Consider the following 112,952-nt stretch of genomic DNA (forward strand, 5'->3'; position numbering starts at 1 on the left):
CGACCACCAGCACCTACCCACCATCGGACAGCGGTGATGGCCGTCTACCGCAGCCGCCACGCCCTCACCGGACCACTCACCCCCGGCCGCATCGAGACCATCCGCCTGCCACTGACGTCGCGCCTGCGCCGCGGCTACCGCACCGAGGACGTCGACGCCATCCTGCACCGCCTCGCCCACGAACTCGCCGAACGCGCCCACCAACTCCACCTGGCGCACGACGAGAACCGCCGGATCAAAACTGCGTTGCGCAATTGGCAGTCCGAGATGGTCAACGTTGGAAATTCCATCGACTGAGTGGCGACGAAATATCGGCGCGACAGCCAACTTGTGTGGTGCGGGGCCTGGTGATCAGGGAAGACGCCTTCCTATTCTGTTTGGGCAGAGGCAGCGGTAACTGTCTTCGGGGGGTGCGGCATGGCATTTTTCCGGGCGTACAGAATGGTGGTGGCCGCCGTCCTCGGTGGCTTCCTGATCGCGGCGGCCGTGCCCGTTCCGTCGCCGGGGATGGCCGCCGTCAACCGCGAGATGACCGACTACCTGGCGGCCCACCCGGGTGGGGTGCCGGTCGGCGCCGACGAGATCAGCTACGGCGGCGGCGCGCTGCTGGTTACGCTGCACGCGCCGGCCGGCACCTACGCGCTGGCCGACTGCCCCCGAAACTGGTTCTGCTTCTACGACCGGCCGAACTTCGGCTACCCCCGGGGCAAGCTCTCCTCCTGCGGTCGGCAGGACCTCGCCACCTGGCAGTGGCAGTTCCGGATCGGGTCCGCGCACTACAACATGTCCAGCGGCTCGGCGACGTTCTACTACAACGACATGGCGCTGTTCAGCGTCGGCCTCGGCAATCCGGTCCGCGCCGACGCCGCGCCCTGGCGGGACTGGGCGACCCACGTCAGCCGAAAATGCTGACCGCCGCCGGGTCGCCGCACCGCGAGTCGGCGATGGTGTCGGTCCGGTCGCTGCCCAGGAACAGGTAGTAGCTGACCAGGAAGTCGTCGGTGCTCGTCGTCTGGTGGCTGAGCAGCCGCCCGGTCTCCTCGTCGAACTGGAGCGTCTCCCGCCGGCCCGCGCCGTCGACCGCGCTGATCGCGTAGCCGTACCGGTCGGCGCGGTCGGGGTATCGGCCCTGCTGGACGAGGCCGTCGGTCTCGGCGAGCAGCCGCAGCAGCGTCGCGCGCTGCGGAGCGGTGAGCGGCCGGAACCGGTAGATCCAGGCGACCACCTCCAGCGTGCCGGCCGCGTTGCGGAGCTCCGGCGGCATCTGCCGCACCACCTCGTCCACCTGCGCCCGCAACTCGGCCAGGTCCACCGACGGGTCCGGCGGCACGTCGGTCAGGTCGCCCCGGTCGTACCGGACGTCCTGCGGCTGCGACCGCCGGCCGCCGTCGACGGCATGGACGGTCTGCCGGCCGGACCGCTCCCGGGTCCACCAGAGCCACTCCTCGCGATAGCGCGTCGGGTCGTCCGAACCGAGCACGAGATTCTCCGGCGACCACACGCGTAGCCAGGTGCACGCGTACCGGCCCTGGCGCGGCGGCTCCGCCCGCCGGGCCACCCGGTCGGCGATCTGGTCGAGCTTCGGGCCAGGGTCCACCGGCTCCGCGGGCGCCGGATCGCGTGGGCCGCCGCGGCCGGGCGACGACTCGGTCCGGCCGGGCGGCGGCACCGTGATCGGCGGCCGGCCGTCCCGGTCCGACGCGCCTTCCGCCACGAGGTACACCACCAGGCTGCCGAGCGCGGTGACGAGCGTCAGGGGCAGGACCAGCCGTCGCCTGCGAGGCCACGTGGCGGCGGTCGCCGCGACGTGCCGGCCCCGCGTCCCGCCGACCGGCCGCACGACGTACGGCCGGCCGGTGCGCTCGTCGCCACCGGTGGGGGCCGACTCGCGGAAGCGACGCGGCTCGTGCCCGCGCTGTCCGGGCGGGTGCCACGGACGCGGGGCCAGGTCGACGATCGGCGCGTCACCGAGGAACGACTGGTCGACCCTCAATGGTGGCGGTGGCGGCGACGGGGGCGGTGGCGGTGGCGATGGGAGCGGCGGCGCTGCCGACAGGTCCTCGTGGTGCGCCTTCGCCGCGTAGGCGGCCAGGCGGAAGCACCAATGGTGGCCCGCCGGCCCGAGGTTGTCGAGGGTGACGGCGGTGAGCGCCTGAGAGATCAGCGACAACCGATACTGTCGGCCCCACTCCCGCCGCCAGCCTCCGGACGTGGCATACCGCCGTCCGGCCTCGTGGGTGAGGCGTACCAGCCGGGCCAGGGCGGGCGGCAGGCTGCTCGGCTCGGGCCGGTCGGGGTGGACCAGATAGGTCAGCAGGGCGTCGGCCTGTTCCGGTGGCAGGCCCTGCGGTCGTTGCCCGTCCGGGCCGGGGCGGGGCGCCACCCGGCGCAGGACCGTGGAGAGCAGCAGCGCCACCAGGTCACGGGTCAGCGGGGCGTCGTTCTCGTACCTGTCGAAGTCGATCAGGGTGAACGTGTTCGGGCAGACGGTGCCGTCGGGCCGCACCGCGAAGAGGACATTCCCCCCGTGGGCGTCACCGTGTGCCAAACCGGTCAGGTGTTCGATGCGCAGATCACCGTGGCGGCCGCCGCTGTCGGTGAGGCGCAGCGGGTTGGGTAGCTCCCGACCGTCGACGACCACGTGCTCCCCGCCCAGGTCGCCCAGGCCGAGCCGGTCGGCCGCGTCGGTCACCTCCGACAGCGCCCCGGTCACCGTCAACTCGCGTGTGACGTACTCCCGCACCGTGGTGGGCGCGGTCGACCGGACGGATTCGGTCCCACCGTTCCAGTCGTCGAGCAGGACCTCGACGACCTTGCGGAAGGCCTTGACGAGCTGGTCGTCGTCGATCTCGTCCAGCGTGCGGACCGGGTCGCCGCCGTTGGCGACGTCCTGGAACGAGAGGTGACGGCCGTCGGCCACCGGGTACGAGCCGTGGTGCTGCTCGACCATGTGCCGCTCGGCGAAGCCGGGCGCGTCGGCCCGCGCCTGGGCGTGCCGGCTCACCTCCGGCCGCTGGCCCCCGCCGGCCGGGTGGACCTTGACCAGCAGCTTGTGACTGCTCGTGCGGCCCAGGCCCGCCGGTCTGGTCAGCTTGATCACGAACAGTCGCGCTCCGCTGTAGCCGCACATCGGGCCGTGCCGCGACAGCACCTCGACCGCGCCGTGGCCGGCCGCCCACTGCTCCAGCGCCTGCCAGACCAGCGGGTCGTCCCGCTGGAGCCACACCGGTCTGTCACCTGGGGGGTCGTCCATAGTGGTATGAACCTTCTGGCCTGAAGGGATGGGAAGGTGCGGGTGACCGGGGTGTGGCCGCCGGGAGGTGCGCTGGTCGCGTCGGGGGAAATCTACCCGGAACTTCCGACGAAGCCGGTGGTACTCGACGCCCGGGGAGAAACCTTACTTTTCGGAAACCGCTCTCGCGCCGACAGGAAACATTCGACTACCCGCCGTCACATCTAGCGAGTTGAATGTATTCTCGGTGCGTGGGCCGGGAGGGTGGCGTGACGGATCGGACTGATTCCCTGCTCAGGCGCCAGACCGAGCCGGCCATGATGGCGATGCTGCGGGCCATGTCGGTCTGCCACGGCCGCGCCCAACGCCTCGACGCGCTGCGTACCTCGGTCTCCGGGGCCATCGCCGGCGCCGGCGCTGTCGTCGCCGTCCTCGGCGTGTCGGCCACCGCCGTCACCGCGCTCGGCGCGCTCTGGGCCGTCGTCAACGCGCTCGGCCTCGCCACCTGGTCACGCGGGCAACTCCGGCGGGCCGCCACCATCCAGGAGATGTTCGACGTCGACCTGTTCGGCCTGCCCTGGAACGAGGTCGCGGCCGGGCAGCGGGTCGCCGCACCCGAGATCAGCCGGCTCGACCGCGCGTTCCGGGGCACCGAACGCTACCTGCGCGACTACTACGAGATCCCGGAACTGCCCGCACCCTACGACGTGCTCGCCTGCCAGCAACAGAGCCTGGGTTGGGGCGCCCGACTGCGCCGCCGCTACGCGTACACCGTGCTCGCCGCCGTGGCGGCCTGGGCGGCGACCGGCGTCGTCTACGGCGTGCTCGCCGAGTTGACCGTCGCCCACCTGCTGCTCGCCTGGTTCGTGCCGTCACTTGGCGCGCTGCTGCTCGGCGTCGAGATCTACCGCGGGCAACGCGACGTCGCCGTCGAACGCGACCGGGCCGGCACCGTCGTCCACAGCCGGATCACCTCCGCCGCCCGCGAACCGTCGGCCGCCGCCGACCTTCTCGGGCTGGCCCGGCAGGTGCAGGACCTGCTGTTCCGCACCCGCTGCACCCAGACCCGCGTGCCGAACTGGTTCTTCCGCCGCTTCCACGCCGCCGACCGGGTCGACTTCCAGTCCACCATGACCGGTCTCGGTCACCTGCTGGCCCCGGCGCCCCGCGCCGACGGGTGAGCGCCCCGTCACGCCCGGTCGCGCGGGGTCACGCGAGGCCCGGGACGCCGGTACCGTCCGTCGCGTGTCGCACACCGAAGATCCGCTGGCCGGGTTCACCCCGCCCCGGCCGTACACCAGGGACGTCGTCGCCGGCGCGCCCGCCGCGCCCGGCGTGCACCTGGTGCTCGACGGCGGCGTGGTCGCCTACGTCGGCTACACCGGTGACCTGCGCGCCCGACTGCGGCAGCACCTCACCGGCAACCGCGACTCGTCGGTGCTGCACGACCAGGTCGGCCAGCTCCTCGACACGCCGGGCCGCGCCGCGACCCGCGACGACATCGCCGGGTGGCTGGGGCGGTGCGAGGTCCGCTGGCAGGAGACCGACAACCCCGAGGGTACGAAGGAAGCGCTGGTCCTGGCGCTACGCCCCCGCTTCAACCGCCAGGTGCCCCGCCCGCTTCGTCAGCCCTGAGCCGCCTCGCCGAGGAAGTCGGTGATGAGGGTGGCCAGTTCCGCCGGGCGCTCGGCGTCCATCGCGTGCGTGGCGCCGGCCAGGTGCACCACCCGCAGGCGTGGGTTGTCGACGGCCGCGAGGCGCTCGGCGGTGGCCCGCCGGTACGCGGCGTACACCTCGCGGAACGGCGCCTGCTCGGGGATGTCCTCGGTGGCGAGCACGAGGAGCAGGGGAGACCTGGTGTCCCGGTAGGCGGGGGTCAGGTCCAGCGACTCCATCGCCTCGCGCAGCTGCCCGGTCAACTCCGGGCCGGGGCGCAGCCGGGCACGGCCGTCGTCGCCCGGCACGAGGTTGCGTTCGAAGGCCGCCACCCAGTCCTCCGGGTCGGCGCCGTACCGCTGGGCCATCGCCCGCTGCCCGGCCCGCATCGCGGTCAACTGCTCGGCGGTGAGCGGCGCGGCCAGCATCGCGGCGATCCCGTCGAAGGCGGCCCGCAGCGTGGCCAGCTCCGCCTCCGCCTGGGCCGGGTCCATCCCGGCGAGCTGCTCCGGGCGGCCCAGCGTGGGGTTGCCGTCGAGGCTGACGGCGCCGGGGCACTCCGGGTGACGCCGGGCCCAGAGCGAGGCCAGCATGCCGCCGAGGGAGATGCCGACCACGGCGGGCCGGTCGAGGCCGAGCCCGTCGGCGACGGCCGCCAGGTCGTCCAGTACGTCGTCCCAGCGCCACGGGCCGTCGCCGGAGTGTCCGTGGCCGCGCAGGTCGACGGCGACCACCCGGTGTGCCGACCGCAGATGCCCGGCGAGCGTCTGCATCTGGGCGAGGTTGCCGCCGGCGCCGTGCAGCAGCAGCAACGGGCGGCCGGCGCCGCCGAAGTCGCGGTAGGCGATCGGCACCCGGCCGGAGTCGATGACGGCATCAGGCATGTCGGTTCCCCTCCTGGAGCAGTCGGTCGCGGACGGCGGCGGACAGCACGCCGCCCTCGGGGTGACGGGGGAGCTTGCCGCGGGCGGCCAGGTCGTGGACGCCCTGGCGGGTGATGCCGAGCATGGCGCCGGCCACCGCGTAGGACACCGCCTCGGCGGTGGGGTGGCCCATCCGCCGCGCGACGGCCTGGCCGAGGGGGGTGCGCCACCAGTCGACAGGTGGCTGGAACGGGCCGTCGCCCGGATGGAGCGTCGCGATGGCGCGGACGATGACGGCACGGGCTGCCGCGTCGTCGCCGTGGAGCATGGTGGCGGCCCAGGAGCGCGCCCGTTCCCGTACGACGGTGCGGAGCGAGTCGACGGCGCCGTGGCCGTCGACCAGGATCTCCAGTGGATCGAGCAGTCTGATGTCGATCAGCCTGACGAGTTGCGCGGTGAGTTCGTCCACGACACCCCCTTACTTGACACCCATCGTCAAGTGCTTGACGGGCGTTGTCAAGTGGCGCGAGGTCGGGCGACGCGCAGCGCGTCGACCACGGCCGCCCACCGGGTCGGCGTCATCTCGTCCGGCGCGCGCAGCAGGTCTCCCTCGTGCACCGTCACGCCGGCGTCGCGCAACAGTCGCAGGTTGGGCTGGTAGACCGGATGCGCGGCCAGCGCGGCCTTCACCCGCGGGAAGACGTGGATCGGCAGGCCGGTGCCGAGCAGTTCGTTGAGGACGCCCAGGGCCAGCGTGTCGCTCGCCCCGGCCGCCCACTTGTTCAGCGTGTTGAAGGTGGCCGGCACGACCGCGGCGGCGTCGGCCGGCGGGTGCGGCTCGGGGTCGCCGGGGCGGCGCCACTGCACGCGTACCTGATGACCGGTCTGCGCGGCGAGCGCGTCGCGGTCGAGCCAGCTCGCGGCGGTCGGGGTGGCGATCAGGCAGACCCGCCAGCCGTCGGCGGCGAGCAGCTCGACGAGGTCGCCGACCCGCGGGGCCGGGGGAGCGGCGCAGACGACCAGGTGCAGCACCGGCGCTTCACTCATGCCGCCAGTTCTACCCGCAAACGGCCCCGCCCGAGCACCGTGTGCGGGTGCTCGGGCGGGGCGGGGTGTTGCGGGTGTTAATAGGGGGCCCTTCCTATACCGGAGGCGTTAAGAGGGGGCCCCGCCTTTCTGCACCACGCCGTTGACCTTCAGGGTGTACGGGGCGTACTGCTGGACCTGCTCGGTGGGCTCGTCGTAGGCGACCACGGCGACCACCTTCGGGAACAGCGCGAGCAGCGCGAGCTGGAGCCGGTTGAGCGTCAGGCTCGACGTGCCGTCGAACTCGAACTGCCAGGCCAGCGAGTGCTTCTCGTCCAGGCCGATGAGCCGCACGTTCCAGTTGGCGACGGCGGTCGGCTTGATCTCGGTGGGCGAGTCGAACGGAGCGAGGCTGCTGCCGTCGCTGACCGTGGTGCCGCCGACGGTGACGTCGTCGACGAGCAGGCCGCCCTCGTTGACGCCGCCGTCGCTGACGTAGCGGAAGCCGAGCAGGATGTTCTTCCCGGCGTACGCGGACAGGTCGAAGCTGTGCGGCTCGAACCCGTCGGTGGTGCCGTTGAGCGCCGGGCCGAGCGGACCGTCGATGGTCTTGTCGCCGGCGACGGCCGTGTAGGTGGCGCCGCCGTCGGTGGAGACCACCACGTAGCCGTAGTCGAAGCCGACCTCCGCGCCGTACTTGGCGAGGAAGCGCAGCGTCGGGTCGGCGGTCGGCACGGTCACCGGGGTGACCGCCGCGGCGTCGGTGTTGTTGGCGTTGCCGGAGAACAGCACCGGGTTGCCGGGACGGTCCGGGTCGTTGGTCACCACGGTCCAGGCCAACGGCAGCGCCGGCAGCGTCTTCGCGCCCTGGAACGACAGCGACCGCAGGTCGAGGCCGCGCAGCGGGGTGCCGTCGGCCTTCGACAGCGTGACGTAGTCGGCGCCGTTGGGCGCCGCGCCGGGCGTGGCGTACGCGGCCGGGTTGGCCAGGTTGACGGTGGAGCGCAGGCTCTTCGTGGTCACCCGGCTCTTCGGTACGCCGAGCATGATGCCCTTGCGGGACTCCCCGACGATCTTGTCGACCAGCGTCATGGTCTGGTAGTCGTGGATCACCTGGTACATGTTCTTCGCGCCCTCGGCCTTGAGCGCCGCGTCCAGGCTGGCCAGCCCCTGCAGGTCGGCGTCGTTGTGCAGCCGGTGCACGATGTCGTTGCCGTAGCGGTCGTAGAGGAACTGGATGAACGCGTACGCGTTGCCGTAGTCGGCGAGCACCGCGTTCGGGTTGGGACTCTCGCCCCACAGGTTCAGCGAGTTCTCCGGCCCGCCGCAGTCACGCGGGTTCGCGTTGTACGGCGTCTTGACCGTGCCGAAGCCCTGCTGGCAGTAGAGGTGGCTGTCCGCGCCCCGGTCGAAGACGGTGGCCGTGGTGTCCACGTACCCGGTGAGGGTCTGCGCGAAGTCCGACAGGCCCTCGTTCATCCAGGTGGTCTCGAACGGGTCGCTGTAGTAGTGCGCCAGGTGCTGCCACTCGTGGGCGAACGTGCCCTCGTAGCTGAACGGGCGGGCCGGGCGGCTGGTGCACAGGTCGTCGGTCGGCTCGTCCGGCGGGTTCGCCCCGGTGCGGTGCAGCCAGTCGAACGCGTCGACGGTCATCACGTTGCGGTCGAACAGCTCGTTGAGCTGCGCCGAGAAGAAGCCGGCGATGTAGGTCGGCGCGGCCGGGAAGTCGTAGAAGTTGTCGTCCCGGACGTTGTCGATCAGGGTGACCGTCTTGTTGCCGCCGCCGGAGTAGTCACCGCCGTTGCCCTGCGCGTCCGGCGGGATCTGCGAGTTGCTGCCGTCGCGGTCCGGCGGCCGGCTGAACGCCACCGTCTCCTTCGGGTACATGTTCGTGTCGAACTCGTGCACGAAGCTCTGCACCTGGGCGTCGGTGATCTGCGTCGACGTGGGGATCTGGTTGCGGCAGTCGTCGGCCGGGAACGCGATGTCGTTGGCGACCCACACCTCGACGTTGTCGCCGACGCCACGCAGCGTGTAGTCCTTGCGGTAGTAGCTGCCCTGGAAGTCGTCCATGCCCAGCCACTGCCGGACCGTGCCGACCGGCGGGGTGGTGGCCGCAGCGGCCTTCGACCGCGACTGGGCGCGCTTCTGGTAGCGGGCCGGGGTCTTCACCGGCTTGCCGTCGAGCGTGAAGTCCTTGCGGGTCAGCTCGCGGGTGTCGTCGACGACCGGCTTGGCCTTCGCCTTGGCCGGTGCGGCCGACGCGGCGGTGGCGGGCAGGACGCCGAGGAACGGTAGGACGAGTGCGATGGCTGCGGTACCGGCGATCCGGCTGCGTGCCATTGGCCCCCCTTGTCGGGTGTGCGGATCCGGCCGACGGGGTCACCGTCGTATCCACCGGAGTGACATTCACGTCGTTCGTACGCCACACCGTTGCCTTTGGCAACCAGTTGAACGTGTTAAGAAGGGGCCCCGCCTATACCGAATGCGTTAAGAAGGGGCCCGGCCTTGCACGTCATCGAGAGGGTGCTGCGCGATGTGCGCGAGGGCAACCACCGCGGCGTGGTCGTCGACTCGCCGCCCGGCGCCGGCAAGAGCACGCTCGTCGTGCGTGCCGCCGCGGAGATCGCCGCAACCGGCGACCCGCTGATGATCGTGGCGCAGACCAACGAGCAGGTCGACGACCTCGTCGACCGGCTCGCCCGTAGGGCGCCCGAGCTGCGCATCGGCCGGCTCTCCGCGGCCGACTACCGGCCGTCCGAGCGGGTCCGGGGGCACTCCACGGTCCGGGTCGCCGCGAAGGTCGCCGACCTGGGCGGGCCGGCCGTCACCATCGGTACGGCGGCCAAGTGGGCCACCGTCACCGAGGGCACCTGGCCGTGGGCGATCGTGGACGAGGCGTACCAGATGCGCGCCGACGCGCTGCTGCGCGTGGCCGGACGGTTCGAACGGGCGCTGTTCGTCGGCGACCCCGGCCAGCTCGACCCGTTCTCCACCGTCGAGACCGCCCGCTGGACCGGCCTCACCTGGGACCCGATGCAGTCGGCCGTGGCCACCCTGCTGCGGCACAACCCGGAGCTGCCCGTGCACCGGCTGCCGGTGTCGTGGCGGCTGCCCGCCTCCGCCGCCCCGGTCGTCTCCGCCGCGTTCTACCCGTTCACCGGGTTCCGCGCCGGCACCGGGCCGGCCGACCGGGCGCTCACGTTCACCGAGGCGGGCCCCGGCGACGGCTACGACGCCTCGGTCGAGCTGGCCGCCGCCACCGGCTGGGCGCTGCACGAGCTGCCCGCCCGGCACACCGTGCGTACCGACGCCGAGGCCGCCACGGCCTGCGCGGAGCTGGCGCTGCGGGTGCTGGCGCGCGGCGCGGTAGCGGTCAGCGAGGCCGCGCCCGGCGGCGCGCCGGTCACCGCCGACCGGATCGCCGTCGGGGCCGCCCACCGCGACCAGGTCGCGGCCATCCGCTCCCGGCTGGGCGCGGCCGGCGCGGGCATCACCGTGGACACCGCCAACCGGCTCCAGGGCCGGGAGTACGACGTGACGATCGTGCTGCACCCGCTCTCCGGCCGGCGCGACGCCACCGCGTTCCACCTGGAGTCGGGGCGGCTCTGCGTGCTGGCGTCGCGGCACCGGCACGCCTGCGTGGTGGTGGCCCGGGCCGGCATCGGCGAGCTGCTCGACGCCTACCCGTCGACCGAGCGGGTGCACCTGGACGTGCCGGTGAAGTTCCCGGACGGCTGGGAGGCCAACCAGACCGTGCTCACCCACCTCGACGCGCACCGGGCCTGACGGGCGGGCGGGGCCGGCGACCTGATCGGCGACCGGTCCCGTCCGGGTGACCGAGTTGACGCTTGCGGAGGGTGACCCTAACCTTGCTCATAGGGGAGATGGTGGCTGGCGACGACGAGCTGACATGTAGTCGTGGTCCGAGCCGTCTCAATACCCGGCCCCAGCCTCGCTGCTGGGGCTTTCCCCTTTTCCGGCCGGTCCGGGTTCAGTGCGCGCCGGGGTCGTCGCCCGGCAGGTGGTGCCAGGCGCCGCGCCCGCGCGGGTCGAACAACGCGCTCGTGCGGCGGGCGTGCGCGAAGACGTCCACGTAGTCGAGGTCGAGCTGGTAGGCCACGGCCGGCCCGCCGTCGTCCGCCACCAGCGCCCGCAACCCCACGGGCGCCGGTCGCCTGTCTTCGCGCAGCACGGCCGCCAGCACGCCGCTGTGGCCGGCGGCGAGCGCCGGCACGCCGGTGACCGGGCCGCTGCGGCCGTCCGAGCACCACAGCGTCCCGCTGACCCGCAGCGCCGGCCCGGCGCCGACGTTCTCCACCGGGATCACCAGCCGGTCCTTGGTGAGCGCGAGGAACGCGTACGCGGGCGCCGGCGCGGAGGCCAGCGCGTACCGCTCCTCGGCGGGCGGATGCGGGGCCACCATGCCGCCGGTGTCCGGGAACGCCACCGCCTGGTGCACCGGCAGCAGCAGCGGGTAGCGGCTCAGCACCAGCGATCGGCGGGACTCCTCGAGCTGCCGGTCGGTGCGGGCCAGCGCCTGCCGGGAGAGGTGGATCGCGGCCAGCGCCCCGACGGTGGAGGCGATGGCGGCGAAGGAGCCGACGACGGGGGCGGCCCGCGGGGTGGGCCAGGCGACGGCCACCACGACCGCAGCGACGGCGGCGCACACCGCGAGCGCCCCGGCGATCGTCAGCCCGTGCCGGGGCAGGGTGCGCAGGCGGGCCGCCGTTCGGCGCAGCACGGGCGCGCCCCTATGCGGACGACGAGCCGGAGTCACCCCAGCGCGTGCGGGGGACGGTGACCTTCTCGTCGCGCCAGGTCAGCGCCCGGGACTGGGCGAGCACGCGCAGGATCCGGTGCCGGTCGCGGGAGTCGTAGCCGAACACCGGCTCGGCGCGGGTCCGGTCCCGCACGGTCATGAACTCCAAGACCTTGTTCTCCGGCACCGGGCTCGGCGCGCGGTCGGCGAACTCGCGGTACAGCTCGTGGTAGGCGGCCTCGATGGTCCGGGTCAGCGGCGAGTCGACGGCGATCGCGTGGCGCTCGCCGTCGACCGCGACGGCGTCGACCACACCGGCCGCGGCGGCGTACCGGACGACCTGGTTGATCCGGCCGGCGGCGCGGCGGTCCGGCCCCTGCCCGACGCCGCTGGCGTTGAGCAGCCCGGTGAGGTTCCGGTAAGGGATGGTGCGCCGCTGCCGCCGGTAGCACTCCATGGCCAGCGCCGCGTGCACCCGCCACAGCGGCTCCAGATAGCCCATGGCCAGGTCTTCCGTGGTCACCGTGTAGGTGTCGTCGGCGCCCTTGCGCACCAGCCGCACGCCGGTGAGCGCGTCGAGTACCCGGTGCAGCCGGGGCCCGTTGTCGGTCTGCAGCGGCCCGGTGCGCAACTGGGCGAGGGTGTAGCCCTTGGACCGGGCGGCGAGCCGCCGCAGCACGAAGTCGACGGCCACGAGGTCGGTGAACCGCTCCGGGTCGACGTCGAGGTAGGTGCGGGTCATGCTGCGGGGGGAGAACCCGTTCTTGTCGCGGGCCGCCGCGTCGGTGCGGGTGACCTTCCGCCCGACGGACTCGACGAGCGCCCAGTATCGGCTCTCGTCCTCGTTGTCCAGGATCCGCCAGCCGGCCAGCAGCGCGGTGCGCTCACCGGTCTCCCGGCCGCCCAGGATCAAGCCCCGGCGTTGCAGTTCGAGCAGGCCGATCACGTCGCGGCAGGTGGACGGCGGCAGCTTCCGCAGGGTGTAGATGTCGTCGATGCAGAGCGAGTCCAGCCCCGGCAGGGTGAGGATGCCCCGGAACTGGGGGGAGAGCCGGTCCGGGTCGCCGTAGACCACTGTCACCTGGCAGCCGTCGCGCAGCAGCCGGCGGATCAGCGGGATGAAGTCCTGGTCGCCGGTGACCAGGACGAAGTGGCCGCAGCCCTGGTGCAGGTAGTCCATCGCCAGCACGGTCAGGTGGATGTCGGCCTGTTCCTTGAGGCTGACCACCACGTCGGCGTCGATCAGGTGCTCAGCCATGGCGGTGCTGATGGTGCCGTCGAACCGCACCGCCGCCATGTGCTTGTAGTGCAGGTTGCCGCCGCACCTCGTGGTCGCGTCGTGCCACAGCGCGTCGACGATGCCCCGCTCGGCCAGATGGCCACGCTTGATGACCGCGCTGCTGAGATTGTCCCAGTCGACGAGCAGGACACCCTTGTTTCCGACCGGCATCGGCGGCTCCTCCCCGAGCTGATCGAGCCGTACGTCGTTTCCGAATTCTGGCCCCCTGTCCTCCCTCTGCCGCTTCATCCGTTCGGGCACGATCTCCGTCACTTGTGCGACGCCGTCGAAGCGTTTCGGTGTGCGGCGTGTGACCGTAGGATGACCAAAAGTCCATCCAGGACGGCAATTCCGGTGGAGCAGGGCTGGTCGGAGACGCGCCGACAATGTGGGTCCCTGCTCGTTCTCCACCCCGGAGGCGATCTTGGCGCGCTTCTACCCGAAGCAGCTGCGAACGAAGGCCACGCGCGGCGAGCGGCTCGTCTTCGAGCGGCTCCGATCGCTGAACGACTCGTGGAGCGTGCTGCACAACCTGTCCTATGTCGACATCGGCCAGCCGCGCCTGCGGATCGGCGAGGCCGACTTCGTCCTGCTCCACCCCCGGCACGGGCTGCTGATCATGGAGGTGAAGGACGGCGCCTACCGGGTGACCGGCCGGCAGTGGTTCGCCCGTCGCCGCGGCGACGACGTACCGCTCACCGACCCGTTCGACCAGGCCGTCCGCAACCGCTACGCGCTGGCCGGCTGGCTGCGCCGCAGCACCGGCATCCGGCACGTGCCGGCCGGGCACTGCGTCGTCTTCACCGACGGGCGGCCGTCGGGCAACCTCGGCCCGAACGCCCCGGACACGATCGTGTTGACCGCGGCCTCGCTGGAACACGCGCCGGTCCTGGTCGAGCGCGTGATGGCCCACTGGGACCAGCGCGGCTGGACCAGCCGGGCCGACTTCGACCTGGCGCTCGCCGCGCTGGCGCCGACCGCCGTGGTCGCGCGCACCCTCAAGTACGACGTCGACCTCGCCGCCGACGACCTGGAACGCCGCACCCGACGCCAGATCCAGCTCACCGACCGGCAGTTGGAGGTGCTGGCCGCCACGTCCGGCCGGCGGGCGTCGCTGGTGCTCGGCGCGGCCGGGACCGGCAAGACGCTGCTGGCCCAGGAACGGGCCCGGGAACTGGCCGCCCGGGGGCTGCGGGTGGCGGTGATCGGCCAGCAGCGCGACCTGCGCCTGGAGATCCGGCGACAACTGCGGGTGCCCGGCGTCAGCTCCGGCGACCCGAAGGACGTGCTGTGCGCCCTGTTCGGCGCCGAGCGGCTCGGCGGCTACGAGGGTGAGCCGCTGTGGGCCACCGTGCTGAGTCTCGTCGAGGCGTACGGCCGGCCGCTGGACTGCCTCATCGTCGACGAGGCGCAGAGCCACGACGAGGACTTGCTGGTCGCGCTGCGCGAACTGGTCCGGCCCGACGGCTCGGTGGTGCTGTTCGCCGACCCCTACCAGCGGGACCGGACCGGCAGTTGGCGTCCCGGCGGCAGCTTCAACGAGTTCTGGCTGACCGAGAACTGCCGCAACACCCTGCCCATCGCCAAGCTGGTGGCGCGGGTGGCCGGGATGCTGCACGGCCCGGTCGAGGGGCCGGCCGGCCGCCGGCCCCGCCTGGCCGACGGCGCCACGGACATCGTGGCGACGTGCGTCGACGCGGTGCTGGAGGTCTTGAAGGACCTGCCGGCGACGCAGGCGGTGCTGGTGACCGCCACCCGCACCCACCACGTCGCCATCCGGCGGCTGCTCGCCGAGCACGGCGTGCGGACCAGCGGCGGACTGCGCGGCGACGGGCTGGCGGTCTGCACCGTACGCCAGTTCCACGGCTGCGAGGCGCCGGCCGTGGTGTACGCCGACGACGGCGACGAGGACTGGACGACCAGCTACATCGCGGTCAGCCGGGCCTGCGCCTACCTGCACGTCGTCGGCCGCCCGGACCGGTGGGAGCCCGTTCGATTCCTGATGGAGGATGCGCGATGACGCTCTACGAGGAGGCCGTGACGTTCCTGGAGTCGGAGGGGTGGTCGGTTCCCGGGGAGAGCCGCAGCGAGGTCATCCGGGCCCGCCGGGCCGCGTACGCGGACAACAGCGAGCACATGACGGTCTGGTGCCCGACCGTCCCGGACGCCGACGACCTGCACCGGCGCGAGGCGAGCCTGCTGCAACGCTTCGGCGAGGAGGCCCGCACCCCGGGTGCGAAGTTCCTGCTGGTCGAGTCCACCCAGGGCCTGTCCACGGACTTCCGCCGGCTCGCCAAGCACGAGTTCAACGTCGACATCCGGGTCCCGATCCAGTTCTTCGACGCCCGGTTCAAGTGGGACGACTCGCCGACCTCGGCGATGGCCGGCACCGCCGCACAGCAGCTCAGCCGAGACGGGGAGGCCGCCGCCCGCAGGCGTACCCCGCAGCCGTTCCAGGCGGTCGGCACCGGGCAGGTCGGCGCCGACCTGCTGGCCGAGCTGGCGCACCGGTTCGACGCCGAACGTGGCTGGGAACGGCCGATCGTGCTGGTGACCGCGCCCGCCGGCTTCGGCAAGAGCGTGCTGTTCCAGTCGCTGTTCGCGACGCTCTACGCCAACTTCCAGAAGGCGAAGAAGCAGCTCCGGCGGGCCTACCGGCCGCTGCCGCTGCTGCCGGACTACGCGGCACTGGCCAGCGCGCCGGCGCTGGGTCCGATGGTCGACGCGCTGTTGCAGACCGAGGTGGCGCGCCCGGTCAAGCAGCCTACCTTCCAGTGGATGCTCACCCGCGGGTTCGCGAGCTGGCTGCTGGACGGGCTGGACGAGGTCATCGCCCAAGACCCGGACTTCTTCGAGTACATCCGCGAGATCGTGGCCCGGCCGGACAACCCGACCACCCCGCGCATCCTGCTCTGCGTACGCGACTCGCTGCTCAGCTCCAACCAGGCGCTGCGGGACTTCCTGGCGGTGGCGCACGAGTACGTCGAGGAGTTCCGGCTGCTGCCCTGGCAGCCGCAGTCGATCCGGACGTTCGCCCGGATCCGGCTCCAGGACGACGACCAGCGCCTGCTCGACATCCTGGAGGCGAAACCGCAGCTGATGCGCCTCTGCGGCACGCCCTACTACGCCGAGCTGCTGGCCGAACGGGTCGCGCTCGGCCAGACCGACGGCATCCCGGACGACTACTCGGAGATGAACCTGGTCGACGACGCGGTGGACGCGATCATGGACCGCGAGTACAAGAAGGAGCAGTTGCAGGAGAGCATGGTCACCCGGCTGGACCTGCTGGACATCATCAGCGACGTCGCCGTGGCCGAGCTGGAGAACGACAACCGGGGCGTGCCGGTGCACGACATCGGAGAACTCGCCGAGTTCGTGCTCCCGCCGGATCTTTCCGACACCGAACGAGAGCGGTGCACCGACGCGATCTGCCAGCTCCCGGTGTTCCGCGCCGCCTCGGAACACCAGCGGGTGCGCTTCGCCCAAGACGTGATCTTCGAGCACCAGATCGGCATCCGGGCCGCCCGCTACTTCGCGGTGAACCCGGTGCGGTTCGCGCAGTTGCTGGACTGCCGGCCCTTCCCGCCGGACTCGTTCGCCATCCGGGTGCTCTGCGCCCGAATCCGGGAACTCGCCGCCGGTGAGGAGCTGCTCATCCGGCTGGCCGGCGCGACCGTCACGCCGACCGCGTTCCGCAACATGCTCCAGGTGCTCCTCGGGCTGCCCGACTGCGACCGGCTGCTGACGGGTGCCCCGTTGGAGCGGCAGGACCTGTCCGGCCTGACGTTCGCGAACCTGTCGCTGGCCAGGGTCAGCTTCCGCGGTGCGAACCTGGAGTCGACCCGGTTCCAGAACTGCGACATGACCGGCTGCGACCTGTCCGACGCGACGCTGCACGGCACCCGCTTCGACGCCTGCCTGCCGACGCTCGCCGAGGCCGACTTCGGGCAGCTCACCGGCTTCGTCTCCGCCGAGATCGACAATCGGGCGGCGATCGAGGACGTCGCGGACTTCGTCCGCCTGCTGGGCGCGGACGGCCGCCGGGAGCGGCCCTTCGTCGGGCCCTGTCCGACCGCCCTGCAACTGCGCTTCCTGTTCCTGAAGTTCGTCCGGCCCGACGGGCACTACCGGCGGGACTCGCTCGATGAGAAGGGGCTGCTGTCGGGGCGGCGCGTCGTCGACCCGGGCTCGGTGCTCACCGGCGCGGTGCGGGCCGGTTTCCTCACCGCCATCCCGAAACGCCGCCGGTACGAACGCACACACAGCCAGCTCTACGCGGACATGGTGGGCTTCGCCCAGAACCTGCGGGTGACGCCCGCCATCCGGTCGCTGCTGGAGGACACCTGCCGGGTCGACGGGTGCGCGCACGTGGTCCAGGAGAACGCCACCGCGGCCATGGACTGACACCTCCGGTCCGGCCCGTGCGACCCGTTCGGATCTTCCGACGGTGGCGGGCGGTGGGCAGGATGGCCGGGTGCATCCTCACGACCCTTATCAGCCGGATCCGTACCAGCCGTACTATCCGCCGCAGTACCCGCCGCCGGAGCCGGAGGGGATCAACTGGTCGACGGTTCTCTGGGTCGCGGTGCCGGCGCTGCTGGTGATCCTGTGCTGTGCCGGGTGCGTGGTCTCCGGGTTCGCCGGGGGGTTCATGGACGGCTTCGAGGAGGGCTACTCGTCGTCGTAGCGGCGGTGCGTTAGACAGGGATCATGACCTTGAGCGTGCTGCCCTGGCTGGGCGGGGCCGTGGTGGCGGTGGCGGCCGGGTTCCTGGCCGCCCTGCTGCCCCGGCGTCGCGCCCGCGCCGACGGCCGGAAGGTCGCCTGGTCGGCGGCGCGGGCGGCGATCCACGACGCCACCGTCAGCCGGGACGCGGCGGCCACGCCGGTGCCCGAGGCGGAGCGGCTGCTGGCCCGCGCCGAACTGCTCGCCGCCGCGCCCGGCGGCGGCGCGGACGCGGCCCGGGAGGCGGCCGCGCACGCCCGCCGCGCCGACGAGCTGTGGCGGGCCGGCGCGTGAGGGTACGCCGGGAGCTGCTGCGCTGGTCGCTGCTGGCCGTCGCGGCGGCCGTGCTCGTGGTGTTCCTGGTCGCGCAGCGGCAGAGCGTCGAGGTCAGCTACGGGCGGTCGCCGTCGTCGGCGTCGCTGCCCGCCGAGGGGTCCGCCGGGGAGCTGAGCGACGCGAGCGTGCCCTCGGTCGAGGAGATGACCGCGCGGGTGGCGGCCGAGCCGGTCGTCCGCCTGCCCGGCGCGGTCGCGCGGTGGGACGAGGGGCGGGTGCGGGCCGCCGCCGGCCCCGGCGGCACCCGGATCCTGGTCGCCCCGCCCGGGCTGGACGAGGCGGAACGCCGGCGGGTCAAGGACGTCGAGAACGCCGAGATCCGGATCGTCGGCACCGAGGTCAGTGGTGGTGTGCTGGCGGCCACGCCGGACGACCTGCCGGGCTGGCGGGCCCAGTTCGCCACCGCCGACGTCACCGACCAGGTGCTCACGCTGCTCGCCGCGCTGCGCAAGCAGCCGTCCCCACCGGACCGCGACGACCTGCGCTGGCGGGAGCCGACCACCGCCGAGCTGGCCCCGGTGACCGCCGCGCTGCGCGCCACCGGCCGGTGGGTCGCCCCCGGCGCGACGCTGCCCCGGCTGCCGGAGAAGGCCGTGTCGGAGGCGTTCCCGGGCGGGGCCTGGTTCGTCGTGCTGCCGACGCAGCCGTACGGGACGCCGCTACCCGGGTACGGGCCGGCGCTGCACCGGCTCGCCCCGGACCGGCCGGTGGTGGTGATGTACGGCGGCTGGATCGAGTACCACGGTCCGGGCGCGTCCGAGTTCGCCGAGGTGGCCGGCGCCAGCTTCTACGCCCAGTACGGCAGCCGGCTCAGCCGCTACTCGTACCCGCAGCTCAACGTGCTCGCCGCATACCTGGCGCGGGTCACCGACGTGCGCTACGCGGGGCTGTTCGACAGGCCGCTGCCGTACCGGCCGTTCGACCCGCTGCGGGTGGCGCTGCCGGCGCTGCCGTGGCTCTTCGCCGGCTGCGTGGCCGGCTTCGTGGCGCTGTCGATCCGCACCGTGCGCGGCGCCGGTCGGCGCCGGCCGGGCGAGGTCGGGCCGGGCGGCACGCCGGCGCGGCTGGCCGGGCTCTCCGCGCTGGCCGTGGAGCTGTCGCTGCTGACCGACGCGCGCAGCGACCCGGCGCTGGTGCGCGGCATCGGCCGGCTGCGCTCGGCCCGGTACGCGCTCGACGACGGGTTGCCCGACAAGCACGTACGCCGGCTGCTGGCCGACGCGGAGGCCGAGCTGGACGGCGTGGCCCGGGACGTGCGGATGCCCGGCTACCGGCCGGACGTCTACCTGCGGGGGAGGCTGTCGTGACCGCCACCGTGCGCCGCCTGCTCGGCCGGCTGGTCGGCACCGCGTTCGGGCGGGCGGTGTTGGCCTGCCTGGCGCTGGCCGGCTGGGCGTTGTGGTCCGGCGGCCTGTTCGACGGGCCGGCGGCCCGGCAGGTGCGTGCCTCGTCGGTCTACGCGGCGCCCGGCGTCGACCTGGACCGGGCCGCCGCCGAACGGGTCATCGGCAACCGGCGGCTGGTCGTGCTGATGATGAGGCCGGGCGCCGACCTGCCCGGGGCCTGCGACGACACCGAACGCGCCACGCAGGGGACGCTGGTGCTGGCGATGAGTCGCGACGGCGACGACTGGGACACGTACGGCTGCTCCCGCCTCGGCGGTGACAGCCCGCGCGACATCGGCCGTTCGATGGTCGTGGAGACCGTGATCGGCCAGGGCGCGGACGCGTTCGTGGACCGGCCGGTCGAGGCGCTGAAGGTGATCGTGCTCAACTACGACAAGCTGGTCCGGACCGGCCTGGTGCCCGACGGCGGACGCACCATCAGCCCGTCGCTGCCGCGCTACCTGCTGGCCGGTGGCGCGGTCGGCGGCGTGGTGGCCGGCGCGGCGGTGCTCTGGTGGGGCGGTCGGCGGGCCGGGCGGCTGGCCGACGCGCGGCGGGCCGGGCGGGACGCGCGCGCCGACGAGCGGGCCGCCCTCGGCGCCGCGACCGCCGTCCTGGCCCAGCAGATCATCGACCTCGACGCCACCGGCGGAAAGGCCGGTCGGCGGTTGGCCGCCGACTACGTGGGGCTGCTCGACGAGGTGTCCGGCGCGGACCCCGGGGACGTGGGCCGGCTGCGTGAGCGGGTCGAGGAGCTGAGCCGCCGGGCGGCGGACCTGGTCGCCGACGCGGCCGCCGGTCCCGACGCCGGTGGGACGTCGGGTCGGGGTGCCCGCGGGCGGGCCGCTCGCGGCACCGGCGGGGCGTCGGGTCGGGAGTCCGGTGGGGGGTCCGGCGGGAAGCCGTACACGCCGCCGCGGCAGGGGGCCGGCGGGACGGCGGGAAAGGGCCGGGCCCGGACGCGCGGACGGGGCCGGCGGTGAACCGCCGGCCCCGTCGATGGAGCGTTCGTCAGCGACCGGCGCCGACCACCGTGGCGGCCGGCCAGCTGCCGCTGAAGACCTGGGCGGGCGTCGCGCTGCGGGCGGCGAAGCCGAACAGCGAGTCGACCCGGGCGGCCTCGGCCGAGCTGGGGTACGGGTTGGTGCAGCTGGTGCCGGCGCTGCCGCCGGACATCAGGATGGCGCAGTTGCCGTTGTAGTTGTCCGGCAGGCCGAGGATGTGGCCGATCTCGTGCGTCATGATGCGCAGCGGCGAGTACTGCTGGGCCTGGTAGTAGTCGATGACCACGCGGCCGTTGCCGAGGCTGGTGCGCTGGGCGTAGGACCCGCCGCCGTAGGTGTAGTAGATCATCAGGTTCGACCCGCACTGGGCCATGTTGATGTTGTTGGTGTAGTTGTTCCAGATGGACGCCGCCTGCACCGCGTAGCTGGCGAACGGGCCGGCCTGGCTGGTGTTGTAGCAGACGTTGCGGACCGCGGCGGAGGCCGGTGCCGGGTTGACGGCGACCGCGCCCAGCGCCGTCAGCGTCACGGCCGCGAGGGTGGCGAGGATCCGGGACAGCTTCGGCTTGCGCATGGTTCACACTCCTGGGGGATGGGGGGTGTGCCTTGACGCCGACAGCCTATAGATAGGGATTCATCGATATCAAGGTGTGCGCTGAACTGATCGGGGTCGATCGTCCGTACCCCTGGTCGTGCGGACGACGGAGCTGGTGACATGCGCCCAGGAGCCCCGCGACCGGCTCGGCCCGGCCGCCGTACGCGCGGCGGTGCACCGCTGGATGCGGCTGGTCGCGGCGGACGCGGAGCTGGCTCCGTACCTGCTCGGCACCGACCGCCGCCGCCTCGCCGCGCTGCTCGCCCTGGTGATAAGGAGGGGCCCCCGCTTAACGCCTCCGGTAGAGCAGGGGCCCCCGCTTGACACCTCCGGGCCGTGGCCGGCGGCGGACGGCGGGTGGTGCCGCCCGCCGCTGACCGAGGAACAGCGGTGGCGCGTCCTCGACTATCTGGCCGCCGCGCTCTGGGCGCTCGACCTGCCGGCGGACGCGGTCGTCGACGCGCAGCGGGCGGTCGCCGGCCTGCTCCGGGCGTGAGCGCGACTCAGGTGGCGGCGTGCGGGTCGGCCGCGTTCAGGGTGGCGACCACCTGGTCGTAATCACCGCGCGCCTCGGCGTGCCGGAGGAACTTCACCCGCTCGACCTGGATCTCGGTGGCGTCCGGCCGGGTCTCCAGCAGCGACACCACCTCGGCCACGAACTCGTCCAGCGGCATGGCGAACTCGCTGGTCTCCTGGCCGGGCAGCAGCCCCGTCCGCACCGCCGGCGGCACCAGCTCCACCACCCGTACGCCGGTCTCGGCGAGCTGCAACCGGATCGACTCGCTGAGCATGTGGATCGCGGCCTTCGAGGCGTTGTAGCTGGGCGTGACCCGCAGCGGGACGAACCCCAGCCCGGACGAGACCGTGACGATGGTGGCGTCCGGCCGCTTCGTCAGGTGCTCGACGAACGCACCGATCAGCCGGATCGGGCCGAGCACGTTGGTGGTCACCACCTCCTCGGCCGAGGCGAGGAACGTCTCCGGCGACCGCCAGTCCTCGACCCGCATCACACCGGCCATCGCGACCAGGACGTTGAGGTCCGGGTGCCGGGCCAGCACCGTCTCCGCCGCCGTCGCGATGCTGGCCGGGTCGGTGGTGTCGATGGATACGGTGTCCAGGTCGGGGTGGGCCGCGGCGATCTCGTCGAGCAGCTCGGTACGCCGGCCGCCGACGATCACCGTGTTGCCCCGGTCCCGCAGGGCGAGCGCCAGCGCCAGGCCGATCCCACTGGTGGCGCCCGGAATGAAGATCGTGTTTCCGGAGATGTCCATGCCCCCAGCATGGTCCCCCGGCACGGAGCGGGGCAGAGATCAGTGATCGGGGGACCGCCGATCCCTGGTTCCCGCCGCCACGCGTCGGATACTCGGATCATGGACCGTGGTGCCCTGGCCGACTTCCTCCGTCGTCGCCGCGAGGCGCTGCGCCCCGGCGACGTGGGGCTGCCCGAGGGCGCCCGTCGCCGGGCGCCCGGCCTGCGACGGGAGGAGGTCGCCGCGCTCGCCGCCATGTCCACCGACTACTACACCCGGCTGGAGCAGCGGCGCGGTCCGCAACCGAGCCCGAACCTGCTCGCCGGGCTGGCGCGGGCGCTGCGGTTGACCGGCGACGAACGTGACTACCTGTTCCGGGTGGCCGGGCACAGCCCGCCCGAGGCGGTCGGTACCGCCACCCACGTGGCGCCGGCGCTGCTGCGGGTGCTGGACCGGCTGGCGGACACGCCGGCGCTGATCCTGTCGAACCTCGGCGAGACGCTGGTGCAGAACCGGCTGTCCGCCGCGCTGCTCGGCGACCGGTCGCGACACACCGGGCTGGCGCGCAGCGAGGTCTACCGGTGGTTCACCGAGCCGGGGGAGCGATGGCGCTACCCGGCCGAGGACCACGACCGGCAGAGCCGCGCCCAGGTCGCCAACCTGCGCGCCGCGTACGGGTCGATGGGCCCGCGGTCCCGCGCCGGCGAGCTGGTGCGGGCGCTGCGGGCGGCCAGCGCCGAGTTCGCCGAACTGTGGGACCGGCACGAGGTGGCGCAGCGCTTCGCCGACCACAAGACGCTGATCCATCCGGAACTCGGCCCGATCGAGCTGGACTGCCAGGTGCTGTTCACCGAGGACCAGTCGCAGGCGCTGCTCGTGCTCACCGCGCCGCCGCGCAGCGAGGGCGCGGAGAAGCTACGTCTGCTCGCCGTGCTCGGGCACGAGCGCTTCCCCGCCTGACCCGCGCCGACCGCGCCGTGAATCGGGCACAGGAACGGTGATTCACGCCGCCGGGAATCCCCGGCTTTGCTGTCAACCTCCCGTCACGCAGGGTGTTCTACTGATCCCTTCCGGTCGATAGCGTCGAGGCACTGCCGTCGACGAAGGGCCGACGATGAACGACAACGGACACCCGCTCGACCGTCGGCGACTCCTCGCCGGCGCGGCGGCGGCCTCGGCGGTCACCCTGACCGGCCTGGCCGTCACCACCACCGGCGCCGCCGCGGCGGCACCGACCCGTACCGCACAGCCGCTGGTCGCCCGGGACCGGATCGCCACCGCCGCGCTGCGCGCACCCGACGGCGCCGCCCGGGCGGTCGGGATCCAGGCCGACTTCCACGCCCGGCTCACCGCCTGGCTGGCGTTCTGGTCGGCGAACTCGCCCCGCGCGTGGAGCTCTCCGGCGCACGTCGTCGCCCGGGTCGACCCGGCGGGCGACGCGCTGGTGCTGCACGCGATCCGCTACCGCCGCGACGACGAACTGCACGCCGGCTTCGCCGCCGCCCGGCGCGACGCCACGCACCTGGCCACCCTGGCCAGCCTGCACCATCACTTCCCGAGCGTGCGGGCCCGGCCGGACGGCACGGTCCGGGTCGGCGACGGTCCCGCCGGCTTCACCGGCGCACCCGACCAGGTGGCGTTCGCGGTCGCCGCCTGCCGCGAGCTGTGGGGCGACCCGGCGGCCACCGCCGGGCGCTGGCCGGAGAGCGCCGGCCGGGTCCTCGCCCGCGCCGGGCAACCCACCGACGCCGCCTCGCACCTCGGCTGGGCGGCCTTCACCCGGATCAGCCTGCGTCGCGGGCTGGGCACCGAATCGTACGAGTGACCGGAGGTAGCACATGGCCCGCAACGAGTTCCGCTTCGTGGTCGACGGTGTCGACCTGACAGCCGACCAACAGACCCTGATCGCCGGCGAGATCCAGAAGGCCGGCCTGGCGGCGCTGCGTACCGCCAACGCCAAGCTCGTCAACCCGCTCACCCTCGGCCACGGCAACATCCGGCTGCGCCCCGAGTGGTACGGGCTCTGGGTGCTCGACGGTCAGCTCGCGCAGGACCTCGGCCAGAAGATCAACGACATCGGGTTCTGGATCCAGCGGTGACCGACGCCGCCCGATCCGCCGGCCCGCCGGAGCGGATGTGCCCGAGCACCCCGGCGTCCAACGCCACGGTGTTCCTCGGCATGATCACTCCGGCGGGCCGGGTGGCCTACGTGACGCCGGCGGTACCGGCCGAGGTGGCGCTCGCCGGTGCCGACGACTCCGACGCGCCGATCGAGTCGCGGGTGCGCCTCGCCGGCCCCTGCGTCACCTCGTCCTGCGGCTTCTGGACCGGCTCGCACTGCGGGCTGGGCGCCAGGATGGCCGCCTCGTACGCCGAGACCGCGCCACCGGCCGAGGAGACGCTGCCGAAGTGCGCGATCCGGCGTACCTGCCGGTGGTTCGCCGAGCAGGGGCCGGCGGCCTGCCCGGCCTGCTCGCACGTGGTCACCGACGCCCGCTGAGCGCTTGACCTCGCCGCGCACCCTGGAACCGGGGCAGGGAACCCATGGAGGAGGACGTCATGCGCTGGCTCATCATCATCCTCGTCATCGTCGTGGTCGTGCTGGCGGCTCTGGCGTCCTGGCGCCGCGTCCGGCGCGAGCCGGGCGATCCGTCCGTCAAGGCCCGGGACCTCGCCGCGTCGGCCGAGGCGCGTCGTCGGCTCGACGACCACCGGAACCCGACGGACGGCAGCAACCTGCGCAGCAGCGGAGGCGGCAGCCTCTGATCCTCGCCGCGAATATGGCGTTCCGGGCTGTCGGAGGTGTCGACTAGCGTCAGGAGGTCATGGAGCCGCGATTCGGCGAGGGGATCATCGGGCGGGAGCACCCGGCCGGGTTGCTGCGCGCCGAGGTGACGCGGGTGGTCGACAGCCACGGTGGTCTGGTCCTGGTCACCGGCGAGCCGGGCATCGGCAAGACCACCCTGGTCTCGGCCGCCGCCGACGAGGCCCGCCGGCGCGGGGCGCTGGTGCTCGGCGCCGCCTGCTGGGATTCCGACACCGCCCCCGACTACTGGCCCTGGGTGCAGGTGCTGCGCCGGCTGGCCCGGGCCACCGGTGACCCGGCACCGGCCCGGGAGGCCGCCGACGCCGGGCTGGCCGCCCTGCTCGGCGAGCGCGCCCTGGTCGGCGAGCGGGCCACGGTCGGCGAGCACGGAACCGGCGGCGACGATCCGGTCGAGCCGGGTGACGACGGCGAGCGGGCCGAGTTCGCCCGGCACGACGCGGTGACCAGCGCGCTGGTCGCGGTCGCCCAGCACCGGCCGGTCGTGGTGATCCTCGACGACCTGCACTGGGCCGATCCGGCATCGCTGCGGCTGCTCCAGTTCGCCACCCAGCACACCTGGTTCGAGCGGCTGCTGCTGATCGGCACCTACCGGGACGCCGAGGTCGAGGCCGGCGACCACCGGCTGCGGCCGCTGCTGCTGCCGTTGACCACCAAGGCCACCACGGTGACGCTGACCGGCCTGGGCCGCGACGAGGTGGCGGCCCTGATCAGTCGCACCGCGGGCCGGGAGCCCGACGCGGGCCTCGTCGACGAGGTCCACCGGCGCACCGGCGGCAACCCGTTCTTCGTCGAGCAGACCGCCCGGCTCTGGCACACCGACGGGCTCGCCGACACCATCGCCCCCGGCGTACGGGAGGCGGTGCGCCGCCGGCTCGACCAACTGCCCGCCCCGGTGGTCGAGGCGTTGACCGTCGCCGCCGTGCTCGGCCGGGAGTTCCACCGGCAGACGCTCGCCGCCTGCCTGCCGGGCCCGGCAGCGCAGGTCGACCGGCTGCTCGACCGGGCCGCCGCCGCCCGGCTGGTGCTGGCCCGGGGCGGCGGCCGGTTCGCCTTCGTGCACGACCTGGTCCGCGAGACGCTCTACGACGGGCTGCCGGAGGGCGAACGCCGCGCCCGGCACGCCGCCGTGGTGCGGGCCGTCGACCGCTCCGACGCGCTCGCCGGCCGGCTCATCCCGGCCGACCTGGCCCGCCACGCCTGGCTCGCGGGCGCCGACCTCGATCCGGTACGCGCCGGTGACCTGCTGGTGGCCGCCGCACGGGACGCCGGTGGGCGGCTGGCGGTGGAGGAGTCGGTGCGGCACTTCCGGCGTGCGCTGCGCCGGACCGACGAGCCGGCCCGCCGGGTCCGGCTGCTGCTGGAGCTGGCCGGGCTGCTGCACCACGCGGGCACCCCGGGCGAGGCCGAACAACTGCTGGTCGACGCCGCCGCGCTCGCCCGTGGGCTGGCCGAGCCGGCGGTGCTGGCCCGGGTGGCGCTCACCGCCCGCAGCCAGCACTCGGCAACCCGCCGCCGCCTCGACGTCGACGCGCTGGTCCGGGAGGCGTACGCGCGCCTGATCGGCCCGCCCGACCCGGATCGGTCGCCCCGTGCCCTGGTCACCGACCTGATCACCGCCACCGAGACGCTGGCCCGGCACGGGCGCGACGACGAGGCGCTCACCTTCAGCCTGTGGGCCCGGCACGACACCACCTGGGGGCTCGGCACCGCGCAGGAGCGGGCCGTGGTCACCGCCGAGATCCGGGAGGTGGCCCGGCGCGGCGGCGACCGCGACACCGAGCTGTGGGCCACCTCGCTGCGCTGGGTGGCGTTGCTGGAGCTGGGTGACCCGGCCTACCGGCACGAGCTGGCGGCGTTCGTGGGCGGCTGCCGGGCGGGCGAGGTGGCCCGGCAGCGGATGGCGGCGGCCGTCGACAGCGGCATCATCGCCGCCTTCCGGGGCGACTTCGCCACCGCCGAGGCGAACTACGCCGAGATGGAGGGCTTCGGCGAGTGGGAGCACTCCGACCACGCCTTCATGGCGCACCACCTGCGCTGGTCCCTGTTGCTGCTGCGCGGCCGCCTCGCCGAGGCCGAGGCGCTTCTCGACCAGCCCGGCGTGGCCAACCATCCGCAGGTGGAGCTGTTGCGGGCGATCACCGCCGCCGAGCGCGGCGACACGGCGACCCTGGTGCGGCTCACCGGCGCGATCGAGGCCGCGGGCACCGCGTACCCCCGACCGGTGTCGACGCTGTGGCTGCGGTCGCGGGCCCAGGCGGCTGCCGCGGACGGCGACCCCCGCCGCTGCGCCGAGGTGCGGGCGGCCCTGACGCCGCACCGGGGGCGGTGGATGGTCGCGCTCTTCGGCTGCGACATCGGCGGCCCGGTCGACCTCTGGCTGGCCGGGGTGGACGCCGCGGAGCGGAGGTGGGACGCCGCGGTCGCCGGCTACGCGGCGGCCCGGGACGCCGCCGACCGCCTCGACTCCCGTCCCTGGTCGGTGCGCGGCCGGGCCGGGCTGGTGACCGCGCTGCTCGGGCGCGACGGTCCGGGCGACGCGGCCGAGGCGGCTCGGGTGCGGGTCGAGACGGAGGCCGAGGCGCGTGAGCTGGGCATGACGCACGTGGTCGAGCGGCTGGGCGCGGTCGGGTCGGTGGTTGCTTCCGCCCGGGCGGCCGGCGCTGCGGGCCACGACGGCACCGGCTGGCGGGCCGGGCGGGATCGCGTGGTGGCTGCCTCCGGTGAGGACGCGTCCGGCGCGGTGGTGGCCGGCTTCCCCGCGCCGGCGTCGCCGGTCGGGGCCGCCGTGACGGTCGCTCCGGGCGGGGGCGTTCGGTCCGGCCCGGCAGGTGGTCCCGGCGTCAGCGGTTGGTCCGGTGTGGCGATCGGCGCGGCCACGGGCGATCGGTCCGGCTCGGCGGGCGATCGCGGTGCGGGCGGCGGCCCGGGCGCGGTAGGGGATCGCGGTGCGGGCGAGGCCGGTCGCGCGGGCCGGCCCGAGTTCTGCTTCGACGGGTCGGTGTGGCGGCTGGCCTGGGCCGGCGTGGTGGTGCACCTGCCCGACGCGAAGGGCCTGCACGACCTGCGGTCGCTGCTGGGGCGACCCGGTGTCGACGTGCCCGCGGTGGAGTTGCTGGACCCGGCGGCCGGCGCGGAGCTGGTCGCCGCCCGTCGGCTCGGCGCCGACCCGGTGCTCGACGACGAGGCGAAGGCCCGCTACCGGCAGCACCTGCGGCGGCTCGACGACGAGATCGACCGGGCCGCGTCGCGCGACGACGAGCGACGGCTGGCCGCCCTGGACGCCGAGCGCGCGGCCCTGCTCGACGAGCTCCGTGCCGCCGCGGGGCTGGCCGGGCGCACCCGCCGCCTGGGCGACCAGGCCGAACGGGCGCGCAAGGCGGTGACCGGCCGGATCCGGGACACGCTCCGGCGGATCGAGCAGCGGCATCCCGGGCTCGCCGCCCACCTGCACGAGTCGGTCACCACCGGCCGCACCTGCCGCTACCTGCCCGCCGTCCCGGTTGCCTGGCGCCTCTGACCCGCCGCTGGCGCCCACCCCGCGCGGGTGGAACGGCAGAGGGGTGGCACGGCGCGCCACACACCCATGGCGTTCCACTCGGGACCCGTCCGGGCGGTGAGTGGAACGCCATGGGTGTGTCGTGAGCCGATGGACACCCATGGCGTTCCACCGGCCGCCGGACGACCGATTGCGGCGGCGCACCCGTGGGAGCGGTCGGGTGATCAAGGAGTTCGCGTCACCGCGGAGATCGACTCCGACGCGAACTCCTTGATCACACCGAAGGAGGGGTCCGGTAGGTGGAGGAGGGGTGGGACGGGGTCAGCGGCGGTTGTAACGCCGCATGGTCAGGGTGCCGAAGACCACCACGAAGCCGGCGCTCCACAGCAGCAGCCACATCGTGTTCGTGGCGTCCGTGGAGCCGGCCATCGCGGCGCGTACCGAGGCGACCAGGTGGGTGACCGGGTTGACCTTCACGAACGCCTGCAACCAGCCGGGCATGGTGGCCGGCTCGACGAAGACGTTGCTCAGGAACGTCAGTGGGAACAGCACCATCATGCTGACGCCCATCACCGACTTCTCGCTGCGCAGCACCAGGCCGAAGAACGTCCACACCCAGGAGAACGCGAACGAGAAGACCACCAGCAGGCCGATCCCGGCGAGCACCCCGAGCAGGCCGCCGTCGGGACGGAACCCGAGCACCAGCCCCACGGCCAGGATGACCACCGCGGCCAGGATGTAGCGGAGCACGTCGCCGAAGATCATGCCGACCAGCGCCGCCGGCCGCCACACCGGCAGGGTACGGATCCGGTCGAAGACGCCCTTCTCGATGTCGTTGTTCAACCCGACCCCGGTGTACATCGTGATCATCACGACGCTGGTGACCATGATGCCGGGCAGGAAGAACTGCAGGTACGCCCGCGGGCTGTCGGCGAGCGCGCCGCCGAACAGGTAGGTGAACATCAGCACCATGATGATCGGGAACGCGGTCACGTCGAACAACTGCTCCGGCACGTGCTTGATCTTCAGCACGGCCCGCCAGCCGAACGTCAACGACGCCGACAGCGCGCTCGGCCGGGCCGGCCGCTCCCCGGGCGCCAGCACGGTGGCCAGCGCCTCGGTCGACGGTACGTAGACCGACGGCGCCCGCCCGGTCGTGGTGGTCGCGGTGTCGCTCATCGCGCCGCCTCCAGTGCGTCGTCCCGCTCGTCGGTCGCGACGGCCGGGTGGTCGGTCAGGGCCAGGAACACCTCGTCCAGGCTGGGCTGGCCGAGGGAGAAGTCGTCCACCACGATGCCGGCGCGGGCCAGCTCGCCCAGCGCGCGGGCGGCCTGCTCGCCGGCCTCCAGGTCGGTGCCGTCCTCGCCGACCCGGGCGGTCAGCGCCACCGGGTCCGCCGCGAGCTGCACCGGCACCTGCAGCGCAGTCCGCAGCACCTGCTCGGCCCGGGGTCGCTGCCCCGCGTCGCGCAGTCGCACGTGGACGGTGCCGGAGCCGACCGACGACTTCAACTCGCCCGGGGTGCCCTCCGCGATCACCCGGCCGTGGTCGACCACCGCGATCCGCCCGGCGAGCTGGTCCGCCTCGTCCAGGTATTGCGTGGTCAGCAGCACCGTGGTGCCGTGCGCCACCACCGCCCGGACGATCTCCCACACCTGGTTGCGGCTGCGCGGGTCCAGCCCGGTGGTGGGCTCGTCCAGGAACAGCAGGTCCGGCGTGTTCAGGATGCTCGCCGCGATGTCGATGCGCCGCCGCATCCCGCCGGAGTATTTCTTCACCTGCCGGCCGGCCGCCTCGGTCAGCCCGAACGCGGCGAGCAGCGCCTCGGCCCGCTCCCGTGCCGCCGGGCGGGCCAGCCCGAGCAGCCGGCCGAGCAGGACCAGGTTCTCCGCCCCGGTCAGGTCCTCGTCCAGCGAGGCGTACTGACCGGTCAGGCTCATCCGGGCGCGCACCGCGTCGGCCTCGGTGACGACGTCGTGGCCGAAGACCCGGGCCGTGCCGGCGTCGGGACGCAGCAGCGTCGCCAGCACCCGCACGGCGGTGGTCTTGCCGGCGCCGTTGGGCCCGAGCATCCCGTACACGGTGCCGGCGGGGACCCGCAGGTCCAGGCCGTCGAGCGCCCTGGTCGAGCCGAACGACCGGACCAGGCCGTCGGCCTCGACGGCCAGGCCGGTGTTCCGGTTACTCATGATCATTACCTCTCTGCAGTGGGTGGTTCTCAGCAGGCGTACGGGCGTGCCGCGCGACCCTCACGCAACGCCAGACCCCACCAGCACAGCTCGTCGAGGAGCACCCGGACGTCCTGCCGGAGTCGTTCCTCGCCGTGCCCGGTGGGCTCGCCGTCGAGCAGGTCGACGCCGACGGTGTCCCGCACGGTCATCGCGTGCAGCGCGGTGAAGACCGTCCGGAGCTGGTCGACCGCGTGCAGGCCGACCGACCGGCAGCCGTACGACACGAAGCCGACCGGCTTGGCCTGCCACTCGTCGTACGCGAAGTCGATCGCCTGTTTCAACGAGGCCGGGAAGCTGTGGTTGTACTCCGGGGTGACCACGACGAACGCCTCGGCCGCCGCCACCTGCCCGACGAACTCCCGCATCGCCGGCGTGGGCTCGGCGGGCAGCGCGGTCGGGAAGGCGTACCCGGCCAGGTCCAGCTCCTGCACGACCAGACCGGCCCGGCCGCGGGCCTGGGCGGCGAACCAGCGACCGATCCGGTCGCCGACCCGCCCCTCCCGGGTGCTGCCGATGATCACGGCGAGCCGTAACGGCGTCATGCCACCCTCCCTCGCTGCCGGCCTCACCCCACAGGCGCCAGAAGGCCCGCCAGATCAGATCTGGCGGGCCTTCTGTCAGGGGTTCCTGGTCCAATCGGCGGCATGACCGAGGTACGCATCATCCGGTGGAGCACCGACGACCTGGCGCTGCTGCAGGCGCTGAACACCCCCGAGGTGCGGGCGCACACCGGCGGCCCGGAGACGGACGACCAGGTCCGCGCCCGGCACGAGCGTTACGTGCGTGGCCCCGGCCCGCGCAGCGGGAACATGTTCGCCGTGGTCGCACCGGACGGCACGAAGGTGGGCAGCGTCGGCTTCTGGCCCCGCGACTGGCACGACGAGCCGGTCTACGAGATGGGGTGGGCGGTGCTCCCCGAGCACCAGGGTCGGGGCGTGGCCACCGCCGCGGTGCGCGCGGTGGTGGCGGCTGCCTCGGCGGCGGGCGACCGGCGCCACGCGCACGCCTACCCGTCGGTGGACAACCCGGCGTCGAACGCGGTCTGCCGCCGGGCCGGGTTCACGCTGCTCGGCGAGACCGAGTTCGAATACCCGCCGGGCAGCCTGATGCGCTCGAACGACTGGCGGATCGACCTGACCCGCTGACCCGGGCGGCCGGTCAGTGCGCCGCGTCCAGCCGCGCCCGCTGCTCGGCGGTCAGCTCCAGGTCGACCGCGCCCAGCGCCTCGTCCAGTTGCGCCACCGAGGAGAAGCCGACCAGCGGGATCGCCGGCACGTCCCCGCCCAGCAGCCAGGCCAGCACCACCTGGTTGACCGTGGCGCCGGTCTCGGCGGCCACCGCCCCCAGCGCCGCCAGCCGCGCCGGGGTGCCGGGCAGCGCGTACGCGTCACCGAGCCGCTCCGGCTTCGCGTACGCGCCCCTGAGCAGCGGTGAGTATGCGACGAGGGTGAGCTGCGGCTCGGCCCGAAGGTAGCTGGCCAGGTCGGGGCCGACCCAGCCGACGTCGCCGTCCGGGTCCAGCGCGCTCGGCACGTCCACCCGTGGGGGCAGGTAGCTGCGGTGGTATTGCAGCACCTCGTACCCGGGCAGGCCGGCGGCCGCCGCGATCGCCCGGGCCCGCTCCACCCGCCAGGCGCGGTGGTTGCTCGCGCCCAGCAGCCCGACCGTGCCCTCGGCGACCAGCTCCGCGAACCCCTCGACGGTTTCCCGCACCGGGACGGTCCGGTCCTCGAGGTGGGCGTAGAGCAGGTCGATCCGGTCGACGCCGAGTCGTTCCCGGCTGCGCTCGGCGGACTCGCGGATCACCTTCGCCGACAGGCCTTCCGGGTTGTCCAGGAAGCTGGTGCCGGGCGCGAGCGGACGGGCGCCGAGCTTGGTGGCGAACACGATCTCGTCGCCGATGCCCCGGCTGCGCCGCCACCGGCCGAGCAGTTCCTCGCTCTCCCCGCCCTGTCCGCCGTTCTCCCAGAAGGCGTAGTTGTCGGAGGTGTCGACGAACGTGCCGCCGGCTTCGACGTAGCGGTCCAGGATGGCGTACGAGGTGGCCTCGTCGGTGGCGGTGCCGAAGAGCATCGCGCCGAGGCTGAGCACGCTGACCTCGCGGCGGGTGGCCGGGTCGGTGCCGATGGTGCGGTATCGCATGGAGTTCCTCCCCGTCGGAGCGTTGCGGCCAGCCTGCCCCTTCGAGTGCGCGCGAAGTCAAACGCGGAACGGGGCCCCGGTTGCCCGGGACCCCTGCGGCGCGTGTCGGGTCAGCTCGGCACGTAGTCGAACGTGTCCGGGTCGGGGCCCTGCCGACCGTTCTCACCCTTGTCCAGCGCGGTGAGCCGCTCCATCGCGGTGTCGTCGAGCGTGAAGTCGAAGATGCCGAAGTTCTCCTCGATCCGCTTCGGGGTGGTCGACTTCGGGAAGACGATGTCGCCGCGCTGCACGTGCCAGCGCAGCACCACCTGGGCCGGGGTCCGCCCGACCTGCTCGGCGAGGTCGACCACGGTCGGGTCGTCCAGCACCTTGCCCTGCGCGATCGGGGACCACGCCTCGGTGAGGATGTTGTGCGACCGGTCGTACGAGCGCACCTCCTCGTTGCCGAAGTAGGGGTGCGCCTCGATCTGGTTCACCGCCGGCACCACGTCCGCCTCGGCGGCCAGCCGCTCCAGGTGCGCGACCTGGAAGTTGGAGACGCCGATGGACTTCACCCTGCCGTCGCGCTGGAACTCTTCCAGCACCTTCCAGGTGGAGACGTAGTCGCCGTCGTAGAGCGTGGGCAGCGGCCAGTGGATCAGGAACAGGTCGAGGTAGTCGAACTTCAGCTCCCGCAACGACTGCTCGAACGCCTTGCGGGCGTCGTCCGGGCGGTGGAAGCCGTTGTTCAGCTTGCTGGTGACGAAGATGTCGCCCCGGTCCAGCCCGGAGGCGCGGACGGCCTGACCCACCTCGGCCTCGTTGCCGTACATCTGGGCGGTGTCGATGTGCCGGTAGCCGATCGCCAACGCCGTGCCGACCGCCCGCGCGGTGTCCTTGGGCTCGATCTGGAACACCCCGAAGCCGAGCTGCGGGATGGGGTTGCCGTCGTTGAGCGAGATGTCCGGAACCTTGTTGTCGGCCATGTCGTGTCTCATCTCCGATCGTGCGGGGGCCCGGAAGCGCTTCCACACGGCGCTCCCGGGACGTGCCACCCGGTGTTCCTACCCGCTCGAACGGCATCCTCACGTCGGGGACGGGCGTCAGCCCCAGATCGCCCGCGCCCACTCCGGGTGGTCGACGAACGGATTGCGGTTGCCCTGCCAGCGCTCGTAGATGCGCTGGTTGCGGCGCTGCTCGAAGGCGTCCGGCGGGTCCTGTGCGTGCCAGGCCAGCAGCCTCGTGAGCCGCCCGAGCCGGGGCGCGCCGCCGTTGGCCACTGAGTCGTTCGGTTCCAGGTCCGGCCAGCCGTCGTCGCCCTCGTACCGGATCGCCATGTAGAGGATCATCCGGGCGACGTCGCCCTTCACCGCGTCGCGCGGCTCGAACGAGTCGGCGTCGGTGTAGCAGCCGGGCGCCTGGGCGACCGCGCTGCCGCCGGTGTCGAAGTCCTTGTTGCCGCGCGCCGAGTTGACCGACACGTCCTCCGGCCGCAGGTGGTGCACGTCGGTGCCGGGGCCGGTGGCGGTGCCGAAGTCGCCGTGCGACTTGGCCCAGACGTGTTCCCGGTTCCAGTCGTCGACGCCGCCGCCGTTGGTGGCCTTGCTCTGCGACCGTCCGCTGTAGAGCAGGATCACGTTGGCCGGGTTCGCCGGGTCCTGGTCGGTGTCCTTCAGCGCTTCCCACACCTGGTCGTACGTGAGCGTGGTCTGGGTCCTGATGATGGCGTGCAGAGCGGTGCGCAGCGCGGGCCCGGTCTTCCCGGTCGCCGCCGCGTAGTAGGCGGTGGGTGAGGCGGTGCCGGTCGGGGTCGGTGTCGGCGTCGGCGTGGTTCCGCCGCCCAGGCTCATCGCGGTCGGGTCCTTGAGGCCGCCGTGGCTGAAGTAGGCGGTCAGGGTGCCGGTGGCGGTGACCTGCCGCCCGCGCAGGGACGGGTTGGACAGCAGCCCGAAGCCGCTGCGCCAGGCGGCGGTGACCTGCACGTACAGCATCCGGGCGGTGCTCGTCTCGCCGGCCTGGTCGGCGATCGCGATCGCGGTGTCCGCGGTGTAGCCGGACGTGAGCACCGTGTTGGTGGCGGTGGGTTGGCCGACGACCCAGCCGGTGACGGTGGCGGTGCGGCCGTCCTGGGCGGCGAGCGCCTGCGACACGGTCAGGGTGGCCGCCGCCGACGCCGCGTTCGTCACCACCAGTGGGGTGGCGACGGTGACGGTCAGCACGACCGCTGCGATGAGCCGCCCGGGTCGCGAGCGGGTCACGCTCTTCATATTCATGAACGGCGATGCTAGTCGCTGTCGGGTGAACTCCGGGAGATCACGGCGACAACGTTTCGTCCCGACCGGCCTCGAACAGCACCGGCCAGGGGCGGGCCGCCGGGGCGGGCACCGCCGGCCCGACCGGCGTGTCCGGCGCGGCCAGCACCTCGGCGGCGAGCCGGCCGAACATCGGCGCCGCCGGGTGCGCCGCCCGAGTGGGCCAGGCCGCGGAGATCCGCCGGACCAGCGGGGCGCCGGCGAGCGGTCGCCAGGTGAGGCGGGGCTCCCGGCGCGCCAGCGCCGCCGGCTCGACGGCCACCGCGCCACCGGCCAGGAGCAGCCCGAACAGGAACTCGGGATTGCGCGCCGGGCGGACCCGGGCCGGAACGAAACCGTGCTGCCGGCACACGGCCAGCAGATGCTCGTGCCAGCCGGGCGCGGTGGCCGGCGGCGCGGTGACCAGGTCCAGGCCGGCCAGGTCGGCAAGCGCCACCTCGCGGGCCCGGGCCGGCGGCGACACCCGGGGCAGCAGCGCGCCGACCGGCACGTCGACCGACTCGCCGAACCGCAGCCCGGCCTCCTCGACCGGATGGTGCAGCAGGCCGACGTCCAGCCGTCCCTCCGCCAGCATCCGCCGCTGCTCGGCGCTGGTCAGCTCGTGCAGATCCAGGTCGAGCCCGGGCGCGCGGGCGGCCAGGCCGTCGAGCAACGCGCGCAGCGTCACCGCCGGCGTCTCCGGGGGTACGCCGGCGCGCAGCACGCCGAGCGCGCCGCGGCGCACCCGGTCGGCGAGGTGACGCAGCCGGCGTTCGCCGGCGAGCAGGTCGTCGGCCTCGCCGAGCAGCAACTGGCCGGCGGTGGTGAGGCGGACCCGCCGCTGCGACCTGTCGAACAGGGCGGTGCCCAACTCCTGCTCCAGCCGGCGGATCGACTGGCTCAACGGTGGCTGCGCCATGCCCAGCGTCTCGGCGGCGCGGCCGAAGTGCAGCTCGCGGGCGACCACCGCGAAGTGCCGCAGGTGTCGCAGCAGGTCCACCCGCGCACCCTAACCCGCGTGCTGGCTACCGTGTCGGCGTGGACGCGGCGCAACGGGTGGGGGAGATCTTCGGGCGGGCCGGGCTGAGCGGCTGCCTGCACGTGGCCGACGTGGACGACCCGGCGCGCGAGGTGGCGGTGGGGGCCGACGAGCGGATCGTCATCGCGTCCGTCTTCAAGATCCTGCTGGTGCTGGAGTTCGCCCGGCAGGTCGCCGCCGGCCAGCTCGACCCGACCGAACGGGTGCTGGTCGGCGCCGCCGACCGGCTCGGCGGCTGGGGCGTGGCCGGCTGCGCCGACGACGTCGAGGTGTCGTTGCGCGACCTCGCGTACTTCGCCATGTCGGTCAGCGACAACACGGCCGCCGACCTGCTGCTGCGCCGGGTCGGCCCGGACGTGCCGTCGATGCTCGCCGCGGAGCTGGGCCTGCCGGGTACCCGGATCGTCGGTGGCCCCCGGCACCTGGTCGAGACCATGCTCGCCGACGTCGGCGCGCGGACCGAGGCGGAGTTCGCGCGGATCTTCCCCACCCTGTCGCCGGAGCGGGTCCGGGCCATGCGGGTCTTCGACCCGGAGCGCACCTCCTCCAGCACCGCCCGGGAGCTGACCCGGTTGCTGCGCCTGGTGTGGCGCGACGAGGCCGGCCCGCCGGCGGCCTGCGCCACGGTTCGGGAGTTGATGTCCCGGCAGCTCTTCTGGACCCGGCTCGCGGCCGGTTTCCCACCCGGCGTCCGGGTCGCCGGCAAGACGGGCACCCTGCCCGGCCTGCACCTGGAGGCCGGCGTCGCCGAGTATCCGGACGGCGGGCGGTACGCCGTCGCGGTCCTGGCGCGCACCGAGCGGCTCGACACCCGCCGGATCGACGTGGACCTGGCGATCGGGGAGGCCGCCCGGACGGCGGTCGACTCGCTGCGCTGATCCCCGGCTCGACAGTCGCGAGCGCACCGCCTCCCACCTGCGGGGATATCGAAACGCATATCGAACCTTCCGCTGCTCGATCTTGGACGTCGCCACCGCGTCGGTGGTGGAGTGGGCCGACCGATCCACCGATCCCGAACGGGGAGGACGACCCATGCCCGAGAACCGACCGTCCGGCTACGACCGCCGCCGGCTCCTGCGCGACACCGCCGTCGGCGCCGCCGCCGTCACCACCGCCGGCCTCGTCGCCGGCACGCCGGCCCGAGCCACCACCACGGTGGCCCCGACCGGTCGGCCCCGCCCCGGCGCGGTGAGCTTCCGCTGGTGGGGTACGGCCGGGTGGCGCATCGACATCGGCGACCGCACCGTGCTTGTCGACCCGTACCTGAGCCGCTACGACACCGGGCTGTTCCGCAACGCGTTCCGCCCGGACACCCGGCTGACCGTGGCCGGCGACGTGGTCGACCGGTTCGCCGACCGGGCCGAGAACATCCTGGTCACCCACACCCACTGGGACCACTTCAACGACGTGCCGCACATCGCCGCCCGGACCGGCGCCCGGGTGTTCGGCACGCTCACCGCCTACCACCTCGGGCTGGCGTACGGGCTGCCGACCGGGCAGCTCGCCCCGGTCAAGGGCGGCGAGGTGCTCGACTTCGACGGCTACACGGTCGAGGTGGTCGGCTCGTTGCACAGCCGCAACCCGTCCTGGTCGATGGCCTTCCCCGGGGTCCGGGTCAGCAGGCCGCCGCAGCCGGCGACGATCGCCGACCTGCCCGAGGGGGACACGCTCGCCTACCAGATCCGGGTCGACGGCGGGCCGTCGGTGTTCTTCATGGGCGCGAGCGACCTCGACGAGCGCCGGCTGACCGGGCTCGCGCCGGACGTGGCGATGGTCGCGTCCGCCGCCACCGGGTCCGTCGCCGACTACGTGCCCCGGCTGATGGCCGCGCTGGACCACCCGAAGGTCGTGGTGCCGGTGCACTGGGACAACTTCGAGACCGCGCTGACCAACCCGCCGACGGTCGCCGCGACCGACCGTGCCCGCCTGGACGCCCTGATCGCCGAGGTGCGCCGGGTGTCACCGCGCAGCCGGGTGCTGGTCCCCGAGTACCACACCGCGTACCGGTTCTGACCGCCTCAGCCGGCCGTCAGGTCGCGCAGGGCGAGCACCGACTTCCAGTTGCGGACCGTCACCACCACGCCCAACGTCTTCTCCAGGTACGCGGTGGTGAACTTCGTCCGCCCGTAGTTGCCGGCCGGGTAGTGCAGGTGCAGCTCCCGGCCGGCGACGGCGTACTCCATCTCCTCGCCGGCCGGCACCGCCAGCCCGCGGGCCCGGGCCGGCTCGGGCGCGGCGGACAGGAACGCCACCAGGACCCGGGTCGGATCGTCCTGGCGCCCGGCGTACGGGCTGGTGTCGGCCACCGCGGCCAGCTCACCCGCGTCCCGCACCAGGACCGGCACGCGCAGGCCCAGCTCGTCGGCGAGCCGCTTCGCGATGCCCTCGGCGAGCACCTCGTCGCGGGTGGGTGGGCTGGAGAACACCACGTTGCCGCTCTGCAGGTAGGTCTTGACGTCGTCGTGGCCGAGGTCGGTGACGACGCGGCGCAGGTCTGCCATCGCCAGCCGGGTCGAGCCGACGTTGACGCCCCGCAGCAGGGCGGCGTAGCGGGTCATGGCCGCCAGCCTAGGTCAGGCGGACGCCAACCGGGCGTAGACGTCGCCGGAGCGGCCGGCCGGACGGTACGTCTCCAGCAGCCGCACCAGGCCCGCCGCGTCCAGCCACTCGTCGGCGGCGAACCGCATGGTCTCCACCGGCGAGTAGTTGTAGCGGTAGCCGCCCGCCCCCGCGCCCAACCGTTCCACCAGGTCGAGCGCGGCGAGCGCCGCGTCGTGCGCGGGTGGGAGGTACTCGAAGGACAGCGCCCGCACCGGCCGGCTCAGCCCGGCCAGCACGTCGACCTCGAAGCCCTCGACGTCGACCTTGCAGAACGCCGGCACACCGTGCCGGGCGACCAGGTCGTCGAGCGTCACCACCGGCACCTCGACCGACCGGTCCCACCGCACCCCGGCGAAGCTCGGGTCGGCGGTGACCGAGTCGATCCAGGTCGACGACATGGTGGACACCGTCGGCGTCGCCGACGACAGCTCCAGCCGCGCCTGGCCGGGTCGGGCGCCGACCGCGGTGGGCTCGATCGCCACGCCGGCGTCGCGCCCGAAGGCCAGGCGCAGCACCCGCAGGCAGTCCGGCTGCGGTTCGACCGCGACCACCCGCGCGCCCAACCGCCGCCAGGTGCGGACCCGGCCGCCGACGTGCGCGCCGATGTCGAAGCCGAGGTCGCCGGGGGAGAGGAACTGCCCGTACAGCTCCCGGGCGCGTCGGTGCTTGGCCGGCTGACCGTGGTAGATGGCCAGGGACCGGGTGATCCCCCAGGCCCGTGCGAGCATCGTCACGAGGTTCCTAACTGTGAGTCCTGGACTGCGGTCCGAAGGCCCGCAGGAACCGGTCGCGGAACGACTCCATCGGCCAGACAGGAGCGTCCGGGGCGGGGTTGAGGCCGTCCTGCCAGCCCCAGCCGGCGATCTGGTCGAACACGGCCGGGTCCTTGGCCACGACGGTGATCGGCACGTCCCTGCCGGCTCCCTCACCGGTGATCGCCCGCGCCGGCTGGTGGTCGCCGAGGAAGACCAGCACGAGGTTCTCGTCGCCGTACCGCTGGACGTAGGAGACCAGCGTCCGCAGCGAGTAGACGACGGAGTTGCGGTAGGCCTTCCGGGTGCCCTCGTCGGCACGGTCCGCGCGGTTGGTGCCGGTGAAGACCGACCCGTCGCCGAGGTCGTCCCAGTCGACCAGCTTCGGCACCGGGGACCACGGGATGTGGCTTGAGAGCAGCGGGATCTCGGCCATCACCGGGGCGTGCCCGGGGGTGCGCTCCGCGCGCTGGAACGCCTCCAGGGTGAACTGGTCCGGCGGGGAGGAGAAGCTGAACGTCGGCCCCCGGTAGCCGAGGTCCTCGGCGCCGTAGACCCGGTCGGGGGCGAAGAACGTCGCCTCCGGCCAGGCCCGGGTGAGCGCCGGCATGACCAGCGAGGTGCGCCACCCGGCCCGCTTGAACGCGCCGTTGAGGGTCAGCCGGTCGCTGCGCACCAGGTTGGTGTAGCGCAACTGGTTGTCGGCGCGGATGCCACTCATCAGCGTGGCGTGCGCCAGCCAGCTGCCGCCGCCGGTGGTGGACGAGGTGAGGAACGCGCTGCGGCTGCCGTAGCCGGCCGCGGCCAACTGTCGCGTCCCCTCGTCCAGCGCGGCGTCCACCTCACCGGCCAGCTCCGGATCCTCCACCGCCACCCGACCGTAGCTCTCCACGAACGCGACCAGGACGTCCTTGCCGCGCAGCCCGGTCAGCAACTGGTCGCCGGGTGCGCCGGCGAACGGGTCGCCGGCGAGTTGGTCGTCGAGCCGCTCCTGGTCGTGCAGGCCCGCGTTGACCTGCCGGGTGCGGTCCCAGACGCCGGTCGCGACGGTGTCGGCGGCCACCGGCAGCCCGGGGACGACCTGCGCGCCGAGCACGGCGCAGACCACCCAGGCGGCGGCGAACGCGGCGGCGGTGCGCGCGCTGACCAGCCGGTGGTCGCCCAGCAGCCGGGCCAGCCGGCGCATCGACAGCGTCACCAGCACCGGTACGGCGACGACCGCGACCACGGCCACCGCCACGGCGCCCACCTGGGCGGCCCGCCCGTACGACTCGGCCAGGAACTCCGCGCCGGCGGCGAGGAACGCCCAGTCGGCGATCAGGTCGAAGGGGCGGTCCAGCACGGTCGAGAAGCCGAGGTCGGCGAGCTTGAGCACGAGGACCAGGCCGAGCAGCGCGCCGAGCACCATGGCCACGATCCGGCGTGGCCTCGGCGGCAGCACCAGGAGCAGGGCGACCGCGACCAGTCCCTCCACCGGGATCCGGAGGAACGCGGCGGGGGTGAGGTCGTTGACGTCGGTCGGCGCGATCAGGGCCACCAGCACGAGCGCGGCGGCCAGCACGGTGGCGACCACGGAGAGGACGCGGCGGCGCCGCCCGCGGGCGGCGGGGACCTCGGTCGTGGACGCGCCGGCGCGCGGGGGGGCCGGAGGCGGGGGCAGGTCGTCGGCGGTCACCGGCGTCGACCGCCGACCTCGGCGCGGCCGACCAGCACCGGAGCGCCGGGTTTCCAGCCGTTCCGGCGGCTCGCCGGAGCGGGGACACGGCCCGCCGGACGGGCGGCCTCCGGGCGCACCGCTACCGGCGCGGCGTTCGCGGGACCAACGACCGGAGGCGCGGCGACCGAAGGCCCGGCGGCCGCCGGATCAGCGACCACGCGACCAGCGAACGCGCTCCTCGGGTGGGTGGCCGCGCGTCGCCGCCACAGCCAGAGCACGTCGCGGCCGAACGATTCGAGCAGCAGCGCGAGCGCGCCGGCCAGCAGCACGACGGCGAGCGCGCGGGGCAGCACGTCCGCGGCCACCACGGCCAGCGCGATGCCCTGGACCGCGGCGACCGTCTTGCGCCAGTAGCGCGGCGGCAGCGAGCCGTTCAGCCAGGGCAGCGCCCAGCCGGCCGCGACGAAGGCGTACCGCATCGCGCCGATCACCAGTACCCACGGACCCACCTGGCCGCTGACGTGGACGCAGAGCACCAGGACGAGGAAGGAGTCGACCTCCATGTCGAACCGGGCCCCGAGCGCGCTGACCGTGCCGGTGCGTCGCGCCACCTGCCCGTCGACCCAGTCCAGCGACAGCGCGACCGCGGTGAGCACCACCAGCACCGGAACCGCTACCGGCCGGCTGAACGAGTCCGCCACCAGCGCGGTCACGCCGCCGGCCAGGGTGGCCCGGCCCAGCGTCACCCAGTCGGCCGGCCCGAGCCGCTCCGCGCCCGAGCGGCGCAGCCCACGCCCGAGCACGGCGAGCGTCACCACCCCGTAGACGAGGCCGGCCAGCCAGCCGGCCGGGCCCAGGCCGACGGTGCCGGCGAGACCCGCCAACACCCCCACCTGGAGGATCGTCCCCGCGAATGGATCCGTCCGAACCGCTGTCACTGTGCCTCCGAGTTGCGCGCCACGACCCACCGGTCTGTACGCAGAACATGCCCGAACGGTTCGCTCTGATGCCGAAAACTCACGATCACGAGTGTCCTTCGCGCCGAAGGTCCGCCCCGGATGCGCCGCTCGTGGCTCCGCCGGGGGCGCCCGGTGCGGTGGACGCGCGCGACGACGAGGTCGCTCCGACCGCTTCTCCGTTTGCACGTAGCTACGTACTTGCGTAGTTTTGCCGTCATGGCGAGTGTGGAGGAGCGGCTGGCGGCCCTGGAGGCACAGGTGGCCCGGCTGGCCGGCGAGCGGGCGGCCCCGGTCCCGGCGCCCGAAGCGGCACCGGCGGACGTGTTCTGGGCGCTGGACGGCCTGAAGCGGCGGCTTCCGCCGGACGGCGCCGGCGCGGTGCTCTACACCGGCACCGTGCGCACCGCCGACCGTCACTACGACTGGCAGTACGGCGCCGGCGTCGACGACCTGCTCGACGGCGACTGGCCGGCGCTGGCCGGCACGCTCACCGCGCTCGCCCACCCGGTGCGGCTACGGCTGCTGCGGGAGATCCTCGGCGGCCGGCACGGCACCGCCGAACTGGCCGACCTCGACGGCCTCGGCACCACCGGGCAGCTCCACCACCACCTGCGGCAGCTCGCCGCCGCCGGGTGGCTCCGCAGCGGTGCCCGCGGGCGCTACGACATCCCGCCGGAACGGGTGGTGCCGCTGCTGGCCATCCTCACCGCCGCCCGCCACTGACCTGCCCCACCCCAGCCCGACGGAAGGCAGCACCATGCGTACCCCGACCGTCCTCACCGCCGTCGCCGGCCTCGTCGCCGCGACCGCCGCCACCGGCCTGATGCCCCGGGCCCCGGAACCCGGCCCCCGCCAGAGCGGCGACGCCGACCTGGCGGCGACCGTCCGAGCCGCGATCGACGACCCACGAGGCCTGCGCGGCATCGCGGTGGCCTCGGTCGACGGCGGCCGGGTCCGCGTCGCCGGGATCGGCGACCGTACGCCCGGCGGGCCGGCCGTCGAGCCGGGCACCCCGTTCGAGATCGGCTCGGTGGGCAAGCCACTCACCGGCATGCTCCTGGCCCACCGGTCGGCGGCCGGCGCGGTCGACCCGGACGACCGGCTCCGCACCGTCCTGCCCGAGGTGACCGGCCCGACCGGCGAGGTCACCCTCGCCGAGCTGGCCAGCCACCGCTCCGGCCTGCCCCGGCTGCCGACCGGCCCGGCCACGCTGGCCCGGACCTGGTGGACGTCGGTCACCGCCGGCAACGCGTACGCCGGCGACGACGTGGACCGGATCGTGGCCGACGCCCGCCGCGCCGAGCCGGACGACGACCGGGGCGCCGTCTCCTACTCCAACTTCGGCGCGTCGCTGCTCGGTCAGGGCCTCGCCGCGCAGGCCGGCGTCGGCTACCCGGAGCTGCTCCGGCGCGACGTGCTGACCCCGCTGGGCATGACCGACACGGTCGTCGCCGCCGACCCCGCCGACCTGCCCGGCGGCCGCGCCGAGGGCGCCACCGCCGGCGGCCGGCCCGCCGACGGGTGGACGGGCGCGGGGTACGCGCCGGCCGGCATCGGCGTCTGGTCCACCGCCGAGGACCTGGGCCGGCTCACCGCCGCCATGCTCGCCGGCACCGCGCCCGGCGCCGACGCCGCCACGCCCCGCTTCGACGACGAGGCCGGTCGCCGGATCGGCTACGGCTGGTTCACCAGCCGGTACGGCGACCGGGAGATCGTCTGGCACAACGGCGGCACCGGCGGCTTCCGGTCGTACGTCGGCTACGAACGCGCCACCGGCCGGGGAATCGTGGTGCTCGCCAACACCGCCCACGACGTCGACGCGCTGGGCCTGCGGCTGCTCGGCGTGCGGGGCGACGCGGCGAGCGAGTCCACCGGCCTGCCCGGTTGGATCGGCGCCGGCCTGGCGCTGGCGTTCACGTTCCTCGGTGGCCTGTCGCTGCTCGGCACCGCCCGGCGCGGGGCGGACCGGCTCAGCGTGCTCTCCGCCGCCGGCTGGGCGGTGCTCTACCTCGGGCTCGGTCACCGGCTCGGCGACTGGTCGGTGGTGCCGGGCTGGATCTGGCCGCTCGGGGCCGCGTTGACCGGGGTCGCCGTGGCGCTCGCCGCCCGCCGCTGGCGCGACCTGCCGGTGGTGGCCGGTGCGCCGCCGTGGCGCCGGTGGACCGGAGCGGCGCTCTCCGCCGCCTTCGCCGCCCTCGCCGTGGCGGTGATCGCCGCCTGACCGAGGGGGCGGACCACGGTCGCCGGTCCGCACCACGGCTGCGCCGGCCCGGGCACGGGGCCGGGCCGGCGCTCCCTCAGGCGGCGCGGCGCGGCGGCAGGCCCAGCGCGGCGCGTACCTTGGCCGCCTGCCGGGTGCCGTCGTGCGCGCCGGCGGCCCGGATCTCCCGGCGCAGCACCGCGTCGCTGCCGGCGGCGGCAGCGAGCTTCCAGTGCCGCAGCGCCACCTCGTGCTCGGCGAGCAGCGCCGTCATCGGCGCCTGCACGGCGGCCGGCCAGCGGACCGTGCGCAGCTCACCGGCGCAGGCTTCGTTGGCGGTGGCGACCGCGCCGGCCCGGTCCCGCACGGCCCGCCACGGCCGGCCCGCCTTCCCGGCCTCGGCCAGCTCGTCGCGGGCGATGTCGTACGCCGCCACCACGGCCAGGTAACGCCCCTTCGCCTCCTTGGCCGTCAGCGGCGCCACCGTGCTCGGCGTCGGACTCGCCGGCGGCGGGAGGGCGACCTGTTCGGTCTCGCCGCCGCCGCAGCCGGCGAGCAGCAGGGCCAGGACCAGGGTCGGGGGCGCGAGCCGAGGACGCAACGGGAACTCCCATCGGGCGGGCGGGGTCCCGAGTGTAGGACGGCCCCCGCCGATCGTGCCCGCCCGCGACTACCGGGGCTCGCCGTCGAGGTGCACCAGCCGCCAGTACTGCCGCTTCCCCTCGTCGCGCACCACGACGCCGAGCCGGGCCAGCTCCCCGTGCAGCTCCCGCACCTCGGCGTCGCGGCTGTCCTTGAGCGCCCGCTCCCGGGCCCGCAGCAGCGCGTCGGCGCCGGTCGGCAGCCCGGGCAGCCCGGGCACCCACCGCCGGTACGCGTCCCGGTGCGGGTCCCGGTCGACCCACGGCCAACCCTGCCCGGTGAACGCCTCCCGCAGCCGTGCGACGCCCAGGTCGGACTTCTCCCGGGCCAGCTCGCCGCCGGCGGCGTCCAGCAGCACCAGCGCCTTGCCGTCGGCGAACACGCCGGTCACCTCGGCCCGAGCCACGTCCCGGCCGTGCCCGTCCCGGTGCAGCTCCACCGACCGGCGCCCGACCGTGACCCGCAGCCGCTCCCGCGTGCCCGCCACGGCCAGCGCCACGCCGGCCAGCGCCACCGCCCCCGCGCCGAGCGGGTACGACCGCTGGTCCGGCCACCGGTCGAGCAGCGCGAACACGTCCTGGAAGGGGAACCAGGCCAGCCCGGCGATCCAGCCGGACAGCGCGGTCAGCCCGGCGCCCAGGCCCGCCCCGAGCAACGGGAACCCGGCCCACATCAGCACCAGCTCGCCGACCCCGCCGTCGACCACGACGTCGCCGGGTTCCCGCACCGACACGGTCAGGACACCTCCCGCCGCAGCGTGCGGAACAGGCCGGCGACCAGCGGCAGGAGCACCCAGACGACCAACGACACCCCGAGGCGGGCCCACTGCCCGGCGGTCACGTCCGGCCCCAGCAGCGCCCCCATCGTGTACGAGGTGTCCAGCCAACGGGCCGGCCCCCGCAGCCCCTCGATCATCGCGGCCAGCACGCTCCACACGGTCGGCAGCAGCAGATAGGTGACGATCGCCAGCGGCGTGTTCAGCAGCAGCAGGCCGAAACCGGCACCGAGCAACACGCTGCCCACCTGGAACACCGCCGCGTGCGGCAGCATCCGCCAGTCGAACGTCCAGGCGCCCGCCCCGCCGGTGGCCTTGGCCGCCAGTGTGCCGGCGGCGGCGACGACGAGGCTGACCAGCACCGAGCCGAGCGCGGCCAGCACCACCGCGGTGAGTTTGGCGACGATCACCCGCTCCCGGCGCGGCACCAGCGCGAACGTGGTCAACGCGGTGCGCTGGGACCATTCGCTCGTGATGGAGAGGATGCCGAGCACCGGCAGCAGCAGCCCGACCGGCAGCAGCGACGGCTCGAAGAACGCGCTGAAGGTCTGCTCCGCCGCATCGGTGACGAAGAGCTGCACCACCACGATGGCGACCGCGATCAGCCCGATCGTGATCAGCAGCCAGCGTCCGGCCCGGGTGTCGGCGAGCTTGCGCAGCTCCACCTGGGTCAGCCGGGCCAGCGAAGGGCTGGTGGCGGCCGGCTCGGGCCGCGCGTGGGCGGCGGTGGGCGTGGGAGCGGTGGCGGTGGTCATCGGACGGCCTCCTTGGTCGACGCGCCGGCGGTGAGGGTGAGGAAGAGCTGTTCCAGGCCGCCGGTGCCGGCCGGGCGCAGTTCGGTGAGGACCAGCCCGGCGTCGGCCGCGGCCTGGCCGACGGCCGCCGGCTCGGCCCGGACGACGAAGCCGCCGTCGGTGCCGGCGGTGGCCGGGAGAGCGGCGCGGTCCAGGGTGAGGCGCAGGGCGTGCTGGTCCCGGGCGCGGACCAGGGTGCCGGCGCCGGCCAGCAGCTCGTCCTTGCCGCCCTGGGCGACCACCCGGCCACCGCCGATCACCACCAGCCGGTCGGCCACCGCCTCCACCTCGCGCAGCAGGTGCGAGGAGAGCAGCACGGTGCCGCCGCGGTCGGCGTAGTCACGCAGCAGGCCGCGCATCCAGTAGATGCCCTCCGGGTCGAGGCCGTTGGCCGGCTCGTCCAGGATCAGCACCCGGGGGTCGCCCAGCAGCGCCAGCGCCAGGCCGAGCCGCTGCCGCATCCCCAGGGAGTACGCGCCGACCCGCCGCCGGGCGGCGGTGGCGTTCAACCCGACCAGGTCCAGCTTCGCGGCCACCTGCCCCCGGTCCACGCCCATGGTGCGGGCGGCCAGGGTGAGCGTCTCGCGTCCGGTGCGACCGGCGTGCTGCGCCGACGCGTCGAGCAGGACGCCGATCTCCCGCCCCGGGTTGGGCAGCTGCCGGTAGGGCCGGCCGGCCACCGTGGCCGCGCCCGAACTGGGCGGCGTCATCCCGCAGATCATGCGCATCGTGGTGGACTTACCGGCGCCGTTCGGGCCGAGGAAACCGGTCACCGTGCCCGGTTCGCAGCGGAACGTGACGTCGTCGACGGCGGTGTGCGGGCCGTACCGCTTGGTCAGGTGGTCAACGTGGATCATGCCGAGAAGCCTGCCGGGGCCACCCGGTGATCCGCTGCGGCCGGCGGTCGCTGCCGGCACCGACCTCGGTTCACCACAGGCGTCGACTTTGGTAGCTGGTAGCGGGTCCGGACGGCTCCCTACCATTGGTGGGTGAACAGCGCCGCCGTCCCCGATCACCCCTGGCTCCTGCCGGGTTCCCTGGTGCCCGCCCGGGCGCCCCGCCGGACCCCGCGGGACTGGTTCGTCGACGGCATGCTGTTCCTGCTCGCGTTGCTCTGGGTGGCGGTCGCGCACGACGACGCGATCAGCCGGGACCCGGAGTTCGCGCTCAACATCGGGCCGGACTGGCTGATCGGGGCGGACCTGCTCGCCGGTCTGCTGGCGACCGGTGCGCTCTGGCTGCGCCGCCGGTGGCCGGTCGGGCTGGCCGTGGCCACCGCGCCGCTGACGTTCTTCTCCGTCACGGCCGGGGCGGCGCTGCTCATCGTCATCTTCACCGTGCTGGTGCACCGGCCGCTGCGGGTAGGGCTGGCACTGGTCGCCTGGAACGCGGTCACCTCGCTGCCCTACATCGCGATCCGCCCCGACCCGGCCATGCCGCTCTGGGCCGCGATGGCCTGGACCGTGCTCTTCCTCGGCATCGTGGTGGCGTGGGCGCTCTTCGTCCGGGCCCGCCGCCAGCTCGTGCTGTCGCTGCGCGACCGCGCCGAGCGGGCCGAGGCCGAGCAGCAGCTCCGGCTCGACCAGGCCCGGCACCTGGAACGCGGGCGGATCGCCCGGGAGATGCACGACGTGCTCGCCCACCGGATCTCGCTGCTCAGCCTGCACGCCGGGGCGTTGGAGTTCCGCCCCGACGCGCCCCCGGAGGAGGTCGCCCGGGCGGCCGGCGTGATCCGGGCCAGCGCGCACACCGCGTTGCAGGACCTGCGCGAGGTGATCGGCGTGCTGCGGGCCGAGGAGGGCTCCGAGGCCACCCCGGAACGGCCGCAGCCGACGCTCGGCGACGTGCCCGCGCTGGTCGCCGAGAGCCGGGAGGCCGGGGTACGGGTCAGCGTGGTCGACGAGGTGACCGAGCCGGCCGGGGTGCCGGCGGCGATCGGGCGCAGCGCCTACCGGATCGTGCAGGAGGGGCTCACCAACGCCCGCAAGCACGCGCCCGGCGCGGTGGTGACGGTCCGGCTGGCCGGTGGCCCCGGCGACGGGCTGGCGGTCGAGATCAGCAACCCGTGGCCGGTGGGCGGGCCCGCGACCGCGATCCCCGGCACCGGCACCGGGCTGGTCGGCGTCGCCGAGCGGGTCTCGCTGGCCGGCGGGCGCCTCGGCCACGGCCGCGACGCCGACGGCGACTTCCGACTGACCGCATGGCTGCCCTGGGCGGTTTCCTCATGAGTGATCCGCTGCGGGTGCTGATCGTGGACGACGACCCGTTGGTCCGGGGCGCGCTGTCGATGATCCTCGGCGGGGTGCCCGACCTGACCGTGGTGGGCGAGGCCGCCGACGGGTCCGAGGTGCCCGCGGCGGTCGCCGCGCACGCCCCGGACGTGGTGCTGATGGACATCCGGATGCCCCGGGTGGACGGGCTGGCCGCCACCGAGGCGCTGCGGGCGGCGGCGGACCCGCCCGAGGTGCTGGTGCTGACCACCTTCGACGCCGACGAGCAGGTGCTGCGGGCGTTGCGCGCCGGGGCGAGCGGCTTCCTGCTCAAGGACACCCCGCCGGCCGAGATCGTGGCGGCGGTACGCCGGGTCGCGGCGGGCGAGGCGACGCTGTCCCCGGCGGTGACCCGCAAGCTGATCGCCCACGTGACCGCCGCTGCGCCGCCGCCCGGACCGGACCCGAAGCGGGAGCGGGCGGTGCGGCTGCTGGGCGGGCTGTCCGAGCGGGAGCGGGAGGTCGCGCTGCTGCTGGGCCGGGGGCGGACCAACGCGGAGATCTCCGCCGAGCTGTTCATGAGCGTGGCCACCGTGAAGGCGTACGTGTCCCGGTTGCTCACCAAGCTGGACCTGAACAACCGGGTACAGGTGGCGCTCCTGGTGCAGGACGCCGACCTGGCCTGACTTCTAAGGCTCTCATTTCTGATAGTATCAAGGATGAGAGTATCGAGGATGAGAGCCTTTGAGGTGATCGCGTGGCGGGGTTCGTCGGCAGAACTCGTGAGCTGACTCACCTCGACGGGATGCTCGGCCGCGTGGCTCGGGGCGGTCGCGCCGGGCGTCCGGGGCGGGCCCTGCTCATGCGTGGACGACGCCGGGTGGGCAAGTCGCGACTGGTCGAGGAGTTCGTCGAACGCGCGGACGTGCCCCATCTGTTCTACACCGCCTCGGCGCAGCCGACCGCCGCCGCCGATCTGGCGCTGTTCGTGTCGGCCGTGGCGGGCTCGACGCTCCCGGGCGCGGGGTTGTTCACCGGGCAGGCGCCGGCCACCTGGGACGCCGCGCTCACGTTGCTCGCCGCCGCGCTACCCACCGACCGGCCGAGCGTCGTCGTGATCGACGAGATGCCCTATCTGATCGCCACCGATCCCGGCTTCGAGGGGACCCTGCAGAAGGTCTTCGATCGGGAGTTGTCCCGCCGGCCGGTCCTGGTGATCTGCGTCGGGTCCGACCTGGCGATGATGGAGGCGCTGAACGACTACGGGCGCCCCTTCCACCAGCGCGCCACGGAGATGGTGATTCCGCCGCTCAGCCCGGCCGACGTGGGCGAGATGCTCGAACTGGCGCCCGCGGACGCCATCGACGCCTATCTCGTCACCGGGGGCCTGCCGCTGGTGGTCGACGACTGGGCGCCCGGCGACGGGCTGCGCGACTACCTCTCCGGTGCGGTCAGGGACCCCACTTCCGCGCTGCTCGTCAGCGGCGAGCGGGCCCTCGCCGCCGAATTCCCCCCGCAGTCACAGCCGGACACGGTGCTCCGCGCCATCGGCGCCGGGGAACGGACCTTCTCGTCGATCGCCCGGGCCGCGGGCGGTATTCCGCAGGGGTCGCTGCATCGCGCGCTCCGGCTGCTCACCGACAAGCGGATCGTCGAGGCCACCCTTCCGCTGTCCACCCGGCCCTCCCGTGAGACCCGCTACGTCGTCGCCGATCCGTACCTCCGCTTCTGGCTCGCCTTCCTCGGGCCCCACCTGGCGGAGATCGAGCGTGGTCGGGGAGACCTGACGTTGGCCCGAATCGACTCCTCGTGGACCTCCTGGCGAGGACGTGCGGTCGAACCGGTGATCCGGGAGTCGTTGCGCCGGCTGCCCTCCGGGCAGTTGCCGGCCGACACGGCGGTGGTGAGCGGCTTCTGGACCCGTACCAACGATCCCGAGATCGACCTCGTCGGCGGCGACCGGGGGCCGGTGGCCAAGCGGATCACCTTCGTCGGCTCCGTCAAGTGGCTGGAACACGGGCCGTTCGACGCGCACGACCTGAGCCGGCTGCTCCACCACCGCGCACAACTGCCGGGAGCCGACGAGCGCACCCCGGTCGTCGCCGTGGTGCGCGGTGGACGAGCGGTCGACGGTGTGACAGTGCTCGGGCCGGAGGAACTGCTCACCGCGTGGCGGGATTGAACTCCTGCCGGTGTCCGGCCGTACCAGTGGGCGAGGATGTGGTGCGGCCGGTCCGCCGCACCGCTGCCGAGCTGCGGGAGGCCTGCCGTGCGAGTTGGTGAGCAGTCGAGGGATCCCATCGACCAGATCCTGGGCGACGTGCCGGTGCCGGCGACGTTGACCCCCGAGGACGTCCGCCTCGCGGTCCGGGCGGTGGTGGTGCACGCCGCCGAGGAGTGGCCCGCGGGGCCGAAGTGCCGCAACGACGGGGCGGCGTTCCCCTGCCGGCTGCACCGCTGGGGACGCAAGGTGCTGGAGACACACGGGCTGAACGAGCGCCAGATCGACGCGCTGGTCCGGCACGGCAACCCGTTCGTGCACGTACCGTTTCCGTTCGTCCTGACCGGGCCGTCGGCCCGTGCGGGCGCGGCTTCCCGGCCGGGCGCGGCCCAAGCTGCTCGGCCGGGAACAACCCAGACTGCCCGGCCGGGCGCGGGTCAGGCTGCCCGGCCGGGCACCGCCGCCCCGGCGGCCCGGCTCGCACCCGGCCAGGTGCCGCGGGGGCCGGTCCCGCGGGTGGCCGCCCCGCCGGTACGCCCCGGCGTCGGTCGGCCGACGCGCGGCTCCGGATCGAGCACGCCACCGGCTCCGGTGACCCGGCCGCGCTGGCCCCGGGCGAGCTGACTCCCGGCGTACGGGCCGGCGTGGCGAGGGCCGCGCCGGCCGGGCCGGGCCACGACGGCGGCCCGACGCGGGGAGCCCCCACTCCCGCGTCGGGCCGTCCGGCGTCCGCCGTCAGTTGACCCCGCAGTTCGGGGCGGACCAGTCGGTGGTGTTCGGTGACCCGTCCCTGGTGTTCTCCCGGCGGGAGTCCACGTGCACGTGGTCGCCGTGGTCCGGGTAGCCGGGGCCGTAGATGCCGCTGAAGCCCTGGTCACGGGCGGAGCGGGCGATCTCGCAGAGGGTCCGGCTCCGCGAGGTCAGGTCGGCCGCGTCGCCGTACAGGTGCTGGCTGTTCGAGGCGCCGCCGACCTGCCGGTTGCAGGCGATGCTGCGGAAGCCGCTGGTGACGTAGAGCGGCTTGTCGCCGAGGCTGCGTCGCAACGCCTCCAGCTTCCACATGGCGCGCAGCGCGTTCTCCCGGGTGGCGGACGGCGAGAGCGGGCCCCCGCTCCACCCGCCCTTGCCGCAGCCGTTGTCCAGCTCGGCGTAGCTGAAGTGCTTCGGCGTGCAGTCGTCGTCCTGGAGGGCGTAGATCTTGGCGAACGTCTGCGGGCCGGCGACACCGTCGGCCCGCAGCCCGTACGCGGCCTGGAAGCGCCGGACGGCGGCGGCCGTCTCCGGTCCGTACCGGCCGTCGACCCGCACGATGCCGCCGTACCCGGCCCAGCCGGCCACCCGGATCTGGAGCTGCCGGACGTCGGTGCCCGAGCTGCCCGTGGAGAGCGTCCGGGCCCAGGTGTAGCAGCCGTCGGCGTGGGCCGGTGGGGCGGCGACGACGGTCGCGACGGCGGCCCCGGGCAGGGCCAGCGCGAACGCGACGGCCGCCCGCTTCAGGGTGTTGACGCGCACAGGAGTCCTCCCGATGAGAGAGCGGATCTGGGGTCGGGACGGGTGGAACGACCGATACGTCCCGTCCTTCTCACCGTGACAGCCGACCGGGGTCTTCGTGGTGATTAGCGGAAATTGTTCTCACATTCGGTCGTGGTCGGAGGGGCGCGGTAACGTCTGCTCCGGGCCCGGGTTCGACGGGGGAGGTGGGCGTTGGCACGTGGCGGCGTGTTCTGCGTCGAGGGGCAGTGGCATCGCGACCTCAACGAGCGCGGGTCCGTCCTGCCCACGCTCGACCTGCTCGAACGGCTGGGCCGGATCCGCTACATCCACAAGGACGCCGCCACCCGCGACGAGCTGTTCTACTTCCTCGACCGCTGGCTGCTCAAGCAGTACGCCGACCACCGGGTCGGCTTCTTCGCCATGCACGGCGAGCCGAGCCGGCTCTGCCTCACCGACTGGGACTCCGTCGAGCTGTCCGACGTGGCCGAGCGGATGGCCGGCCGCGGCGAGGGGCGGCGCCTCTACTTCGGCAGCTGCTCGGTGCTGCGCGCCTCCGACGCCACGCTGCGCGGCTTCCTCGAGGTCACCGGCGCGGCGCTGATCTGCGGCTTCACCCGCGACGTCGACTGGGTCGAGTCGGCCGCCTTCGAGACCGTGCTGCTCGACGTGCTCGCCAACGGGCAGCGGCACAACGCCGCCGAGCTGCGGATGGGCTCGGCGCACTGGGCGCCGCTCGCGGCGTACCTCGGTTTCCGGATCATCTACGCCAACGGCCGCGCCTGGCGGCCCACCGCGCGCCCCCGCGTGCCCGAGCAGGTCTCCCCGCGCCGGGCCGCCGCCCGCCCGCGCTGAGATCCGCCCCCGGGCCTGGTAGAACCGAGGCATGCCACGCAGCATCGCGCGCAACACCCGGGTCGACCGGGACGCCCTGACCGAGTTCCTCCGCCCCCGCCACCGGGTCGTGCTCATGACGACGCGCGCCGACGGCCGCCCGCAGTCCTCGCCGGTCTCCTGCGGGGTCGACGCCGAGGGCCGGCTGGTCATCTCCACCTACCCCGAGCGGGCCAAGGTGACGAACATCCGCCGCGACCCCCGGGTCTCGGCGTGCGTGCTCTCCGACGACTGGAACGGCCCGTGGGTGCAGGTCGACGGCGTGGCCGAGGTGCTCGACCTGCCGGCGGCGCTGGAACCGCTCGTCGACTACTTCCGCAGCATCTCCGGCGAGCACCCGGACTGGGACGAGTACCGGGCCGCCATGGTCGCGCAGGGCAAGTCGCTGATCCGGGTCACGATCGAATCCTGGGGTCCGATCGCCACCGGCGGGTTCCCGGCCCGGCTCGCCGACTGATCAGTACGCGGCGGTGAACCGCGCGTTGCCGAATCTCGGGTTCTCGATCTCGTCCACGATCGCCACCGCCAGGTCCTCGTAGGTGAGCACGGACCGGCCCTGCGCGTCGGTCACCGGGTGGTCGGTGCCGGTGCGGTAGTGGCCGGTCCGCTCGCCCGGGTGGAACTCCAACGGCGGCGGGGAGACGTACGTCCAGGTCACCCCGTCGGCCGAGGAGCGGTAGAACTCCAGGGCGTCGGCCTGCCCCTGCGCCGAGTCCCGGTATTCGGCGGGGAAGTCCGGCTCGTCCAGGAACCGGGTGCCGTTCGGGGTGAGCAGCGTCGCGCCGCCGCCGACATGGATCACCCGGGGCGGGTCGGGCAGGTCCCGCACCGTGTCGACGAGCGTCCGCGCGGCGTCGCGCCACAGGTCACGCTCGCCGCCGCCGACCGCCACCACCAGCACGTCCGCGTTCTCGGCCAGCTCGCGTACGCTCCGCGCCGAGGTCGCGTCGCCGGTCACCGTGCGGACGCCGGGCGGCAGGTAGCCGACCGCCTCCGGACGGCGGACCGCCGCGGTGACCCGGTGCCCCCGTTCGACGGCCTCGGCGGCGATCCGGGAGCCGGCCGTCCCGCCGGCGCCGAACACCACGATGTCGCTCATGCCTCACAGGCTAGGCAGCGGGCCGCCGCGCGGGTGCCGTTTCAGTCGAGCAGCGCCGAGTAGACGAGCTGGCGCAACTGGCTACGCAGCGGATAGGTGCTCGACGGCATGAGCTGGGTGAAGAGCAGCGCGGTGATCTCCTCCACCGGGTCCACCCAGAACGCGGTGCTGGCCATGCCGCCCCAGTAGTACTCGCCCACGCTGCTGGGCACCCGCGACGGCACCGGGTCCAGCACCACCGCGAAGCCCAGCCCGAAGCCGATCCCGTCGAGGACCGTCTCGCTGAACCCCTCGGGGGAGAACGAGGCGAGGTCCCGGCCGCCGGGCAGGTGGTTGCGGGTCATGAAGCGCAGCGTGCGGGGGCCGAGCAGGCGCACCCCGTCCAGTTCGCCGCCGCGCAGCAGGAACTGGGTGAAGCGGTGGTAGTCGGCGGCGGTGGAGACCAGTCCGCCGCCGCCGGAGTGCCAGCTCGGCTCCGCCAGCGCGTTCCGGCCGATCTTGTCGGCGCGGACCGCCTGGCCGGTGGCGGGGTGCGGCGCGTAGAGCGCGGCCAGCCGCTTGGCGTCCGCCGGGTCCACCCACCAGCGGGTGTCGGTCATCCCGAGCGGGCGCAGGATCCGCTCGGTGAAGAACGTCGCGAGCGACTGCCCGGAGATCACCTCGACCAGTCGGCCCAGCACGTCGGTGGAGACGCCGTAGTTCCAGCTCGTCCCGGGCTGGAACAGCAGCGGCAGCCGGGCCAGGCCGGCCGAGGCCGCGGCGAGGTCGGTGCCCGGCGGCACGCCCAGGTCGAAGCCGGCCGCCCGGTAGAGGCCGTCGACCACCGAGACCTGGGCGAAGCCGTACGTCAGGCCGGAGGTGTGGGTGAGCAGGTGCCAGACCCGGATCGGCTCGGTCGCCGGCACGGTGTAGGGCTTGAGCACCGAGCCACGGTCGTAGACCCGGACGTCGGCGAACTCCGGCAGCCAGCGGCTGACCGGGTCGTTCAGCTCGAACCGGCCCTCCTCCCACAGCATCATCGCGGCGACCGAGGTGATCGGCTTGGTCATCGAGTAGATGCGCCAGAGCGTGTCCGCCTCGACCGGCGTGCCGGCCTCCCGGTCGCGCTGCCCGTACGTCGAGGAGTGGGCGATCTCGCCGCGGCGGGTCACGACGACCTGCCAGCCGGCGAGCCGACCGTCGTCGACGTAGCGGGCGAAGTGCTCGTCGACCCGCGCCAGCCGGGTGGGGTCGAAGCCGAGACGGCCGGGGTCGGTGCTCACTGCGACGCTCATCCCCGCGAACCTACCCGCCGGTACGGCGAGCCGGAAGTGTCGGCCGGCCACACTAGTCTCGGCGGCATGCCGGAGCCCGCCGAGGACGTCACCTACCGCCACCAGGACTGGTACGCCGAAGAGTTTGTCGACCGGCATTTCCTGCGCTGCGAGTTCTTCGACGTCGACCTCACCGAGGCGGTCAGCCGGGGCGCGACGTTCACCGAGTGCGTCTTCGGCAACGTGGCGTTCAACGCCTCCCGGCACACCGACTCGGCGTTCACCCGGTGCACGTTCACCCGCTGCAACCTGTTCGAGGCCGAGTTCACCGGTTGCAAGCTGGTCGGCAGCAGCTTCGACCGGTGCGACCTGCGACCGCTGCGCGTCGACCGGGGCGACTGGTCCTTCGTCGCCCTGCCCGGGGCCGACCTGCGCGGTGCGCGGATCACCGACGTGCGGATGCGTGAGGTCGACCTGACCGGGTCCGACCTCACCGGCGCGGTGCTCACCGGGGTCGACCTGTCCGGCGCCCAGGTGCGCGGCGCCAAGCTGACCCGCGCCGACCTGCGCGGCAGCGACCTGTCCACGCTCGACCCGACCGCTGTCGAACGCGCCGGGGCGCGGGTGGACGTCGAGCAGGCCGTGGCGCTGGCGCAGGCGCTCGGTTTCCAGGTCGGCTGACCCCGTCCTGTCCTGCCCGACCCGTGCGGTCGCGCCTCGGGCCGGTGGGGCTCGGTGGTCCGGCCACGCTCAGTGACGCCGTGCGGGAAGAGTCCGCTCTCGGAGCGACATACCTCAGCGTCATAAAAATGACGCTGAGGTATAACGGTTTCCACGCACCGTCTCTCCTCGTCGCGACACGCCCGAACCGGCCGGGCGGAAAATTGGTGCGCTTCGACGGCTTTTCGACGATCGAAGCATGTGTCATCCTGCCCTGCGGCGAGCCACGGTGATGGCCGCCCGCGTCTGCGGCCGAGGGAGGGGCATTGGCTGAGGACGACAGCACGCAGTCCGGGATCCGGGTCGGCGGCTGGCTGCCCGCCGTACCGGTCGGGCCGGCCGCCACGCCGCCCCGGCCCGCCGGCCCGCGTCGTCTCCCCGAGGATCCGGACCTCGCCGCGCCCGAGGACGCGGACCTCCCCGCGGCCGGATCGCCGAGGCCGACCGGGCCGGACGTCCCGCCACCCGCCCTCGACGTCGACCCGTCGGGCGGCACCGTCGTCGAGGACCCGCACGCCGTGCCCGCCAATCCCGTCCCTGCCGGTCCCGCGCTCGCCGGTCCCGCGCTCGCCGGTCCCGCGCTCGCCGGTCCCGCGCCTGCCGGTTCCGCGACCGCCGGTCGGGGATTCGTCGGTCCGGGACCCGGTCGGGCACCGCTGGTCGGGCCCGCTCCGACCGGCCCCGGCCCGGTCGGTCCGGCGTCCGGCTGGCCGCCGGCGCGGGTCGACCGGAACGACTCATGGCCCTCGGGCCGGTCGCGGTCGGCCGGCCCGTATCCGTCGGCCGGCCGTGGAGCGGCATCGGTGGCACCCGGCCGGCACACCGCCCCGGAGAGCCTCCGCGCGCGGCTCGCCGGGCTGGCCGGCCCGCTCGTGGCCCGGCTGCGCGCGGCGTACCCCCGGTGGGGTGACGGTCTCCGGTTGGGGGGCGGGGCCGTCCCCGAGAGCCCGGCCACCCGCGTCGGCGCGGCCCGGGCCCGGCGGCGGCGCCGGCGGACGGTGCTGGTCGCCGCGGCGCTGACCGCGTCGGTGGTGGCGCTGGCATACTCCGCCCGACCGCCGGCCGCGCCGCCACGCCGGCCTACCGTGCCGGCCGCGGCGCCGACGGAGCCGACGCCGGCGCCGACCGCGGCGCCGCCCACGGTGGTGCCGGAGACGGGTGAGCCGGCGCTGCCCGGCGGACCGCTGCTCGGGGTGGACCAGCAGGCGGTGCCGGCGGCGGTGTCGCTCACCCTGCTCGGCACGCGGGACTGGCGGCACTGGGGCGGCGCCGGCGCGGACAGCGTGCAGCGCAAGCAGCGCGGCACCGGTGAGATCCAGGACCCGGGCGGCCCCCGGCTGGAACACAACGCCGGGAAGTCGGGGCTCACCTGGACCGACGGCACCCCGACGGCCCGGGAGGAGGGCACCCGGGCGGGGGTGTTCCAACGCGGTGCCGGGAAGTCCTTCGCGCTCGCCGTGGCCGGCAGCGGGGACCTGCGGACCGTCCGGCTGTTCGTCGGCGTGTTCTCGGCCGGGGCCCGGCTCGACGTCTCCCTCTCCGGCGGTGGCGACCCGGCCGTCCGCGAGGTGGCCCTCGCCCGGGGCGACCGCTTCCAGCAGTACGTCATCCACTTCCGCGCGCCGCGTGACCAGCGGCTGCTGATCAGATGGCGGGCCCTCACCGTGACCGGCGGGCAGAACGACGGGGTGTCGCTCGAAGCGATCACGGTAAGCTGACCGACCGCGTGGCCGGCCCGCTCGACTACCCCTTGGTAACAAACTGGAAACGCCCGTCGGCCCACATATGGCGCAAACGGCCGTCCGGTGACACCGTGAAGCCGGTCGCGCTCCGGCCGCTCCCGGCGGCGCAGCGTGACATGAAGCGGAGGCTGTGGTGGGCGAGGAGGACCGTTCGCGGATCGGCCCCGGCTCGCACCGGGAGGGTCGCCCGCACACCCGGTCCGCGCAGCGTCGGTGGCGACGCCGGCGGCGGCTGATGCTGGAAGGTCTGGCCGCGTTCCTCTGCCTGGCGGCGCTGGTGGCCTACCTCGGCACCGAGCGGCACGACACGCCCCGCGAGGAGAGCGCGGTGCTCCCGGTGGCGCCGACCGGCCGGGTCGGGCTGCCGAGCGAGGGCGACGGCGCGGTCGCCACCCCCGGCCTGCGTCCCCGCCAACGCCCGCCGTCGCCGAGTCCGTCACCCTCCACCGTGGTGCCCACCACAGTCGCGCCGCCGACCGTCGCGGTCGGTCGCGCCGACGTTCCCGCCCTGGTCGACCTCACCGCCGTCGGCACCGTCGACTGGGTCCAGTGGGGCCTGCTCGGGGCCGACCGCACGGTCCGCAAGCGCGGCGGCTCCGGCGACATCCGGGACGAGGGCGGCCGGGGCAGGCGGCAGAGCTACAGCAACAACCCGGAGGAGTACGCCTGGCGCGACGGCGCCCCGGTGGCGTCGGCCAGCGGCACCATGTCCGGGGTCTACACCTGCGACCGGGGCAACGGCTTCCGCCTGGCGGTGACCGGCAACGGTCAACCGCGCACGGTGCACCTCTACGCCGGGCTCTGGATGGCCCGCGGGCGGCTCGACGTGCGAGTGGCCGGCGGTCCGGCGAGCACGGTCCGGATGGAGGACCCGCACACCGCGATGACCGCCGACTTCACCGTCCGGTTCCGGGCGCCACGGGGCGTGAAACTGCTGCTGAGCTGGACCGTGGAGGAGTCGCTCGGTCAGTGCGGCAACGTCAGTCTCCAGGCCGTCGCGTTGCGCTGACCGCCGTTACCTCCCAGGTAATCGACTCGGCGCGGCACGTCCACGCAGAATCGGTGGCACCTGCCGCGCCGGCACACCGGCGCCGTCACCGGGGAGGAAACCATGCCCGCCTTCGCGCTCGCCAACCTGCGTCCCGCACAGCTCAACGAGGAGACCCTGGAGTACATCGAGAAGGTGCAGTCGACGTTCGCGCCGTTCGGCGGGCGGTTCCGGGTGCACGGAGCCGACCCGGAGGTCCTGGAGGGACAGTGGCCGGGCACCGTGGTCATCGTCGAGTTCCCGGACGTCGAGCGGGCCCGGGCCTGGTACGCGTCCCCCGCGTACCAGGAGATCCTGCCGTTGCGGACGCGCAACATCGAGGGTGAGACGATCATCCTGGACGGGGTCGGCCCGGACTACGACGCCGCGCGTACCGCCGCCCGGATGCGCGCCTCGCTCGGCTGAGCCACCGGGACAGTTTGTCCGTCGCGGGTCGGGGCGGGCGTCGTACGTTCTCGATGTCCCGTCCGACCATCCTCTGTGGAGGCCCGCCCGATGAGCCGCCCCGCGCCCGTAGCCCTCGCCCGTCAACCCGCCGACGGCGGCGTGCTGCGGGAGATCCCGCTGCCGCCGTACGTGACGGTCGAGGACGTCCAGTTCGCGGTGCGCGCGGTGGTGGTCCACGCGCCACGGACCTGGTCGGGCGGGACGATCTGCCGCAACGACGCCAGCCCGTACCCGTGCCGGCTGCACCGCTGGGGGCGGCGGGTGCTCACCCTGCGCGGGCTGCCGCCCGCCGAGATCGACGCGCTGGTCGAGCGGGGCGACCCCACCGCCGATCCGCGCCCGTACCGGCCCGGCGCCTGAGCGTCGGGCCGGCACGGACCATCTCAGCAGCGAACCGGTTTGACCCAGGAGCACTCCCGCCCCTCCGGCACGCGCGGCGAGTCCGGCGCGGTCGGCACCGTCCGCCGGGCCGTCGCCGTCTCCCTCTCGGTGTACGAGGCCAGCGCGATCGCGATCTGATCCTCCAGCCCCTTGACCGACGACGTCAGGTAGTTGTTGAGGACGATCGAGAAGGCCAGCAGCCGGCCGTCGGCGTCGGTGACGTAGCCGGAGAGGCCGGAGACACCGGTCAGGCTGCCGGTCTTGGCGTGCACGTTGTTCGCGGCGGCGGTGCCGGCCATCCGGCTGCGCAGCGTCCCGCCGACGAAGCGGTCCGCGTTGCCGGCCACCGGCAGCGCGGCGTACCAGGTGTCGAACCAGGGCTCGCCGCGGACGGCCGAGAGCAGCGTGACGAACTGGGCCGGGGGGATCAGGTTGCGACGCGAGAGGCCGGAGCCGTCGCGTTGGCGCAGCGTGCCGGTGTCCATCCCGGCGTCGCCGACGTACTCGCCGATCGCGGTCAGGCCGGCGGCCCAGGAGCCGGAGCCGGAGAGCACCCGGCCCAGCTCCTTGGTGAGCACCTCGGCGTGCCCGTTGTTGGACAGCTTGAGGAACGGCACCATCAGGTCGGACAGCGGCATCGAGTCGTGCCGGGCCAACGGCCGGGCGCTGTCCGGGGTGGCGGTGCCGAGCACCGTGCGGCCCAGCACCCGCACGCCGTGCCGGCGCAGCGCGGACCGGAAGACGTCGGCGGCGTACCCGGTCGGCTCCCAGACCGTCACCCAGTCGCTCTCGGTGGCCTGCCCGACGGCGATCTGGCCGGTCACCACGACGGTGTTGCCGCCGTGCTCCCGCTCGATCGAGATGGTGGTCTCGCCGTCGGCGACCGTCTCGGCCCGGTTGTCGATGCGCAGCCAGCCGTTGTCCGGGGTCATCGAGATCCTCGGTCGGGCGCCGGCCCGCGCGCCCGGCGTCGCGTTGACGATCACGGTGCCGGCGTCGTAGTCGGTGTCCGGCGCGACGGTCAGCGCGGACACCTGTGCGGCGTAGTAGTAGGGCTCGTCGTCCCAGGTCCAGTCCGGACCGAGCCGGCTGCGGTCGTAGCGGGTGTCGTCGGCGACCAGGTCACCGGTCACCACCCGTACGCCCGTCGCGGCGACCTGCCCGGCGAGCCGGTCGTAGTCCGCCGCGAGCATGGTCGGGTCACCGCCGCCGCGCAGGTAGAGGTCGCCGGAGAGCAGCCCGGCGCGGCGTGGCCCGCCGGCGCTGACGTCGGTGGTGAAGCGGTGCCCCGGGCCGAGCAGTTCCATCGCCGCGGTCGAGGTGAGCAGCTTGGTGTTGGAGGCGGGGACGAGCCGCCGGTTGCCGTTGCGGTCGTAGAGCGTGCGGCCGGTGGCGGTGTCGACCACGACCACACCCGCCTGTGCCCCGTCGAGCCGGCTGTCCGCGAGGACCGCGTCGATTGTCGCGTGCAGCCGGGTCTGCGCCGGGGTGGGCGCCTCGGCGGTCGCGGTGGGGGCGCCGGCGGTGGCCGCGGTGGCGACCAGCACCAGCGCCGCGAGTGCCCGAGGAAAGAGACGACGATGCATGTGCCGATGCTGCCATGGAGCTTTCCTGCGGGATAGATCCCAGAGCGAAAGTTTTCGTCAGGCTCACGGTCGTGGCGTGGCCACCCGTTCGGCCGGTCCGCGCCCACCCGCCCCCGGCCGCAGGATCAGCGGCGCGACCAGGGCGGCGAGCGCACCGCCCAGCAGCGGGAAGACGATGAAGACCCAGAGTTGGCGCAGCGCGGACCCGCCCTCGAACAGGGCCGGGCCGAACGAGCGCGCCGGGTTGACCGAGGTGCCGTCCAGGGTCAGGCCGACCAGGTGCGCCGCGGCCAGGGCGAGGCCGATCGGCACCCCGGCGAACGCGGCGTGCTCACCGCGACCGGTCACCACCAGCACCACCAGGACGAAGAGGAACGTCAGCACCGTCTCCAGCACGGCGGCGCCACCCAGGTTGATGTGCGCGCCGTAGCCGTTGGTGCCGAGCGCCCCGGTCTGGTCGACCACGTCACCCCAGCGGGTGAGCGCCCAGATCACGAACGCGGCGACCGTCGCGCCCGCGAACTGCGCGATCCAGTAGGCCACCGCGCCCAGCGGAGAGATCTTCCCGGAGAGCAGCACGCCCAGCGTCACCGCCGGGTTGATGTGACTGCCGGAGAGCGGCCCCATCGTGTACACCAGGGCCAGCATGGTGAACCCGAACGCCAGGGCGACCACCACCACGCCACCCTGGACGCGGGCGAAGACGGCGCTGCCCACACCGAAGAAGATCAGCAGAAGCGAGCCGAGGAACTCGGCGACGTACCTGCGCGGGTCGTCCATGCCCCGAGCTTAGGGAGCTGCACGTGGCCCGGAGGGGAAAATGCCTGTTCAGCCTGCCGCAGCCGATCACCCGGCTCTATTTGACGGATCCACCGGCAGCGGGCACGGTGGGTGGGGAGGGGCCGTCGACCGCCCCGTTCCCATGCGACGAAACACCGTTTCGTCCGCTTTCCGGTCGCGAGCCGACCGCGTGGGCCGAGTCGCCCGCGATCCTTCCGCAGCCCAGCCATGAGGAGTTCCGCCATGCTGACCATGACCGACAACGCCGTTCTGGTGATCCGTGACCTCGCCGCCCAGGAGGACCTCGCCGAGGCGGGCGGGCTGCGGATCGCCGCGGACACCGAGGCCGGGTCGCTCTCCATCGAGCTGGTTCCCCAGCCGGTGCAGGGTGACCAGGTGGTGGACACCCAGGGGGCGCGGATCTTCCTGGACACCGACGCCGCCGAGTTGCTGAACGACACCGCGGTCGACGCGGTCGTCGACGACGAGGGCGTCGTCCAGTTCGGGTTCACCGAGAAGGAGTGACTCAGCCGGCGCGGCGGGACTCCCCGCCGCGCTGCGGCCGGCCGGCGCGCCCCCGCTCCGGGGCGTCCGGGTCGGCCCGCCAGGAGCCGCCGCGTTGCTCCCGCTCCGGTCGGGCCAGCGCGGCCAGGACGTGCGCCAGGTGGTGCGACGTGCTCCAGGCGATCCAGTTGGCCTCCGAGCCGGCGCCGGCGCCACGCCGGGCCCGACGGAGCACCTCGTGGTCGCCCCACGAGAAACCCGCCCCGGCCGCCGCCCAATGCGGGGCGGTCACCAGCGTGCGACACAGGTCGGCGAAGCGTTCGTCACCCCGCCCGCCCCGCCGGGACCAGCGGTAGATCCACCACGCGCCACCCGCCGCCCAGCGCAGCGTCGGCAGTCGGTCACCCGGGGCGTCCGCCGCACGCACCGCGCTTCCCACGCCGTAGTCGCCGTAGCCCAGCCGCAGGTCGGCCAGGCGTTGCCAGAGCAGCCAGTCGAAGCGGTCCAGGCGGACCGGTTCGTCGGTGGGGAGCCGGGACAGCGCCGGCGGCATCCCGCCCGCCGCCACCGTCACCGACCGCCAGGCGTGCCGCCGGGCCCACTCGGCCGCGCGGCGCACACGGGGTTCGGCCAGCCGGACGTCGGCCAGGCAGCACACGTCCCCCGCGTCCAACAGCAGGTCGCACTGCTCCGGCACCAGTCCGGTCGACCGCCACACCCGCTCCACGGCAGCGGTGGTGGCGTCCGGGCCGGCGCGGTCCGGGCCGGTCCGCAGCCGGACCACCGCCCGGCCCGCCCAGGCCCGCGCCGCCGCACCGTGCGCCGCCAACCGCCGGTCACTCTCCGCGAGACCGATCACCGGCACCAGAGGTACGCCCCAGCGGACCGGGTCGTGTTCCGGGGCGTCCGGCAACGCCGACACGTCGACGGCGGGCAGGATCCCGCCGGGGAGCCGCCCGAGCGCGTCCGGCGCCCCGGAGGTGGCCGAGGTGACGTCGACGATCGGCGCGACCAGGCCGACGGCGGTGTCGTCGAGGTGGGTCAGCGCCTCCAGTTCGCCCCGGCGAGCGGCCAGCACGGGACGGTAGACCGGGTCCGACGGCCAGCCGCCGGGTACGGACACCATACTTCAATGTAGCGACTCGATCGCTCTGCGTCACCAGGGTGTCGGCCGGGATGCCCGGAGCACCATTGACAGGCCGCGCGCCCCGGTGGTGGCATGGTCTCCGCGGGTACGGCCGGGCATGGACGGGCATCCATCACCACCCCTGCGCCGCCCCGTGCCCGGGTCGGCCCGCCCGGAAGGCCGATCCCATGACCCCGCAGTCCCGCCTCCGGCTCGTCGCGGCCCTGGCCGCCGGCGCGGCCGCGTTGCTCGTCGCCGGTCAACTGCCCGCGCTCGCGGTCGACGACCCGCCCGCGCCGGTGACCGGCAACGCCACCCACTTCGACGGCCTCGGCTCCCCGTACGGCGGCTGCGGCCTGCCGCAGTCCGAACTGGACGCGCCGGACTTCGTCGCGCTCAACGTCTACGACCTGCCCGGCGACTACACGTCCTATCCGGTCCGGCCGCTGCCGCCGGCCCAGGCGGACCGCATCGGCCTGTGGAACAACGGCCTCAACTGCGGCCGGTTCGTCCGGGTGACCATCGGCGACCGCTGCACCGGCACGAACGACGGCGCGCCGGGGCAGCCGTTCTGCCGCAACGGCTCGTGGGTCGCCGACGGCTACAACGGCGCCACGCTGACCATGGTGGTCGCCGACTCCTGCGGTGACGGCAACGCCTGGTGCCGGGACGACCGTAACCACCTGGACCTGTCCACCGGCTCGTTGAACCGGTTCGCGCGCGCCGGCGTCCCGGTCGGCGACCTTTATCCGAACCACTGGAACAACCGGCGGGTGTCCTGGTCGTTCGTGCCCGCGCCGGACTACTCCGGCGACATCCGGATCGCGTTCCTGCGGGGGGCGCAACGCTACTGGCCGGCCATCGCGGTCTCCCACCTGGCCAACGGCATCCACGGGGTGGAGTACCTGGCCGACGGGGTGTGGCGGGCCGCCACCATGAACAGCGACATGGGTCAGTCGTACATCCTGGGCGCCACCACCGCGGGCGGCACGGACTTCCAGATCCGGGTGCGCGACGTCACGGGCGCGCTGGTCAACGGCGGCCGCGTGTACCGGTTCGGGCTGCCGGCCTCGTGCGGCGGCACCTGCTCGGCCGCGTACACGCCGGTCACCTACACCACGGCGGACGGCTCGACGGCGTCACCGACGGAGTCGCCCAGCCCGACCGGCTCGCCCAGCCCGACGGTGTCGCCCAGCCCGACCGGCACGCCGAGCCCGACGCCCACCGGCACGCCGCCGCCGTCCGGTGCGGGCTGCACGGCGACCTGGACGGTCACCGGCGCGTGGGCGGGCGGCTTCCAGGCCGAGGTGGCCGTCCGCAACACCGGCACCTCCGCCGCCACCGGCTGGAACAGCGAGGTCGTCTTCGCCGGCGGACAGCGGCTGGTGAACGCGTGGAACGCGGGCGCGACCCAGGCCGGCGCGCGGGTCACCGCCACGAACGCCGCCTGGAACGGGACGCTGCCCGCCGGTGGCGTCACCAGTTGGGGTCTGGTCGTCTCCGGCGACAACCAGCCGCCGGCCGAGCTGCGCTGCACGCTGCGGTGACCCGAGCGGGCCGGGTGCGGAGGGTTCCGCACCCGGCCCGGACCCGAGTCGGCCGCTCGACCGGCGCGGCGTCGTCCGCCGCCGTCCAGTCGTCGTGCCGTCCAGTTGCCGCGTCGGCCGTCGGTCGTCGGCCGTCGGTCGTCGGGCGCGGACTGGTCGTCGCGCTGGCCGCCGCCGGTCGCGACTCAGTCGTCGTCGCCGTGCCGGTCGCCGCCGTGATCGTCCCCGCCACGGTCGTCCCGGCCGTCGTCGCCGCGCCCGCCGTGGTCGTCCGCGCCGGTCCGTCGCGGCTCGGCCTCCAGCACCGCGCCGGTCTCCCGGTCGACCTTGATCTCGTGCCGCAGGCCGTCGTGCACGACCTTGACGCTCCACGCCGGACGGCCGTGCTCGGTCTCCGCCTCCACCTCGGTGACCCTTCCGCCTCCGGCCCGGGCCAGCGCCACCTCGGCGGCCCGCTGCCGGCTCACCGTCCCACCCCTCGCCGGGGCGGTGGCCGTGCCGTCGTCGCGACCCCGCCGGGCCGGATCGTCCTCGCCGGCCACGCCCGTGCCGTCGTCGTCGCGACCCTGCCGGGCCGGATTGTCCTCGACCGCGTTCGACGACCCGGCCGGGTCGTCCTCGGCGCCGGTGCGGGTCGGGCCGTCCGCTCCGGAGCGCGAGCCGACCCTGCCGTCGTCGGCGGTGCCCTGCCGGGCCGGGTTGTCCTCCACCGTCACGGCCACCGGGGCGGACCGCCCGCTCGACTGGTCCGCCGCGACCACGCCGAGCGCCGCGCCGGTCACCGCCAACACGGCCACGCCACCGGCCGCCGCCAGCATCAGGGAAGTACGTCGCATCGTCGTCACCTTTCCTCGGTTCCTGTCCACGACGATGCGCGCCGGCCGGTCAGCGCCGCGCTAGCCGAAGGCCAACGCCGGGTTAAGGCGGCTGAGCGAACCGGACGTGCCACCCGGGAACCAGGCCGATCCGCGCAGCGCAGACACCCATGGCGTGCCACCCACTCGCGATCCGGCCCGGGAGTGGAACGTCATGGGTGCGTCAGGGCACGGCAGACACCCATGGCGTTCCACCGACACCTCACCGGGGGAGGGGGGCTCGATCACTGTGGGGCGGGCGGGGTGGCGGCGAGCCGGAGCACCACCCGGGCACCGCCGTCGGCACCGGTCGACAGCTCCAGCCGGCCACCGCCCGCGCCGGCCGCCCGCTCGGCGATGTCCAGGCCCAGCCCGGTCGACCCGCCCCGGCTGACGCCCCGCCGCACCGGCCCCGGCGGCAGCCCCGGGCCGGCGTCCGCCACGGTCAGCGCCACCTCGTCCGCCTCCGCCGCCAGGCGCACCGTGAACGGGGTGCCGTCCGGCGTGTGGGCGAACACGTTGCCCAGCAACGCGTCCACGGCGGCGGCCAGCTCGTCGCCGCCGAGCCGGACCGGCAGCGGGCCGGGGGCGAGGTCGAGCGTGACGGTCCGGCCGGTGTCCTCCGCGAGCACCGACCAGAACGTCACCCGCTCGCCGACGACGGCGGCGGCGTCGCACCTGCCCTCGGCGGCGGCCGCGCTGCGCCACCGGGCCTGGCGGATCACGCCGGTCACCGCCCGCTCCAGGCCGTCCACCGCAGCGGTCAGGCGGGCGGCGTCGTCCGGGTCGCGCAACGACTCGGCCTCCAGCCGGAGCGCCGTCAACGGGGTACGCAGCCGGTGCGACAGGTCGGCCACCTGCTCGCGCTCCTCCCGCAGCAGGACCTGGATCCGCCCGGCGAGATGGTTCAACGCGCCCGCGACCTCCCGCAGCTCGGCCGGGCCGGCCGGTTCGACGCGGGCGTCCAGCTCCGCGTTCGCCAGCCGGTGGGAGACCGCCGACAGCGCCGAGATCGGCCGCACCAGCGCGCCGGCCAGGCGGTCGGCGACCACCAGACCGACCACCACGAGCAGCGCGCCGAGCAGCGCCAGCACCAGCCAGGCGCGGGTCACGCCGGCGCCCAGCTCGGCCGGCGGCACGACCGTGCGGATCACCCCGGTGCCCTCCGGCCGGCCCTGCACCGCGACCACCACCTCCCGCCCGGCGGCCGACTCCACGGTCAGGCTCTGCCCACGTGCCGCCAGGACGACGGCGGGGGTACGCGCCGCCCGCGCGCCGAGCACCGTGCCGTCGGCGAGGAAGACGGTCACCTCGCGGCCGGTGTCGGTGGCGAGCTGGTCCACGGTCAGCCGGACGGTCTCCGGCGTGGCGGTGCCGACCACCGCGACCAGCCGCTGCACGTCGGCGGTGGCCCGGGCGGTGGCGCGGTCCGCGGCGACGGTGCGCACCAGCACGGCCAGCGGCACCAGGAACGCGACCATGACGAGCACGCCGACGGCCGCGACCAGCAGCGCCAGCCGGCCCCTCACCGGTTCCGCTCCGGCACGTCCAGCCGCACCCCGACCCCGCGCACGGTGTGCAGGTAGCGTGGCGCCTGGGCGCTCTCGCCGAGCTTGCGGCGCAGCCAGGACAGGTGCACGTCGACCGTCTTGTCGGCCCCGCCGTACGGGATCCGCCACACCTCGGTGAGCAACTCCCGCTTGGTGACGACCTGCCCGGGGCGGCCGGCGAGGTGGTGCAACAGGTCGAACTCGCGGGGGGTCAGCTCCACCGGTACGCCGTCGAGCGTCACCTGACGGGCCCGCCTGTCGATCCGCAGTCCGCCGACGACGAGCGCGGTCTCCGTCGCGCCGCCGGTGGCCGAGCGGCGCAGCACCGCGCGGACCCGCGCGTCGAGTTGCGCGGCGGTGAACGGCTTCACCAGGTAGTCGTCGGCGCCGGCGTCGAGCAGGCGGACGATCTCGACCTCGTCGTCGCGGGCGGTCGCCACCACCACCGGCACCGCGCTCACCGCGCGCAGCATCCGCAGCAGTTCGCCACCGTCCAGATCGGGCAGCCCGAGGTCGAGCACGACCAGGTCGGGCCGGTCGTCCAAGGCGTCACGCAGCCCGCCCAGCGCGGTCGACGCGGCGGCCACCGCGTGCCCGTACTCCCGCAGGGCGCGCAGCAGTGGGGTGCGGATGGTCAGGTCGTCCTCGACGAGCAGCAGGCGCGCCACGCAACGCACGATAGCCCCTGCCCGGACCGGTGGCCGGGGCTCTTAACCGGACCTTAGGGTCGCCCTGGGACCAGCCCCACCCGATGGCGGGGCACACTCGGGGGCATGGACCGCCGTACCCTTCTCGCCGTCACCGGCTGGCTGGCCACGACCGCCGCGGCGACGCTCGTCGGGCTCGCCGCCGTCGACCTGGTGGGCGCGGACATCACCGGCACGGCCGGCGGGGTACGCACCGAACAGGACGTGGCACGCGCGCTCGCCGTACCCGAGCCGGGGCCGGGCGACGCGGACGCGAGCCCGGCCGCGACGCCGACCGGCGCGGCGTCGGGCCCCCCGACGTCGACCGGCGCCCGGCGCGGCTTCGTCACGGCCGGCGGCAGCGTGCTCGCCGAGTGCGGACCCGACGGCGTGCGCGTGGTGACCTGGTCCCCGGCGCCCGGTTATCGGACGAAGGACGCCGACCCCGGACCCGACGACCACGTCGAGGTGCGCTTCGTCGGCGCCGGGCAGGAGTACGAGCTTCGGCTGCGCTGCCGTGACGCGGTGCCGGTCAGAGACGCCAAGGACTGACGTTTCCGCAGCTCAGGGGCATCAATTGTCCGTGATCGGACAGTGCTGTCGCTGGTTGGCCGGCGGTGACGCGACATAGCGTCGACAGCAGAGAAGTGATCGCCGCTGATCGCCCGGACGCACCACGAACGCCTCCTGCCGGCGCACCAGTGGGAGAGAGGATCACCATGCCCAGCCCCAGACCGAGGAGGGGAGCGACCGGTCAGCCGGCCCCGCCCGCGCACGAGGCGACGCGCGCCGACACCGAGATCGACTCGGGTTCGGCGCCCGGGCTGCCGGCCACCGCGCGCGTGCTGTTCGCCGTGGTCGACGCGAACGGCACCCTCGTCCGTGGCCTCGGCGCCACCTCGTCCACCCGGCTCGCCGCGGGGATGTACCAGGTCGCCTTCGACCAGGACGTCGCCCGGGCGGCGTACGTCGGGACGGTGGGCCCGGCCACCGGCGGCGGGCTCGCGCAGCAGGGCGTCATCACGGTGGCGCCGCGGGCCGGGATCGCGAACGCGGTCTTCGTCGAGACGCACGCCGCCAGCGGGCACGCGGACCGGCCGTTCCACCTCGCCGTGCTCGCCTGACACGAGCGCGCGGCGCCGCACGACCCGGAGGTCGAAGCGTCGCCGCGCTCTGGCCGTCTCCCACCGGCGCAGCCGTACGGCGGTACGTCAGCGGGGACCTGGCTCGACCGGTCCAGCTCGCACCGGTCTTGTCGCCTGCAGATGCCCCTTCCCGGCGCGGTCAAACCCGGAACGGGTGGGGAATTCCACCATCTGCCACTCCCGGCGTGGCGGGCGCACGAACGGGGTATGAGCGGGCCATGGAGCATTTCACGATCGCGACCGTCGCCGAGAAGAGTCCCGACTTCCGCCGCGTGCTCTGGACCGGTGAGCACACGCAGTTGGTCATCATGACCATTCCGCCGGGCGGCGAGATCGGCGAGGAGGTCCACGAGGGCATCGACCAGATCCTCACCTTCGTCAGCGGCACCGGTGAGGCGCGCGTGGCCGGGGAGAAGAAGGACGTCGTCGCCGGCGACCTGGTGGTCGTGCCGTCCGGCACGAAGCACAACTTCGTCAACACCGGGCCGAACCCGCTGGTGCTCTACACCGTCTACGGCCCGCCGGAGCACGCCGACGGCGCGGTGCACAAGACGAAGGAGGAGGCGGACGCCGCCGAGGAGGCCGGCGAGGACGAGCCGCCCACGTCCTGAGTGTGCGTGGTGAGAAGGGGCCCCTTCTATGCCTCAGGCGTTAAGCGGGGGCCCCTCCTTACACCAGGTCGGGGTATTTGATGCCGGCGCCGGTGTTCAGCACGACGACCCGCTCCCCGGGCCGGATCCACCCGCCGGCGCGCAGGTGCCGGGCCGCGGTCAGGCAGGCCGCGCCCTCCGGGCAGAGCAGCAGTCCCTCCCGGGCGGCGAAGTCGCGCAGGTCGGCGAGGATCTCCGCGTCGTCCACCGCGATCGCGGTGCCGGAACTCTCCCGCAACGCGTCCAGGATCAGCTCGTCGCCGAGCGGGGCGGGGACGGTGATCCCGAACGCGACGGTGTGCGCGTCCGCCCACGGGGTGGCCCGCGACTCGCCGGCCGCGAACGCGCGCACGATCGGCGCGCAGCCGGTCGACTGCACGGCCACCAGCCGCGGCAGGCGGTCCTCCACCCAGCCCAACTCGCGCAGCTCGTGCAGCGCCTTGTGGATGCCGATCAGCCCGACGCCGCCGCCGGTCGGATAGATGATCACATCGGGCACCTGCCAGCCGAGCTGCTCGACGATCTCGTAGCCCATCGTCTTCTTGCCCTCCAGGCGGTAGGGCTCGCGCAGCGTGCCGGCGTCGAAGACCCGCCCGCCGGACGCGGCCACCAGCGCGGCGATCTCCCGGCCGGCGTCGTTGATCAGACCGTCGATCAGCCGCAGGTCCGCCCCGGCGGCGAGGCACTCCTGGCGGCAGATGGTCGGCGCGGCCAGCGGCATGGCGATCGTCGCGCCCATCCCGGCCCGGGCCGCGTACGTCGCCCAGGCCGCGCCGGCGTTGCCGTTGGTCGGCATGGCGATCCGCTCGACGCCCAGCTCCCGGGCCCGGCTCACGCCGACCGCCGCACCCCGGGCCTTGAACGACCCGGTCGGCGTCAGCCCCTCGTCCTTGACGATCAGCTCGTCCACGCCGATCTCGTGGCCGTACGCCGGGGCGTGCCACAGCGGCGTCCAGCCCTCGCCCAGCGTGGTGACGAACCGGGGATCGGCCACCGGCAGCAGTTCCCGGTAGCGCCACAGGTCGGCCGGGCGCAGCCCGAACTGCTCCGGGGTCGTGGTGGCGGCCACCGCCGCCAGGTCGTAGCGGGCCAGCAGCGGGGACCCGCACCCGCACAGGTTCTGCAGCTTGTCGGCCGGGTGGTCCAGGCCGCAGCGCGGGCACTCCAGGTGCGTCAGGTGCACGGTGGGTCCTCAGCTCGCGTCGATGCTCAGCCAGTGCCGACTGCGCCGGCCCGGTTCGTACTCCGAGTCGAGACGCTTCGCCACCACTCCCGGGAGCCCCTGCTCACGGGCGGCCCGTAGGGCGTCCGCGCCGACTCCCGGGAACCACGGCGGAGTCTGCCAGTGCGGGCCGGTGAGCGCCAGCGCGTCGCGCAGTCCACGGCGTTGCGCGTACGGCACGTGGAGGCTGGCCACCCCCTCCAGCCAGCGCAGGTCGACGGCGAGGAACCGGCCGTCGCGCCGGGTCGGCGGGTGGAGGCGCCCGGCCGGGTCGATCCGCACCCGCCACCTCGACATTCTCCGTCAGCGTCGGGCGACACGCCGGCATGGCGGCGGCGATCAGGGGTAGAACCGTCGGCATGGACCTCGACCAGCCCACCCTCCCGCTCACCGGCGACGTCCGGATCCCGCTCCTCGGCTTCGGCACGTGGCAGGCCACCGGCGAGGACGGCTACCAGGCCGTGCTCGCCGCGCTCGACGCCGGCTACCGCCACCTGGACACCGCCACCATGTACGGCAACGAGAAGGAGGTCGGGCGCGCGGTCAAGGAGAGCGGACTGCGCCGGGAGGACCTCTTCATCACCACGAAGCTGCCGCCGGACCGGGTCGGCCGGGAGCGGGAGACCATCGAGGCGAGCCTCGACGCGCTGGACACCGACCACGTCGACCTGTGGCTGGTGCACTGGCCACCGCCCGCGCCCGGCGACAGCATCCCGGTGTGGCGCGAGATGCTGGCCGCCCGGGACGAGAACCTGGCCCGCGCGGTCGGCGTGAGCAACTACTCGATCGCGCAGCTCGACGAGCTGATCCAGGCCACCGAGGAGACGCCCGCGGTCAACCAGATCCGGTGGAGCCCGGCGCTGTACGACAGGCAGACACACGTCGCCCACCGCGACCGGGGGGTGGCGCTGGAGGGCTACAGCCCGTTCAAGACCAGCGACCTGTCCGACCCGGTGCTGGTCCGCATCGCCCAGGCGCACGACGTGTCGCCCGCCCAGGTGGTGCTGCGCTGGCACATCGACCACGAGACCGTGGTGATCCCGAAGTCGGTCACGCCGGAGCGGATCCGGGCCAACGCCGACGTGTTCGGGTTCTCGCTGACCGCCGAGGAGATGCGCGACATCGACGCGCTCGGCGGCTGACGCCGCGTACGCGAAGAGGGGGCGCGGTCCGGTGCGGACCGCGCCCCCTCGTGTCGCGACGGTCAGCCTCGGGCGCAGGTGGCGCCGTTGAGGGTGAAGCTGCTCGGCGCGGAGAAGCTGCCGTTCAGCGTGGCCTGGTAGCCGAAGTTGGTCGAGGCGCCCGGGGAGAGGGTGCCGTTGTAGTCGACGTTCCGGGCGGTCACCGCCGAGCCGCTCTGCGTCACGGTGGCGTTCCACGCGCTCGTCGCGTTCTGCCCGGAGGGCAGGTTGTAGTTGAGCGTCCAGCCGTTGATCGTGCTGTTGCCGGTGTTCTTCACCGTCACCTCGGCGGTGAAGCCGTTGTTCCACACGTTCGTCGACCGGTAGGTCACGGTGCAGGCCGTGTTGCCCGAGGGCGGCGGCGTGCTGGTCGGCGGCGTGCTGGTCGGCGGCGTGTTGCCGCCGAGGTTGACGCTCTGCGAGAACGAGTTCACCGCCAGGCCGACGCCGCCCTGCCACGGCTCGAAGCCGGCCTGGATGCTGGTCAGGTACCAGTCGTTGGTGATCGCGCCCCGGTTGCGGGTGTCGTTGATGAACGCCATCGCGTCGAAGCTGTAGCTGGCGACGGCGGACGGCGCCACGTACGAGATGACGTTGTTGGAGCCGTTGCTGCCCCGCCAGACCTCCCAGGTCCGGCCGGCGATGCTGGCGTTGCCGACCGGGGAGCCGATGGGCTGGATGGAACCCTGTCGGTTGAGCCAGATCATGATCTCCATCTGGTTCACGCCGTCCTTCTTGGGCGACGGGTCGAGCCAGATGTCGTACGCGGCGTCGTAGGTCCCGCCGACGTAGTTGAAGCTGATGCTGCTCGGTGCGCTGCTGATGTTCTTGACCTGGGCCGGCAGGTTCGTGCCGGGGGAGCAGTTGGTGTAGTGGCAGCCGAAGAAGATCGACGGGTACGAGACCGGTGCCCCGTTGGTGGGCGCGGAGCCGTCCGCGCGGGTGATGGAGAAGCCGGTCGAGGTGACGTTGATGCACTGCTGGGCGCTCGTGCCCCAGCGGTTGTTCTGCACCACGTACCTGCCGCCGATGGTGGTGGAGCCGTACTGCTCGCAGATCTGCGTGTCGGCCGAAGCGGTGCCGCCGAGCGCGACGGCGACGATGCTGCCGGCGGCCAGCAGGCCGGCCGCGGCGAGGGCTCTGAGTGAACGCTTCATGATGCTCCTTGGTTCGGCGCGGGGGCGCCGGGACTGTCGGGGGGTACGCGCGGGAGCGCTCCCAAGTTCACCAGAACACATTTACATGTTTGAAACCGTTGCGCAACTGAACCGGTTAAGAAGAGTGCGGAGCGGGTCGGCGGCCACTTCCGCCGCCTGATTGCGGCGAGTAGTGTCTTGCCTCCGACGCGTTCCGACCCCCTCCCGGAGGCGTACCCCACGATGGGTGGTTCTCCCCTGCGCATCCTCGTCGTCGGCGCGGGCATCGCCGGCCTCGCCGTGGCCCGGGCGCTGCGCCTGGCGGGGTTCCGGCCCGACGTCACCGAGCGGCTGCCACCCACCGAACACACCGACACCGGCCTCTACCTCCCCGGCAACGCCGCCCGGGCGATGCGCCGGCTCGACCTGGACGGCCCGCTGCGGCCGCTCGGCGAGGTGATCCACCGGCAGCGCTTCCTCGACGCCGCCGGCTCGCCGCTGTGCGAGGTGGACCTGGACGCGCTCTGGGCCGGCGTGGGGGAGTGCCGCGCCCTGCCCCGGGCCGAGCTGCACCGGGTCCTGCTCACCGGGGCCGGCGGCGCGGTCCGGCACGGCGCCGAGGTGAGCACCGTCGAGCCGCTGCCCGGCGGTGTCGCGGTCGGTTTCACCGACGGCACCGGCGGGGAGTACGACCTGGTCGTCGGCGCGGACGGGCCGCGCTCCGCGGTACGCACCCTGGCCGCGCTCGGCGGCCCGCCGCGCGCCGCCGGGCAGGTGATCTACCGCGCCGTGGTGCAGGGCGGCCCGCGGGTCGCCGACTGGACCGCGCTGCTCGGCCAGCGGGCCGGCTTCCTCGTGGTGCCGCTCGGCGCGGGCCGGCTCTACTGCTGTGCCGACGAGGCCGGGAGCGTCCTGCCGGCCGACCCGCTGGCCCGGCTGCACGAGCTGTTCGGCCACTACGGCGGCCCGGTGCCGGAGGTGCTCGCCGCGCTGGAGACGGTGCACGTGGAGCGCACCGAGGAGGTCGAGCTGGGGCGCTGGTTCCACGGCCGGGTGCTGCTGGTCGGTGACGCCGCTCACGCCGTCGCGCCGACCCTCTCCCAGGGCGCCGCCATGGCGCTGGAGGACGCCGTCGTGCTCGCCGAGTCGCTGCGCGCCGCCGGCAGCGTCGACGCCGCGCTGATCGCGTACGAGAGTCGCCGCCGGCCGCGTACCCGCTGGGTGCGGGACCGGACCCGGGACCGCAACCGCACCCGCGACGTGCCGCCGGCGCTGCGCGACCCGGTGCTGCGCGGGCGCGGCGGGCGGATCTTCGGAGAGCACTACCGGCTCCTCACCGGACCGCTGTAGCGGGTCGAAGATCGTAGCCGCCCACCCCACGCGGCGGGGCCACCTACCGGGGACTATCCTCCTTGCGGATGACGGCTGCGCCGATGACCAGCGCGCCGAGCGGGACAACCCAGAACCGGAGGCCACTCGTGACCACCGTCGCACCCAAGCCGGTCGTGACCCGGCCCTGGCCGGTCCGCGAGCCGGTCAAGGGGTCGGCCATCGCGCGGCTGCTGCGCACCACGGACGCGAAGCAGATCGGGATCATGTACATGGTCACCGCGTTCGCGTTCTTCATGATCGGTGGCCTGATGGCCCTGATCATGCGCGCCGAGCTGGCGCGACCGGGGCTGCAGTTCCTGTCGCCCGAGCAGTACAACCAGCTCTTCACCATGCACGGCACGATCATGCTGCTGTTCTTCGCGACGCCGATCGTGTTCGCCTTCGCGAACTACGTGGTGCCGCTGCAGATCGGCGCGCCGGACGTGTCGTTCCCCCGGCTCAACGCGTTCGCGTACTGGCTCTACCTCTTCGGTGGCACGCTCGCCGTGGCCGGTTTCATCAGCCCCGGCGGCGCGGCCGACTTCGGCTGGACGGCCTACACGCCGCTGAGCACCGTCGAGCACTCGCCGGGCGTCGGCGCCAACATGTGGGTGGTCGGCCTGGCCATCTCCGGTCTGGGCACCATCCTCGGCGCGGTCAACCTGATCACCACGATCCTGACCCTGCGCGCCCCCGGCATGACCATGTTCCGGATGCCGATCTTCACCTGGAACATGCTGGTCACCAGCCTGCTGGCGATCCTGGTCTTCCCGCTGCTGGCAGCCGCGCTGTTCGCGCTCGCCGCGGACCGCATCATCGGCGCCCACGTGTACGACCCGGCGACCGGCGGCCCGATGCTGTGGCAGCACCTGTTCTGGTTCTTCGGGCACCCCGAGGTCTACATCGTGGCGCTGCCGTTCTTCGGCATCATCACCGAGATCATCCCGGTCTTCTCCCGCAAGCCGATCTTCGGCTACAAGGGCCTGGTCGCCGCGACCGTCGCCATCGCCGCGCTGTCGATGAGCGTCTGGGCGCACCACATGTTCGCCACCGGCCAGGTGCTGCTGCCGTTCTTCAGCTTCCTGAGCTACCTGATCGCCGTGCCCACCGGTATGAAGTTCTTCAACTGGATCGGCACCATGTGGCGGGGGCAGATCACCTTCGAGACGCCGATGCTGTGGGCGATCGGCTTCCTGGTGACGTTCCTCTTCGGTGGCCTCACCGGCGTGCTGCTGGCCAGCCCGCCGATCGACTTCCACCTGCACGACTCGTACTTCGTGGTGGCGCACTTCCACTACGTGCTCTTCGGCACCATCGTCTTCGCCGTCTTCGCCGGCATCTACTTCTGGTTCCCGAAGATGTTCGGCCGGATGCTCGACGAGCGACTCGGCAAGATCCACTTCTGGCTGACCATGATCGGCTTCCACACCACGTTCCTGGTGCAGCACTGGCTCGGCGCCGAGGGCATGCCCCGCCGGTACGCCGACTACCAGGCCGACGACGGCTTCACCACGCTGAACATGGTCTCCACCATCGGCGCGTTCATCACCGGCATCTCGACCCTGCCGTTCATCTGGAACTGCTGGAAGTCGTACAAGACCGGCCCGGTGGTCGAGGTGGACGACCCGTGGGGTCACGGCAACTCGCTGGAGTGGGCCACCTCCTGCCCGCCGCCGCTGCGTAACTTCGACCGGATGCCGCGGATCCGCTCCGAGCGGCCGGCCTTCGACGCGAAGTTCCCCGAGCTGGCCGCCGGGCAGAGCGTGGCCGGCCCGCCGGAGGGCGGCGCCAAGCCGCTCACCAGCGAGGTCAACGGTGGCGCCAGCTACCAGGAGGACACCGCCGGGAACCTCGACCAGCGCTGACTCACCCCGCCGAACCACTGAACGGGCGCCGCACCCCACCCGGGGCGCGGCGCCCGTTCCGTCCCGCCCGCCCGCCGGGCCCGCCCGACGGGTCCGGGTCGCCCACGCGTTGACGGCCGAGCACGGCGTGGCACGCTGTCCCCGGACCAGCCCGCGGCGCTCGGCGAACGCCCCCTGCTCGGCGAACGCATCCGCTCGGCGCTCGCGCACGGAACGTGACGCGACCGGATAAGGCATCACTTTTCCGCGGTATACCTCAGAGGCATAAACATGCCCGAGAGGTATACCGCTGAAAAGCAGACCCTTCTCCGGAGCCGGCCCGGTCACGCCGGCCCGGTCACGCCGGCCCGGTCACGCCGGCCCGGTCACGCCGGCCCGGTCACGCCGGCCCGGTCACGCCGGCCCGGTCACGCCGGCCCGGTCACGCCGGCCCGGGGCACGCCGGGCGGGCTCGGCGGGTACTCGGCCCGGCGCTCGCGCGGCGCTTCCGCCCGTGCCAGCGCGGAGAGGGTGGCGGGGAGGCGTCAGGGGGTAGCGGGGGCCAGGTCGGGGTCGGGGGTGACGACGGCGGGCGGCGGGGTGCGGCGGTGGCGCAGCTCGACCGGGAGCACCGCCAGCGCCACCAGGCACCCGATCGCGCCGGTGACCACGAAGCCCCACGCCGGTGCGGAGGCGTCGATCACCGCGCCGGCCAGCGGCGCGCCCAGGGCGATGCCGACGGTGACCGCCGAGCCGTGCAGGCCCATCGCCATGCCCCGCACGCCGGCCGGGGCCAGCCGGCTGACCGCGTCCGAGGTGGCCGCGATGGTGGGTGCGCAGAGCGCACCGGTCGGGATCAGCGCGAGGCTGAGCAACCACCAGTGCGAGCCGCCCAGCCCGACCGGGATCGTGGTGACGCTGAGCGCCGCCATCAGCGCCAGCGGCGAGAACGAACGGCGTACCGCGCCGTAGGCGAAGCCGCCCACCAGCGAGGCGACCGCCCAGGCGGCCAGCACCGCGCCGGTCCAGCCGACCTCGCCGCCGGCCCGGAGCACCGCCACCACGGCCACGTCGGTGCCGCCCAGCACCAGCGTGGCAGCCAGGCTGACCGCCAGCACGGCGAGCAGGCGCGGGGTGAGCCACTCGCGGCGCGGCACCGGACGCTGCGGCCCGGTCGGCTCGTCGGCCGCCCGGGTCGGCGGGTTCAGCAGCCAGAAGCAGATGCCGGAGGCGACGATGCCGGCGCCGACCGCCCAGAGCGTCAGGCGCGGCGTGACGGCGGTGGCCAGGGCCACCGCGAGGGCGGGGCCGACCATGAACGACAGCTCCACCGACATCGAGTCCAGCGCGTACGCCGGGCGGCGTCGCTCCGCCGGCACCAGCGCGGCGATCGACTGGCGGACCACCGAGAAGACCGGCAGCGCGAGCAGCCCGGCCAGGAAGGCGGTGGGCAGCAGCACGGGGTAGGACAGGCTGGGCGCGGCGGCCCAGAAGATGCCCTCGACGACGGTGCAGAGCAGCAGCACCGGCCGCAGCCCGCGGCGATCGACCAGCCGGCCGAGCAGCGGCGCGCCGAGCGCGGCGCCGATCGTGGACGCGGCGCCGACCAGGCCGGCCGCGCCGTAGCCCCGACCGAGGTCGAGCACCACGTAGAAGGTCAGCGTCACCCCGACCGCGGTCAGCGGGACGCGGGCCAGCACCGACACCAGCAGCAGCGACCGCAGGCCGGGCAGGGCGAGCGCCTCCCGGTAAGGCTTCAGGTTCACGACGGGCCGTACCTCCCGCGCCATCCTGGGCGCCGGGTATGACAACGGCAAGCGATTACCTGGTCAAGCGGTCCTGATCACAGGCTCGCCCACCAGCCGCACCCCGGCGCCGTCCAGCGCCCGCAGCGCCACGTCGAGCGTCTCCGGCGCGACGGCGGCGGTCAGCTCCAGCAGCACCGTGGTGCGGAAGCCCTCCCGGGCGGCGTCCAGCGCGGTCGCCCGCACGCAGTGGTCGGTGGCGATGCCGACCACGTCGACCCGGTCCACGTCGTGGCGGCGCAGCCAGTCGGCCAGGCACTCGCCGTCGGGCGCGTGCCCCTCGAAGCCGGAGTACGCGGCCGCGTGCTCGCCCTTGTGGAAGATCGCCTCGACCCGGCCGGTCGCCAGCTCCGGGTGGAACTCGGAGCCGGACGTGCCGACCACGCAGTGCCGGGGCCAGGAGTCGACGAAGTCCGGCGGGTCGCCGAAGTGCGCCCCCGGGTCGACGTGGTAGTCCTTCGTCGCGACCACGTGGTCCCAGCGGTCGGGCTCGGCGGCGAGCAGCCGGGAGATGCCACCGGCCACCCCGGCCCCGCCGCCGACCGCGAGGGAACCGCCCTCGCAGAAGTCGTTCTGCACGTCCACGATGATCAAGGCGTTCGCCATCTGGTCGGTCCCTTCTCAGGTCGCGGGTACGACGGTCACCGGCACGGCCGGGTCGCCGCCGGAGAGCTTGAGCCCCTCCCACGGGATGGAGATCAGGCACTCTCGCAGGTGTTCCCGGGACTCGTCCAGCGTCGGCAGCGCCACCGGCTCGCCCGACACCACGTACGAGTGCTGGAGCAGCCGGTCGTTGGGCTGCCGGTCCGGCACGCCCTGCGGCACGATGACCTCCTCGGTGGCGGTGCCGGTCGGCTTGTGCCGGCGGACGGCCACCTTCCGGCCGCCGATGGTGGCCTTGTGCTCGGAGCGCTTGACCACCGGGCGCCCCTCCACCTCGACCAGCTTGTAGACCAGGCCGGCGGTGGGCGCGCCCGAGCCGGTGACCACGGCGGTACCGGCGCCGTACATGTCCACCGGCTCGGCGGCGAGCGACGCGATCGCGTACTCGTCCAGGTCGCCCGAGACGATGATCTTCGTCTCGGTGGCGCCGAGCGAGTCGAGCAGCTCGCGGGACTGCTGGGCGATCACCGCGAGGTCACCCGAGTCGATCCGGACCGCCCGCAGCTCCGGGCCGGCCACCGCGATGGCGTTGCGGATGCCCTGGGCGATGTCGTACGTGTCGACCAGCAGCGTGGTGTCCTTGCCCAGCGTCGCCACCTGGGACGCGAACGCCGCCCGCTCGTCGTCGTGCAGCAGCGTGAAGGCGTGCGCGGCGGTGCCCGCGGTCGGGATGCCGTAGCGCTGCCCGGCGGCCAGGTTGGAGGTGAACCGGAAGCCGGCCAGGTAGGCCGAGCGGGCGGCGGCCACCGCGGCCTCCTCGTGTGCCCGGCGGGAGCCCATCTCGATCAACGCGCGGCCCCGGGCGGCGGTGACCATCCGGGCCGCCGCGGCGGCGACCGCGCAGTCATGGTTGAGCACCGACAGCACCAGCGTCTCCAGCACCACGCACTCGGCGAACGTGCCGGAGACGGTGAGGATCGGCGAGCCGGGGAAGAACAGCTCGCCCTCGGCGTAGCCGTCGACGTCACCGGTGAACCGGTAGTCGGCGAGCCACTGCGCGGCCCGGTCGTCGGCCACGCCGGTGCGGCGGAGGAAGTCGATCTCGGCCGGGTCGAACCGGAAGTCGCGGATCATGTCGACGAGTCGGCCGGTGCCGGCGACCACGCCGTATCGCCGGCCGGCCGGCAGCCGCCGGCTGAACACCTCGAAGACGCAGCGGCGGTCGGCCGTGCCGTCCCGCAGCGCGGCGCTGACCATGGTCAGCTCGTATTGGTCGGTCAGCAGCGCGGGGCGAAGGGTGCTCACCGCCCCAGCCTAGAGTTCAGGCCGGATCCGTGCCGTCGTGCCCCGGCATCGACCGCAGCGCGGCCCCCAGCTCGCTACGGCGGGTGACGCCCAGCTTGCTGTAGACCCGCTGGAGGTGGTTCTCCACCGTGCGGGTGGAGAGGTAGAGCCGCTCGGCGATGGCGCGGCTGGTCAGCCCCCCGGCGGCCAGGTGGGCGATCTCCCACTCCCGGTCGCTGAGCGCCGGGCGCAGCAGCCGCAGGGCCGGGGTGGAGATGTCGTCGCAACGGCGCAGCAGGCCGGCGAGGCGCTCCCGGGCCGGCCCGGTCGCGCCGACCCGCGCGTCGCGCATCCGGCACAGCGCCATCGCGGTCGCCTCGGCCGCGTAGACGACCAGCTCCCGGTCGGCGAACCCGTCGGCCACCGCGAGCAGGTCGTCCGGTGAGCCGTCGAGCGCGGCCCGGCCGTAGCGGGCGACCAGCGGCGGCAGCACGCCGTCGATCTGCTCGGAGAGCTCCGCCAGGCGCTGCGCCACGCTGCGCCGGCCCCCGTCCGTGCAGGTCGGCCCGACCGGCGCGGCGGCCTGGTCGAGCCGGACCAGGTCGAGCAGGACGAGCAGCTCGTGGCCGGCGAGGCCGTCCTCGCGCAGCCGGTCGGCCAGCGCGCAGAGGTGCTTGGTGGCGCCCGGCAGGTCGCCGGCCGCCGCCTGCGTCGCCCCGCGGGCCTGCTCCAGCCACGGGTAGAGGACGGCCATCCCGGGCGCGTGCGTCCGGTCCGCCTCGGCCATCGCCTCGGTGGCGTGGACCGCGTCCCCGCGCAGCGCGGCGGCCTGCGCGCGTTCGGCGTGGGCCAGGCCGGCGTACACCCGGCTGGTGGCGAGCACCGCGCAGGCGCCCAGGCTGGTCTTGAGCGCGTCGTCGCCGCGCCCGCGCAGCCGCGCCGCGTACGCCTGGAGGATGGCCAGGTAGCCGGTGCCGAGCCGGAAGTCGCCGGCGCCGGCGAGGCCGGCGAACTCGTCGGCGACGATCTCGTCGATGCCGGTCAGGTCACCGGAGAGCGCCAGCCGGGTGCCCCGGGCCAGCTCCATGGCGAGCTGGAGGTAGGGCATGTCGGACCGCCAGCACGCCGCCTCGGCCTGCACCCGGGCGATCGCGGTGGCGCTGCGCCGGTATTGTCCCTGGCCGGCCTGCAGGTGGGCGAGTGTGCACCGGGCCAGTTCCCGGGCCGCCATCGGGGCGGCCGGGCGGTCCAGCACCTCTTGGGCCAGCCGCACCGCGACGTCGATGTCCAGCCGGTGCAACCGCATGATGGCCTCGAAGGCGCGGACCCGGGCCCGGTCGGCGGGATCGGTCAGTTCCTCGCCCCGGGCGGCGATCTCCTCCACCGTGGACTCCCGGTTGAGCCCCCAGTAGCTGACCATGCCCCGGACGGTCAGCCAGCGGCTGCGTCGCCGGTCGTCCCGGATCTCTCCGGCGACCTGGTCGAGCACCCGGATCGCCTCCTCCGGACGGTCACCGAACATCAGGATGGTGGCGAGCAGCTCCGCCGCGTCCGTGCCGCCGCCGGCCTCCAGCGCGGCCCGGGCCAGCCGGGTGGCCAGCGGCACGTCGTACCGACCGAAGGCCTGCACGGCCGCGTCGAGCAGCAGCGCGACGTTCTGCGCCGTACCCGAGTCGAGCCGCCAGACCGCGACCCGCAGCAGGTCGTCCCGGCGGCGCTTGCCGACCTGCTCCAGCAGCCCGGCGAGGGTGGCCTGGAGCCGCCGGGTGCGGCTGACCGGGCACTGGCGGCGCATCACCTCGCCGTAGAGCGGGTGGGCCAGGCGGACGTTGAGCCGCCGGTCGTCGCGGACCATCGCGATGAGCCCGCGTTCCTCGGCGACCTCCACATCGGTCGGCTCGACCGCCTTCTCCAGCAGTTGCAGGCCCAGCGGCTCGCCGAAGGCGACCAGCTCCACCACCGCCCGCACCCCGGGGGTGAGCTGGCCGATCCGGGTGTCGATCAGGTCGGTGAGGCTGGGTGCCAGCTCCAGTCGGCCGGTCCACTTCCAGATCCCGTACGTGCGCCGGAGCTCGCCGTCGGCGGCCAGCACCAGCTCGCGCAGCAGCAGCGGGTTGCCGGCGGAGAGCCGGAACAGCCGGTCGGAGGAGCCGGCGTCGACCGGGCCGCCGAGGATCGCGGCGAGCAGGCCGGTGGTCTCGCTGCGGCCGAGCGGCCCCAGCTCGACCAGCTCGACCAGGTCGTCGGTCCACAGGGCGCGGATCGGCAGCGGGATCTGCTCGCCGTTGCGCAGCGTTCCGATGACCGTGGCGTTCTCCGAGCGGGCGATCAGGTGCACCAGCGCGGCCGACGGCGGATCGAGCAGGTGCGCGTCGTCGACGGCGAGCACGATGGGCCGGCCGGCGGCCTGCTCCTGGAGCAGGTCCACCGCCCAGCGCAGGATCCCGGCGGGGGAGAGGCCCTGCGGCTGCGGGGCGGGAAGCACCTGGACCAGCCCGCCGAACGGAAGGGCGGCGGTGGTGGCGCTGGCCGCGACCGACCAGATCGCGTGCCGTTCGGGGGAGAGCGCGGCCACCCCCTCGCGCAGCAGCCGGCTCTTGCCGACGCCCGCGTCGCCGCTGAAGAACAGCCCGCGCCCGTCCGGGCCACCGACCGCCGACAACAGACGGTTGAGTTCATCCGTTCGGCCGACGAACTCCCACCTGGTCATCGGTGCAGCATATCGATGGGATGCCGTCCGCGTGCGCGTCGTCACGCAGTGAAGTTGAGTAATCCGTCCATTACTCGTGAGTACCGGATGTGTTCGTTGTCGGATGCACGACACCCGTAGGCTTCCGATATCCCCTTTGGCCAGGGAAAATCCGCGACCGGGCTGATGCGCCGGCCGCCTGACCGGGAGGCCACCTGATGAAGCCAGGTCCACTCCCCTCGGTCGACGTGCCCGATCCGGGCGGGCGCGCCGAGCCGTCACGGTGCGCCCCGCTGCCGGCCCGGCTCGGTCTGACCGACCCGGGGCCGGGCGAGCCGCTCGCCGTCGTCGTGGCCGGGCCGGCCGGCGCGGGCCGGCGTGAGCTGATCGCCGGCCTGCTCGGGGCGGATCCCGGCACGCTCGTCGTGCCCGCCGGGAGCTACCTGCTGGTCAACCACGCCAAGGTCGCCACCCGCGCCGCGTACGTGCCCGGCTACCGCCAGCCGCACGCCTACGGCGCCGATCCGCTCGCCGCCGGCCCGGCGCTGGCCCGACCGCCGCGCCGGGTCGAGCTCAGCCTGCCCGACCCGCTCCTGCGGCACTTCGCGGTGCTCGACCCGCCGGACACCGCCACCCTCGGCGTGGCCGGCGGCCTGGTGCTGCGGGACGCCGTGGGCCGGGCCGGCGCGCTGCTCTTCGTGATCTCCGCCGACCAGGCCTTCAGCGCGGCCGAGCTGCACCTGCTGGCCGAGGTGGCGCGGGCCCGCGTCGCGGTGTTCTTCGCCGTCACCCCCGGCGTGACCGGCTGGGCGGCGCCGGCGGACGGCGCGACGGCGGAGGGCACGGGGGCGTCCGTGCCGTCGCCCGCCCGATCCGGCCCGCCCGGCCCCGCCGGTCGGCTCGACCCGGTGGCGGTCTCCATCGCGGCCCACCGTGCGGCGTTGCTGGCCGCGGTTCCCGCGCTCGCCTCGGCCCGGTGGTTCGCGGCCCGGCGGTCCGAGCTGCCGAACCTGCGCCGCGCGCTGGTCGGGTGGGCCGCCGACGAAGGGCTGCGCCGAGCCAGCGCCCGGCCGCCCGAGCCGCCCGGCGCGCACGGCCGGGTGCCGGTGCTGGCCGGCGTCGACCCGGCCGACCTGGCCGACCGGATCGACCGCCAGGCCCGGTCCTGCGCCCAGCGGATCCGCCAGCACCTCGCGCTGGAGCTGGCCAACATCCACCTCCGGGTGGTGCAGGAGATCGTCTTCGGGGTCGGTTGCGCCGGCCTTCCGCAGCTGCTCGACCGCGAGCTGGAGGCGGTGTCGATGCTCGCCACCGCGCAGTGCGACGAGGCGGTCCGCGGCATCGTCGACGACGCCGCCGCGCGGGTCTTCGGAGCGCCGCTCGCCGAGGGCGTGCGCCTGCGGATCACCCGCGCGGTGCGCTGGGGCCTCGCCGACCACCCGGACGGTCAGGAGCTGGACCGCGTGCTCCTGGTCACCAGCACGGCCGGGGTCGCCGGGCTGACCGGCACCGGCGCGCTGGACGCGCTGGCCGGGCTGCCCGCCGCCGAGCGTGACGAGGTGCTCCCACCGATCGGTGTGGCGCTCAACGGCGGGTGCTGGCAGCACTGGCGGGCACCCGGCAACGACGATCCGAACGTGGCCCGGTCCTGGGCGCAGCGCGCGCTGCGCGAAGTCGAACTCGAACTGTCCCGCGAGGTGTCCCGCCGCTTCGAGGTGATCCGTCTCTCGCTGGGCGTGGTGCTCGCCGATGCTGTCGACCACGGCATCCTGCTGGCCTGAGACCGGGGCCGCCGCGCGGGCTCCCGGGCCCGCGCGGGCGGTCCGGGCGGGCGATCCCGACCGCCGCGCCGTTCCGGTTCATCGGTTCGGCGGATCCGGTGGCACGATGGGAGGCATGGCGGCTCCACAGGTTGCGCCGGTCGAGACGCCGGACACCGAAGAGGTGCCGGTCTCCGACCGGCCATGGGTGACCATCGTCTGGGACGATCCGGTCAACCTGATGACGTACGTGACCTGGGTTTTCCAGAAGCTGTTCGGATACAGCCGGGAGAAGGCGGAGCAGCTCATGCTGGACGTGCACCACAAGGGCAAGGCGGTGGTCTCCAGCGGGGCCCGGGAGCGGATGGAGCACGACGCGGCGCAGCTGCACGCGTACGGGCTGTGGGCGACCGTGGAGCGGTCGTGAGCATGTTCCGCCGTCGGGCCGACCGCTACGTGGCCAGTTTCGCCGTCGATGAGGTGCGGGTGCTGCGCAAGGTCGCCACCGAGGTGGTCGGCCTGCTGACCGACGGCTTCGACCACGGCGACCCGGTGGTCGGCCGGCTCTTCCCCGAGGTCTATCCGGACGACGACGCCGGCACCGCCGAGTTCCGCCGCTACACCGAGGGCGACCTGAAGACCGCGAAGATCGACCAGGCCGGCGCGATCCTCGCCGCGCTGCCCGACGGTGACGCCGGCGGCGAGGTGCGGCTCGACGCCGAGGCGGCCGAGGCGTGGCTGCGGGCGCTCAACGACGCCCGGCTGGCGATGGGCGTCCGGCTGGAGATCAAGGACGGCACCGACCTGGGTGAGGAGCTCGACGACGCGGTCGCCACCGACCCGGCGTCGTCCCGGGTGTTCCAACTGTCGGTCTACGCCTATCTCGGATATCTGCAGGAGTCCCTGCTCAACGCGCTCATCGACTGAGTGGTGACGGTCGCCACCTCGCCGCCCGGGACGGCCAGGCGCTAGGCTGGTCGGCGTGCTGAGCATCGACCGGTCGATCATCGACGCGATCGTCGCCCACGCGCGTCGGGACCACCCGGACGAGGCGTGCGGCGTGGTCGCCGGCCCCGTCGGCGGCGACACCCCGACCCGGCACATCCCGATGGAGAACGCCGCCCGCTCCATGACGTTCTACGAGTTCGACTCGATGGAGCAGCTGCGGGTGTGGCGCGAGATGGACGACCGCGACGAGGAACCGGTCGTCATCTACCACTCGCACACCGCGACGGAGGCCTACCCGTCCCGCACGGACATCTCCTTCGCCGGCGAGCCGGGTGCGCACTACCTGCTCGTCTCGACGCGCGAGCCCGACACCGAGGAGATCCGGTCCTTCCGGATCGTCGACGGCGTCGTGGCCGAGGAACCGGTCGAGATCGTGGACGCCGCCGTGGATCCGAACGCCGTCCAGTCCTACATGTTCGGGCAGAGCCCGGCGACGGTCGACTACGAGTGTTCCGGCCGCTGACCCCCAGCGCACCGGCACGCCCTCTTCCTTCCCGTCACCCGGCACGATCCTGAACGAGGAGCACCAGACACCATGGCCATCGAGGTTCGCATCCCCACCATCCTGCGCAGCTACACCGGCGGCGCGAAGGTCGTCGAGGGCAGCGGCGACACGCTCGCCGACCTGCTCACCGACCTGGACTCCCGGCACGCCGGCCTGCGCGGCCGGCTGGTCACCGACGCCGGCGCGCTGCACCGGTTCGTCAACGTCTACGTCAACGACGAGGACGTCCGCTTCCTGGGCGCGCTCGACGCGAAGCTCAACGACGGCGACAGCGTGACCATCCTGCCGGCGGTGGCCGGCGGCGCGTTCGGCTTCGCCGCGGCAGCGGCGATCGCCTCGCACGCGGTCTCGGCGCGCGCCACCGCCGCCGCCCGCTAGGGGTCCGGCGTGGCGCGGTACGACAGCCTGCTCGACGCGTGCGGCGGCACCCCGCTGGTCGGCCTGCCCCGGCTGTCCCCGACGGTGCCCGACGGCGCGCCGCCGGTGCGGCTCTGGGCGAAGCTGGAGGACCGGAACCCGACGGGCAGCATCAAGGACCGCGCGGCCCTGTTCATGGTGCGGGCGGCCGAGGAGGCCGGCCGGCTGCGCGCGGGCGACACCATCCTGGAGCCGACCAGCGGCAACACCGGCATCTCGCTGGCCATGGTGGCGAAGCTGCGTGGCTACCGGCTGGTCTGCGTGATGCCGGAGAACGTCTCCACGGAGCGGGTGCAACTGCTCCGGATGTACGGCGCGGAGATCATCTTCTCGCCGGCCGCCGGCGGCTCGAACCAGGCCGTCGCCACCGCGAAGCAGATCGCCGCCGAGCACCCGGACTGGGTGATGCTCTACCAGTACGGCAACGAGGCGAACGCGCGGGCGCACTACGAGACGACCGGGCCGGAGCTGTTGCACGACCTGCCGGGCGTCACCCACTTCGTGGCCGGGCTGGGCACCACAGGCACGCTGATGGGCACCGGTCGTTACCTGCGCGAGAAGGTCGACGGCATCCAGATCGTGGCGGCCGAGCCGCGCTACGGCGAGCTGGTCTACGGCCTGCGCAACATCGACGAGGGCTACGTGCCCGAGTTGTACGACGCCGGGGTGCTGTCCCGGCGCTTCTCGGTGGGCACCCGGGACGCGGTGCTGCGCACCCGGCAGCTCGTCGAGGTGGAGGGGATCTTCGCCGGGTTCTCCACCGGCGCGATCCTGCACGCCGCGCTGGCCGTGGCGCACGAGGCGGTCCGCGACGGCCGGCGTGCCGACGTGGCGTTCGTGGTCTGTGACGGCGGGTGGAAATACCTGTCCACCGGGGCGTACGGCGGCACGCTCGCGGACGCCGAGGACGCGCTGGACGGTCAGCTCTGGGCCTGACGGCCCGTGATGGTCCGGCCGGTGGGAAGCCCCGCCGGCCGGATCGCCGCGTTGTCCCGGATCCGGACGTGTATGGGTGTCACGTTGATGACAACTTCCGGTAGATGATTCTTGCCCGACCGGGCCGCCGCGTAGGCTGCGCAGCGTGGCGAGCGCGTCGGTGGAGATCAACGGCGGGGCGGCTGCCGATGCGTCGACTACCCAGTGTGAGATCGAGGCAACCGGATGCGACTGACCGTCCTCGGCTGCGCGGGCAGCTTCCCGGGCCCTGAGTCCCCCTGCTCCGCCTACCTGCTCGAGGCGGACGGCTTCCGCCTTCTGATCGACTTCGGGCCGGGCTCGCTCTCCACGCTCCAGCGTTACGTCGGGCTGCACTCGCCCGACGCGGTGCTCCTCACCCACCTGCACTGCGACCACATGCTCGACGCGGTGTCCTACGTCGTGGTGCGCCGCTACGCGCCGGACGGCCCCTACCCGCCGCTGCCGATGTACGCGCCGTCCGGCGCGCCGGACCGGCTGGCCGCCGCGTACGGGCAGGAGGACGCCACGGTCGAGGACGTCTACCAGTTCTACGGCCTGCAGCCGGGCACCTTCCCGATCGGCCCGTTCACCGCGACGGTCGACCGGATGAACCACCCGATCGAGACGTACGGGGTGCGGCTGGAGCACGGCGGCCGGGTGTTCTGCTACTCGTCGGACACCGCGCCCTGCGAGGCGTTGCTGCGCCTGGCCCAGGGCGCCGACGCGTTCCTCTGCGAGGCCAGCTACATGGACGGGGTGGAGAACCCGCCGGATCTGCACCTGACCGGCCGGGAGGCCGGCGAGGCGGCCACCAAGGCGGGCGTGGGCCGGCTGCTGCTCACCCATCTCGTCGCGGCCTGGGGCAGCGAGTCGCAGACCGTGGAGTCGGCGACCGGGGCGTACGCGGGGCCGATCGAGGTGGTCCGCGCCGGCGCCGGCTACGACGTCTGACGGCACGGTCGCCGGCCGGCGGGCACCGGCAGGCGGCACGATCGACGCACCGCATAGGGTGCAGGCATGGCGCGACCTGACGGGCGGCAGCCCGACCAACTCCGACCGGTGACAGTGACCCGGGGCTGGAGCACCCACCCGGAGGGTTCGGTGCTCGTCGAGTTCGGCGCGACCCGGGTGCTCTGCACGGCGAGCGTCACCGAGGGGGTGCCGCGCTGGCGCAAGGGTTCCGGGCTGGGCTGGGTGACCGCGGAGTACGCGATGCTGCCCCGGGCCACCAACACCCGCTCCGACCGGGAGAGCGTCCGGGGCAAGGTCGGTGGCCGGACGCACGAGATCTCCCGGCTGATCGGTCGCAGCCTGCGGGCCTGCGTCGACCTCAAGGCGCTCGGCGAGAACTCGATCGTGCTCGACTGCGACGTGCTCCAGGCCGACGGCGGCACCCGCACCGCGGCCATCACCGGCGCCTACGTCGCCCTCCACGACGCGGTCACCTGGCTGGCCGAGCGCAAGTCGCTCACCGGCAAGGTGGAGAAGGTGATGCACCGGTCGGTGGCCGCGGTCAGCGTCGGCGTGATCGGCGGCGAGCCGATGCTCGACCTCTGCTACGCCGAGGACGTGACCGCCGAGGTGGACATGAACGTGGTGTGCACCGGCACCGGCGACTTCGTCGAGGTGCAGGGGACGGGCGAGGCCGGTGTCTTCGCCCGCGACCAGCTCGACGCGCTGCTCGACCTGGGCGTGGCGGGCTGCCTGGAACTGGCCGACGTACAGCGGAAGGCGCTGAACCTGTGACCGACAACACGGTGCTCCTGGCCACCCGCAACCGCAAGAAGCTCGTCGAGTTGCAGCGGATCCTGGACGGCGCGCTCGGCGCCCACCGGGTCGCCCTGATCGGCCTCGACGACGTCGAGGAATATCCGGAGCTGCCGGAGACCGGCCTCACCTTCGGCGAGAACGCGCTGATCAAGGCGCGGGAGGGCTGCCGGCGCACCGGCCTGCCGACCATCGCCGACGACTCCGGCATCGCGGTGGACGCGCTCAACGGGATGCCCGGCGTGTTCAGCGCCCGCTGGTCCGGCCGGCACGGCGACGACCGGGCCAACCTCCAGCTCCTGCTGGACCAGGTGGGCGACGTGCCGGACGAGCACCGCGGCGCGGCCTTCGTCTGCACGGTGGCGCTGGTGCTGCCCAACGGCAAGGAGCACCTGGTCGACGGCCGGCAGCCCGGCCGACTGCTGCGCGCACCGCGCGGCGAGGGCGGCTTCGGCTACGACCCGATCTTCCTGGGCGACGGGCAGGAGCGGACCAACGCCGAGCTGACGCCCGACGAGAAGGACGCGGTCAGCCACCGCGGCAAGGCGTTGCGGGAGCTGGCCAAGCTGGTCGCCAAGGTGCTTCCGCCCGCCGCCTGACCGTCCGGCCCGCTCAGCCCAGCGGGCCGATCTGCCGCTCGATCGCGGCCCGCAGCTCGGGACCGCCGACGACGGCCCGCGCCGCCTCCATCAGCGGGGCGAGGAACACGTCCGGCCCCGGCTCGCCGATCGTCCGGCCGAGCGCGTCCAGCGCCGCCCGGCCGGCCGGGGACGGCTCCAGCGGCGCGCGCAGCTGGAGCCCGCGTACGGCCGCCAGCAGTTCGACCGCGAGCAGGCTGGTCAGGTTGTCCAGCACGGTGCGCAGTTTCTTGGTGGCCGACCAGCCCATCGAGACGTGGTCCTCCTGCATGCCGCTGGTGGGCAGCGAGTCGACCGAGGCGGGCGCGGCCAGCCGGCGGTTCTCCGCGACGATGCCGGCGGCGGTGTACTGGGCGATCATCAGCCCGGAGTTGACCCCGGCGTCGGGGGAGAGGAACGCCGGCAGGTCCCGGTTGCGGGTGACGTCGAGCAGCCGGTCCACCCGGCGTTCCGCGATCGCGCCCACCTCGGACGCGGCGATGGCCAGGTAGTCGGCGGCGAAGCCGAGCGGCGCGCCGTGGAAGTTGCCCGTCGACTCGACCCGGCCGTCCGGCAGCACCACCGGGTTGTCCACCACCGACAGCAGCTCCCGGCCGGCCACCACCTCGACGAAGTCGAGCGTGTCCCGGGCCGCGCCGGCCACCTGGGGGGCGCAGCGCATCGAGTACGCGTCCTGCACCGCGTGGGCCAGGTCGTCGCGGTGCGAGTCCATCACCGCCGAGCGCTGGAGCAGCCGGTGGATGTTGGCGGCGGAGGCGGCCTGGCCGGGGTGCGGGCGGATGGCGTGCAGCTCGGGCAGGAACGGGCGTTCCGAGCCGAGCATCGCCTCGATGGCCAGCGCGGCGGTCACGTCGGCCATGGCGAACAGGTGCCGGGCGTCCGCCACGGCCAGCAGCAGCATACCGAGCATGCCGTCGGTGCCGTTGATCAGCGCCAGCCCCTCCTTGGCGGCCAACTCGACCGGTGCCAGCCCGACCCGGCGCAGGGCGTCCGCGGCGGGGATCCGGTCGCCGGCCGGGCCGAGCACCCAACCCTCGCCGAGCAGCGCCAGCGCGCAGTGCGCCAGCGGCGCCAGGTCGCCGGACGCGCCGAGCGAGCCGTGTTCCGGCACCCACGGGGTGATCTCGTGGTTGAGCAGGTCGACGAGGGCCTCGGCGACCAGCGGGCGGACCCCGGAGCGCCCGAGCGCGAGCGAGCGGACCCGCAGCAGCATCATGGCCCGCACCACCTCGCGGGGCATCGGCGCGCCCACCCCGGCCGCGTGCGAGCGGATCAGCGCGTGCTGCAACTCGGCCCGCCGCTCCGGGGCGACGAACGTGTTGGCCAGCGCCCCGAAGCCGGTGGAGACGCCGTACACCGGGCGGCCGGCGGCCTCGATGCCGTCCACGATGGACCGGCTGGTGGCCATCGCCTCGGTGGCGGCCGGGTCGAGCACGACCTTGGCGGTGCCGCGGGCGACCGCGAGCACGTCGGCGGGGGTGACCCCGGTGGACAGGATGGTGACGGTGGTCATCGCGGCACTCCGTTGTGCAGAACCTGGCGGATCAGTGGGACACCCGGCCGGTAGGCCAGGTGCAGGTGGGTCGGTGCGTCGAGGACGACCAGGTCGGCCCGGGACCCGGGGGTCAGCCGGCCGACGTCGGTGCGGCGCAGCGCCGCCGCCCCGCCGGCGGTCGCGGCCCACACCGCCTCCGCCGGGGTCATCCGCATCTCGCGTACGGCGAGCGCGACGCAGAACGGCATCGACGAGGTGTACGACGAGCCGGGGTTGCAGTCGGTGGCCAGCGCCACGGTCACGCCCGCGTCGAGCAGCCGGCGGGCGTCCGGGTAGGGCGACCGGGTGGAGAACTCCGCGCCCGGCAGCAGCGTGGCGACCGTCTCCGAGCCGGCGAGCGCGTCCACGTCGGCGTCGGACAGGTGGGTGCAGTGGTCGACGCTGGCCGCACCGAGTTCCACCCCGAGCCGGACGCCCGGCCCGGGGCCGAGCTGGTTGGCGTGCAGCCGGACGCCCAGCCCGGCGGCCTGTCCACAGGCGAGGATCGCCCGCGCGTGGTCGGCGTCGAACGCGCCGCGTTCGCAGAACACGTCGATCCAGCGGGCGTACGGCGCGGCGGCGGCCAGCATCGGCCCGCAGACCAGACCCACGTAGTCGTCGGGGCGGTCGGCGTACTCGGCGGGGACCACGTGTGCGCCGAGGAACGTGGTGTCCGCGGTGAACTCGGCGGCGATCCGCAGCGAGCGGGCCTCGTCGGCGACGTTCAGGCCGTACCCGCTCTTGATCTCGACGGTGGTGGTGCCCTGCCGCAGCATCTCCGCGCGCAGCCGGCCCACGGTGGCGCGCAGGTCGTCGTCGGAGGCGGCGCGGGTGGCGCCGACGGTGGTGCGGATGCCCCCGCCGGTGTAGGGCTCGCCGGCCATCCGGGCGGCGAACTCGGCGGCCCGGTCGCCGGCGAAGACCAGGTGGGCGTGGCTGTCCACGAAGCCGGGCAGCACCGCCGCGCCACCGGCGTCGATGCGCCGGTCGGCGGCCGGCGCGTAGCGGGCCGGACCGACCCAGGCCACCTCACCGTCCTCGACCAGCACCGCGGCGTCGCGGCGGACGCCCAGCGGGTCGCCCGCCCGGCCGTCGTTGGTGACCAGCTCACCGATGTTGTCGACGAGCAGGCTGCCCCTCATGACACCACCGCCGCGATCGAGTCGCGCAGCTCGGTGGGGACGTCGACGGTCAGGTGCCGGCCGTCGGCGACCACCGTCCGGCCGTCCACCACCACCTGCGTCACGTCGGCGGCGGTGGCCGCGAAGAACACGCCGGCCGGCGGCACCCCGGCGGTGCGGGCGCTGTCCAGCCGTACCGTCACCAGGTCGGCCCGGTCGCCGACGGCGAGCCGGCCGGCGTCGCCCCAGCCCAGCGCGGCGTGGCCGGTGACTGTCGCGGCGGCGAACAGCTCGGCGGCGTCGAAGTGGCCCCGCCTGCGGGTCCGCAGCCGCTCGTCCAGCTCCACCGCGCGGGCCTCCTCGAACAGGTCGACCACGGCGTGGCTGTCGCTGCCCAGGCTGAGCGGGCTGCCCGCCTCGACGAGCCGCCGGGCGGGGCCGATCCCGTCGGCCAGGTCCCGTTCCGTGGTCGGGCAGAGGCAGACGCCGGTGCGGCTGTCGCCGAGCAGCGCCACGTCGGCGGCGGTCGGGTGGGTGGCGTGCACGGCGGTGGTGTGCCGGCCGAGCACGCCGTGGTCGGCGAGCAGCCGGGTCGGGGTGCAGCCGTGCACGGCCCGGCAGGCGTCGTTCTCGGCCGGCTGCTCGGAGAGGTGCGCGTGCAGCGGCAGCCCGTGCCGGTCGGCCCAGCCGGCCACGGTGGCGAGCTGCGCGGCCGGCACGGCCCGCACCGAGTGCACGGCCGCGCCGCGCCGGACGTGCCCGTCGACCGGGCGGAACGCGTCGACCCGCTCTGCCCAGCGCAGCGCGTCGCCGTCACCGAATCGGCGCTGCGGCCCGGTCAGCTCCGCGCCGTCGACGCCGGCGGTCAGGTAGGCGGCGTCCAGCAGGGTGAGCCGGACCCCGGCGTGCGCGGCGGCCTCCACCAGCGCGGCGGACATCGCGTTCGGATCGTCGTACCGGCGGCCGTCGGGACCGTGGTGCAGGTAGTGGAACTCGCCCACGCAGGTGATGCCGGCGAGCGCCATCTCCGCGTACGCGGCCCGGGCCAGCGCCAGGTAGGAGTCGGGGTCGAGGCGGGCGGCCACCGCGTACATCAGGTCCCGCCAGGACCAGAAGTCGCCGCGACCGTCGTGGGTACGCCCGCGCAGCGCCCGGTGGAACGCGTGCGAGTGGGCGTTGGCCAGGCCGGGCAGGGTCAGCCCGGGCAGCCGGACGGCATCCACCGCGACCCCGGCGGCCGGCGGTCCGCCACCGGTCAGCGGCGTGACCGCGGTGAGCCGCCCGTCGGTCGCCTCGATCAGCACGTCCGGGGTCGGCTCGGCGTGCTCGGGCAGCCAGGCGTACTCGGCCAGCCAGCGGGTCAGCGGCATGCCAGCTCCTCCAGCACCCGGGCCAGGGCGGTCACCCCGGCCGCGCAGTCGGCGTCGGTCGCGGACTCGGCGGGGGAGTGCGACACCCCGGTCGGGTTGCGCACGAACAGCATCGCGGTGGGCAGGTGCGCCGCCAGCACCCCGGCGTCGTGCCCGGCGCCGGTGGGCAGCACCGGCGCGTCGAGCAGCGACGCCAGCCGCCGCGCCAGCCCGCCGTCGAACGCGACGAGCGGGGTCGCCGACTCCTGCGTGCAGGTCAGGCCGGTGCCGTCCCGCCCGGCCCGCTCGCTGGCCTTGGCGCGCACCGCCTCGACCAGACCGTACAGCGTGTCCGCCTCGGCGGCCCGCGCGTCCAGCCAACCGGTGACCCGGGACGGGATCGCGTTGGTGGCGTTCGGCTCGACCGCCACCCGGCCCACGGTGGCGTGCGCGTCGCGCAGCCGGGCCTCCTTGTTCGCCGCGAGCACGGTGAACGCGTAGGTGAGCATCGGGTCGCGGCGGTCGGCCATCCGGGTCGTACCGGCGTGGTTGCCCTCGCCGGTGAAGTCGAACCGCCACCGGCCGTGCGGCCAGATGGCGGACGCCACCGCGACCGGCGCGTCGGAGTCGACGAGCGCGCGACCCTGCTCGACGTGCAGCTCCACGAAGGCCGCGAAGCGGCCGAGCAGCGCCGGGTCGGCGCCCGCCGGCCGCTCGCCCAGCGCGTCGGCGAAGCTCACCCCGGCCTGGTCGCGCAGCCCGGCCGCGCGGTCGACGTCGATCTCGCCGGTGAGCAGCCGCGACCCCAGGCAGGGTACGCCGAACCGGGCGCCCTCCTCCTCCACGAACGCGGCCACCACCACCGGCCGGCCCGGCGCGACGCCGGCGGCCCGCAGCTCGTCCACGGCGAGCAACGCGCTGACGATGCCGAGCGGTCCGTCGTACGCGCCACCGTGCGGCACCGAGTCGAAGTGGCTGCCGGTGAGCACCGCGTCGCCGGACGCCGGGTCGCCCCACCAGGCGAACAGGTTGCCGTTGCCGTCCTCGCTGACCGGCATGCCCCGCCGGTCGGCCTGATCCCGGAACCAGCCGCGCAGCGCGCGTTCCGGCTCGGTCAGCGCGTACCGCAGGTAGCCGCCGCTGCCGGCGTCCCGCCCGATCGGCGCGATCTCCGCCCACAGCTTCCGGAACCTGTTAACAAGGGGCCCTTCCTCTACCGAATGCGTTAACAAGGGGCCCCTCCTTACTTCGCCATCGGCACGCGGACGCCGGTGCGCTCCGCGACCTCGCGGGCGTCGTCGTAGCCGGCGTCGACGTGCCGGATCACGCCCATCGCCGGGTCGTTGGTGAGCACCCGCTCGATCTTCTGCCCGGCCAGCGCGGTGCCGTCGGCGACGCAGACCTGACCGGCGTGGATGGACCGCCCGATACCCACTCCGCCGCCGTGGTGGATCGACACCCAGGACGCGCCGCTGGCGGTGTTGACCAACGCGTTGAGCAGCGGCCAGTCGGCGATCGCGTCGGAGCCGTCGGCCATCGACTCGGTCTCCCGGTAGGGGCTGGCCACGCTGCCGCAGTCCAGGTGGTCCCGGCCGATCACCACCGGCGCGCTCAGCTCGCCGGAGGCGACCATGTCGTTGAACCGCACCCCGGCGCGGTCCCGCTCGCCGTAGCCCAGCCAGCAGATCCGCGCCGGCAGGCCCTGGAACGCCACCCGCTCGCCGGCCATCCGCATCCACCGCGCGAGGGACTCGTTCTCCGGGAACAGGTCGAGGATCGCCCGGTCGGTGGCGGCGATGTCGCGCGGGTCGCCGGAGAGCGCCGCCCACCGGAACGGGCCCTTGCCCTCGCAGAACAACGGCCGGATGTACGCCGGCACGAAGCCGGGGAAGTCGAACGCGCGCTCGTAGCCGCCGAGCTTCGCCTCGCCCCGGATCGAGTTGCCGTAGTCGAAGACCTCCGCGCCCGCGTCGAGGAAGCCGACCATCGCCTCGACGTGCTTCGCCATCGACGCCCGCGCCCGGTCGGTGAACTCGGCCGGCTTGGCGGCCGCGTAGTCCCGCGCGTCCGCCACGTCCACCCCCTCCGGCAGGTACGACAGCGGGTCGTGGGCGCTGGTCTGGTCGGTGACCACGTCGATCGCGACGCCCCGGCGCAGCAGCTCGGGGAAGACGGTGGCGGCGTTGCCGACCACGCCGACGCTCAACGCCCGCCGGTCGCGCTTCGCGGCCAGCACCCGGTCGACCGCGTCGTCGAGCGAGTCGGCGATCTCGTCGAGGTAGCGGTCGTGCGCCCGCCGCTCCAGCCGGGTCCGGTCCACGTCCACGACCAGGCAGACGCCGCCGTTCATGGTGACCGCGAGCGGCTGGGCCCCGCCCATCCCGCCGCAGCCGGCGGTCAGCGTCAGCGTGCCGGCCAGCGATCCACCGAACCGCTTCGCGGCGACCGCCGCGAACGTCTCGTAGGTGCCCTGGAGGATGCCCTGGGTGCCGATGTAGATCCACGATCCGGCGGTCATCTGCCCGTACATGGTCAGGCCCAGCGACTCCAGCCGGCGGAACTCCGGCCAGGTGGCCCAGTCGCCGACCAGGTTGGAGTTGGCCAGCAGCACCCGGGGCGCCCACTCGTGGGTCCGCATCACCCCGACCGGCCGGCCGGACTGCACCAGCATGGTCTCGTCGTCGCGCAGCTCGGTGAGCGTACGCACCAGCGCGTGGTAGGACGGCCAGTCCCGGGCCGCCTTCCCGGTGCCGCCGTAGACCACCAGGTCCTCGGGGCGCTCGGCCACCTCCGGGTCGAGATTGTTCATCAGCATCCGCAGGGCGGCCTCCTGCGGCCACCCCTTCGCGGTGCGTACGGTGCCGCGGGCGGCGCGGACGGGCTGGTGCATCTCGTACTCCTCTCAGCCGAGGAACAACTGGCGGCGGGCGGCGGACGACTCGAACGCCTCGAGCCGGGTCTGGGTCTCGGCCGGCGCGGCGTCGCAGATCGCCTGCAACACCACCATGGCCAGGGTCATCGGCGCGGTGTGCAGGTCGAAGACCAGGTCGGTGCCGACGGCGGCGGGCAGCACCACGTCGGCGTGGTCGGCGGCCGGGCTCACCGGGGAGTCGGTGATCGCCACGACCGTCAGCCCGGCGTCCCGGGCCTCGCGCAGCGCGTCGAGCGTCTCCCGGGGGTAGCGCGGCAGCACGAACGCGAGCAGGGCGGTGGCGCCGGCCGCGACCGCCTGGTCGACCCGGTCGGCGAGCAGGCTGCCGCCGTGGTCGAGGACGCGCACGTCGGGGTGCACCTTCGCGGCGAAGTACGCGAAGTAGGCCGCCAGCGGCGCGGCCGCGCGCAACCCGAGCACCGGCAGGGGGCGGCTGGCGGCGAGCAGCCGGCCCACCCCGGCGATCCGGCCGGCGTCGGCGAGCTGCCCGGCGAGCCGGTCCAGGTTGTCCATCTCGGTGCGCACGGCCCGTTGCAGGGCGTTCCCGGCGTCGGCCGGGCCGGCGCCGGCGGTGGTGGTCAGCTCCCGCAACCGGCGGCGCAGCGCGGGGTAGCCGTCGTGCCCGAGCGCCATGGCGAACCGGGTCACCGACGGCTGGCTGACACCGGCCAGCTCGGCGACCTCCGCCGCCGACAGGTACGCCGCGGCGCCCGCGTGCCGCACCAGGCAGTGCGCGATACGGCGCTGGGTCGGCGTGAGTCGGACGCCGTGGAAGAGGTCGAGCAGCTGGTCGGTGCCGGACGCACCGCATTCATTCACGGGACGACTCTATGCATGAAAACTTTCACAAGGCAAGGTGCCGGCGTGGACCGGACCCGACCGGAGGGACGACCGGTGGGCGTGCTCTCTGTACTATCCGCTCGGCGGGTGAGCAGAGGAGTGGGCATGCAGCCGGAGGGTCCGTACAGGTTCACCGAGACGTTGGGCGAGTGTCAGGTCGGCAGGGCCTGGGCGGCCCTCGACGGGCAGGACCGTCCGGTGACCGTGGCCGTCCTGGAGGGCGCCGCCGCCGGCGACCAGCGGTGGCGGGAGGCGTTCAGCAACGCGGCGAACATGCTGGCGCAGACGCCCGGCGGCCACCGGTACGTGAACGCCGACTTCGCCGCCGCCGAGCCCTGGATCGCGTACCCGTCCGAGGAGGAGGGTGCGGCCGAGCGGCTGTTCCGGAGCCTCGGCATGGACTACCAGCGCACGCCGACGGCCGAGATGCTCCCGCCGCCGCCGGTCGCCGCCCCGGTCTCGCCCCCGCCCCAGATGCCGTGGGTCCCGCAGCCCTGGGCGATGTCGTCCCAGCCGATCTCCGGCGCGCCGATGTCCCCGGTCGCGGTCGCCGCGACGTCCGGCGTCCCGGCGACGACCGAGGCCGCCGTCGCCGCGGATCCGCTCGACCCCTCCGGAGGGCGACGGATCGCCCCGGTGCGGGCGGAGCCGAAGCGGCGGGACTGGATCTCGATCGTCGGTGCCCTGGTGCTCACCCTGGTCGCCGGCACGGCCGGGTTCTTCCTGGGCGGGGGCCGCGACAAGGCGGCCGACAAGCCCTTGCCGACGGCGAGCCCCTCCCTGCCGCCCTACGAGGCGACGCAGTTCTCCATCAACAAGGCCAAGTTCGAGGGTGAGCTGGCGACGCTGGCCGAGCCCTGGCTGACCCGGATCGGCGGCTGCGTGGTCTACGCCCAGCCGGGCGCGCCGAAGCTGCCGGCGGACGAGAAGGGGCACGTCTTCTGCCACTACGACGGCGCGTGGCTGCACTTCGCGCTCTACCCGGGGCAGAAGCAGAAGGACACCGCGCGGGCGTACCGGCAGCAGCTCAACCTCGCCGGCGGGGCCCTGGCGCCGGGGCTGCGCGAGGCGTCCACCACCCAGGGCGGCGTGACCGGGCGGGCCGGCAACTACGTCGAGTACGCCTTCGAGGGCGAGGACGGCCGGGCGATCTGCGGTGTCTGGTGGGACCCCGACGACATCCAGGGCGCCTTCTACATCGAGACGCTCTGCAAGGACGGCATGGCCGGCAACTGGGACGCCCTGCGGGACCTGTGGCGCCGCGGCAGCTGATCCTCCGGCGGCGGCGCGTCAACCCCTGCTGACCAGCGCGACCGGTTCGACCCCGTCGGTGACCTGCTCGACGCGGTAGCCGGCGAGCGCCTGCCGCCAGGCGTCCACCTCGTCGCCGATCACGTGCGAGCGGATCAGCCAGACGCGTGCCCCGTCGCCGCGTCGGGCCGCCAGCTCGACCGCCTGCCGGAGACCGGCCCGGACGGCTGCCGTGTCGTGACCCGGAACCACCACGACGTCCGACCGCCCGGGCATCGCGACCCACCAGCCCACCGTGTTGCCGTGCGGCACGACCAGCTTGAGCGGGTCGTGTCGCGAGTAGAACGCGAATCCGTACCAGGCCGCGTTGTTCATCACGACCACGTCGTTCGGGCGGCGGTGCGCGGCCACGTAGTCGGTCGCGGAACGGACGTCGGTGACGGCGATCGCGGTGTAGTAGAGCCCCGACTCGTTCCCGTCGAACCGGTACCAGCGGCTGTTGCCGGCCGCGTAACCGCCGAGCAGGACCGCGCAGACGGCCGCGGCCAGGACGGCGGGCCGCACCCCCGGCAGCCGCCGGCAGGCCAGGTCGGCCGCGACGCCCGCCAGGCCGGCGACCCCGATGCCGGCCACGGCCGCGGCGGTGACCAGCAGGAAGTGCGAGGTACGCAGTTCCAGCAGCGGATAGATCCCGGCGACCCCCACCGTGGTCGCGACCAGGGGCAGGAGGACCACGGCGACCGCGGCGGCGGGCCGATTCCGCCGGGCGAGCGTCAGCGTGCCGGCGACCAGCAGGGCGACCACGACCGGTGCGGGCGCGCCGACCACCGGCATCAGGGTGTCGAGCTGCTTGCCCAGGTAGCCGGGCAGCTCGGTGACCCGAGGGAAGTTGTCGGCCCAGAACTGCTGCATGGGCGCGTTCCGGCCCTGCTTCGAGATGCCGAAGTAGACGGCGGTGAGGATCAGCCCGGCGTTGAGCCCGGCCACGGCCACCTCGACGAGCCGCAGCCACTGCCGCCGGACCGCCGCGGCCAGCAACAACCCGCCGAACGCGCACGGCGCCACGATCGCGGTGACGTGACTGAACAGCATGGCCGCGGCGACGACTGCCGTGAGCACGTTCAGCCGTCGGCGGGACCAGCGCTGTTCGACCCAGGTGACCAGCGCGAGCACGCCCACGGTGACGGCGGCGTCGGCCGTGTACTGCTTGAGGTCGTGGCGGACCTGCTGGGCGGGCAGCAGCAGGACCGCCGCCGCGCAGGCCGCGCCCGCCACCACGCCCCGGCCGGGGGTCGACCACCTCGCCCACCGGCCGAACCCGTACGCCGCCACCACCGCGAGCCCCTGGAACGCCAGGGTGACCAGCCGCAGGTGGTCCGGGTCGGGCACCAGGCGCAGCAGGAAGCTCCAACCGAGCGGGCTGGACGACGTGGTGACCGGCAGGTCGCGCAGCGGGAACCGGACGGAGAGGGCGACCCACGCCTCGTCGAGCCAGTATGGCGCGGTGAGCATCGTCTTGACGTCGTGCAGGATCGGCAGGAGGCAGAGCAGGGCGAGCAGGGCGATGCTGTCCCACAGGATCGGGCGTGGCCCCGGCGCACGGACCGGCGTCCCGTCGGGTCGACCGACGTCGGCTGGCTCGAGCTGTGCAACCACGCAGATCCCTACCCCGACTGCCGACCGGCCGGCCGTCACCCTAACCCACCACTCAGGTGTGTCGACAGGGCCAGGTCGCACGCCCCAGGGCTGCTGCGGATAGGTCCCGGCTGATACGTACGATCGTGCGGTGCGAGTGGTGGTTGACATGATCAGGGGCGGGGAACGCCGGGCGCGCTACCTCGGCGCCGGCCTCGTCGCCCTGGCGGCCGGGTTCCTGCTGACCGGCCGGTGGCAGCTCGCGCTCGGGGTGGGTGTCGGCGCCCTGCTCGGCTGGGTGCTGTCGGAGCCGGTCCGGATCACCTGGGCCGTCTTCGTCATCGCCTTCGCCGTCCCGGTGACCATCGACCCCGGCTATCCGACCAACCCCTCGTACACGTTGCTGCTGGTCCTGTTCGTCCTCGCCGCCTGGGGGCGGGTGCTGCGCGCCGAGCGCGACGGGTGGCCGCCGAAGGCGCTCGCCGCGGTCCTCGTCCTTCCGATGTGTGCGGTGCTCGCCGGGCTCGTCCACTGGCACGGGGCGAAACCGGTGGTGGTCGGCGTCGCGCCGCTGCTCTGCGTCGGCGTGCTGGGGTGGCACCTGGTCGAGGAGGCGCGCCACGACCGGCGCACGATCCTCCGGATCGCCGAGACCTTGACCTGGTTCAGCGTCGCCGTGGCCCTGTTCGCCAAGTACCAGACCGTCTCCCGGACGTGGCCGATCTTCGACCAGTTCGCGTACGACTGGACGTACACCTCGGCGTTCGACGCGACCCGGGCGGTGGGGATCTCCGGGCATCCCATCATCTACGGCACCTTCGCCATGGCGATGGCGCTCGTCGCACTGACCGTCCGGGGCCGGTTCTGGTACGTGCCCGTCGCCGCGAACCTCGCCGGTCTGGTGCTCTCGGGCACCCGCAGCGCGTGGGTCGGCATGATCCTCGCGCTCGGTCTCTGGCTGCTCCTTCAGTGGCGGAAGGCCACCTGGCGGGGCCTGGGCGGCGCGCTCGCCGTCGCCGCGGTCGCCGGCGCGCTGGTGGCGGTCGACCCGTCGGGCCTGCTGCCCACCGCCACCGACCCGACGTCGACCGCGCAGAGCACGGCGACGCCGGACGCTCCCGCGCCGAGCCCGCCCGCTCCGGCGTCGGGTCCGGCCGCCCCTCCGTCGAGTCCAGCCGTTCCCGCGTCGAGCCCGGCCGCTCCGGCGTCGAGCCCGGCCGTTCCCGCGTCGAGCCCGGCCGTTCCCGCGTCGAGCCCGGCCGTTCCCGCGTCGAGCCCGGCCGCTCCGGCGTCGAGCCCGGCCGTTCCCGCGTCGAGCCCGGCCGCTCCCACGGCCGGCTCGCCGGACTCCGTCGACGTGGCGGGATCCCGGATCTCCGACCCGGCCAGCGCCGACGCGCGCTTCACCCGGATCAGCGTGGTCTGGGCGGGCATCACCCACGACTGGTCCACTGTCGTCTTCGGCAACGGGCCCGAGGCGAACGTGCGCTACCTGGAGAACGTCGGCATCGGCGACGGTCAGGCGCAGGTCTTCGACAACACCTACCTGACGTTCTGGTACAACTTCGGCCTGATCGGACTGGTCTGCCTGCTGGCGATGCTGGTGCTCCTCTACCGGCACCTCCGGTCGCTGCCGGCCCGCCTCCTGCTGGTGGCGTTCGCGGCCCAGATCTTCTTCTTCGACGTGTGGCTGTGGCTCGGCGCGGTGGCCGTGCTGCTCCTGGCGGTCGCGCTGGGCGCCGCCGACGACCGGTCGCTGTCGGCGCGGGCCGTGCCGGCACCCGGTCCCCGCCGCCCGGAGACGGCAGCCGACGACGCCGTCGCCCCGGAAGCCCCGGCCCTGCCGGGCAGCAAGCGCTGACCAGCGGCCGGTGCGGCAGTCGGATCCGGGTCGGTGTCCGGCGCTAACCGGCGGCCGGTGCGGCAGCCGGATCCGCGTCGGCGTCCGGCGCGCGGAGACGTCCGGCGGGCACCGTGTCCGGTGCCGCCCCGGCCAGGTCTGTGCCGCCCGACGGGCCACCGGGCGGCTCCCGCAGGGCGGCCGGCGTCCAGTCCTTGAGCCGCAGCGCCGGCTTCTCGACCAGGTGCCAGGAGAGCATCGCCAACCCGATGCTGAGCACCGCACTCGCCACGAGGAAGCCGACCGGGCCGACGGCCTGCACGCCGGCCTTGGCCAGGACCTGCTGCACCAGGAACGAGTAGATGTACACCCCGTACGAGTAGTCGTGCGTGCGGCCCACGCGGTGCAGCGGCGCCGGTAGCCGCACGGCGAGCCAGAGGACGGCGTACCCGTAGGCGAGCAGCGCCGGGGCGAAGAAGGCCCGGTCGACGGCGGCCGGCCCCGGGCCGACGAAGCTGCCCCGCACGGCGAGCCAGCCGACCGCCACCAGCGCGAGCAGCCCGAGCAGGTCGTTGATCGGCAGGCGGTCGCGGTACAGCTCGGCCACGCCGCCGACCAGGAACAGGAAGCCGTACCAGAGGAGGTAGGTCTTCTCCAGCGCACCGAGCAGCGGCAGCGGACCGACCGCCCCGACGGTCCAGATCCCCTGCCGGAGGTAGTTCCAGCAGAGCACGCCGAACACGGCGATCGCGGCGAGCAGCACCAGCCACCGGAGCTGCCGGCGCAGGACGGTGAGCGCGGCCAGCACGGCCACCGCCAGGTAGCAGTAGATCTCGTAGGCGAGGGTCCACAACGACCCGTTGAGGGTGTTCCCGCCCTGCCAGCGCCAGTACGGCGTGTCACCGACGAGCAGGTCGGCGATCCCGAACTGCCGGAGACCGCCCCACCAGTTCTGTCGCAGGTAGTCCAGCACGCCGCCCGGGCCGCGCCACAGCCCGTCGAGCGTGCCGTGCCGCTCCAGGTGCAGCACGGGCGCGACGACCAGGCCGGTGACCAGCAGGCAGGCCCACAGGCCGGGCCAGATCCGCAGGGCCCGGTGCCACAGGAAGCGGGGGACCGAGCTGCGCCGGGCGGAGCCGACGACGAGGAAGCCGGAGATCGTGAAGAAACCCGCGACCGCCAGGGCGCCCAGGTCGACACGGTGCAGCAGCGGACGCCCGAACCCGAGAGCCGCGCTGTGCGACAGCACCACGGCGAGCGCGAACGCGAGCCGGAGCGCGCCGAAACCGTTCGCCCGCCCGTGGTACGCGTCGGCCAACGGCTGCGACGCCAGCGATCGCCGGGCGACGGTCCGCAGGAAGCGACGCACCGGGTCAGCCGGCCGCGGGTGGGCCCGGAGCGGGCACCGCCTCGGCCGGGGACGCGGGCACCGGCGACCCGATCAGGCGTGCGGCCCGGCGGTGCCGGCGGGCGGCCGGCGGCAGCCCGACCAGGAACTCGGGGAACATGCCGAAGAACGTCCGGGCGCTGCGCAACTCCAGGGTGTGCGCCGGCGACCAGCGGACCGAGTTCGTCGCCCGGGCCCAGTGGTGGGTCCACCGGACGTCGCCGAGCAGGGCGACCGGAAAGCCGCGCTGCCACGCGCGCAGGCCCAGCTCGTGGTCCTCGTAATAGAGGAAGAAGCGCTCGTTCCACCCACCCAGCTCGATCACGTCCGCGGTGCGTCCGGCCACCGCCGCCCCCATCAACCAGGCCACGTAGCGGACCTCGCCCGGCTCCGCCACCATCCGGTACGAGGCGTGCAGGCGGGACAGCGGCCAGAGCCTGCGGTTACCCAGCTTCGCGGTGGCGTAGGGGAAGCCACGGCCGTTGGGCTGCGGAACCCCCTCCGAGGTGAGCAGTTGCGGCGCCACCAGGCCGCCGTGCGCGTCCAGGTGCCGGGCGAGCACGTCGAGGCCGTCCGGGTGGACCTCCAGATCCGGGTTCGCGAAGAGGAGGTAGCGGCCCGCCGCCTCGCGGACGGCGACGTTGTTGGCCCGGGAGAAGCCGACGTTCTCCGGCAGCCGGACGACCCGCGCGCCCAGCTGCTCCGCCACCGTCGCGGAGTCGTCGGACGACGCGTTGTCCACGACGATCCACTCGTACGGCTTCTCACCCCGCCAACAGCGGCGCAGCGTGTCCGCCGAGTTGTAGGTGACCGTCACGACGCTCCACCGGTGTCCCGTCATCACGCTCCGCGCCCCTTCCGATAGCCGAGCAGGTGGGCGAACCCGAACCGCCTGCCGGTCCACTGCCGGCGGGCGGCCGGCCCGTCGCGCAGGCCGCGTCCCACGCCGCGCAGGAACGGCCGCAGCAGGCCCTGACGGGCCCGTCGAGCGGCCAGCGCGACGTGCGCCGACGCGAGTACGGGCAGCGCGACGAGCAGCAGCGGCCAGGTGAGGGTGCGCGCCGCGACCAGGAGCCGGTTGCGGGCCAGCAGGAAGGCCCGGAACCCCTGGAGCGTGTCGTCGCCGTCGACGCTGTGGCCGCCGGCGTGGGGGAGCACCACGTCCAGCGCCCGGGTGGGTACGCCCGAGGCGTAGAGCCGCAGGGCCAGGTCGGCGTCCTCGCCCCAGGCGAACAGGGCCTCGTGGAAGCCACCGAACCGGCGGAACAGGTCGGTCGGGAAGACCGCCGCGCCGCCCGACGGGCCGAGTGGCGCCCGCGACACCGTCGCGGACCGGTCGATGAACAGCGAGATCGGGTGCAGGTCGATGCCCACGTACTCGCCACCGTGCATGGCCAGGCCGACCGCGATCGGGACGCCGGGGTCCGCCGCGACGGCGGCGCAGATGCGGGCCAGCGCGTCGTCGGGCAGCCAGACGTCCGGGTTCAGCAGCAGGACGTGGCTCGTCGTCGCGGACTCGACCGCCCGGTTGCAGCCGGCCGCGAAGCCCGGGTTGGACGCGTCCGGGACGTAGCGGTACCGGTCGGGGTCCAGGCAGCCGGCGACGACCGTCGCGCAGCCGTCCTCGGGCCAGTTGTCGGCGAAGACGAACCGCACCGGGAGCCCTTCGGCGCTGCGGACCCAGGTGGGAAGGGTCTCGGCGAGCATGTCGGCGGACCGGTAGAGCACCGTGACGATCGTCAGCTCGATGCTCATCGCAGCGACCGGTACAGGCTCTGCCAGCGCGTCACGCACCGGTCGAAGGCGTACTCCCGGGCGTACCACTCGGCCACGCCCCGCCGCTCGCCGGCGGACGCCGCCCGGCCCACTGCCGTGCGGACGGCGCCGGCCAGCGCGGCCGGGGTGGGGTCTGCCCGGAACGCCAGGCTGCCCGTCGCGTGCCGGGTGACCTCGGCCAGGCCGCCGGCCCCGGTGTGCACCACGGGCACGCCCAGGGACAGCGCCTCCAACGCGCTGAGCCCGAACGACTCGACCCGGGACGGCACCAGCAGGCAGTCGACCCGCCGGAGGAAGTCCGCCGCGGTGACCCGGCCGACGAGTTCGAGGTTCGGCCGGGCCGCGATCGGCAGCGAGCCGGCGCCGGCGACGCGCACATCCATCTCCGGCAGCAGGGCGGCGGTCTCGGCCAGCAGGTCCGCGCCCTTCTCCCGCTCCAGCCGGCCCAGGTAGCCGACCACCGGCCGCCGGCCGGGCGCCGGGACGTCGGCCGGCTCCGGGCGGGGCCAGCCGTCCGGCAGGGGGTTCGGGATCAGGTGGACGTTGCGGACGCCGCCGCGATCGCGCAGCTCGGTGGCCTCGAACTCGGACACCGCGACCGTCGCGTGCGGCCGGACGCGGCGCATCACCAGGTCCAGCGCGATGTTGGACTGGACGGCGGTCCGCTGCCGCCACGAGCCGGCGGTGTCCCGGTACTGCCAGAGGCTGTTGTGCAGGGTGACCACGAGCGGGGTGCGGTCCAGGCTCAACGCGGCCCGCGCGTGCATGGCGGCCGACAGCAGGTGGGCACAGACCACGTCCGGCCTCACCTCGCGGACCAGCCGGCGGATCCGCCGCGCGTATCCGACGTCGACGCGGCTGGTCGCACCGAGCGCGGTCCACGGCACCCCGGCCTCGCGCAACGACCGGCCCACCTCGTCGTCGGAGGTCGCGGCGACCACCTCCACGCCGGTGCGGGCGTGGGCCGGCACGAGTTCCGTCAGGATCCGTTCCGCGCCACCGAGCTGCCGGCGCCCGGAGCCACCCGTCGTGCAGACGAAGAGCACCTTCACGACGCACGCAGTCCCGCGACGGCCCCACGCGCGATGGCGCGACGCACCGGGTTCCGGCCCACCGCCGCCCGCAGCAGGATGCCGCAGACGTACGCCGTCGTCGCCACCCGACCGCGGCGGCCACCCAGGTCCCGGCTGGCCCGGATGAACTCGCGGGTACGCCGTTCCGAGATCTCCTCCGCCGACCAACGGCGCCTGGCGGTCGCGTCGTCCTCGTGCATGATCTCGGCGTCCGCCACGTACGCCAACCGCATGCCCTGCTGGCGGACCGCCCAGCACAACCGCATGTCCTCGGAGTAGAAGAACGACGTCTCGTCGACCCCGCCGACGGCGTCGAACGTGCTCCGCCGCAGCGCGACGAACGGCCCGGTCAGCCAGTCCGCCCGCTCGGGGGGCGCGACGATCCGCAGGCGCGGCACCACCAGGCTCAGCCCGGTGGCGTGGCCGAGACCGACCCCCATGGTCAGGAACCGGCCCCCCTCCGTCTGCCGTACGCCCGCCGGCGTCACCACGGCGGGGAAGGCGGCGCCGACCCGCGGGTCCTCGAGCGCCGTCAGCAGCCGGGGCACCGCGTCGCCGTGCACGACGATGTCGTTGTTGGACAGGATGACGTTCGCCCTGCTGGTGTGCCGTACGCCGAGGTTCATCCCGCGGGCGTAGCCCAGGTTCGAGCCGGACTGGACGTAGGCGACGCCCTGCCGCGCGCAGAACTCCTCCAACGCCTGGCGGATCTCCGCCGAGCTGCCGTTGTCCACGGCCACGATCTCGGCCTCGGCCGGCAGGGACCGGACGCAGGCGGCGGTCCGGTGGAAGTCCTCCCAGGCGAGGACCACGATCGAGACGTCCATTCACACCGTTCCAGGATTCGGCGGCTGCGCTCGTCGCAGGCTCGCTCTCGACGCGAACGCGTGCACGGCGTAGGCGAGCGAGGACGCGACCGCCGCCCCGACCACACCGGCCCACGGGATGATGCCGAGGTACGCCGGTATCGCGACCGCCGACGTGACGACGGCGACCACGGTGGTCGCCCGCTCGCCCCGCCGCTTCAGCAACAGGGCGCTCCAGCTCTTGCCGGCCGCGGTGGCCAGCGAGCCCGGCAGGAGCACCAGCCCGAGGATCCACGCGTGCCGGTACTCCGGCGCCAGCAGGCCCAGCACGGCGAGCCCGACGACCGCGGCCACGGCGATCGGCAGCGCCGCCCGGACCACCGCCCGCGTCGGGTCCGGCCCGGTCCCGCCGTCCCGGTCGGCGAGGATGCGCTGCGCGCGCACCACGGCGCCGGCCTGCGCGAACTCCAGGGCGGCGACCGCCAGGGCGTAGACGCCGAGCGGGCCGGCACCGGCGAACCGGGCCACCAGGATCTGGTTGAACCGGAGCGTCATCATCTGCGCGAAGATCCCGAGGTGCAGGTTCCCGACCGCGAGCAGGTCGGCCCGGTAGTCGGAGCCCGTCGCGGTGGGCGCCGGGGCCGCCCCGGCCCGCCGGACCCGCCACAGCATCAGGCCGCACACGGCGGCCGCGCCGAGCCACTGGACCGCGAGCCACACCAGGCTCCACCGGCCGCCGTCGAGCTGCCCGGCGACGTAGAGGGCGGCGTACCCGCCGACCAGGATCGCCCCGCTCGCCGCGCGCATCGCGTAGACGAGCCGGAAGCTCCGCTGCCGCAGGGCGACCGACGAGACCGTGTTGAACACGGTCAGACCCACGGCGGACCCGACGCCGACCAGGTGGCTGCCGACTCCCGCCGCGACGGTGAGCAGCGCGGCGGCGAGACCGGAGAGGACGACGGAGACCCCGATGACCGCGACGACGTACGCCCGCCCCCGGGACACGACCCAGCCGGCGGGGCGGGAGATGAGGAAGGTGTCCAGCGACAGCCCACCGACGGCCGCGCCCAGCGTCGCGCTCACCATGTTCGCCGAGAGTTCGCCGCGCTCCGCGGCGGGCAGCCCCACCGACAGGACCGCCGCCAGGCCGGTCAGGCCGAGGGCGCCGAGGTAGAGGCGTTCGGGTGCGACGAGTCGCCGGAGCAGGCCGGCCGTCCGGCGCCCGGACGGCGGTGTCGTGCCGGGGTCCGACGAGGACCGCGCAGCATCGACCAGCGATCCGCCTGTCACTCGTCTCCCCCAAACGGTGCCGCACGGGTGCGGGTGCGACGAGTTCCACGTCGCGGGGATTTTCTACCCGAACGGCTCGTCAGCTGCAATCGCCCTTCGGGCCGCACCTGGCCGGTCGGTCGCTCATTCCGAGCGACTCGGCGCCGGTCGCGGGTGGGGGACCCGGCCCTCCCGTGCGGCGGGGCCGGCATCGGCGTCCAGGCTGGACACGTACGCGCGGCAGCTCCGGTGCTCGGGCAGGAGCCCCGACGCCCGCGCCTGGGCCAGGCTCGGCGCGGCGGCGTCCCGGGCGGACAGCGTCGGCGCCTCGACCGGCCAGTCGATCGCCAGGTCGGGATCGAGAGGGTGCACGGTGTGCTCGGCGGCCGGATCGTAGGTGCTGGAGCAGAGATAACTCAGCGTGGCGTCGTCGGTCAGCGCGCAGAAACCGTGCCCCAGGCCCTCGCTGAGATAGACCGCCCGTCGGTCGACGTCGTCCAGCCGGACCGCCTCCCACCGGCCGAAGGTCGGCGAGCCCACCCGGACGTCCACCACCAGGTCGACGACGGCCCCGCGTACGCAGGTCACGTACTTGGCCTGGCCGGGCGGCACGTCGGCGAAGTGGATGCCACGGACCACGCCCCGCGCGGAGACGGAGAGGTTGCCCTGGGCGAGCCGCAGCGGATGCCCGACCACCTCGGCGAGGTGGTCGAACCGGTACCACTCCAGGAACAGCCCGCGGGAGTCGCCGTGCTGTCGGGGCGTGATCTCCCAGGCCCCGTCGATGCCCAGTGGCCGGATCCTCATCGGTCGTTCCCGCCCTGCCCGTTCCCGGCCCGGTCGTCCAGCAGGCCGAGCAGGTAGGCACCGTACCCGCTGCGGACCAGCGGGTGCGCCAGGGCGCGCAGCCGGTCGTCGTCGATCAGCCCGGACCGCCAGACCACCTCCTCGACGCAGCCGATCTTCATGCCCTGACGCTCCTCGATCACCCGGACGAACTCGGCGGCCTGCATCATCGAGGCGAACGTGCCGGTGTCCAGCCACGCGGTGCCCCGGTCGAGCACCGTCACCGACAGCTCGCCCCACTCGCGGTAGGTCTCGTTGACCGCGGTGATCTCCAGCTCGCCGCGGGCACTCGGGGTGAGCTTGCGGGCGATACCGACCACCCGGTTGTCGTAGAAGTAGAGGCCGGGAACCGCGTAACGGGACCGGGGCCGGGCCGGCTTCTCCTCGATCGACAGCACCTGGCCGGTCGCGTCGAACTCGACCACGCCGTACTCCGCCGGGTTGGCCACCGGGTACGCGAACACCCGGGCGCCGGTCGGGTCGCCGTGCTGGGCGAGCTGCCGGCCGAGGCCGACGCCGTGGAAGATGTTGTCGCCGAGGATCAGCGCCACCGACTCGTCGCCGATGAAGTCCGCGCCGAGCCGGAACGCCTGTGCGATGCCGTCCGGGCGGGCCTGCTCGGCGTACGCCAGCCGCAGCCCCCACTGGCTGCCGTCGCCGAGCAGCCGCTCGAACTGCGGGCGGTCGTCCGGCGTGGTGACCACGAGGATCTCGCGCACCCCGGCCATCACCAGGGTGGACAGCGGGTAGTAGACCATCGGCTTGTCGAACACCGGCATCAGCTGCTTGGAGACCGCCCGGGTGATCGGCCACAGCCGGGACCCCGTGCCACCGGCGAGAAGGATTCCACGCACCCGCGGAGACTACCGTCGCGTAAACTCCAGCACCCGTGAGGATCCTCGTCACCGGCGGCGCCGGGTTCATCGGGTCGGAGTACGTACGGATGCTGCTCGGCCGGCCCGGCGCGGACGCGGCCCGGGCGCCGGCAACCGCGGTCACCGTGCTGGACAAGCTCACCTACTCCGGCAACCCGGCCAACCTCGACCCGGTGCGACACGACCCCCGGCTGCGCTTCGTGCACGGCGACATCGGTGACGCGACGCTTGTCGACGACGTCGTGCCCGACCACGACGTGATCGTCCACTTCGCCGCCGAGTCGCACGTGGACCGCTCCATCACCGGCGCGGCGCCGTTCGTCACCACGAACGTGCTGGGCACCCAGACGCTGCTCGACGCCGCGCTGCGCCACCGCACCGGCCGGTTCGTGCACGTCTCCACCGACGAGGTCTACGGCTCGATCGAGTCCGGCTCCTGGACGGAGGACTGGCCGCTGGCGCCGAACTCCCCGTACTCGGCCTCGAAGGCCGGGTCGGACCTGCTGGCGCTGGCCTACCACCGCACCCACGGCCTGGACGTGGTGGTGACCCGCTGCTCCAACAACTACGGGCCGTACCAGTTCCCGGAGAAGGTCGTCCCGCTCTTCGTCACCAACCTGCTCGACGGCGGCACCGTCCCGCTTTACGGCGACGGCGGCAACGTCCGGGACTGGCTGCACGTGCACGACCACTGCCGGGGCATCGCGCTGGTGCAGGAGAAGGGCCGTGCCGGCGAGGTCTACCACATCGGCGGCGGCACCGAGCTGACCAACCGGGAGCTGACCGGGAAGCTGCTGGCGGCCTGCGGCGCCGGCTGGGACCGGGTCGTGCCGGTCACCGACCGCAAGGGACACGACCGCCGCTACTCGCTGGACATCACCAAGATCGAAACCGAGCTGGGGTACGCCCCGAGCATCGACCTCGACCACGGCCTGGCCGAGACCGTGCGCTGGTACCGGGAGAACCGGGCCTGGTGGGAGCCGCTGAAGGCGGCGCACGGATGAGCCGGCTGCTGGTCACCGGCGCCGGCGGCATGCTCGGGCGGGACCTGCTGGTGGCGTTGCGCGACCGGCCGGACGGGTCCGTCACCGCCGCCGGTCGCGCCGACCTCGACATCACCGACCCGGAGGCGGTACGCGAGGCGGTCGCCGGGCACGACGTGGTGCTCAACGCCGCCGCGTGGACCGACGTGGACGCGGCGGAGAACCGGGAGCCCGACGCCACCGCGGTCAACGGCACGGCGGTCGCGCACCTGGCCCGGGCCTGCGCGGCGACCGGCGCCCGGCTGGTGCACGTCTCCACCGACTACGTGTTCCCCGGTGACGCCACCGAGCCGTACCCGGAGGACGCCCCCACCGGGCCGGTCAACGCGTACGGGCGCGGCAAGCTCGTGGGGGAGCGGGCGGTGGCGCGGCTGCTGCCGGAGCGCGGCTACGTCGTGCGTACCGCCTGGCTCTACGGCGCCCACGGCCGCAACTTCGTCACCACCGTGCTGCGGCTGGCCGACGAGCGCGACCGGCTCGACGTGGTGGACGACCAGCGCGGCCAGCCGACCTGGTCGCGGCGGCTCGCCGAACGGCTCGTCGCGCTGGCCGACGCGGCGCTCGCCGGCGACGCCGCCCCCGGCATCTACCATGGCACCGCGTCCGGCGAGACCACCTGGTACGGCCTCGCCCGCGCGGTGTTCGCGCTGCGTGGCCTGGACCCGGACCGGGTCCGGCCGGTCACCGGCGACCGTTTCCCGCGTCCGGCGCCGCGCCCCCGCTACAGCGTGCTGGAACACGGCCGGTGGGCCGCCG

109 protein-coding genes and 1 pseudogene (1 of these 110 running past the window's edge) are annotated in these 112,952 nt (G+C 74.1%); 55 read left to right on the forward strand and 55 right to left on the reverse strand.

Annotated elements, in window-relative coordinates; genetic code table 11:
* On the forward strand, window positions 1–297 hold a 297-nt coding region (locus GA0070213_RS14920; RefSeq protein WP_245716403.1), incomplete at its 5' end, for a hypothetical protein.
* A 120-nt stretch (window positions 298–417) separates the two neighbouring features.
* Window positions 418–912: a hypothetical protein gene (locus GA0070213_RS14925; RefSeq protein ID WP_139128677.1), complete on the forward strand. Its 495-nt coding sequence runs from the start codon at window positions 418–420 to the stop codon at window positions 910–912.
* Here the strand turns inward: GA0070213_RS14925 and GA0070213_RS14930 are convergent.
* Entirely contained in the window at window positions 896–3,226 is a 2,331-nt protein-coding gene (locus GA0070213_RS14930) for a hypothetical protein (protein ID WP_091063283.1), read from the reverse strand. The two genes, GA0070213_RS14925 and GA0070213_RS14930, sit on opposite strands and share 17 nt — an antisense overlap.
* A 275-nt stretch (window positions 3,227–3,501) precedes the next feature.
* Here GA0070213_RS14930 and GA0070213_RS14935 point away from each other — a divergent pair, with 275 nt between their 5' ends.
* Both GA0070213_RS14935 and GA0070213_RS14940 read left to right on the forward strand, forming a co-directional pair.
* Window positions 3,502–4,413 (forward strand): S-4TM family putative pore-forming effector, encoded by a 912-nt coding sequence (locus GA0070213_RS14935; protein ID WP_139128678.1) that lies wholly within the window; start codon window positions 3,502–3,504, stop codon window positions 4,411–4,413.
* Between the two features lie 64 nt (window positions 4,414–4,477).
* Entirely contained in the window at window positions 4,478–4,867 is a 390-nt protein-coding gene (locus GA0070213_RS14940; RefSeq protein ID WP_091063288.1) for a GIY-YIG nuclease family protein, read from the forward strand.
* Here the strand turns inward: GA0070213_RS14940 and GA0070213_RS14945 are convergent.
* The 4 genes from GA0070213_RS14945 to GA0070213_RS14960 form a co-directional block, all read right to left on the reverse strand.
* Window positions 4,858–5,772, reverse strand: a complete 915-nt coding sequence (locus GA0070213_RS14945) for an alpha/beta fold hydrolase (protein ID WP_091063291.1) — start codon at window positions 5,770–5,772, stop codon at window positions 4,858–4,860. The two genes, GA0070213_RS14940 and GA0070213_RS14945, sit on opposite strands and share 10 nt — an antisense overlap.
* Complete coding sequence (locus GA0070213_RS14950) at window positions 5,765–6,220, reverse strand: hypothetical protein (RefSeq protein ID WP_091063295.1); 456 nt, start codon at window positions 6,218–6,220, stop codon at window positions 5,765–5,767. The genes GA0070213_RS14945 and GA0070213_RS14950 overlap by 8 nt, the downstream gene beginning before the upstream one ends.
* 47 nt (window positions 6,221–6,267) lie before the next feature.
* Window positions 6,268–6,798: a flavoprotein gene (locus GA0070213_RS14955; protein WP_091063299.1), complete on the reverse strand. Its 531-nt coding sequence runs from the start codon at window positions 6,796–6,798 to the stop codon at window positions 6,268–6,270.
* Window positions 6,799–6,906: 108 nt separating this feature from the next.
* Window positions 6,907–9,120 (reverse strand): choice-of-anchor J domain-containing protein, encoded by a 2,214-nt coding sequence (locus GA0070213_RS14960; RefSeq protein ID WP_091063302.1) that lies wholly within the window; start codon window positions 9,118–9,120, stop codon window positions 6,907–6,909.
* 165 nt (window positions 9,121–9,285) lie between these two features.
* Between GA0070213_RS14960 and GA0070213_RS14965 the strand changes: the two genes are divergently transcribed.
* Window positions 9,286–10,566, forward strand: coding sequence for an AAA family ATPase (locus GA0070213_RS14965; RefSeq protein WP_091063305.1), 1,281 nt, complete (start codon window positions 9,286–9,288; stop codon window positions 10,564–10,566).
* 205 nt (window positions 10,567–10,771) lie between these two features.
* On the opposite strand, the gene GA0070213_RS14970 is transcribed toward GA0070213_RS14965, so the two are convergent.
* Both GA0070213_RS14970 and GA0070213_RS14975 read right to left on the reverse strand, forming a co-directional pair.
* Window positions 10,772–11,521 carry a hypothetical protein gene (locus GA0070213_RS14970; RefSeq protein ID WP_091063308.1) on the reverse strand — a complete coding sequence of 250 codons (750 nt, stop codon included), beginning with the start codon at window positions 11,519–11,521 and terminating at the stop codon, window positions 10,772–10,774.
* Between the two features lie 10 nt (window positions 11,522–11,531).
* A complete protein-coding gene (locus GA0070213_RS14975; protein WP_091063311.1) occupies window positions 11,532–12,989 on the reverse strand; it encodes an NYN domain-containing protein in 1,458 nt (485 codons plus the stop codon).
* 253 nt (window positions 12,990–13,242) lie between these two features.
* Between GA0070213_RS14975 and GA0070213_RS14980 the strand changes: the two genes are divergently transcribed.
* The 6 genes from GA0070213_RS14980 to GA0070213_RS15005 all read left to right on the forward strand — a co-directional run bounded on the left by GA0070213_RS14980 (window position 13,243) and on the right by GA0070213_RS15005 (window position 20,247).
* Window positions 13,243–14,838, forward strand: a complete 1,596-nt coding sequence (locus tag GA0070213_RS14980) for a nuclease-related domain-containing DEAD/DEAH box helicase (RefSeq protein WP_091064328.1) — start codon at window positions 13,243–13,245, stop codon at window positions 14,836–14,838.
* Entirely contained in the window at window positions 14,835–17,222 is a 2,388-nt protein-coding gene (locus GA0070213_RS14985) for a pentapeptide repeat-containing protein (RefSeq protein WP_091063315.1), read from the forward strand. Before GA0070213_RS14980 ends, GA0070213_RS14985 begins: the two co-directional genes overlap by 4 nt.
* A 70-nt stretch (window positions 17,223–17,292) precedes the next feature.
* A complete protein-coding gene (locus GA0070213_RS14990) occupies window positions 17,293–17,505 on the forward strand; it encodes a hypothetical protein (protein WP_091063318.1) in 213 nt (70 codons plus the stop codon).
* 23 nt (window positions 17,506–17,528) lie between these two features.
* Entirely contained in the window at window positions 17,529–17,837 is a 309-nt protein-coding gene (locus tag GA0070213_RS14995) for a DUF6403 family protein (protein WP_091063322.1), read from the forward strand.
* The gene (locus GA0070213_RS15000) at window positions 17,834–19,186 is read left to right on the forward strand and encodes a hypothetical protein (RefSeq protein WP_091064331.1); all 1,353 of its coding nucleotides are present in this window, start codon (window positions 17,834–17,836) and stop codon (window positions 19,184–19,186) included. Before GA0070213_RS14995 ends, GA0070213_RS15000 begins: the two co-directional genes overlap by 4 nt.
* A complete protein-coding gene (locus GA0070213_RS15005; RefSeq protein ID WP_091063326.1) occupies window positions 19,183–20,247 on the forward strand; it encodes a hypothetical protein in 1,065 nt (354 codons plus the stop codon). Before GA0070213_RS15000 ends, GA0070213_RS15005 begins: the two co-directional genes overlap by 4 nt.
* Window positions 20,248–20,275: 28 nt before the next feature.
* On the opposite strand, the gene GA0070213_RS15010 is transcribed toward GA0070213_RS15005, so the two are convergent.
* A complete protein-coding gene (locus GA0070213_RS15010) occupies window positions 20,276–20,842 on the reverse strand; it encodes a snapalysin family zinc-dependent metalloprotease (RefSeq protein WP_091063329.1) in 567 nt (188 codons plus the stop codon).
* 118 nt (window positions 20,843–20,960) lie between these two features.
* Between GA0070213_RS15010 and GA0070213_RS15015 the strand changes: the two genes are divergently transcribed.
* The gene (locus GA0070213_RS15015) at window positions 20,961–21,359 is read left to right on the forward strand and encodes a globin (RefSeq protein WP_245716404.1); all 399 of its coding nucleotides are present in this window, start codon (window positions 20,961–20,963) and stop codon (window positions 21,357–21,359) included.
* Between the two features lie 7 nt (window positions 21,360–21,366).
* Here the strand turns inward: GA0070213_RS15015 and GA0070213_RS15020 are convergent, their stop codons facing one another.
* Window positions 21,367–22,134 (reverse strand): SDR family oxidoreductase, encoded by a 768-nt coding sequence (locus tag GA0070213_RS15020; RefSeq protein ID WP_091063333.1) that lies wholly within the window; start codon window positions 22,132–22,134, stop codon window positions 21,367–21,369.
* A 99-nt stretch (window positions 22,135–22,233) separates the two neighbouring features.
* Between GA0070213_RS15020 and GA0070213_RS15025 the strand changes: the two genes are divergently transcribed.
* From GA0070213_RS15025 to GA0070213_RS15050, 6 genes are all read left to right on the forward strand, one after another.
* Window positions 22,234–23,073, forward strand: coding sequence for a helix-turn-helix transcriptional regulator (locus tag GA0070213_RS15025; protein WP_175441348.1), 840 nt, complete (start codon window positions 22,234–22,236; stop codon window positions 23,071–23,073).
* Window positions 23,074–23,227: 154 nt separating this feature from the next.
* Window positions 23,228–23,938 (forward strand): hypothetical protein, encoded by a 711-nt coding sequence (locus GA0070213_RS15030; protein WP_091063337.1) that lies wholly within the window; start codon window positions 23,228–23,230, stop codon window positions 23,936–23,938.
* Between the two features lie 13 nt (window positions 23,939–23,951).
* A complete protein-coding gene (locus tag GA0070213_RS15035) occupies window positions 23,952–24,212 on the forward strand; it encodes a hypothetical protein (protein ID WP_091063340.1) in 261 nt (86 codons plus the stop codon).
* On the forward strand, window positions 24,209–24,613 hold the full coding sequence (locus GA0070213_RS15040) for a hypothetical protein (protein WP_091063343.1): 405 nt from the start codon (window positions 24,209–24,211) through the stop codon (window positions 24,611–24,613). The genes GA0070213_RS15035 and GA0070213_RS15040 overlap by 4 nt, the downstream gene beginning before the upstream one ends.
* Before the next feature lie 59 nt (window positions 24,614–24,672).
* Window positions 24,673–24,879 (forward strand): hypothetical protein, encoded by a 207-nt coding sequence (locus tag GA0070213_RS15045; protein ID WP_139128679.1) that lies wholly within the window; start codon window positions 24,673–24,675, stop codon window positions 24,877–24,879.
* A 59-nt stretch (window positions 24,880–24,938) separates the two neighbouring features.
* The gene (locus GA0070213_RS15050) at window positions 24,939–28,457 is read left to right on the forward strand and encodes an AAA family ATPase (protein ID WP_091063351.1); all 3,519 of its coding nucleotides are present in this window, start codon (window positions 24,939–24,941) and stop codon (window positions 28,455–28,457) included.
* A gap of 300 nt (window positions 28,458–28,757) precedes the next feature.
* Here GA0070213_RS15050 and GA0070213_RS15055 read toward each other — a convergent pair whose 3' ends face one another.
* From GA0070213_RS15055 to GA0070213_RS15065, 3 genes are read right to left on the reverse strand one after another with little or no spacing between them, the layout of a single operon-like run.
* Window positions 28,758–29,615: an ABC transporter permease gene (locus tag GA0070213_RS15055; RefSeq protein ID WP_091063356.1), complete on the reverse strand. Its 858-nt coding sequence runs from the start codon at window positions 29,613–29,615 to the stop codon at window positions 28,758–28,760.
* The gene (locus GA0070213_RS15060; RefSeq protein ID WP_091063359.1) at window positions 29,612–30,625 is read right to left on the reverse strand and encodes an ATP-binding cassette domain-containing protein; all 1,014 of its coding nucleotides are present in this window, start codon (window positions 30,623–30,625) and stop codon (window positions 29,612–29,614) included. Before GA0070213_RS15060 ends, GA0070213_RS15055 begins: the two co-directional genes overlap by 4 nt.
* A gap of 29 nt (window positions 30,626–30,654) precedes the next feature.
* Window positions 30,655–31,209, reverse strand: a complete 555-nt coding sequence (locus tag GA0070213_RS15065) for an NADPH-dependent FMN reductase (RefSeq protein ID WP_091063364.1) — start codon at window positions 31,207–31,209, stop codon at window positions 30,655–30,657.
* A gap of 102 nt (window positions 31,210–31,311) precedes the next feature.
* Between GA0070213_RS15065 and GA0070213_RS15070 the strand changes: the two genes are divergently transcribed.
* Window positions 31,312–31,812, forward strand: coding sequence for a GNAT family N-acetyltransferase (locus tag GA0070213_RS15070; RefSeq protein WP_091063368.1), 501 nt, complete (start codon window positions 31,312–31,314; stop codon window positions 31,810–31,812).
* 13 nt (window positions 31,813–31,825) lie between these two features.
* Here the strand turns inward: GA0070213_RS15070 and GA0070213_RS15075 are convergent, their stop codons facing one another.
* From GA0070213_RS15075 to GA0070213_RS15090, 4 genes are all read right to left on the reverse strand, one after another.
* Window positions 31,826–32,809 carry an aldo/keto reductase gene (locus tag GA0070213_RS15075; protein ID WP_091063371.1) on the reverse strand — a complete coding sequence of 328 codons (984 nt, stop codon included), beginning with the start codon at window positions 32,807–32,809 and terminating at the stop codon, window positions 31,826–31,828.
* A gap of 110 nt (window positions 32,810–32,919) precedes the next feature.
* The gene (locus GA0070213_RS15080) at window positions 32,920–33,774 is read right to left on the reverse strand and encodes an aldo/keto reductase (RefSeq protein WP_091063374.1); all 855 of its coding nucleotides are present in this window, start codon (window positions 33,772–33,774) and stop codon (window positions 32,920–32,922) included.
* Window positions 33,775–33,891: 117 nt separating this feature from the next.
* Window positions 33,892–35,061, reverse strand: coding sequence for an endonuclease (locus GA0070213_RS15085; RefSeq protein WP_091063378.1), 1,170 nt, complete (start codon window positions 35,059–35,061; stop codon window positions 33,892–33,894).
* Between the two features lie 40 nt (window positions 35,062–35,101).
* A complete protein-coding gene (locus GA0070213_RS15090; protein ID WP_091063381.1) occupies window positions 35,102–36,079 on the reverse strand; it encodes a LysR family transcriptional regulator in 978 nt (325 codons plus the stop codon).
* 38 nt (window positions 36,080–36,117) lie between these two features.
* Here GA0070213_RS15090 and GA0070213_RS15095 point away from each other — a divergent pair, with 38 nt between their 5' ends.
* Together GA0070213_RS15095 and GA0070213_RS15100 are read left to right on the forward strand one after the other, a co-directional pair.
* Window positions 36,118–36,996 carry a serine hydrolase gene (locus GA0070213_RS15095; RefSeq protein WP_091063384.1) on the forward strand — a complete coding sequence of 293 codons (879 nt, stop codon included), beginning with the start codon at window positions 36,118–36,120 and terminating at the stop codon, window positions 36,994–36,996.
* A 154-nt stretch (window positions 36,997–37,150) separates the two neighbouring features.
* Window positions 37,151–38,131 carry an MBL fold metallo-hydrolase gene (locus tag GA0070213_RS15100; RefSeq protein WP_091063386.1) on the forward strand — a complete coding sequence of 327 codons (981 nt, stop codon included), beginning with the start codon at window positions 37,151–37,153 and terminating at the stop codon, window positions 38,129–38,131.
* A gap of 5 nt (window positions 38,132–38,136) precedes the next feature.
* On the opposite strand, the gene GA0070213_RS15105 is transcribed toward GA0070213_RS15100, so the two are convergent.
* From GA0070213_RS15105 to GA0070213_RS15120, 4 genes are read right to left on the reverse strand one after another with little or no spacing between them, the layout of a single operon-like run.
* On the reverse strand, window positions 38,137–38,676 hold the full coding sequence (locus tag GA0070213_RS15105; protein WP_091063389.1) for a DUF1697 domain-containing protein: 540 nt from the start codon (window positions 38,674–38,676) through the stop codon (window positions 38,137–38,139).
* 15 nt (window positions 38,677–38,691) lie between these two features.
* Complete coding sequence (locus tag GA0070213_RS15110) at window positions 38,692–39,447, reverse strand: FkbM family methyltransferase (RefSeq protein ID WP_091064342.1); 756 nt, start codon at window positions 39,445–39,447, stop codon at window positions 38,692–38,694.
* Between the two features lie 13 nt (window positions 39,448–39,460).
* Complete coding sequence (locus GA0070213_RS15115) at window positions 39,461–41,146, reverse strand: alkaline phosphatase family protein (protein WP_245716405.1); 1,686 nt, start codon at window positions 41,144–41,146, stop codon at window positions 39,461–39,463.
* The gene (locus tag GA0070213_RS15120; RefSeq protein WP_245716406.1) at window positions 41,143–42,021 is read right to left on the reverse strand and encodes a CDP-alcohol phosphatidyltransferase family protein; all 879 of its coding nucleotides are present in this window, start codon (window positions 42,019–42,021) and stop codon (window positions 41,143–41,145) included. The genes GA0070213_RS15115 and GA0070213_RS15120 overlap by 4 nt, the downstream gene beginning before the upstream one ends.
* 282 nt (window positions 42,022–42,303) lie before the next feature.
* Here GA0070213_RS15120 and GA0070213_RS15125 point away from each other — a divergent pair, with 282 nt between their 5' ends.
* Together GA0070213_RS15125 and GA0070213_RS15130 are read left to right on the forward strand one after the other, a co-directional pair.
* A complete protein-coding gene (locus GA0070213_RS15125) occupies window positions 42,304–42,810 on the forward strand; it encodes an ArsR/SmtB family transcription factor (RefSeq protein ID WP_091063392.1) in 507 nt (168 codons plus the stop codon).
* Window positions 42,811–42,844: 34 nt separating this feature from the next.
* Window positions 42,845–44,308 carry a serine hydrolase domain-containing protein gene (locus GA0070213_RS15130; protein ID WP_091063395.1) on the forward strand — a complete coding sequence of 488 codons (1,464 nt, stop codon included), beginning with the start codon at window positions 42,845–42,847 and terminating at the stop codon, window positions 44,306–44,308.
* 76 nt (window positions 44,309–44,384) lie between these two features.
* On the opposite strand, the gene GA0070213_RS15135 is transcribed toward GA0070213_RS15130, so the two are convergent.
* The 4 genes from GA0070213_RS15135 to GA0070213_RS15150 all read right to left on the reverse strand — a co-directional run bounded on the left by GA0070213_RS15135 (window position 44,385) and on the right by GA0070213_RS15150 (window position 47,355).
* Window positions 44,385–44,888 carry a hypothetical protein gene (locus GA0070213_RS15135; RefSeq protein ID WP_091063398.1) on the reverse strand — a complete coding sequence of 168 codons (504 nt, stop codon included), beginning with the start codon at window positions 44,886–44,888 and terminating at the stop codon, window positions 44,385–44,387.
* Window positions 44,889–44,957: 69 nt separating this feature from the next.
* Window positions 44,958–45,662: a YqeB family protein gene (locus tag GA0070213_RS15140; protein WP_091063402.1), complete on the reverse strand. Its 705-nt coding sequence runs from the start codon at window positions 45,660–45,662 to the stop codon at window positions 44,958–44,960.
* A 2-nt stretch (window positions 45,663–45,664) separates the two neighbouring features.
* A complete protein-coding gene (locus GA0070213_RS15145) occupies window positions 45,665–46,459 on the reverse strand; it encodes an ABC transporter permease (RefSeq protein WP_091063404.1) in 795 nt (264 codons plus the stop codon).
* Entirely contained in the window at window positions 46,456–47,355 is a 900-nt protein-coding gene (locus GA0070213_RS15150; protein ID WP_091063406.1) for an ABC transporter ATP-binding protein, read from the reverse strand. The genes GA0070213_RS15145 and GA0070213_RS15150 overlap by 4 nt, the downstream gene beginning before the upstream one ends.
* A 132-nt stretch (window positions 47,356–47,487) precedes the next feature.
* Between GA0070213_RS15150 and GA0070213_RS15155 the strand changes: the two genes are divergently transcribed.
* The 4 genes from GA0070213_RS15155 (at window position 47,488) to GA0070213_RS15170 (ending at window position 51,553) form a co-directional block, all read left to right on the forward strand.
* Window positions 47,488–48,726, forward strand: a complete 1,239-nt coding sequence (locus GA0070213_RS15155; RefSeq protein ID WP_091063409.1) for a sensor histidine kinase — start codon at window positions 47,488–47,490, stop codon at window positions 48,724–48,726.
* The gene (locus GA0070213_RS15160; RefSeq protein WP_091063411.1) at window positions 48,723–49,394 is read left to right on the forward strand and encodes a response regulator; all 672 of its coding nucleotides are present in this window, start codon (window positions 48,723–48,725) and stop codon (window positions 49,392–49,394) included. The genes GA0070213_RS15155 and GA0070213_RS15160 overlap by 4 nt, the downstream gene beginning before the upstream one ends.
* A gap of 71 nt (window positions 49,395–49,465) precedes the next feature.
* Window positions 49,466–50,890, forward strand: coding sequence for an ATP-binding protein (locus GA0070213_RS15165; protein ID WP_245716407.1), 1,425 nt, complete (start codon window positions 49,466–49,468; stop codon window positions 50,888–50,890).
* A gap of 87 nt (window positions 50,891–50,977) precedes the next feature.
* Window positions 50,978–51,553, forward strand: a complete 576-nt coding sequence (locus tag GA0070213_RS15170) for a hypothetical protein (protein ID WP_091063415.1) — start codon at window positions 50,978–50,980, stop codon at window positions 51,551–51,553.
* A 111-nt stretch (window positions 51,554–51,664) separates the two neighbouring features.
* Here the strand turns inward: GA0070213_RS15170 and GA0070213_RS15175 are convergent, their stop codons facing one another.
* Window positions 51,665–52,441 carry a D-Ala-D-Ala carboxypeptidase family metallohydrolase gene (locus tag GA0070213_RS15175; protein ID WP_091063417.1) on the reverse strand — a complete coding sequence of 259 codons (777 nt, stop codon included), beginning with the start codon at window positions 52,439–52,441 and terminating at the stop codon, window positions 51,665–51,667.
* 192 nt (window positions 52,442–52,633) lie between these two features.
* Here GA0070213_RS15175 and GA0070213_RS15180 point away from each other — a divergent pair, with 192 nt between their 5' ends.
* Entirely contained in the window at window positions 52,634–53,275 is a 642-nt protein-coding gene (locus tag GA0070213_RS15180) for a DUF6642 family protein (protein WP_091063419.1), read from the forward strand.
* 31 nt (window positions 53,276–53,306) lie between these two features.
* Complete coding sequence (locus GA0070213_RS15185; RefSeq protein ID WP_091063422.1) at window positions 53,307–53,771, forward strand: PPOX class F420-dependent oxidoreductase; 465 nt, start codon at window positions 53,307–53,309, stop codon at window positions 53,769–53,771.
* On the opposite strand, the gene GA0070213_RS15190 is transcribed toward GA0070213_RS15185, so the two are convergent.
* Complete coding sequence (locus GA0070213_RS15190; RefSeq protein WP_091063424.1) at window positions 53,772–54,413, reverse strand: NAD(P)-dependent oxidoreductase; 642 nt, start codon at window positions 54,411–54,413, stop codon at window positions 53,772–53,774. It lies immediately after the preceding gene.
* Window positions 54,414–54,454: 41 nt separating this feature from the next.
* Window positions 54,455–55,687, reverse strand: a complete 1,233-nt coding sequence (locus tag GA0070213_RS15195; protein ID WP_091063426.1) for a serine hydrolase domain-containing protein — start codon at window positions 55,685–55,687, stop codon at window positions 54,455–54,457.
* A gap of 66 nt (window positions 55,688–55,753) precedes the next feature.
* On the opposite strand from GA0070213_RS15195, the gene GA0070213_RS15200 reads away from it, so the two are divergent.
* From GA0070213_RS15200 to GA0070213_RS15220, 5 genes are all read left to right on the forward strand, one after another.
* Window positions 55,754–56,347: a pentapeptide repeat-containing protein gene (locus tag GA0070213_RS15200; RefSeq protein WP_091063427.1), complete on the forward strand. Its 594-nt coding sequence runs from the start codon at window positions 55,754–55,756 to the stop codon at window positions 56,345–56,347.
* A 305-nt stretch (window positions 56,348–56,652) separates the two neighbouring features.
* Window positions 56,653–58,104: a hypothetical protein gene (locus tag GA0070213_RS15205; protein ID WP_091063429.1), complete on the forward strand. Its 1,452-nt coding sequence runs from the start codon at window positions 56,653–56,655 to the stop codon at window positions 58,102–58,104.
* Window positions 58,105–58,261: 157 nt separating this feature from the next.
* Complete coding sequence (locus GA0070213_RS15210) at window positions 58,262–59,137, forward strand: hypothetical protein (protein ID WP_245716408.1); 876 nt, start codon at window positions 58,262–58,264, stop codon at window positions 59,135–59,137.
* Between the two features lie 102 nt (window positions 59,138–59,239).
* Window positions 59,240–59,581, forward strand: a complete 342-nt coding sequence (locus GA0070213_RS15215) for a DUF1330 domain-containing protein (protein ID WP_091063430.1) — start codon at window positions 59,240–59,242, stop codon at window positions 59,579–59,581.
* A gap of 90 nt (window positions 59,582–59,671) precedes the next feature.
* Window positions 59,672–59,983, forward strand: coding sequence for a hypothetical protein (locus tag GA0070213_RS15220; RefSeq protein ID WP_091064355.1), 312 nt, complete (start codon window positions 59,672–59,674; stop codon window positions 59,981–59,983).
* A 23-nt stretch (window positions 59,984–60,006) separates the two neighbouring features.
* On the opposite strand, the gene dacB is transcribed toward GA0070213_RS15220, so the two are convergent.
* Together dacB and GA0070213_RS15230 are read right to left on the reverse strand one after the other, a co-directional pair.
* Window positions 60,007–61,590 carry a D-alanyl-D-alanine carboxypeptidase/D-alanyl-D-alanine endopeptidase gene (dacB, locus tag GA0070213_RS15225; protein ID WP_091063433.1) on the reverse strand — a complete coding sequence of 528 codons (1,584 nt, stop codon included), beginning with the start codon at window positions 61,588–61,590 and terminating at the stop codon, window positions 60,007–60,009.
* A gap of 63 nt (window positions 61,591–61,653) precedes the next feature.
* Window positions 61,654–62,370 (reverse strand): MIP/aquaporin family protein, encoded by a 717-nt coding sequence (locus GA0070213_RS15230; RefSeq protein WP_091063435.1) that lies wholly within the window; start codon window positions 62,368–62,370, stop codon window positions 61,654–61,656.
* A 243-nt stretch (window positions 62,371–62,613) separates the two neighbouring features.
* Here GA0070213_RS15230 and GA0070213_RS15235 point away from each other — a divergent pair, with 243 nt between their 5' ends.
* Window positions 62,614–62,895 carry an iron-sulfur cluster biosynthesis family protein gene (locus GA0070213_RS15235; protein ID WP_091063437.1) on the forward strand — a complete coding sequence of 94 codons (282 nt, stop codon included), beginning with the start codon at window positions 62,614–62,616 and terminating at the stop codon, window positions 62,893–62,895.
* Between the two features lies 1 nt (window position 62,896).
* Here the strand turns inward: GA0070213_RS15235 and GA0070213_RS15240 are convergent, their stop codons facing one another.
* Entirely contained in the window at window positions 62,897–64,000 is a 1,104-nt protein-coding gene (locus GA0070213_RS15240; protein ID WP_425412833.1) for a beta family protein, read from the reverse strand.
* A gap of 188 nt (window positions 64,001–64,188) precedes the next feature.
* On the opposite strand from GA0070213_RS15240, the gene GA0070213_RS15245 reads away from it, so the two are divergent.
* Window positions 64,189–65,547, forward strand: a complete 1,359-nt coding sequence (locus GA0070213_RS15245; protein WP_091063440.1) for a cellulose binding domain-containing protein — start codon at window positions 64,189–64,191, stop codon at window positions 65,545–65,547.
* Window positions 65,548–65,732: 185 nt separating this feature from the next.
* Here the strand turns inward: GA0070213_RS15245 and GA0070213_RS15250 are convergent, their stop codons facing one another.
* From GA0070213_RS15250 to GA0070213_RS15260, 3 genes are all read right to left on the reverse strand, one after another.
* Window positions 65,733–66,383: a PepSY domain-containing protein gene (locus GA0070213_RS15250; RefSeq protein ID WP_139128680.1), complete on the reverse strand. Its 651-nt coding sequence runs from the start codon at window positions 66,381–66,383 to the stop codon at window positions 65,733–65,735.
* Window positions 66,384–66,646: 263 nt separating this feature from the next.
* Entirely contained in the window at window positions 66,647–67,930 is a 1,284-nt protein-coding gene (locus GA0070213_RS15255) for a sensor histidine kinase (RefSeq protein WP_091063449.1), read from the reverse strand.
* The gene (locus tag GA0070213_RS15260) at window positions 67,927–68,619 is read right to left on the reverse strand and encodes a response regulator transcription factor (protein ID WP_091063451.1); all 693 of its coding nucleotides are present in this window, start codon (window positions 68,617–68,619) and stop codon (window positions 67,927–67,929) included. The genes GA0070213_RS15255 and GA0070213_RS15260 overlap by 4 nt, the downstream gene beginning before the upstream one ends.
* A gap of 105 nt (window positions 68,620–68,724) precedes the next feature.
* Here GA0070213_RS15260 and GA0070213_RS15265 point away from each other — a divergent pair, with 105 nt between their 5' ends.
* From GA0070213_RS15265 to GA0070213_RS15275, 3 genes are all read left to right on the forward strand, one after another.
* Entirely contained in the window at window positions 68,725–69,189 is a 465-nt protein-coding gene (locus tag GA0070213_RS15265; RefSeq protein WP_091063452.1) for a septum formation initiator, read from the forward strand.
* A 167-nt stretch (window positions 69,190–69,356) separates the two neighbouring features.
* Entirely contained in the window at window positions 69,357–69,761 is a 405-nt protein-coding gene (locus GA0070213_RS15270; protein WP_091063454.1) for a hypothetical protein, read from the forward strand.
* Between the two features lie 239 nt (window positions 69,762–70,000).
* Window positions 70,001–70,393 carry a cupin domain-containing protein gene (locus GA0070213_RS15275; RefSeq protein ID WP_091063455.1) on the forward strand — a complete coding sequence of 131 codons (393 nt, stop codon included), beginning with the start codon at window positions 70,001–70,003 and terminating at the stop codon, window positions 70,391–70,393.
* A 58-nt stretch (window positions 70,394–70,451) separates the two neighbouring features.
* Here the strand turns inward: GA0070213_RS15275 and GA0070213_RS15280 are convergent, their stop codons facing one another.
* Window positions 70,452–71,615: a threonine synthase gene (locus tag GA0070213_RS15280; protein ID WP_091063457.1), complete on the reverse strand. Its 1,164-nt coding sequence runs from the start codon at window positions 71,613–71,615 to the stop codon at window positions 70,452–70,454.
* 9 nt (window positions 71,616–71,624) lie between these two features.
* Window positions 71,625–71,936 (reverse strand): annotated as a pseudogene (locus GA0070213_RS15285) (DNA ligase-like domain-containing protein); the annotation flags it as partial.
* A 77-nt stretch (window positions 71,937–72,013) separates the two neighbouring features.
* Here GA0070213_RS15285 and GA0070213_RS15290 point away from each other — a divergent pair.
* Entirely contained in the window at window positions 72,014–72,796 is a 783-nt protein-coding gene (locus GA0070213_RS15290) for an aldo/keto reductase (RefSeq protein WP_091063460.1), read from the forward strand.
* Window positions 72,797–72,858: 62 nt separating this feature from the next.
* On the opposite strand, the gene GA0070213_RS15295 is transcribed toward GA0070213_RS15290, so the two are convergent.
* Window positions 72,859–73,992: a glycoside hydrolase family 12 protein gene (locus GA0070213_RS15295; protein WP_091063463.1), complete on the reverse strand. Its 1,134-nt coding sequence runs from the start codon at window positions 73,990–73,992 to the stop codon at window positions 72,859–72,861.
* A gap of 222 nt (window positions 73,993–74,214) precedes the next feature.
* Between GA0070213_RS15295 and GA0070213_RS15300 the strand changes: the two genes are divergently transcribed.
* Window positions 74,215–75,321 carry an FAD-dependent monooxygenase gene (locus GA0070213_RS15300; protein WP_091063467.1) on the forward strand — a complete coding sequence of 369 codons (1,107 nt, stop codon included), beginning with the start codon at window positions 74,215–74,217 and terminating at the stop codon, window positions 75,319–75,321.
* A gap of 128 nt (window positions 75,322–75,449) precedes the next feature.
* A complete protein-coding gene (ctaD, locus tag GA0070213_RS15305; RefSeq protein ID WP_091063471.1) occupies window positions 75,450–77,207 on the forward strand; it encodes an aa3-type cytochrome oxidase subunit I in 1,758 nt (585 codons plus the stop codon).
* Window positions 77,208–77,731: 524 nt separating this feature from the next.
* Here ctaD and GA0070213_RS15310 read toward each other — a convergent pair.
* Genes GA0070213_RS15310 through GA0070213_RS15325 form a run of 4 tightly spaced genes read right to left on the reverse strand, consistent with a single transcriptional unit; the run spans window position 77,732 to window position 83,588 of the window.
* Window positions 77,732–78,976, reverse strand: a complete 1,245-nt coding sequence (locus GA0070213_RS15310; RefSeq protein WP_091063474.1) for an MFS transporter — start codon at window positions 78,974–78,976, stop codon at window positions 77,732–77,734.
* Window positions 78,977–79,015: 39 nt separating this feature from the next.
* Window positions 79,016–79,597, reverse strand: coding sequence for an isochorismatase family protein (locus tag GA0070213_RS15315; RefSeq protein WP_091063477.1), 582 nt, complete (start codon window positions 79,595–79,597; stop codon window positions 79,016–79,018).
* 15 nt (window positions 79,598–79,612) lie between these two features.
* A complete protein-coding gene (locus GA0070213_RS15320) occupies window positions 79,613–80,899 on the reverse strand; it encodes a nicotinate phosphoribosyltransferase (RefSeq protein WP_091063481.1) in 1,287 nt (428 codons plus the stop codon).
* Window positions 80,900–80,915: 16 nt separating this feature from the next.
* Window positions 80,916–83,588 (reverse strand): LuxR C-terminal-related transcriptional regulator, encoded by a 2,673-nt coding sequence (locus tag GA0070213_RS15325; RefSeq protein ID WP_091063486.1) that lies wholly within the window; start codon window positions 83,586–83,588, stop codon window positions 80,916–80,918.
* Between the two features lie 197 nt (window positions 83,589–83,785).
* On the opposite strand from GA0070213_RS15325, the gene GA0070213_RS15330 reads away from it, so the two are divergent.
* The 9 genes from GA0070213_RS15330 to rdgB all read left to right on the forward strand — a co-directional run bounded on the left by GA0070213_RS15330 (window position 83,786) and on the right by rdgB (window position 90,580).
* Window positions 83,786–85,348 (forward strand): hypothetical protein, encoded by a 1,563-nt coding sequence (locus GA0070213_RS15330; protein ID WP_091063490.1) that lies wholly within the window; start codon window positions 83,786–83,788, stop codon window positions 85,346–85,348.
* A 115-nt stretch (window positions 85,349–85,463) separates the two neighbouring features.
* Entirely contained in the window at window positions 85,464–85,754 is a 291-nt protein-coding gene (clpS, locus tag GA0070213_RS15335; RefSeq protein WP_091063492.1) for an ATP-dependent Clp protease adapter ClpS, read from the forward strand.
* Between the two features lie 2 nt (window positions 85,755–85,756).
* On the forward strand, window positions 85,757–86,254 hold the full coding sequence (locus tag GA0070213_RS15340) for a DUF2017 domain-containing protein (protein ID WP_175441365.1): 498 nt from the start codon (window positions 85,757–85,759) through the stop codon (window positions 86,252–86,254).
* A 55-nt stretch (window positions 86,255–86,309) separates the two neighbouring features.
* Window positions 86,310–86,798, forward strand: coding sequence for a M67 family metallopeptidase (locus GA0070213_RS15345; RefSeq protein WP_091063495.1), 489 nt, complete (start codon window positions 86,310–86,312; stop codon window positions 86,796–86,798).
* Window positions 86,799–86,870: 72 nt separating this feature from the next.
* Window positions 86,871–87,218: a MoaD/ThiS family protein gene (locus GA0070213_RS15350; RefSeq protein ID WP_091063498.1), complete on the forward strand. Its 348-nt coding sequence runs from the start codon at window positions 86,871–86,873 to the stop codon at window positions 87,216–87,218.
* A 9-nt stretch (window positions 87,219–87,227) separates the two neighbouring features.
* A complete protein-coding gene (locus GA0070213_RS15355) occupies window positions 87,228–88,193 on the forward strand; it encodes a PLP-dependent cysteine synthase family protein (protein ID WP_091063502.1) in 966 nt (321 codons plus the stop codon).
* A gap of 225 nt (window positions 88,194–88,418) precedes the next feature.
* Complete coding sequence (locus GA0070213_RS15360; protein WP_091063506.1) at window positions 88,419–89,165, forward strand: MBL fold metallo-hydrolase; 747 nt, start codon at window positions 88,419–88,421, stop codon at window positions 89,163–89,165.
* A gap of 66 nt (window positions 89,166–89,231) precedes the next feature.
* Window positions 89,232–89,960, forward strand: coding sequence for a ribonuclease PH (rph, locus tag GA0070213_RS15365; RefSeq protein ID WP_091063509.1), 729 nt, complete (start codon window positions 89,232–89,234; stop codon window positions 89,958–89,960).
* The gene (gene rdgB / locus GA0070213_RS15370; protein ID WP_245716409.1) at window positions 89,957–90,580 is read left to right on the forward strand and encodes an RdgB/HAM1 family non-canonical purine NTP pyrophosphatase; all 624 of its coding nucleotides are present in this window, start codon (window positions 89,957–89,959) and stop codon (window positions 90,578–90,580) included. The genes rph and rdgB overlap by 4 nt, the downstream gene beginning before the upstream one ends.
* A gap of 13 nt (window positions 90,581–90,593) precedes the next feature.
* On the opposite strand, the gene hutH is transcribed toward rdgB, so the two are convergent.
* The 6 genes from hutH to GA0070213_RS15400 are packed head-to-tail and all read right to left on the reverse strand — an operon-like array spanning window position 90,594 to window position 98,374.
* Window positions 90,594–92,132: a histidine ammonia-lyase gene (gene hutH / locus GA0070213_RS15375; RefSeq protein ID WP_091063512.1), complete on the reverse strand. Its 1,539-nt coding sequence runs from the start codon at window positions 92,130–92,132 to the stop codon at window positions 90,594–90,596.
* Window positions 92,129–93,295, reverse strand: coding sequence for an imidazolonepropionase (gene hutI / locus GA0070213_RS15380; RefSeq protein WP_091063516.1), 1,167 nt, complete (start codon window positions 93,293–93,295; stop codon window positions 92,129–92,131). The genes hutH and hutI overlap by 4 nt, the downstream gene beginning before the upstream one ends.
* A complete protein-coding gene (locus GA0070213_RS15385) occupies window positions 93,292–94,638 on the reverse strand; it encodes a formimidoylglutamate deiminase (protein ID WP_091064391.1) in 1,347 nt (448 codons plus the stop codon). Before GA0070213_RS15385 ends, hutI begins: the two co-directional genes overlap by 4 nt.
* Entirely contained in the window at window positions 94,635–95,855 is a 1,221-nt protein-coding gene (locus GA0070213_RS15390) for an allantoate amidohydrolase (protein ID WP_091063519.1), read from the reverse strand. Before GA0070213_RS15390 ends, GA0070213_RS15385 begins: the two co-directional genes overlap by 4 nt.
* Before the next feature lie 11 nt (window positions 95,856–95,866).
* Entirely contained in the window at window positions 95,867–97,513 is a 1,647-nt protein-coding gene (gene hutU / locus GA0070213_RS15395; protein ID WP_091063523.1) for a urocanate hydratase, read from the reverse strand.
* A gap of 12 nt (window positions 97,514–97,525) precedes the next feature.
* Window positions 97,526–98,374 (reverse strand): MurR/RpiR family transcriptional regulator, encoded by an 849-nt coding sequence (locus GA0070213_RS15400; protein WP_091063526.1) that lies wholly within the window; start codon window positions 98,372–98,374, stop codon window positions 97,526–97,528.
* A gap of 126 nt (window positions 98,375–98,500) precedes the next feature.
* On the opposite strand from GA0070213_RS15400, the gene GA0070213_RS15405 reads away from it, so the two are divergent.
* Complete coding sequence (locus tag GA0070213_RS15405) at window positions 98,501–99,667, forward strand: hypothetical protein (protein ID WP_091063530.1); 1,167 nt, start codon at window positions 98,501–98,503, stop codon at window positions 99,665–99,667.
* Between the two features lie 18 nt (window positions 99,668–99,685).
* Here the strand turns inward: GA0070213_RS15405 and GA0070213_RS15410 are convergent, their stop codons facing one another.
* Window positions 99,686–101,302 (reverse strand): hypothetical protein, encoded by a 1,617-nt coding sequence (locus GA0070213_RS15410; RefSeq protein ID WP_091063533.1) that lies wholly within the window; start codon window positions 101,300–101,302, stop codon window positions 99,686–99,688.
* Between the two features lie 130 nt (window positions 101,303–101,432).
* Between GA0070213_RS15410 and GA0070213_RS31535 the strand changes: the two genes are divergently transcribed.
* Window positions 101,433–103,142, forward strand: a complete 1,710-nt coding sequence (locus tag GA0070213_RS31535) for an O-antigen ligase family protein (RefSeq protein WP_175441349.1) — start codon at window positions 101,433–101,435, stop codon at window positions 103,140–103,142.
* A 43-nt stretch (window positions 103,143–103,185) separates the two neighbouring features.
* Here GA0070213_RS31535 and GA0070213_RS15420 read toward each other — a convergent pair whose 3' ends face one another.
* The 8 genes from GA0070213_RS15420 to rfbA all read right to left on the reverse strand — a co-directional run bounded on the left by GA0070213_RS15420 (window position 103,186) and on the right by rfbA (window position 111,132).
* Window positions 103,186–104,490, reverse strand: a complete 1,305-nt coding sequence (locus GA0070213_RS15420) for an acyltransferase family protein (RefSeq protein WP_091063537.1) — start codon at window positions 104,488–104,490, stop codon at window positions 103,186–103,188.
* A gap of 4 nt (window positions 104,491–104,494) precedes the next feature.
* Window positions 104,495–105,349 carry a glycosyltransferase family 2 protein gene (locus GA0070213_RS15425; protein ID WP_091063540.1) on the reverse strand — a complete coding sequence of 285 codons (855 nt, stop codon included), beginning with the start codon at window positions 105,347–105,349 and terminating at the stop codon, window positions 104,495–104,497.
* The gene (locus tag GA0070213_RS15430) at window positions 105,349–106,263 is read right to left on the reverse strand and encodes a glycosyltransferase family 2 protein (protein WP_091063542.1); all 915 of its coding nucleotides are present in this window, start codon (window positions 106,261–106,263) and stop codon (window positions 105,349–105,351) included. The genes GA0070213_RS15425 and GA0070213_RS15430 overlap by 1 nt, the downstream gene beginning before the upstream one ends.
* Window positions 106,260–107,336: a glycosyltransferase family 4 protein gene (locus GA0070213_RS15435; protein WP_091063545.1), complete on the reverse strand. Its 1,077-nt coding sequence runs from the start codon at window positions 107,334–107,336 to the stop codon at window positions 106,260–106,262. Before GA0070213_RS15435 ends, GA0070213_RS15430 begins: the two co-directional genes overlap by 4 nt.
* Window positions 107,333–108,184 (reverse strand): glycosyltransferase, encoded by an 852-nt coding sequence (locus tag GA0070213_RS15440; protein ID WP_091063549.1) that lies wholly within the window; start codon window positions 108,182–108,184, stop codon window positions 107,333–107,335. Before GA0070213_RS15440 ends, GA0070213_RS15435 begins: the two co-directional genes overlap by 4 nt.
* On the reverse strand, window positions 108,185–109,453 hold the full coding sequence (locus tag GA0070213_RS15445) for a hypothetical protein (RefSeq protein ID WP_245716410.1): 1,269 nt from the start codon (window positions 109,451–109,453) through the stop codon (window positions 108,185–108,187).
* A 123-nt stretch (window positions 109,454–109,576) separates the two neighbouring features.
* Window positions 109,577–110,239, reverse strand: coding sequence for a dTDP-4-dehydrorhamnose 3,5-epimerase family protein (locus GA0070213_RS15450; protein ID WP_091063554.1), 663 nt, complete (start codon window positions 110,237–110,239; stop codon window positions 109,577–109,579).
* Window positions 110,236–111,132, reverse strand: coding sequence for a glucose-1-phosphate thymidylyltransferase RfbA (gene rfbA, locus GA0070213_RS15455; protein ID WP_091063558.1), 897 nt, complete (start codon window positions 111,130–111,132; stop codon window positions 110,236–110,238). The genes GA0070213_RS15450 and rfbA overlap by 4 nt, the downstream gene beginning before the upstream one ends.
* Before the next feature lie 35 nt (window positions 111,133–111,167).
* Between rfbA and rfbB the strand changes: the two genes are divergently transcribed.
* Together rfbB and rfbD are read left to right on the forward strand one after the other, a co-directional pair.
* On the forward strand, window positions 111,168–112,157 hold the full coding sequence (gene rfbB / locus GA0070213_RS15460) for a dTDP-glucose 4,6-dehydratase (RefSeq protein WP_091063561.1): 990 nt from the start codon (window positions 111,168–111,170) through the stop codon (window positions 112,155–112,157).
* On the forward strand, window positions 112,154–112,952 hold the 5' portion of the coding sequence (rfbD, locus tag GA0070213_RS15465) for a dTDP-4-dehydrorhamnose reductase (RefSeq protein WP_091063565.1). Its footprint extends 77 nt past the window's final position; 799 of the gene's 876 nt are visible here — the first part of the coding sequence; it begins with the start codon at window positions 112,154–112,156; its stop codon lies off the right edge, out of view. The genes rfbB and rfbD overlap by 4 nt, the downstream gene beginning before the upstream one ends.

Source organism: Micromonospora humi, from assembly GCF_900090105.1.
In the GTDB taxonomy this organism is placed as follows: Bacteria; Actinomycetota; Actinomycetes; order Mycobacteriales; family Micromonosporaceae; genus Micromonospora; species Micromonospora humi.

Coding starts and splice junctions, on each gene's coding strand:
- GA0070213_RS15065 (WP_091063364.1), bottom strand. CDS start 31,209: ATGACGCCGTTACGGCTCGCCGTGATCATCGGCAGCACCCGGGAGGGG.
- GA0070213_RS15440 (WP_091063549.1), bottom strand. CDS start 108,184: ATGGACGTCTCGATCGTGGTCCTCGCCTGGGAGGACTTCCACCGGACC.
- GA0070213_RS15145 (WP_091063404.1), bottom strand. CDS start 46,459: ATGACCACCGCCACCGCTCCCACGCCCACCGCCGCCCACGCGCGGCCC.
- GA0070213_RS15025 (WP_175441348.1), top strand. CDS start 22,234: ATGGACCGTGGTGCCCTGGCCGACTTCCTCCGTCGTCGCCGCGAGGCG.
- GA0070213_RS15060 (WP_091063359.1), bottom strand. CDS start 30,625: ATGAGTAACCGGAACACCGGCCTGGCCGTCGAGGCCGACGGCCTGGTC.
- GA0070213_RS15405 (WP_091063530.1), top strand. CDS start 98,501: ATGCAGCCGGAGGGTCCGTACAGGTTCACCGAGACGTTGGGCGAGTGT.
- GA0070213_RS15195 (WP_091063426.1), bottom strand. CDS start 55,687: ATGAGCGTCGCAGTGAGCACCGACCCCGGCCGTCTCGGCTTCGACCCC.
- GA0070213_RS15110 (WP_091064342.1), bottom strand. CDS start 39,447: ATGCTCGCACGGGCCTGGGGGATCACCCGGTCCCTGGCCATCTACCAC.
- GA0070213_RS15220 (WP_091064355.1), top strand. CDS start 59,672: ATGAGCCGCCCCGCGCCCGTAGCCCTCGCCCGTCAACCCGCCGACGGC.
- GA0070213_RS15035 (WP_091063340.1), top strand. CDS start 23,952: ATGGCCCGCAACGAGTTCCGCTTCGTGGTCGACGGTGTCGACCTGACA.
- GA0070213_RS15240 (WP_425412833.1), bottom strand. CDS start 64,000: ATGGTGTCCGTACCCGGCGGCTGGCCGTCGGACCCGGTCTACCGTCCC.
- GA0070213_RS14955 (WP_091063299.1), bottom strand. CDS start 6,798: ATGAGTGAAGCGCCGGTGCTGCACCTGGTCGTCTGCGCCGCTCCCCCG.
- clpS (WP_091063492.1), top strand. CDS start 85,464: ATGGCGGCTCCACAGGTTGCGCCGGTCGAGACGCCGGACACCGAAGAG.
- GA0070213_RS15010 (WP_091063329.1), bottom strand. CDS start 20,842: ATGCGCAAGCCGAAGCTGTCCCGGATCCTCGCCACCCTCGCGGCCGTG.
- hutI (WP_091063516.1), bottom strand. CDS start 93,295: ATGAGGGGCAGCCTGCTCGTCGACAACATCGGTGAGCTGGTCACCAAC.
- GA0070213_RS15200 (WP_091063427.1), top strand. CDS start 55,754: ATGCCGGAGCCCGCCGAGGACGTCACCTACCGCCACCAGGACTGGTAC.
- GA0070213_RS15055 (WP_091063356.1), bottom strand. CDS start 29,615: ATGAGCGACACCGCGACCACCACGACCGGGCGGGCGCCGTCGGTCTAC.
- GA0070213_RS15425 (WP_091063540.1), bottom strand. CDS start 105,349: ATGACGGGACACCGGTGGAGCGTCGTGACGGTCACCTACAACTCGGCG.
- GA0070213_RS15050 (WP_091063351.1), top strand. CDS start 24,939: ATGGAGCCGCGATTCGGCGAGGGGATCATCGGGCGGGAGCACCCGGCC.
- GA0070213_RS14960 (WP_091063302.1), bottom strand. CDS start 9,120: ATGGCACGCAGCCGGATCGCCGGTACCGCAGCCATCGCACTCGTCCTA.
- GA0070213_RS15295 (WP_091063463.1), bottom strand. CDS start 73,992: ATGAAGCGTTCACTCAGAGCCCTCGCCGCGGCCGGCCTGCTGGCCGCC.
- GA0070213_RS14995 (WP_091063322.1), top strand. CDS start 17,529: ATGACCTTGAGCGTGCTGCCCTGGCTGGGCGGGGCCGTGGTGGCGGTG.
- GA0070213_RS15250 (WP_139128680.1), bottom strand. CDS start 66,383: ATGCGACGTACTTCCCTGATGCTGGCGGCGGCCGGTGGCGTGGCCGTG.
- GA0070213_RS15020 (WP_091063333.1), bottom strand. CDS start 22,134: ATGGACATCTCCGGAAACACGATCTTCATTCCGGGCGCCACCAGTGGG.
- GA0070213_RS15190 (WP_091063424.1), bottom strand. CDS start 54,413: ATGAGCGACATCGTGGTGTTCGGCGCCGGCGGGACGGCCGGCTCCCGG.
- rph (WP_091063509.1), top strand. CDS start 89,232: ATGGCGCGACCTGACGGGCGGCAGCCCGACCAACTCCGACCGGTGACA.
- GA0070213_RS15325 (WP_091063486.1), bottom strand. CDS start 83,588: ATGACCAGGTGGGAGTTCGTCGGCCGAACGGATGAACTCAACCGTCTG.
- GA0070213_RS15105 (WP_091063389.1), bottom strand. CDS start 38,676: ATGACCCGCTACGCCGCCCTGCTGCGGGGCGTCAACGTCGGCTCGACC.
- GA0070213_RS15100 (WP_091063386.1), top strand. CDS start 37,151: ATGCCCGAGAACCGACCGTCCGGCTACGACCGCCGCCGGCTCCTGCGC.
- GA0070213_RS15265 (WP_091063452.1), top strand. CDS start 68,725: ATGGACCGCCGTACCCTTCTCGCCGTCACCGGCTGGCTGGCCACGACC.
- GA0070213_RS15350 (WP_091063498.1), top strand. CDS start 86,871: ATGGCCATCGAGGTTCGCATCCCCACCATCCTGCGCAGCTACACCGGC.
- GA0070213_RS14945 (WP_091063291.1), bottom strand. CDS start 5,772: ATGCCTGATGCCGTCATCGACTCCGGCCGGGTGCCGATCGCCTACCGC.
- GA0070213_RS15270 (WP_091063454.1), top strand. CDS start 69,357: ATGCCCAGCCCCAGACCGAGGAGGGGAGCGACCGGTCAGCCGGCCCCG.
- GA0070213_RS15430 (WP_091063542.1), bottom strand. CDS start 106,263: ATGAGCATCGAGCTGACGATCGTCACGGTGCTCTACCGGTCCGCCGAC.
- GA0070213_RS15330 (WP_091063490.1), top strand. CDS start 83,786: ATGAAGCCAGGTCCACTCCCCTCGGTCGACGTGCCCGATCCGGGCGGG.
- GA0070213_RS15080 (WP_091063374.1), bottom strand. CDS start 33,774: ATGGCCGACAACAAGGTTCCGGACATCTCGCTCAACGACGGCAACCCC.
- GA0070213_RS14975 (WP_091063311.1), bottom strand. CDS start 12,989: ATGCCGGTCGGAAACAAGGGTGTCCTGCTCGTCGACTGGGACAATCTC.
- GA0070213_RS15215 (WP_091063430.1), top strand. CDS start 59,240: ATGCCCGCCTTCGCGCTCGCCAACCTGCGTCCCGCACAGCTCAACGAG.
- GA0070213_RS15030 (WP_091063337.1), top strand. CDS start 23,228: ATGAACGACAACGGACACCCGCTCGACCGTCGGCGACTCCTCGCCGGC.
- GA0070213_RS15070 (WP_091063368.1), top strand. CDS start 31,312: ATGACCGAGGTACGCATCATCCGGTGGAGCACCGACGACCTGGCGCTG.
- hutU (WP_091063523.1), bottom strand. CDS start 97,513: ATGCACCAGCCCGTCCGCGCCGCCCGCGGCACCGTACGCACCGCGAAG.
- GA0070213_RS15125 (WP_091063392.1), top strand. CDS start 42,304: ATGGCGAGTGTGGAGGAGCGGCTGGCGGCCCTGGAGGCACAGGTGGCC.
- GA0070213_RS15360 (WP_091063506.1), top strand. CDS start 88,419: ATGCGACTGACCGTCCTCGGCTGCGCGGGCAGCTTCCCGGGCCCTGAG.
- GA0070213_RS15310 (WP_091063474.1), bottom strand. CDS start 78,976: ATGGCGCGGGAGGTACGGCCCGTCGTGAACCTGAAGCCTTACCGGGAG.
- GA0070213_RS15340 (WP_175441365.1), top strand. CDS start 85,757: ATGTTCCGCCGTCGGGCCGACCGCTACGTGGCCAGTTTCGCCGTCGAT.
- GA0070213_RS15235 (WP_091063437.1), top strand. CDS start 62,614: ATGCTGACCATGACCGACAACGCCGTTCTGGTGATCCGTGACCTCGCC.
- GA0070213_RS15245 (WP_091063440.1), top strand. CDS start 64,189: ATGACCCCGCAGTCCCGCCTCCGGCTCGTCGCGGCCCTGGCCGCCGGC.
- GA0070213_RS15450 (WP_091063554.1), bottom strand. CDS start 110,239: ATGAGGATCCGGCCACTGGGCATCGACGGGGCCTGGGAGATCACGCCC.
- GA0070213_RS15315 (WP_091063477.1), bottom strand. CDS start 79,597: ATGGCGAACGCCTTGATCATCGTGGACGTGCAGAACGACTTCTGCGAG.
- hutH (WP_091063512.1), bottom strand. CDS start 92,132: ATGACCACCGTCACCATCCTGTCCACCGGGGTCACCCCCGCCGACGTG.
- GA0070213_RS15160 (WP_091063411.1), top strand. CDS start 48,723: ATGAGTGATCCGCTGCGGGTGCTGATCGTGGACGACGACCCGTTGGTC.
- GA0070213_RS15130 (WP_091063395.1), top strand. CDS start 42,845: ATGCGTACCCCGACCGTCCTCACCGCCGTCGCCGGCCTCGTCGCCGCG.
- dacB (WP_091063433.1), bottom strand. CDS start 61,590: ATGCATCGTCGTCTCTTTCCTCGGGCACTCGCGGCGCTGGTGCTGGTC.
- GA0070213_RS15045 (WP_139128679.1), top strand. CDS start 24,673: ATGCGCTGGCTCATCATCATCCTCGTCATCGTCGTGGTCGTGCTGGCG.
- GA0070213_RS15275 (WP_091063455.1), top strand. CDS start 70,001: ATGGAGCATTTCACGATCGCGACCGTCGCCGAGAAGAGTCCCGACTTC.
- GA0070213_RS15075 (WP_091063371.1), bottom strand. CDS start 32,809: ATGCGATACCGCACCATCGGCACCGACCCGGCCACCCGCCGCGAGGTC.
- GA0070213_RS15230 (WP_091063435.1), bottom strand. CDS start 62,370: ATGGACGACCCGCGCAGGTACGTCGCCGAGTTCCTCGGCTCGCTTCTG.
- GA0070213_RS15185 (WP_091063422.1), top strand. CDS start 53,307: ATGCCACGCAGCATCGCGCGCAACACCCGGGTCGACCGGGACGCCCTG.
- GA0070213_RS14925 (WP_139128677.1), top strand. CDS start 418: ATGGCATTTTTCCGGGCGTACAGAATGGTGGTGGCCGCCGTCCTCGGT.
- GA0070213_RS14985 (WP_091063315.1), top strand. CDS start 14,835: ATGACGCTCTACGAGGAGGCCGTGACGTTCCTGGAGTCGGAGGGGTGG.
- GA0070213_RS15290 (WP_091063460.1), top strand. CDS start 72,014: ATGGACCTCGACCAGCCCACCCTCCCGCTCACCGGCGACGTCCGGATC.
- GA0070213_RS15150 (WP_091063406.1), bottom strand. CDS start 47,355: ATGATCCACGTTGACCACCTGACCAAGCGGTACGGCCCGCACACCGCC.
- GA0070213_RS15085 (WP_091063378.1), bottom strand. CDS start 35,061: ATGAATATGAAGAGCGTGACCCGCTCGCGACCCGGGCGGCTCATCGCA.
- GA0070213_RS15300 (WP_091063467.1), top strand. CDS start 74,215: ATGGGTGGTTCTCCCCTGCGCATCCTCGTCGTCGGCGCGGGCATCGCC.